108 protein-coding genes, 2 tRNA genes and 1 pseudogene (1 of these 111 cut by a window edge) are annotated in these 104,681 nt (G+C 63.3%); 78 read left to right on the top strand and 33 right to left on the bottom strand.

Going from position 1 to position 104,681, the window contains the following annotated elements:
* The 7 genes from BFN67_RS23255 to coaD form a co-directional block, all read right to left on the bottom strand.
* A protein-coding gene (locus BFN67_RS23255; RefSeq protein WP_080921839.1) for an Lrp/AsnC ligand binding domain-containing protein crosses the window boundary here: on the bottom strand, positions 1–116 show its 5' portion. 121 nt of this gene lie to the left of the window's left edge; the window shows 116 of its 237 coding nt (coding positions 1–116); its start codon is at positions 114–116; its stop codon lies beyond the left edge, outside the window.
* Positions 117–182: 66 nt separating this feature from the next.
* Positions 183–1,313 (bottom strand): tRNA guanosine(34) transglycosylase Tgt, encoded by a 1,131-nt coding sequence (gene tgt / locus BFN67_RS23260; RefSeq protein WP_080921840.1) that lies wholly within the window; start codon positions 1,311–1,313, stop codon positions 183–185.
* Positions 1,310–2,386, bottom strand: coding sequence for a tRNA preQ1(34) S-adenosylmethionine ribosyltransferase-isomerase QueA (gene queA, locus BFN67_RS23265; RefSeq protein ID WP_080921841.1), 1,077 nt, complete (start codon positions 2,384–2,386; stop codon positions 1,310–1,312). The genes tgt and queA overlap by 4 nt, the downstream gene beginning before the upstream one ends.
* The gene (locus BFN67_RS23270) at positions 2,386–2,835 is read right to left on the bottom strand and encodes a DMT family transporter (protein WP_080921935.1); all 450 of its coding nucleotides are present in this window, start codon (positions 2,833–2,835) and stop codon (positions 2,386–2,388) included. Before BFN67_RS23270 ends, queA begins: the two co-directional genes overlap by 1 nt.
* 20 nt (positions 2,836–2,855) lie before the next feature.
* The gene (locus BFN67_RS23275; protein ID WP_080921842.1) at positions 2,856–3,371 is read right to left on the bottom strand and encodes a peptidylprolyl isomerase; all 516 of its coding nucleotides are present in this window, start codon (positions 3,369–3,371) and stop codon (positions 2,856–2,858) included.
* A gap of 21 nt (positions 3,372–3,392) precedes the next feature.
* On the bottom strand, positions 3,393–3,887 hold the full coding sequence (locus tag BFN67_RS23280; RefSeq protein WP_245295393.1) for a peptidylprolyl isomerase: 495 nt from the start codon (positions 3,885–3,887) through the stop codon (positions 3,393–3,395).
* Positions 3,888–3,997: 110 nt separating this feature from the next.
* Entirely contained in the window at positions 3,998–4,498 is a 501-nt protein-coding gene (coaD, locus tag BFN67_RS23285) for a pantetheine-phosphate adenylyltransferase (protein WP_080921844.1), read from the bottom strand.
* 159 nt (positions 4,499–4,657) lie between these two features.
* Here coaD and BFN67_RS24605 point away from each other — a divergent pair, with 159 nt between their 5' ends.
* Positions 4,658–4,807 (top strand): hypothetical protein, encoded by a 150-nt coding sequence (locus BFN67_RS24605; RefSeq protein WP_192856913.1) that lies wholly within the window; start codon positions 4,658–4,660, stop codon positions 4,805–4,807.
* A 59-nt stretch (positions 4,808–4,866) separates the two neighbouring features.
* Here BFN67_RS24605 and gyrA read toward each other — a convergent pair whose 3' ends face one another.
* Complete coding sequence (gene gyrA / locus BFN67_RS23290) at positions 4,867–7,656, bottom strand: DNA gyrase subunit A (RefSeq protein ID WP_080921845.1); 2,790 nt, start codon at positions 7,654–7,656, stop codon at positions 4,867–4,869.
* 309 nt (positions 7,657–7,965) lie between these two features.
* Here gyrA and BFN67_RS23295 point away from each other — a divergent pair.
* Positions 7,966–8,595: pseudogene (locus BFN67_RS23295) on the top strand (MarC family protein).
* Positions 8,596–8,607: 12 nt separating this feature from the next.
* On the opposite strand, the gene BFN67_RS23300 reads toward BFN67_RS23295, so the two are convergent.
* Positions 8,608–9,033, bottom strand: a complete 426-nt coding sequence (locus BFN67_RS23300; protein ID WP_080921936.1) for an OsmC family protein — start codon at positions 9,031–9,033, stop codon at positions 8,608–8,610.
* A gap of 47 nt (positions 9,034–9,080) precedes the next feature.
* On the bottom strand, positions 9,081–9,593 hold the full coding sequence (locus tag BFN67_RS23305; RefSeq protein ID WP_080921846.1) for a single-stranded DNA-binding protein: 513 nt from the start codon (positions 9,591–9,593) through the stop codon (positions 9,081–9,083).
* 203 nt (positions 9,594–9,796) lie between these two features.
* On the opposite strand from BFN67_RS23305, the gene BFN67_RS23310 reads away from it, so the two are divergent.
* The 3 genes from BFN67_RS23310 to BFN67_RS23320 all read left to right on the top strand — a co-directional run bounded on the left by BFN67_RS23310 (position 9,797) and on the right by BFN67_RS23320 (position 14,533).
* Complete coding sequence (locus tag BFN67_RS23310; protein WP_080921847.1) at positions 9,797–10,066, top strand: hypothetical protein; 270 nt, start codon at positions 9,797–9,799, stop codon at positions 10,064–10,066.
* 638 nt (positions 10,067–10,704) lie between these two features.
* Positions 10,705–13,629 (top strand): excinuclease ABC subunit UvrA, encoded by a 2,925-nt coding sequence (uvrA, locus tag BFN67_RS23315; protein WP_080921848.1) that lies wholly within the window; start codon positions 10,705–10,707, stop codon positions 13,627–13,629.
* Positions 13,630–13,726: 97 nt separating this feature from the next.
* Complete coding sequence (locus BFN67_RS23320; protein ID WP_080921849.1) at positions 13,727–14,533, top strand: DUF72 domain-containing protein; 807 nt, start codon at positions 13,727–13,729, stop codon at positions 14,531–14,533.
* Between the two features lie 31 nt (positions 14,534–14,564).
* Here BFN67_RS23320 and BFN67_RS23325 read toward each other — a convergent pair.
* From BFN67_RS23325 to BFN67_RS24610, 4 genes are all read right to left on the bottom strand, one after another.
* Positions 14,565–14,641, bottom strand: a tRNA-Arg gene (locus BFN67_RS23325).
* 26 nt (positions 14,642–14,667) lie between these two features.
* The gene (locus tag BFN67_RS23330; protein WP_080921850.1) at positions 14,668–14,973 is read right to left on the bottom strand and encodes an ETC complex I subunit; all 306 of its coding nucleotides are present in this window, start codon (positions 14,971–14,973) and stop codon (positions 14,668–14,670) included.
* A gap of 247 nt (positions 14,974–15,220) precedes the next feature.
* A complete protein-coding gene (locus BFN67_RS23335) occupies positions 15,221–15,979 on the bottom strand; it encodes a hypothetical protein (protein WP_245295387.1) in 759 nt (252 codons plus the stop codon).
* Positions 15,980–16,132: 153 nt separating this feature from the next.
* Positions 16,133–16,324, bottom strand: coding sequence for a hypothetical protein (locus BFN67_RS24610; RefSeq protein WP_080921851.1), 192 nt, complete (start codon positions 16,322–16,324; stop codon positions 16,133–16,135).
* A 484-nt stretch (positions 16,325–16,808) separates the two neighbouring features.
* On the opposite strand from BFN67_RS24610, the gene cas9 reads away from it, so the two are divergent.
* From cas9 to cas2, 4 genes are read left to right on the top strand one after another with little or no spacing between them, the layout of a single operon-like run.
* Positions 16,809–20,087 (top strand): type II CRISPR RNA-guided endonuclease Cas9, encoded by a 3,279-nt coding sequence (gene cas9, locus BFN67_RS23345; RefSeq protein ID WP_080921852.1) that lies wholly within the window; start codon positions 16,809–16,811, stop codon positions 20,085–20,087.
* Positions 20,088–20,095: 8 nt separating this feature from the next.
* On the top strand, positions 20,096–20,245 hold the full coding sequence (locus BFN67_RS25025) for a hypothetical protein (protein ID WP_245295388.1): 150 nt from the start codon (positions 20,096–20,098) through the stop codon (positions 20,243–20,245).
* Positions 20,246–20,254: 9 nt separating this feature from the next.
* On the top strand, positions 20,255–21,019 hold the full coding sequence (cas1, locus tag BFN67_RS23350; protein ID WP_280951359.1) for a type II CRISPR-associated endonuclease Cas1: 765 nt from the start codon (positions 20,255–20,257) through the stop codon (positions 21,017–21,019).
* A gap of 29 nt (positions 21,020–21,048) precedes the next feature.
* Positions 21,049–21,354, top strand: a complete 306-nt coding sequence (cas2, locus tag BFN67_RS23355; RefSeq protein WP_080921853.1) for a CRISPR-associated endonuclease Cas2 — start codon at positions 21,049–21,051, stop codon at positions 21,352–21,354.
* A gap of 149 nt (positions 21,355–21,503) precedes the next feature.
* On the opposite strand, the gene BFN67_RS24440 is transcribed toward cas2, so the two are convergent.
* A complete protein-coding gene (locus BFN67_RS24440; RefSeq protein WP_158083558.1) occupies positions 21,504–21,671 on the bottom strand; it encodes a hypothetical protein in 168 nt (55 codons plus the stop codon).
* Between BFN67_RS24440 and BFN67_RS23360 the strand changes: the two genes are divergently transcribed.
* A tRNA-Pro gene (locus BFN67_RS23360) sits at positions 21,644–21,720 on the top strand. The two genes, BFN67_RS24440 and BFN67_RS23360, sit on opposite strands and share 28 nt — an antisense overlap.
* Positions 21,721–21,775: 55 nt before the next feature.
* Here the strand turns inward: BFN67_RS23360 and hdaA are convergent.
* Genes hdaA through BFN67_RS23375 form a run of 3 tightly spaced genes read right to left on the bottom strand, consistent with a single transcriptional unit; the run spans position 21,776 to position 24,187 of the window.
* The gene (hdaA, locus tag BFN67_RS23365; RefSeq protein ID WP_080921854.1) at positions 21,776–22,477 is read right to left on the bottom strand and encodes a DnaA regulatory inactivator HdaA; all 702 of its coding nucleotides are present in this window, start codon (positions 22,475–22,477) and stop codon (positions 21,776–21,778) included.
* Positions 22,474–23,658, bottom strand: coding sequence for an AI-2E family transporter (locus tag BFN67_RS23370; protein ID WP_080921855.1), 1,185 nt, complete (start codon positions 23,656–23,658; stop codon positions 22,474–22,476). The genes hdaA and BFN67_RS23370 overlap by 4 nt, the downstream gene beginning before the upstream one ends.
* The gene (locus BFN67_RS23375) at positions 23,630–24,187 is read right to left on the bottom strand and encodes a CDP-alcohol phosphatidyltransferase family protein (protein ID WP_080921937.1); all 558 of its coding nucleotides are present in this window, start codon (positions 24,185–24,187) and stop codon (positions 23,630–23,632) included. The genes BFN67_RS23370 and BFN67_RS23375 overlap by 29 nt, the downstream gene beginning before the upstream one ends.
* A 172-nt stretch (positions 24,188–24,359) precedes the next feature.
* Between BFN67_RS23375 and purM the strand changes: the two genes are divergently transcribed.
* Positions 24,360–25,424, top strand: a complete 1,065-nt coding sequence (gene purM, locus BFN67_RS23380) for a phosphoribosylformylglycinamidine cyclo-ligase (RefSeq protein WP_080921938.1) — start codon at positions 24,360–24,362, stop codon at positions 25,422–25,424.
* Positions 25,421–26,134 (top strand): phosphoribosylglycinamide formyltransferase, encoded by a 714-nt coding sequence (gene purN / locus BFN67_RS23385; protein WP_080921856.1) that lies wholly within the window; start codon positions 25,421–25,423, stop codon positions 26,132–26,134. Before purM ends, purN begins: the two co-directional genes overlap by 4 nt.
* Before the next feature lie 3 nt (positions 26,135–26,137).
* Here purN and BFN67_RS23390 read toward each other — a convergent pair whose 3' ends face one another.
* The 3 genes from BFN67_RS23390 to BFN67_RS23400 form a co-directional block, all read right to left on the bottom strand.
* Positions 26,138–28,261 carry a molybdopterin-containing oxidoreductase family protein gene (locus BFN67_RS23390; protein WP_080921857.1) on the bottom strand — a complete coding sequence of 708 codons (2,124 nt, stop codon included), beginning with the start codon at positions 28,259–28,261 and terminating at the stop codon, positions 26,138–26,140.
* Between the two features lie 402 nt (positions 28,262–28,663).
* On the bottom strand, positions 28,664–30,541 hold the full coding sequence (locus BFN67_RS23395; protein ID WP_080921858.1) for an ABC-F family ATP-binding cassette domain-containing protein: 1,878 nt from the start codon (positions 30,539–30,541) through the stop codon (positions 28,664–28,666).
* A gap of 56 nt (positions 30,542–30,597) precedes the next feature.
* Positions 30,598–31,110 carry a DinB family protein gene (locus BFN67_RS23400; RefSeq protein WP_080921939.1) on the bottom strand — a complete coding sequence of 171 codons (513 nt, stop codon included), beginning with the start codon at positions 31,108–31,110 and terminating at the stop codon, positions 30,598–30,600.
* A 190-nt stretch (positions 31,111–31,300) separates the two neighbouring features.
* On the opposite strand from BFN67_RS23400, the gene ndk reads away from it, so the two are divergent.
* Complete coding sequence (ndk, locus tag BFN67_RS23405) at positions 31,301–31,723, top strand: nucleoside-diphosphate kinase (protein ID WP_080921859.1); 423 nt, start codon at positions 31,301–31,303, stop codon at positions 31,721–31,723.
* A gap of 62 nt (positions 31,724–31,785) precedes the next feature.
* Here ndk and BFN67_RS23410 read toward each other — a convergent pair whose 3' ends face one another.
* From BFN67_RS23410 to uvrC, 4 genes are all read right to left on the bottom strand, one after another.
* Entirely contained in the window at positions 31,786–32,265 is a 480-nt protein-coding gene (locus BFN67_RS23410; protein ID WP_080921860.1) for a molybdenum cofactor biosynthesis protein MoaE, read from the bottom strand.
* 4 nt (positions 32,266–32,269) lie between these two features.
* Positions 32,270–32,521, bottom strand: coding sequence for a molybdopterin converting factor subunit 1 (gene moaD / locus BFN67_RS23415; protein WP_080921861.1), 252 nt, complete (start codon positions 32,519–32,521; stop codon positions 32,270–32,272).
* A 4-nt stretch (positions 32,522–32,525) separates the two neighbouring features.
* Positions 32,526–33,122 (bottom strand): CDP-diacylglycerol--glycerol-3-phosphate 3-phosphatidyltransferase, encoded by a 597-nt coding sequence (gene pgsA, locus BFN67_RS23420; RefSeq protein WP_080921862.1) that lies wholly within the window; start codon positions 33,120–33,122, stop codon positions 32,526–32,528.
* Positions 33,123–33,219: 97 nt separating this feature from the next.
* A complete protein-coding gene (gene uvrC, locus BFN67_RS23425; RefSeq protein WP_080921863.1) occupies positions 33,220–35,310 on the bottom strand; it encodes an excinuclease ABC subunit UvrC in 2,091 nt (696 codons plus the stop codon).
* Positions 35,311–35,751: 441 nt separating this feature from the next.
* On the opposite strand from uvrC, the gene BFN67_RS23430 reads away from it, so the two are divergent.
* Positions 35,752–36,399: an outer membrane protein gene (locus BFN67_RS23430; protein ID WP_080921940.1), complete on the top strand. Its 648-nt coding sequence runs from the start codon at positions 35,752–35,754 to the stop codon at positions 36,397–36,399.
* Positions 36,400–36,464: 65 nt separating this feature from the next.
* Here the strand turns inward: BFN67_RS23430 and BFN67_RS23435 are convergent, their stop codons facing one another.
* The 5 genes from BFN67_RS23435 to BFN67_RS23455 form a co-directional block, all read right to left on the bottom strand.
* Positions 36,465–37,061 carry a glutathione S-transferase family protein gene (locus BFN67_RS23435; RefSeq protein ID WP_080921864.1) on the bottom strand — a complete coding sequence of 199 codons (597 nt, stop codon included), beginning with the start codon at positions 37,059–37,061 and terminating at the stop codon, positions 36,465–36,467.
* Between the two features lie 129 nt (positions 37,062–37,190).
* Positions 37,191–37,637: a hypothetical protein gene (locus BFN67_RS23440; protein ID WP_080921865.1), complete on the bottom strand. Its 447-nt coding sequence runs from the start codon at positions 37,635–37,637 to the stop codon at positions 37,191–37,193.
* Positions 37,638–37,702: 65 nt separating this feature from the next.
* Positions 37,703–38,560, bottom strand: a complete 858-nt coding sequence (locus BFN67_RS23445; RefSeq protein WP_080921866.1) for a 23S rRNA (adenine(2030)-N(6))-methyltransferase RlmJ — start codon at positions 38,558–38,560, stop codon at positions 37,703–37,705.
* A 9-nt stretch (positions 38,561–38,569) separates the two neighbouring features.
* On the bottom strand, positions 38,570–39,019 hold the full coding sequence (locus BFN67_RS23450; RefSeq protein WP_080921867.1) for a DNA polymerase III subunit chi: 450 nt from the start codon (positions 39,017–39,019) through the stop codon (positions 38,570–38,572).
* Positions 39,020–39,033: 14 nt separating this feature from the next.
* Positions 39,034–40,539, bottom strand: coding sequence for a leucyl aminopeptidase (locus BFN67_RS23455; protein ID WP_080921941.1), 1,506 nt, complete (start codon positions 40,537–40,539; stop codon positions 39,034–39,036).
* Between the two features lie 322 nt (positions 40,540–40,861).
* Here BFN67_RS23455 and lptF point away from each other — a divergent pair, with 322 nt between their 5' ends.
* From lptF to BFN67_RS23495, 8 genes are all read left to right on the top strand, one after another.
* A complete protein-coding gene (gene lptF, locus BFN67_RS23460) occupies positions 40,862–42,067 on the top strand; it encodes an LPS export ABC transporter permease LptF (RefSeq protein ID WP_080921868.1) in 1,206 nt (401 codons plus the stop codon).
* Positions 42,064–43,152, top strand: coding sequence for an LPS export ABC transporter permease LptG (gene lptG, locus BFN67_RS23465; protein WP_192856909.1), 1,089 nt, complete (start codon positions 42,064–42,066; stop codon positions 43,150–43,152). The genes lptF and lptG overlap by 4 nt, the downstream gene beginning before the upstream one ends.
* A gap of 158 nt (positions 43,153–43,310) precedes the next feature.
* Positions 43,311–45,575, top strand: a complete 2,265-nt coding sequence (locus BFN67_RS23470) for an LPS-assembly protein LptD (RefSeq protein WP_245295394.1) — start codon at positions 43,311–43,313, stop codon at positions 45,573–45,575.
* Positions 45,576–45,776: 201 nt separating this feature from the next.
* Positions 45,777–46,712 carry a SurA N-terminal domain-containing protein gene (locus BFN67_RS23475; protein WP_139789308.1) on the top strand — a complete coding sequence of 312 codons (936 nt, stop codon included), beginning with the start codon at positions 45,777–45,779 and terminating at the stop codon, positions 46,710–46,712.
* Between the two features lie 7 nt (positions 46,713–46,719).
* Complete coding sequence (pdxA, locus tag BFN67_RS23480) at positions 46,720–47,748, top strand: 4-hydroxythreonine-4-phosphate dehydrogenase PdxA (RefSeq protein WP_080921871.1); 1,029 nt, start codon at positions 46,720–46,722, stop codon at positions 47,746–47,748.
* A 12-nt stretch (positions 47,749–47,760) separates the two neighbouring features.
* Complete coding sequence (gene rsmA / locus BFN67_RS23485; RefSeq protein ID WP_080921872.1) at positions 47,761–48,585, top strand: 16S rRNA (adenine(1518)-N(6)/adenine(1519)-N(6))-dimethyltransferase RsmA; 825 nt, start codon at positions 47,761–47,763, stop codon at positions 48,583–48,585.
* Between the two features lie 92 nt (positions 48,586–48,677).
* Positions 48,678–50,519: a monovalent cation:proton antiporter-2 (CPA2) family protein gene (locus BFN67_RS23490; protein WP_080921943.1), complete on the top strand. Its 1,842-nt coding sequence runs from the start codon at positions 48,678–48,680 to the stop codon at positions 50,517–50,519.
* 25 nt (positions 50,520–50,544) lie between these two features.
* Positions 50,545–51,093 carry a DUF924 family protein gene (locus tag BFN67_RS23495; protein WP_080921873.1) on the top strand — a complete coding sequence of 183 codons (549 nt, stop codon included), beginning with the start codon at positions 50,545–50,547 and terminating at the stop codon, positions 51,091–51,093.
* A 10-nt stretch (positions 51,094–51,103) separates the two neighbouring features.
* Here the strand turns inward: BFN67_RS23495 and folK are convergent, their stop codons facing one another.
* Together folK and folP are read right to left on the bottom strand one after the other, a co-directional pair.
* Positions 51,104–51,634: a 2-amino-4-hydroxy-6-hydroxymethyldihydropteridine diphosphokinase gene (folK, locus tag BFN67_RS23500; protein WP_425349822.1), complete on the bottom strand. Its 531-nt coding sequence runs from the start codon at positions 51,632–51,634 to the stop codon at positions 51,104–51,106.
* Positions 51,631–52,485, bottom strand: a complete 855-nt coding sequence (gene folP / locus BFN67_RS23505; RefSeq protein WP_080921874.1) for a dihydropteroate synthase — start codon at positions 52,483–52,485, stop codon at positions 51,631–51,633. The genes folK and folP overlap by 4 nt, the downstream gene beginning before the upstream one ends.
* An 87-nt stretch (positions 52,486–52,572) precedes the next feature.
* Between folP and BFN67_RS23510 the strand changes: the two genes are divergently transcribed.
* The 50 genes from BFN67_RS23510 to BFN67_RS23750 all read left to right on the top strand — a co-directional run bounded on the left by BFN67_RS23510 (position 52,573) and on the right by BFN67_RS23750 (position 98,116).
* Positions 52,573–53,193, top strand: a complete 621-nt coding sequence (locus BFN67_RS23510) for a DUF922 domain-containing Zn-dependent protease (protein ID WP_080921875.1) — start codon at positions 52,573–52,575, stop codon at positions 53,191–53,193.
* 277 nt (positions 53,194–53,470) lie between these two features.
* Positions 53,471–54,955, top strand: a complete 1,485-nt coding sequence (locus BFN67_RS23515) for an MDR family MFS transporter (protein ID WP_080921876.1) — start codon at positions 53,471–53,473, stop codon at positions 54,953–54,955.
* A gap of 94 nt (positions 54,956–55,049) precedes the next feature.
* On the top strand, positions 55,050–55,877 hold the full coding sequence (gene map, locus BFN67_RS23520) for a type I methionyl aminopeptidase (protein WP_080921877.1): 828 nt from the start codon (positions 55,050–55,052) through the stop codon (positions 55,875–55,877).
* Positions 55,878–55,938: 61 nt separating this feature from the next.
* On the top strand, positions 55,939–56,592 hold the full coding sequence (locus tag BFN67_RS23525) for a JAB domain-containing protein (RefSeq protein WP_080921878.1): 654 nt from the start codon (positions 55,939–55,941) through the stop codon (positions 56,590–56,592).
* A gap of 189 nt (positions 56,593–56,781) precedes the next feature.
* Entirely contained in the window at positions 56,782–58,023 is a 1,242-nt protein-coding gene (locus BFN67_RS23530; protein ID WP_080921879.1) for a tyrosine-type recombinase/integrase, read from the top strand.
* Entirely contained in the window at positions 58,023–59,381 is a 1,359-nt protein-coding gene (locus BFN67_RS23535; protein WP_080921880.1) for a PDDEXK nuclease domain-containing protein, read from the top strand. Before BFN67_RS23530 ends, BFN67_RS23535 begins: the two co-directional genes overlap by 1 nt.
* Positions 59,382–59,645 (top strand): hypothetical protein, encoded by a 264-nt coding sequence (locus tag BFN67_RS23540; protein ID WP_080921881.1) that lies wholly within the window; start codon positions 59,382–59,384, stop codon positions 59,643–59,645.
* A 161-nt stretch (positions 59,646–59,806) separates the two neighbouring features.
* Positions 59,807–60,064 (top strand): hypothetical protein, encoded by a 258-nt coding sequence (locus tag BFN67_RS23545; protein WP_080921882.1) that lies wholly within the window; start codon positions 59,807–59,809, stop codon positions 60,062–60,064.
* Positions 60,065–60,232: 168 nt separating this feature from the next.
* Entirely contained in the window at positions 60,233–61,186 is a 954-nt protein-coding gene (locus BFN67_RS23550) for an ArdC family protein (protein WP_080921883.1), read from the top strand.
* The gene (locus tag BFN67_RS23555) at positions 61,186–62,133 is read left to right on the top strand and encodes a hypothetical protein (RefSeq protein ID WP_080921945.1); all 948 of its coding nucleotides are present in this window, start codon (positions 61,186–61,188) and stop codon (positions 62,131–62,133) included. The genes BFN67_RS23550 and BFN67_RS23555 overlap by 1 nt, the downstream gene beginning before the upstream one ends.
* A gap of 165 nt (positions 62,134–62,298) precedes the next feature.
* A complete protein-coding gene (locus BFN67_RS23560; protein WP_080921884.1) occupies positions 62,299–64,473 on the top strand; it encodes a ParB/RepB/Spo0J family partition protein in 2,175 nt (724 codons plus the stop codon).
* 102 nt (positions 64,474–64,575) lie between these two features.
* The gene (locus tag BFN67_RS23565; protein ID WP_080921885.1) at positions 64,576–64,842 is read left to right on the top strand and encodes a DUF6117 family protein; all 267 of its coding nucleotides are present in this window, start codon (positions 64,576–64,578) and stop codon (positions 64,840–64,842) included.
* Positions 64,839–65,138: a hypothetical protein gene (locus tag BFN67_RS23570; RefSeq protein WP_080921886.1), complete on the top strand. Its 300-nt coding sequence runs from the start codon at positions 64,839–64,841 to the stop codon at positions 65,136–65,138. The genes BFN67_RS23565 and BFN67_RS23570 overlap by 4 nt, the downstream gene beginning before the upstream one ends.
* 91 nt (positions 65,139–65,229) lie before the next feature.
* Entirely contained in the window at positions 65,230–65,652 is a 423-nt protein-coding gene (locus tag BFN67_RS23575; RefSeq protein WP_080921887.1) for an antirestriction protein, read from the top strand.
* Positions 65,653–65,804: 152 nt separating this feature from the next.
* Complete coding sequence (locus BFN67_RS23580) at positions 65,805–66,362, top strand: hypothetical protein (protein ID WP_080921888.1); 558 nt, start codon at positions 65,805–65,807, stop codon at positions 66,360–66,362.
* Positions 66,363–66,430: 68 nt separating this feature from the next.
* Complete coding sequence (locus BFN67_RS23585; RefSeq protein WP_080921889.1) at positions 66,431–66,847, top strand: hypothetical protein; 417 nt, start codon at positions 66,431–66,433, stop codon at positions 66,845–66,847.
* Positions 66,840–67,484, top strand: coding sequence for an antitoxin of toxin-antitoxin stability system (locus BFN67_RS23590; protein WP_080921890.1), 645 nt, complete (start codon positions 66,840–66,842; stop codon positions 67,482–67,484). The genes BFN67_RS23585 and BFN67_RS23590 overlap by 8 nt, the downstream gene beginning before the upstream one ends.
* Positions 67,485–67,642: 158 nt before the next feature.
* Positions 67,643–71,977: a strawberry notch-like NTP hydrolase domain-containing protein gene (locus tag BFN67_RS23595; RefSeq protein ID WP_080921891.1), complete on the top strand. Its 4,335-nt coding sequence runs from the start codon at positions 67,643–67,645 to the stop codon at positions 71,975–71,977.
* The gene (locus tag BFN67_RS23600) at positions 71,978–73,039 is read left to right on the top strand and encodes a DUF7146 domain-containing protein (RefSeq protein ID WP_080921892.1); all 1,062 of its coding nucleotides are present in this window, start codon (positions 71,978–71,980) and stop codon (positions 73,037–73,039) included. It begins immediately after the preceding gene.
* A 365-nt stretch (positions 73,040–73,404) separates the two neighbouring features.
* A complete protein-coding gene (locus BFN67_RS23605; RefSeq protein WP_080921946.1) occupies positions 73,405–74,337 on the top strand; it encodes a DUF2493 domain-containing protein in 933 nt (310 codons plus the stop codon).
* A 164-nt stretch (positions 74,338–74,501) separates the two neighbouring features.
* Positions 74,502–74,918, top strand: coding sequence for a hypothetical protein (locus tag BFN67_RS23610; RefSeq protein WP_080921893.1), 417 nt, complete (start codon positions 74,502–74,504; stop codon positions 74,916–74,918).
* 825 nt (positions 74,919–75,743) lie between these two features.
* Positions 75,744–76,145 (top strand): single-stranded DNA-binding protein, encoded by a 402-nt coding sequence (locus BFN67_RS23615; protein ID WP_080921894.1) that lies wholly within the window; start codon positions 75,744–75,746, stop codon positions 76,143–76,145.
* Positions 76,146–76,596: 451 nt separating this feature from the next.
* Positions 76,597–76,761, top strand: a complete 165-nt coding sequence (locus BFN67_RS24615) for a hypothetical protein (RefSeq protein WP_170138923.1) — start codon at positions 76,597–76,599, stop codon at positions 76,759–76,761.
* 243 nt (positions 76,762–77,004) lie between these two features.
* Positions 77,005–77,271, top strand: coding sequence for a helix-turn-helix domain-containing protein (locus BFN67_RS23620; protein WP_080921895.1), 267 nt, complete (start codon positions 77,005–77,007; stop codon positions 77,269–77,271).
* A gap of 93 nt (positions 77,272–77,364) precedes the next feature.
* Positions 77,365–77,625, top strand: a complete 261-nt coding sequence (locus BFN67_RS23625) for a DNA -binding domain-containing protein (protein ID WP_080921896.1) — start codon at positions 77,365–77,367, stop codon at positions 77,623–77,625.
* Positions 77,626–77,750: 125 nt separating this feature from the next.
* A complete protein-coding gene (locus BFN67_RS25030; protein ID WP_245295391.1) occupies positions 77,751–78,092 on the top strand; it encodes a transcriptional regulator domain-containing protein in 342 nt (113 codons plus the stop codon).
* On the top strand, positions 78,022–78,513 hold the full coding sequence (locus BFN67_RS23635) for a DUF2285 domain-containing protein (protein ID WP_245295392.1): 492 nt from the start codon (positions 78,022–78,024) through the stop codon (positions 78,511–78,513). Before BFN67_RS25030 ends, BFN67_RS23635 begins: the two co-directional genes overlap by 71 nt.
* A 135-nt stretch (positions 78,514–78,648) precedes the next feature.
* Complete coding sequence (locus BFN67_RS23640) at positions 78,649–78,930, top strand: helix-turn-helix transcriptional regulator (RefSeq protein WP_080921898.1); 282 nt, start codon at positions 78,649–78,651, stop codon at positions 78,928–78,930.
* A gap of 18 nt (positions 78,931–78,948) precedes the next feature.
* Positions 78,949–80,124 (top strand): replication initiator protein A, encoded by a 1,176-nt coding sequence (locus BFN67_RS23645; protein ID WP_080921899.1) that lies wholly within the window; start codon positions 78,949–78,951, stop codon positions 80,122–80,124.
* A complete protein-coding gene (gene parA / locus BFN67_RS23650) occupies positions 80,121–80,774 on the top strand; it encodes a ParA family partition ATPase (protein ID WP_080921900.1) in 654 nt (217 codons plus the stop codon). Before BFN67_RS23645 ends, parA begins: the two co-directional genes overlap by 4 nt.
* Entirely contained in the window at positions 80,771–81,472 is a 702-nt protein-coding gene (locus BFN67_RS23655) for a DNA-methyltransferase (protein ID WP_080921901.1), read from the top strand. Before parA ends, BFN67_RS23655 begins: the two co-directional genes overlap by 4 nt.
* On the top strand, positions 81,469–81,720 hold the full coding sequence (locus BFN67_RS23660; protein ID WP_080921902.1) for a ribbon-helix-helix protein: 252 nt from the start codon (positions 81,469–81,471) through the stop codon (positions 81,718–81,720). Before BFN67_RS23655 ends, BFN67_RS23660 begins: the two co-directional genes overlap by 4 nt.
* Complete coding sequence (locus BFN67_RS23665) at positions 81,717–82,238, top strand: DUF2840 domain-containing protein (RefSeq protein ID WP_080921903.1); 522 nt, start codon at positions 81,717–81,719, stop codon at positions 82,236–82,238. Before BFN67_RS23660 ends, BFN67_RS23665 begins: the two co-directional genes overlap by 4 nt.
* Positions 82,235–82,780: a S26 family signal peptidase gene (locus tag BFN67_RS23670; RefSeq protein WP_080921904.1), complete on the top strand. Its 546-nt coding sequence runs from the start codon at positions 82,235–82,237 to the stop codon at positions 82,778–82,780. Before BFN67_RS23665 ends, BFN67_RS23670 begins: the two co-directional genes overlap by 4 nt.
* Before the next feature lie 59 nt (positions 82,781–82,839).
* The gene (locus BFN67_RS23675; protein ID WP_080921905.1) at positions 82,840–83,172 is read left to right on the top strand and encodes a DUF736 domain-containing protein; all 333 of its coding nucleotides are present in this window, start codon (positions 82,840–82,842) and stop codon (positions 83,170–83,172) included.
* Positions 83,173–83,175: 3 nt separating this feature from the next.
* A complete protein-coding gene (locus BFN67_RS23680; protein WP_080921906.1) occupies positions 83,176–83,955 on the top strand; it encodes a lytic transglycosylase domain-containing protein in 780 nt (259 codons plus the stop codon).
* A gap of 243 nt (positions 83,956–84,198) precedes the next feature.
* Positions 84,199–85,938 carry a relaxase/mobilization nuclease domain-containing protein gene (locus BFN67_RS23685; RefSeq protein ID WP_080921907.1) on the top strand — a complete coding sequence of 580 codons (1,740 nt, stop codon included), beginning with the start codon at positions 84,199–84,201 and terminating at the stop codon, positions 85,936–85,938.
* Positions 85,939–85,962: 24 nt separating this feature from the next.
* A complete protein-coding gene (locus BFN67_RS23690; RefSeq protein WP_080921908.1) occupies positions 85,963–87,948 on the top strand; it encodes a conjugal transfer protein TraG in 1,986 nt (661 codons plus the stop codon).
* Between the two features lie 7 nt (positions 87,949–87,955).
* The gene (locus BFN67_RS23695; RefSeq protein WP_080921909.1) at positions 87,956–88,384 is read left to right on the top strand and encodes a CopG family transcriptional regulator; all 429 of its coding nucleotides are present in this window, start codon (positions 87,956–87,958) and stop codon (positions 88,382–88,384) included.
* A 188-nt stretch (positions 88,385–88,572) separates the two neighbouring features.
* Positions 88,573–89,559, top strand: a complete 987-nt coding sequence (gene trbB / locus BFN67_RS23700) for a P-type conjugative transfer ATPase TrbB (protein ID WP_080921910.1) — start codon at positions 88,573–88,575, stop codon at positions 89,557–89,559.
* Complete coding sequence (locus BFN67_RS23705) at positions 89,556–89,888, top strand: TrbC/VirB2 family type IV secretion system protein (protein ID WP_080921911.1); 333 nt, start codon at positions 89,556–89,558, stop codon at positions 89,886–89,888. Before trbB ends, BFN67_RS23705 begins: the two co-directional genes overlap by 4 nt.
* Positions 89,888–90,166, top strand: coding sequence for a VirB3 family type IV secretion system protein (locus BFN67_RS23710; protein ID WP_047143435.1), 279 nt, complete (start codon positions 89,888–89,890; stop codon positions 90,164–90,166). The genes BFN67_RS23705 and BFN67_RS23710 overlap by 1 nt, the downstream gene beginning before the upstream one ends.
* A 15-nt stretch (positions 90,167–90,181) precedes the next feature.
* Positions 90,182–92,626 (top strand): conjugal transfer protein TrbE, encoded by a 2,445-nt coding sequence (gene trbE, locus BFN67_RS23715; protein WP_080921912.1) that lies wholly within the window; start codon positions 90,182–90,184, stop codon positions 92,624–92,626.
* A 2-nt stretch (positions 92,627–92,628) separates the two neighbouring features.
* A complete protein-coding gene (trbJ, locus tag BFN67_RS23720; RefSeq protein ID WP_080921913.1) occupies positions 92,629–93,396 on the top strand; it encodes a P-type conjugative transfer protein TrbJ in 768 nt (255 codons plus the stop codon).
* A gap of 20 nt (positions 93,397–93,416) precedes the next feature.
* Positions 93,417–93,713, top strand: coding sequence for a putative entry exclusion protein TrbK-alt (trbK-alt, locus tag BFN67_RS23725; protein ID WP_080921914.1), 297 nt, complete (start codon positions 93,417–93,419; stop codon positions 93,711–93,713).
* A gap of 3 nt (positions 93,714–93,716) precedes the next feature.
* Complete coding sequence (gene trbL / locus BFN67_RS23730; protein WP_080921915.1) at positions 93,717–95,078, top strand: P-type conjugative transfer protein TrbL; 1,362 nt, start codon at positions 93,717–93,719, stop codon at positions 95,076–95,078.
* The gene (gene trbF, locus BFN67_RS23735) at positions 95,075–95,764 is read left to right on the top strand and encodes a conjugal transfer protein TrbF (protein WP_080921916.1); all 690 of its coding nucleotides are present in this window, start codon (positions 95,075–95,077) and stop codon (positions 95,762–95,764) included. The genes trbL and trbF overlap by 4 nt, the downstream gene beginning before the upstream one ends.
* Positions 95,761–96,720, top strand: coding sequence for a P-type conjugative transfer protein TrbG (gene trbG, locus BFN67_RS23740; protein WP_080921917.1), 960 nt, complete (start codon positions 95,761–95,763; stop codon positions 96,718–96,720). The genes trbF and trbG overlap by 4 nt, the downstream gene beginning before the upstream one ends.
* Positions 96,717–97,859: a TraB/TrbI/VirB10 family type IV secretion system protein gene (locus tag BFN67_RS23745; protein WP_080921918.1), complete on the top strand. Its 1,143-nt coding sequence runs from the start codon at positions 96,717–96,719 to the stop codon at positions 97,857–97,859. The genes trbG and BFN67_RS23745 overlap by 4 nt, the downstream gene beginning before the upstream one ends.
* A 2-nt stretch (positions 97,860–97,861) precedes the next feature.
* Entirely contained in the window at positions 97,862–98,116 is a 255-nt protein-coding gene (locus tag BFN67_RS23750; RefSeq protein ID WP_080921919.1) for a DUF2274 domain-containing protein, read from the top strand.
* Here the strand turns inward: BFN67_RS23750 and BFN67_RS23755 are convergent.
* Positions 98,111–99,028, bottom strand: a complete 918-nt coding sequence (locus tag BFN67_RS23755) for a LysR family transcriptional regulator (RefSeq protein WP_080921920.1) — start codon at positions 99,026–99,028, stop codon at positions 98,111–98,113. The two genes, BFN67_RS23750 and BFN67_RS23755, sit on opposite strands and share 6 nt — an antisense overlap.
* A gap of 565 nt (positions 99,029–99,593) precedes the next feature.
* On the opposite strand from BFN67_RS23755, the gene BFN67_RS23760 reads away from it, so the two are divergent.
* The 6 genes from BFN67_RS23760 to BFN67_RS23785 all read left to right on the top strand — a co-directional run bounded on the left by BFN67_RS23760 (position 99,594) and on the right by BFN67_RS23785 (position 104,413).
* Positions 99,594–100,577, top strand: a complete 984-nt coding sequence (locus BFN67_RS23760) for a cation diffusion facilitator family transporter (RefSeq protein WP_080921921.1) — start codon at positions 99,594–99,596, stop codon at positions 100,575–100,577.
* Positions 100,578–100,623: 46 nt separating this feature from the next.
* Positions 100,624–100,968: an ArsR/SmtB family transcription factor gene (locus BFN67_RS23765; protein ID WP_080921922.1), complete on the top strand. Its 345-nt coding sequence runs from the start codon at positions 100,624–100,626 to the stop codon at positions 100,966–100,968.
* A gap of 89 nt (positions 100,969–101,057) precedes the next feature.
* On the top strand, positions 101,058–101,867 hold the full coding sequence (locus BFN67_RS23770) for an AraC family transcriptional regulator (RefSeq protein ID WP_080921923.1): 810 nt from the start codon (positions 101,058–101,060) through the stop codon (positions 101,865–101,867).
* A gap of 58 nt (positions 101,868–101,925) precedes the next feature.
* The gene (locus BFN67_RS23775; protein ID WP_080921924.1) at positions 101,926–102,207 is read left to right on the top strand and encodes a metal-sensing transcriptional repressor; all 282 of its coding nucleotides are present in this window, start codon (positions 101,926–101,928) and stop codon (positions 102,205–102,207) included.
* 7 nt (positions 102,208–102,214) lie between these two features.
* A complete protein-coding gene (locus BFN67_RS23780; protein ID WP_280951358.1) occupies positions 102,215–103,327 on the top strand; it encodes an MFS transporter in 1,113 nt (370 codons plus the stop codon).
* Positions 103,328–103,369: 42 nt separating this feature from the next.
* A complete protein-coding gene (locus BFN67_RS23785) occupies positions 103,370–104,413 on the top strand; it encodes an IS110 family RNA-guided transposase (protein ID WP_080918558.1) in 1,044 nt (347 codons plus the stop codon).
* Positions 104,414–104,681: the final 268 nt, after the last annotated feature.

The raw sequence follows: 104,681 nt of genomic DNA on the forward strand, positions 1-104,681 counted from the left end.
TCGTATTGCCCGGCAGTGGAATAAATTTCAGAAGCGATCTCTGCATCGGCCAGTTCGCTGGCGACCTCATAGGCCTTGCCGAGATCACACTTGATCTGCACAAAAAATGCCTTCATCGCCGTACTCCGTCTGGATGTTAGGTGTCTTGTCGCAAACTGCGATATTACTTTCAAGCGGTGTGCTTACAGCGCAGCGATGTCCCCGCGTGCCCAGTTTTCGGAGATACCGGCAGCGCGCGTGGTGAATTCGCCCTTCTCGATCGAGTCGCGAATGTCCTGCATCAGACTTTGATAGTAGGCCAGATTATTCCAGGTCAGAAGCATGGCGCCGAGCGCTTCCTGCGAGCGCACGAGATGGTGCAGATAGGCCCTTGAATAATCTCGCGCGGCCGGGCAATCGCTCTGTTCATCAAGCGGGCGCGGATCATCGGCGTGACGGGCGTTGCGCAGATTGACCTTCCCACGCCGCGTATAGGCGAGGCCGTGGCGGCCTGCCCTCGTCGGCATGACACAGTCGAACATGTCGATACCGCGCGCCACCGATTTCAGAATGTCATCCGGCGTGCCGACTCCCATCAGGTAGCGTGGCTTGTTTGCCGGTAATTCCGGACAGGTGATTTCCAGCATTTCGAGCATCACCGCCTGCGGCTCGCCAACGGCCAACCCGCCGACCGCGTAGCCTTTAAGGTCCATCGCGGAAAGCGCCTGCGCGGACTTCACGCGAAGATCAGCCACATCGCCACCCTGCACGATGCCGAATATGGCCTTGCCGGGCTGCACGCCGAAGGCTGCCTTGCAGCGCTCCGCCCAACGCAGCGACAATTCCATTGCCCGCTCGACCTCTTTGTGCGGCGCAGGCAGCGCCGTGCACTCATCGAGCTGCATCTGTATATCGGAATCCAACAAGCCTTGAATTTCGATCGAACGCTCCGGTGTCATCTCATAAGCCGCACCATCGATATGCGAACGAAAAGTGACGCCATGTTCTGTAAGCTTACGCAGCTTCGACAGGGACATCACCTGGAACCCGCCGGAATCGGTCAGGATCGGATAAGGCCAGCGGGCAAACTCATGCAGGCCGCCAAGACGCGCCATTCGCTCCGCACCGGGCCGCAGCATCAGATGGTAGGTGTTACCGAGAATAATGTCGGCTCCGAGCGCCCTGACCTGATCGAGATACATCGCCTTGACAGTACCGCCCGTGCCAACAGGCATGAAGGCAGGCGTCCTGATCGTACCGCGCGGCATGGCAATCTCACCACGGCGGGCAATACCATCGGTGGCAATGAGGTGGAAAGCAAACTCGGAATTCATCGGTCTGCCCTGAACAGCAAGCTGGCATCGCCATAGGAATAAAACCGGTATCCGGTGTCGACGGCATGGGCGTAGGCGGCACGCATCGTGTCCAATCCGGAAAGAGCCGAAACCAGCATGAACAACGTCGAGCGCGGCAGATGAAAATTCGTCATCAGGGCATCCACCAGCCGGAAGCGATAGCCAGGCGTGATGAAAATATCAGTCGAGCCAGACCAGGCTGCTATGGTGCCGTCGGGTTGCACGGCGCTCTCCAGAAGCCGCAACGATGTCGTACCGACGGCAACGATGCGCCCGCCGCGCGCCTTGGCGGCGTTCAGCGCATCGGCGACGCTCTGCGGCACGAAACCCGTCTCGGCATGCATCTTGTGGTTCGCTGTATCGTCAGCCTTGACCGGCAGAAACGTACCGGCGCCGACATGCAACGTCACGAAATGCCGTTCTATGCCCTTCGCGTCGAGCGCGGCAAAAAGCTCCGGCGTAAAATGCAGACCAGCAGTGGGTGCCGCCACCGCTCCCTCCTCACGAGCATAGATGGTCTGGTAGTCAGTTCGATCGCGCTCGTCCTCGTCGCGTTTCGAAGCAATGTAGGGTGGCAAAGGAATATGGCCGACCGCATGCAGCGCCTCATCCAGAAACGGTCCGGAAAGATCAAACTCCAGCAGGACCTCGCCGCCCTCTCCTTTCTCGATCACTTTTGCATCGAGTTGACCCAAAAAGCAGGAATTCCCGTCATGGCCGAAATGGATATGGTCGCCGGCAGCGATACGCTTTCCCGGCCGCATGAACGCGTGCCAACGGTCCGGACCAACACGCATATGCAGTGTCGCCTCGACTTGCGCAGAGGCATCGCCGCGCCGCCTGGTGCCATTTAATTGAGCCGGGATGACCTTCGTGTCGTTGAAAACCAGGACGTCGCCGGCCTCAAGCAGCGAGGGGAGATCCCGGACTATGCGATCCTCACTAGCCTTTTCCGGTCGCACGACAAGAAGCCGCGCGCTGTCGCGCGGTTCCGCCGGACGAAGGGCAATACGGTTTTCAGGTAACTCGAAATCGAATAAATCGACACGCATCAGAGAAAGCGGACCATGACCGCGCCGAGAATGAGAAGACAGGCGCCGACAATCCGCCCTATCGAGATTTCATGTACGGCCACACCGAGGAAGCCGAACCGATCTATCGCGATACCCGCCAAGAGCTGACCGGTGATGAGAAACGCCATCAGCGCGGCAGCGCCCAGGCGCGGGATCAACAGAATCGTGCTCGTCACATAGACCGCCCCCAGACAGCCGCCCACCACGAAAAGCCAGGGCTCGGGACCACGCCAGGAAATCGAGGCGCCTTGCGCGCGGGTGAATAGAACGGTCAGCAGGGCCAGGACAACCGCGCCCGACAGGAAGGAAATTGCCGCCGCGGCGATGGTAGAGCCAAGCCCACGGGCAAGGTCAGCATTGATCGGCGCCTGAAGGGCGACGAACGCACCGGCCAGAACGCCCAGCAACGGCCAAAGCAGCCCAGCCATCGACATCAGACCCTGGCAGCTTATGCGGCGACGTCGGCGGCAACCTTCACAGACACGATCTTGTCGGGATCCTGCACCGGTTCGCCGCGCTTGATCTTGTCAACGTTTTCCATGCCTTCGATGACCTGTCCCCAAACTGTGTACTGGCGGTTCAGGAAAGCCGCATCGTCGAAGCAGATGAAGAACTGGGAATTGGCGGAATTCGGGCTTTGCGCCCGTGCCATTGAGCAGGTGCCGCGCCCATGATTGGCGTTAGAGAATTCGGCCTTCAAATCCGGCTTGTCCGAGCCGCCCATGCCAGCACGCGACGGAGCAAAGCTGGGTTTGCTCGAATTGCCGAACTTCACGTCACCGGTCTGCGCCATAAAGCCATCAATGACGCGATGGAAAACCACTCCGTCATAGGCGCCTTCGCGCGCCAGTTCCTTGATGCGGGCGACATGGCCGGGGGCCAGGTCCGGCAGCATCTCGATGACGACGTTGCCCTGCGTCGTTTCCATAATCAGCGCGTTTTCGCGATCCTTGATCTCAGCCATCTAATCGTTCCTTTCGATAGGTTATTTCTTATCCGCGGCAATGCGGACCTTGATCATGCGATCAGGATCGGTGACAGCGCCGTTCTGGGCCTGGTCGCCCTTCTTGATATTGTCCACCAACTCCATGCCGCCCACCACCTCGCCGATAATCGTATATTGGCCATCAAGGGGAGCGGCCGGTGCGAACATGATGAAGAACTGGGAATTGGCGGAATTCGGATCTTGCGCCCGTGCCATGCCGACAACGCCACGCACGAAGTGCTCGTTGGAAAATTCAGCAGGTAGGTCTGGCAAGTCCGAGCCACCGGTACCAACCCGATCGGCATTATAGTCTTTCTCCATATTACCGAATTTCACATCACCGGTCTGCGCCATAAAACCATCGATAACGCGGTGGAAAGCGACATTGTCGTAGGCGCCATCGCGCACGAGCTTCTTGACCTGCGCGACATTGCGAGGCGCAATATCGGGCCTCAGCGCAATGGTAACGTCACCGTCCTTCAAGGTGATAATCATGGTGTTTTCCGGGTCGGCAGCCAGTGCTGGAGCGGCCGCAAGGAAAAAGCCGGCCAGAATGGCAAAAACGGCAGCGAACGTCTTGAGCTGCATCGCTTAATCTCCAGATCCTATTTGGTGAATTTGGCTTCGAGCGCAGTTGCAACAGCATCTGGCACGAAGGGACGTATATTACCACCCATGGACGCAATCTGCCTGACCAGCGTGGCGGTAATGGTTCGAACGGATGGGCTTGCCGGCAAAAACACGGTCTGAAATTCAGGCGCCATTGTCTCGTTCATGCCGGCCATTTGCATCTCATAGTCGAGATCGGTGCCGTCGCGCAGGCCCCGGATAATGATCGATGCCCCATGATCTTTCGCGGCTCCGATCACGAGACCGTCGAACGCCACGACCTTGATGCGGCTCGATTCCGAGCCAGGCTCCTGTTTGACGGCCGCTTCGATCAGTTCAACCCGCTCTTCAAAGGCGAAAAGCGGCTTCTTGCCGGGATGCACACCAACCGCAACGTAAACCACATCGGCAACGGTCAGTGATGCCTTGAGGACATCGAGATGACCATTGGTCAACGGGTCAAAGGAGCCTGCGTAAAGCGCAACGCGTTCTGTCATGGATGCTGCTTCTATCGATGCCCAGCCTCAAACGCAAATCGGATGAATGCACAATGAACGCCGATCTCAGCGGCGGTTCAAGCGAACTCATCATGATGTGAGGTACGACGTATGAAACCAAATGCCGCCTGATCCGTTGTCACGTCAGGAGATATGCACATGATCTACATACTCGCCATTGCCATGACCGTCGCCATGCTGATCGCCACTCTGTTTGGCCTGCACCAAGAGGCCGAGCGCGTGCGCGCCAGAAACAACAGCAGGCGTTATGATGGATTCGGCATCAACCCCTCTCGCCGCCAATTCTGATTGTCGGACAGCTACGCGAACGATGTCGGCTCCCCAAGCCGGCATTTGCAAAAGCAACCCTATTCGCTTTCATCGCCGGCAGTGTTGCCAACGTCGCTCTCTGATACGTCTGCACTCTCACCGTTTTCCTCATCACCTTGAGGGTCCGAAATTCGTTCGACTGAAACCACCTTTTCACCGGCGGCCGTATTGAAAATGGTGACACCCTTTGTCGCCCTGCTGGCGAAACGGATCCCTTTCACAGGCACGCGGATCACCGTTCCGCCATTCGACACCAGCATGATCTGGTCGTCATTGCCGATCGGGAAAGTGGCCACCAATCGCCCGATCTCGTCAACCTTGGAAACGTCGGTGGCGCGGATGCCCTTGCCGCCGCGCCCGGTCAATCTGAAATCATAGGACGAAGAGCGTTTTCCATAGCCGAATTCAGTGACGGTCAGCACAAATTGTTCATGCGCTTTGAGCAATTCGTAGCGTTCGTCGGAAAGCTCTGCCTCCTCACCGATATCCTCATTGGTCAGCGCGATCTCCTCATCGTCACCGTTGCCCAATAACAAGCGACGCTCAGCGGCCGACCGCTTGAGATAGGAGGCGCGTTCCGCCGGCGACGCATCAACGTGGTGCAGAATGGACATTGAAATGGCACGGTCTCCTTCCCCCATCGAAATGCCGCGCACGCCGACCGAATTACGGCCGGCGAAGACCCGCACATCCGAAACCGGGAAGCGAATGCATTGTCCCGACGCAACGGTAAGAAGCACGTCATCATTTTCCGTGCAGGTTTCAACGCCGAGGATTTCATCGCTCTCCTCCAGCTTCATGGCGATCTTGCCGTTGCGGTTGACTTGCACGAAGTCCGAAAGCTTATTGCGCCGCACGGTACCGCGCGTGGTGGCGAACATCACGTCGAGTTCGCTCCAACTCGTTTCATCCTCCGGCAGAGGCATGATGGTTGTAATCCGCTCTCCCTGTTCCAGAGGCAGCATGTTGATCAGCGCCTTGCCGCGCGATTGCGGCGACCCGACGGGCAGGCGCCACACCTTCTCCTTGTAAACAATGCCTCGCGACGAAAAGAACAGAATCGGCGTGTGCGTGTTGGCCACGAACAAGCGGGTGACAAAATCCTCGTCCTTGGTGGACATGCCGGAACGGCCTTTGCCGCCGCGACGCTGCGCCCTGTAGAGGGAAAGTGGCACACGCTTGATATAACCGGTGTGACTGACCGTAACGACCATATCCTCGCGCTGAATGAGGTCCTCGTCTTCCATATCGGCCGCGCCTTCGGCCAATTCGGTGCGCCGAGGCGTACCGAATTCGTCGCGTACGGCGGACAGTTCATCCTTGACGATCTGTTGAATACGCGCACGAGAGGACAGAATGTCGAGATAGTCCGAAATCTCCGCGCCAATCTTATTGAGTTCGTCGGCGATCTCATCGCGGCCAAGCGCCGTAAGCCGCTGAAGGCGCAATTCAAGGATCGCACGCGCCTGCTCTTCCGAGAGATTATAGGTTCCGTCGTCATTGATCCGGTGGCGCGGATCGTCGATCAGTCGAATCAACGCCTCGACGTCCGAAGCCGGCCAACGTCGCGTCATCAACTGCTCGCGCGCGGTCTGCGGGTCCGGTGCGGTGCGAATCAGCTTGATGACCTCATCGATATTGGCCACGGCAATAGCGAGCCCAACCAGCACATGAGCGCGGTCACGTACCTTGCGCAGCAGATATTTGGTGCGGCGGCTGACGACCTCCTCACGAAAAGACACGAATGCCTTCATCATGTCGGTCAGAGTCAGCAATTCGGGCTTGCCACCGTTCAGTGCCACCATATTGGCGCCGAACGAGGTCTGTAGCGGCGTGAAACGATAAAGCTGATTGAGGATGACTTCGGCGTTGGCGCCCTTCTTCAATTCGACGACGACCCGATAACCCTGCCGATCGCTCTCGTCGCGAATATCAGAAATTCCTTCGATGCGCTTGTCGCGCACCAGTTCGGCCATCTTCTCGATCATCGTGGCCTTGTTCACCTGATAGGGAACTTCGGTGACGACGATGGCCTCGCGGTCGCCGCGCGTCTCCTCCACATGCACCTTGCCGCGCATGATGATGGAGCCGCGCCCCGTCGAATAGGCGTTATGGATGCCGGTGCGGCCAAGCACGATGCCGCCGGTAGGAAAATCCGGCCCCGGCACGATCTCCATCAGGTCGGCAAGGTCGATCGCCGGATTATCGATGACGGCAATAGCGCCATTGCACACTTCGCCAAGATTGTGCGGCGGGATATTTGTGGCCATGCCCACCGCGATGCCGCCCGAACCGTTGACCAGAAGATTCGGAAAGCGGGCCGGCAGCACACGAGGCTCACTATCGGAGCCGTCGTAATTGTCCTGGAAATCGACGGTATCCTTGTCGATATCCTCCAGCAGTTCATGCGCAACCTTGATGAGCCGCGCTTCGGTGTAACGCATCGCAGCAGGCGGGTCACCGTCGATCGACCCGTAATTACCCTGCCCGTCGATGAGCGGCACCCGCATCGACCAGTCCTGTGCCATACGCACCAGGGCATCGTAGATCGATGCATCGCCATGCGGATGGTATTTACCCATCACGTCGGATACCGGCCGCGCCGATTTCACATATTTGCGGTTCCAGTGATAGCCGCTCTCATGCGAAGCATAGAGGATGCGTCGGTGCACCGGCTTCAGTCCGTCGCGTACGTCCGGCAACGCGCGCGAAACGATCACGCTCATGGCGTAATCTAGATAGCTTCGCTGCATTTCCTCGATGATGGAAATCGGCTCGATGCCGGTCGGCCCGCCATCGGCGCCGGGCGGTGTTTTCTGGTCAGTCAAAACGGATCACACAGGGTTGGGAATCACTGTCCTCTTATATAGGAAGCCTAGGCAATTCTCCAATTCCGAGCCCATTTCAATGGCATTTTGCGCTCTTTTTCCAGCACTCGTTTTCGACGCCATTCCAATGAGATAGACGCGCGCATCAAAAGGCGGTGGCGAGATCGCCGCTTCAGGTGCAGTCAGCGAATTGCAACTCACTTCAATTTACGTGCGGGCGCCGCTCCTCACAGCCCAATCCGTCAGACCGTTTCCCTGAAGCGGGGTTTGCTCTATCAATGAGCCCAGCGACAAGACGGAGGGATGAAGATGCCGAATTTCGACAGCATCTTCAATGCATTCGTGACGATCCTCGTCACCATCGATCCACCGGGTCTTGCGGCGATCTTCCTGGCGGTCACGCGTGGCTTGAACCAGCAGCAGCGCCGCTAGGTGTCGGTACGCGCCAGCGTGATCGGGTTTTTCGTTATCGCGCTGTTCGCCGTGGCCGGCGCTTCCATCCTGGCCGTGTTCGGCATCACGCTGGCCGCCTTCCGGGTAGCCGGTGGCTTTCTGTTGTTTTTTATCGCTTTCGAAATGGTTTTCGAGAAGCGGCAGGACAGGAAGGAAAAGATTTCCGATGTCGCCGTAACCCGAGACCACATCCACGATATCGCAGCCTTCCCACTAGCAATTCCGTTGATCGCCGGGCCAGGCGCCATTTCAGCCACGGTGCTGTTGTCGGGTACATTCCAGAACGTAGGCGCGCGTATAACACTCGTCGGTATCATCTTCGCCTGCCTCGTGATTACCTATCTGGTATTCCTCCTATCGGAACATATCGACCGTCTTCTCGGTCAAACCGGCCGCTCGATCCTGACCCGTCTGCTCGGTGTGATCCTCGCCGCACTTGCCGTGCAATTCGTCGCCGACGGGATCAGGGCACTGGTTATCGGCTAAAGCATACGAGACTTACGCCGTCATTGTATCGACGACCTCGAAGTCATGGGTGATGGTTGCCGTCTTGGCCATCATTGCAGAGGCCGAGCAGTATTTATCGATCGAAAGGTCGATGGCCCGCTTCACCTTGTCATGGGAGAGCGCTCTTCCCTTCACAATGAAATGCATGTGAATGCGCGTGAACACCTTCGGTTCGGTCTCCGCGCGGTCTGCATCAAGCTCCACCGCGCAATCCTCGACCGCCTCGCGCCCTTTTTCCAGAATATGAACGACATCGTAGGCCGAGCATCCTCCTGTGCCGATCAGGACCAGTTCCATCGGGCTTGGACCAGGTGTATGGCCTTCCGGGCCGGAAGCCGTACCCAGCACCAACTTATGCCCACTGCCGGACTCGCCGACAAAGGTCCGCTCTTCAACCCATTTGACCCGCGCTTTCACAAAAATCGTCCCCGTACCAATCCAGCCTATCGCCGCCGGTATCAATGTCAGAATGGAATTTCGTCATCGAGATCGCGCGATGAGCCACCGCCACCACCGCGATTGCCACCACCGCGATTGAAACTGTCGTTCGGGCTGGATTGTCCGAAATCGGAGCCGCTGCGACCGCCGCCCGAATACCCCACCTGTCCGCCTTCGCCACTCTGACCGCGTGCATCGAGCATCTGCAATTCGCCACGGAATTTCTGCAACACCACTTCGGTCGTATAGCGATCCTGGCCATTCTGGTCCTGCCATTTCCGGGTCTGCAACTGACCCTCGACATAGACCTTCATGCCCTTCTTCAAATACTGTTCGGCAACCTTGGCCAGATTGTCGTTGAAAATCACGACATTGTGCCATTCGGTCTTTTCCTTGCGTTCGCCGGAATTCTTGTCGCGCCAGCTTTCCGAGGTCGCGATCCGGATGTTGACGACCGGGTCGCCCGAATTCAGCCGCCTGATTTCTGGATCCGCGCCGAGATTGCCAACCAAAATGACCTTGTTGACGCTACCCGCCATGACTTGTCTCCACGCTCGTCCGAAACCGATTTTTCAGCCTTACCTTACAGGCTGTCCCCGGCCTTCGCTGCCCCCGGCATTGTTTTTCCCCATAAGGTTTTTGTTCTCTTTATGTTCTACACGCCATTCATGATCTCGTCAACAGCTCCGTCGATGACCCACGATTGGCTGGACAATTGCCCGCTTGGCGATAGGTTGCTGGCATGATCTGGCTGTGCCGCTTCCCTCTCGCCCTTTGTGGTCCGTTGGCGCTACTGGCGATCGCGCCGGCTTTTGCAGGCGATGCCGCAAACCCCTCTGCCAAAAGCATTCTGCCCGGCGTCGAAGGCGACTATCGTATCGTCAGGCCGGTCGAAGCCGAACAAGCGGACACGAACGCAAGCCACTTCAAGATCGGCAACGTCGATGTCCGTGTATCCGGCAGCATTACCATTGATGTCGGTGTCGGTTCGACCAAGACACCAAAGCACTGAGCGCTTTTTCCATTCTCGCAAACATCTGCAGACAAAAGCCCCGCCGCAGCTTCCGCTCGCGGTCGGGGCTTTGTGGGGTCCAACCCATCATGCCGGGAACAGACTGCCGGCTTTCGTTTCGGATGCAACGCGGCTTTCAACCGACGATCCGACTACAAGTTTCTGATTGTGGGTGAAACGGCAAGCCTCTGAATACGGCTCGCATCAAGCTCTCACCGGATTAGAGCACCTGCCGCGGCTCTACCAAGGGATAGAGCCTGTTGGGACTGTCAGGTGGAGTCATACCTCGCTCCTTCCGTTCATTGCGCTTGGTGTCAGGGGGGCATTTATTCGCCGGTCTGCGGCGCCTCGCAAACCGCCTACTGGCAGCGAAGAGGCCTTGAGGCACTCCGCCCCTGTGACTGCCACAGTCTTGCGCCATCGCATTTGGCCGTCAACACCGAAAAGCCGAATCGGCAAAATGTGATCGATTGTCAGGAGTACGTTCGATCTTTGTTCTTTGCGCTTGCCGATATTCATAAAAGGCGGTTAAACCCGGTGACAGCATCCCTCGACGCGACGACGAGAATGCCTACATAGTGGATGGCCGGGCAAACCCGCCTATCCGAGATATTCCAGACTGAGGCGGCGTACCGGCGATGGCCGACCACAAATATATTTCCGTTCGCGGCGCACGCGAGCACAATCTCAAGAACATCGACATCGACCTGCCGCGAGACAGCCTGATCGTCATGACCGGCCTGTCCGGGTCAGGCAAATCCTCGCTTGCCTTCGACACGATCTATGCCGAAGGGCAGCGGCGCTATGTGGAGAGCCTGTCAGCCTATGCCCGGCAATTCCTGGAGATGATGCAGAAGCCGGATGTCGATCAGATCGACGGCCTGTCGCCGGCCATCTCCATCGAACAGAAGACAACCTCGCGCAATCCGCGTTCGACTGTCGGCACGGTCACCGAAATCTACGATTACATGCGCCTGCTGTTCGCCCGCGTCGGCGTTCCCTACTCGCCGGCGACCGGCCTTCCCATCGAAAGCCAGACCGTCAGCCAGATGGTCGACCGTGTGCTGGCGCTGGAGGAAGGCACGCGTCTTTACATTATGGCGCCGATCGTGCGCGGTCGTAAGGGCGAATACCGCAAGGAACTTCTGGAACTTCAGAAGAAGGGTTTTCAGCGCGTCAAGATCGACGGCAGCTTCTATGAGATCGCAGAAGCACCGACACTCGACAAGAAATACAAGCACGACATCGATGTTGTCGTGGACCGCATCGTGGTCCGCGCCGACCTTGCTACCCGGCTCGCGGATTCCATCGAGACGGCGCTGAAACTGGCTGACGGGCTCTGCGTCGCCGAATTCGCCGACCGGCCGCTGCCACCGGAGGAAACGGCCGAGGGCGGGGCTGCCAACAAATCAGCCAACGATACGCATGAGCGTATTCTGTTCTCTGAAAAATTTGCCTGCCCGGTGTCTGGCTTTACCATTCCTGAAATCGAACCGCGCCTGTTCTCCTTCAACAATCCGTTCGGCGCCTGTCCGACATGCGACGGCCTGGGCAGCCAGCGCGCCATTGATGCGTCTTTGATCGTGCCGGACGACAATCGCACCCTGCGCGACGGCGCCGTCAGCCCATGGGCGAAATCGACTTCGCCTTATTATTCGCAGACGCTGGAGGCACTGGGAAAAGTTTACGGCTTCAGGCTGGGCGATAAATTCAGGGAGCTTTCCGACGAAGCCAAGAACGCCGTTCTCCATGGCACGGGCGAGCGCGAGATTGCGTTCAATTACGACGACGGCCTGCGCTCCTACAAGACGACCAAAACCTTCGAGGGTGTAATCCCGAATCTGGAACGTCGCTGGAAGGAAACGGAATCCGCCTGGATGCGTGAGGAGATCGAGCGATTCATGTCGGCGACCCCTTGCCCGGCGTGCAATGGTTATCGGCTGAAACCGGAAGCGCTGGCGGTGAAGATCGCCGGCAAGCATATCGGCGAGGTAACGGAGCAGTCGATCCGTAAGGCTAACGAATGGTTCGCCGAACTGCCGGCTCAGCTCAACGACAAGCAGAACGAGATCGCCGCACGTATCCTCAAGGAGATCCGCGAGCGGTTGCGCTTCCTGAACGATGTCGGGCTGGAGTATCTGACCTTGGCGCGCAATTCCGGCACGCTGTCGGGCGGCGAAAGCCAGCGTATCCGCCTCGCCTCGCAGATCGGATCCGGCCTCACCGGCGTGCTCTATGTACTGGACGAGCCTTCGATCGGCCTGCACCAGCGTGACAATTCCCGCCTGCTCGATACGCTGAAGCATCTGCGCGACATCGGCAATACCGTGATCGTCGTCGAGCATGACGAGGACGCCATCCTGCACGCCGATCACGTGGTCGATATCGGCCCAGCCGCCGGTATCCATGGCGGAAAAGTGATCGCGCAAGGCACGCCGCGCGAGATCATGGCCAGCTCCGCATCGCTGACCGGTAAATATCTGTCCGGCGAATTAGAAGTGGCGATCCCCGCCGAGCGCCGCACGGGAAAGAAAGGCCGCCGTATCAAGGTCTCCGGTGCGCGCGGCAATAATTTGAAGAACATCACCGCGGAAATTCCGCTCAGCACCTTCACCTGTGTTACCGGCGTATCGGGTGGCGGCAAGTCCACCTTCCTGATCGAAACGCTGTTCAAAGCGGCGTCACGCCGTATCATGGGATCGCGCGAGCATCCCGCCGAGCATGATCGCATCGAAGGGCTGGAATTCCTCGACAAGGTCATCGACATCGACCAGAGCCCGATCGGCCGCACCCCGCGTTCCAATCCGGCCACCTATACCGGCGCGTTCACGCCGATCCGGGACTGGTATGCCGGGCTGCCCGAGGCCAAGGCGCGCGGCTATCAGCCGGGTCGCTTCTCCTTCAACGTCAAGGGCGGGCGGTGCGAAGCGTGTCAGGGCGACGGCGTCATCAAGATCGAGATGCACTTCCTGCCGGACGTTTATGTGACCTGCGACGTCTGTCACGGCAAGCGCTACAATCGCGAAACTCTGGACGTGATGCTCAAAGGCAAGTCCATCGCCGACGTGCTGGATATGACGGTGGAGGAAGGCGTCGAGTTCTTTTCCGCCGTGCCTGCCGTGCGCGACAAGCTGGAAACATTGAAGCGGGTCGGCCTCGGTTACATTCACATCGGCCAGCAGGCGACGACGCTTTCGGGTGGCGAGGCACAACGCATCAAGCTCGCCAAGGAGCTGTCGCGCAAGGCCACCGGCAAGACGCTTTATATTCTCGACGAGCCAACCACTGGTCTGCATTTCCACGACGTCGCCAAACTGCTCGAAGTGCTGCACGAACTGGTCGAGCAGGGCAATACGGTAGTCGTGATCGAGCACAATCTCGAGGTTATCAAAACGGCAGACTGGGTGCTCGACCTCGGCCCTGAAGGTGGGGACGGCGGCGGCGAACTGGTCGCATCCGGAACGCCCGAAGATATCGTGGCCGAACCGCGCAGCTACACCGGCCATTTTCTCAGGGAGTTGCTCGAACGCCGGCCAAAAGGCAAGCGCGAAGCCGCCGAATAAGTTTCACTTGAGCGAAGCTACACTCAGCGTGTGGCCGCACAGAGACGCTTGAAAACTGCGCGACGATCCGTCGTATCTTGGCAATCGGGAGGACAGGATGAGCAAACAGGGAACGATCCGCGCCGGCATGGGCGGCTGGACCTTCGAGCCATGGAATGCCGCATTCTATCCCGAGAAATTGGCCAAGGCCAAGCAACTCCAATATGCCTCACGACAGGTGCCGAGCATCGAGGTCAACGGCACTTATTATTCCAGCTTCAAGGAACCCACTTTCTTCAAATGGGCGAAGGAGACGCCCGACGATTTTGTTTTCTCGCTCAAGGGAAACCGCTTCGTCACCAACCGCCGGGTGCTCGGTGAAGCCGGTGAATCGATGATGCGCTTCCTGGAATCGGGGGTGGCCGCACTCGGCGAGAAGCTCGGACCGATCCTGTGGCAATTTATGCCGACCAAGAAATTCGACCCGGACGATTTTGAAGCCTTCCTCAAGCTTCTGCCGGAAAAGCAGGACGGCGTAAAATTGCGCCATGCGGTCGAGGTACGTCACGAATCCTTTGTGGTCCCGGAATTTGTCGCCTTGGCGCGCAAGCATCAGGTCGCAATCGTCTATGCCGACCATGCCAAATACCCGGCCATCGCCGACATTACCGGCGATTTCATCTATGCACGGCTGCAGACCGGCAAGGATGACAATCCGGACTGTTATACGCCGAAGGCACTGGACGAGTGGGCGGGTCGCGCGCGGGAATGGGCGGCGGGCAAGGCACCAGTTGACCTGCCGCACGCCGATCCTTCAACCGAGGCGCCGGTCAAGCCGCGTGACGTGTTTGTCTATTTCATTACCGAGGGCAAGGTCCGGGCACCCTTCGGCGCCATGGCGCTGATGAAACGGGTGGCCGGCTGATCGAGCCTGGATCGGATGATCCGGATAAAAATGGCGATCCCGGCAGGATTCGAACCTGCGACCATCGGCTTAGAAGGCCGGTGCTCTATCCGGCTGAGCTACGGGACCGCAAACCGGGCGCTGAACTCACAACCTTAATGAGTCCAGGGCGTGCGGCGGTCATAGCGGAAATTGTCCGCATATGAAATCTGCCGGCGCCTGGGTTCCTTCGGCTCATCAAGCCGATAGGCAACTCCGTTCTTTTCCGCGTAGGCTATCGCCTCCTCGCGCGTGTCGAACGTCAGCCTTATCTGGCTTTTCATGTCGCCCGACGACGTATAACCCATCAGCGGATCGATCTTCCGGGGCTGCTCGGGATCGAATTCGAGCACCCAGTAACCGGTTTTGGACCTGCCGGACTGCATGGCGGTTTTCGCGGGGCTGAAAATGCGGGCAGACATGGGAACCTCGTAACAGCTTCGACGGCCAGAGCCGTCCTTGCTGCTTACTGTGCAAACGGGCTCGCGGCAAGAGCAGCGACAGTTCCTTTCGCCGAGCGACACGTTTCCGCCTTCCATGCCCGTTCAACCGACAAGAAGCAGCCATGCGGGCAGCATCGAACACCCGCTCCGGCGGCGTGGCGCCGGCAGGTCTGTCAGAGGCGATGAAATCGCGGTCGAACCCGCGGAAATGTCGGCGGCGCGCGCTTCAGGATGTGTCGGCGGATTCCTCCAGCGTCCAGAAAGCCAGGCCGTGCACATCCTTGAGGATCTCATGGACCTCATGGCCCGAAACCTTGTGGCCATCTCGGCGACTGCCGCCGGGCGGGCGGCCGGGGCGCAGCGGCCAGATGCGCCGCGCAGGGCTGGCCCGATGGCTGATCTGCACCGCGCGTGCGGCATTGCGGGATGCTTGCCAGCGCGCGAAGCGCCTCGCCTGCGCCGGCAGATTGTCCAGCGCGCGGCCGAGCGCGTCAAGACGCAGCGCCAGACGCCTTGCGTCAACCGCATCGTCGGGCGATGAGGGCCGACGGAGTGCAATAGGGAAAGGCCGGCTGAAACCGGGCACCGAGATGCGCGGCACCCCGGCCGGGGCCGGCCGCCTGCGGCTGTTCCACGCCGGCAGCGGATCGAGCAGCGGCAGGCAAAGGCTGCGCGGTTTGGGCGATGGCTCCGTGCCCGCCTGCCCCGCGCCTGCTGCGTGGCCGGCTTTCGGCTGCGGCTTGCGCGGCTTTGCCGGCGTCACCACCAGCCCGCGCGCGGCAATGATGACAAGCCGCCGCGCCGCCGCCTCGGCCGGGCGCAACAGCCGCAGCACGGCGCGGTAGAGATGGCGCGGCAGCAATAAGCGGTAGTCGGCGGTTGGCGATGGGCAATCGGGAACAGCCGGGCCAGTGGCGGCTTGTTCCTGTCCTGCTTCCGCCTGCCGGTGGGCGACTGCCGATTGCCGGCCTTCCAACCCAGCCATGGCGACGAGCCCGGCCAGGACGCGCTTCAGCGCCCCCGGTTGTTCTCGATTGCCGCCTGCCAGTCCATTGCCGCCTGTTTCTCCGTCAGCCCGAAAATAGCGGCGACATTATCGCGCGCAGGCCGGAGGCGTGGATAAGTTTTTATTTTGGCGTCAACCGGCAATGAGCGTGAGCCGTGAGGCTGCGCTGTGTGGTGCGTCCTTCGAGGCTCGCTGCGCTCGCACCTCAGGATGAGGACCGGCGTGCGTTGCGGCAAGTTGCTCGGCGTCGTCCAGGCCGCGCATGAAGAGCAGATAGCTGATCTGCTCGATGACCTCGAGCGATCGGCGATGCCGCCGGCCCATAAGGCGTTCCGGTCCTGATCGATCTTCGAGCGAAGTTCCCCTGTGGTCATCCCCCGCTCTTGGCAAAACAAAAAAGGCGGCGCCGGAGCGCCGCCCTTATCTGGTGCAGACTGGCTGCTTGTTAACCGCCAGACCACGATCTCTGAAGTCGTTACAATAACGGCTGATCGGCCGCCGTCAAGCGGCTGGAGATCTGGTCCAGCGGCAACCATCTAACTTTGGGAGAGTGCAAAGACATTACCCCAAAAGTAAGTTTTTACCGTGAAAGGCGGGAGCGCTCCCACGTGGGCAGGTTTGGACCCTTTCCCCGGTTGAGTTTGGAACCCCAACCCGAATCACGATGATGAAGTCGATATAGGTCTCCAGTTTGACCGTCAAATATTAGATGAGGCATAATATTGGAAGCAGGTTGTTCAACGATGATTCGACTCTTTTGCATCCTGCGGTAAGGTGTCGTGGGGCAGAACAATCGAGGCGGGAAATCATGCGTTGGAGGCTTGGGGCCGATCTCGGCACGAATTCACTTGGCTGGGCAGTCATCGAGCTGGACGATGACGACGTGCCTATTCGCGTTGTCACCGCCGGTTCGCGCATCTTCAGCGACGGCCGAGACCCGAAATCGGGCGCGTCGCTCGCCTTCGACCGGCGGGCAGCGCGCGCCATGCGCCGGCGGCGTGATCGCTTCAAACAGCGCCAGGCGGCGCTTCTCAAGCATCTGGCCGATGCCGGCTTCTTTCCGGCCGGCGAGACGGAGCGCAAGGCGCTGGAGGGGCTCGACCCGTTCGCGCTGCGCGCCAATGCATTGCGGGAAAAGCTGCCGCTGCACCATCTCGGGCGCGCTCTGTTCCATCTCAATCAGCGGCGCGGCTTCAAGAGCAACAGAAAGGCTGATCGCGGCAAGAACGACGACAGCGGCAAGATCAGAGTGGGCGTCGGCCGGTTGCATGAGGCCATGCGAGACGCCGGCGCCGAGACGCTGGGCGACTATCTGCACGGCCGGCGCGCGGCTTCGGCCGATCCCAACACGATTACAAGCGTGCGCACGCGTTTGCGCCCCGAAACCGGTGAAGGCGCGCGCGGCGATGGCTACGATTTCTATCCAGACCGCGCGATGCTTGAGGAGGAATTCAAGCTCATCTGGGAACGGCAAGCGCCGCATCATCCCGAGACGCTGACGCCGGAAAACGAAAAGCGCTTTTTCGAGATCATCTTTCACCAGCGGCCGCTGAAGCAGCCGAAGATCGGCATGTGCACGCTGACCGGCAACGAGCCGCGGCTGCCGAAGGCGCATCCGCTGTTCCAGCGCCGCCGGCTTTTGGAAGAGATCAACGCGCTGAGAATCGTTAGGGCCGGCGCCAACCCCGAGCCACTGACGCTGGAGCAGCGCAATCTGCTTTATGTCAGGCTCAAGGACAAGAAAGTCGTCTCGTTCGATACCCTTCGCAACAAGGTGTTGAAGCTCGATCCCGACGTCCGTTTCAACAAGGAGAGCGAGAACCGCAAGGACATCAAGGGCGACGAGGTCGCCGCCGAACTTGGCGCCAAGGCGCGCTTCGGCACGCTCTGGCAGCATCTTTCCGACGAAGCGCGATGCGAAGTGGTGTCGCGCATCCGCGAACAGGAGAGCGACGAGGACGAGGCGATGCTGCTCGCTTGGCTGCAAGAGACGCACAAGCTCGCGCCCGAACAAGCACGCGCCACCGTTGGTGCGCGGCTGCCCGAGGGTTACGGCCGCTTCGGCGAGACGGCAACAAAGAAGCTGATCGAGGCACTGAAGGCCGAGGTCATCGTCTACAGCGAGGCGGTGGAGAAGGCTGGGCTTGGGCATCATTCGGACAAGCGGACCGGCGAAATCTTTACCGACGCGAAGGGCCGGCCTGCCCTGCCCTATTACGGCGTGCCACTGGAACGGCAGATCATGCCCGGCACCGGTGACCCGGCCGATCCGGAGGAGATGCGCGTCGGCCGGCTGACCAATCCGACCGTGCATATCGGCCTCAACCAGCTTCGGCGCGTCGTCAACGCTCTGATCAGGCGCTACGGGCCGCCGGAGCAGATCGCCATCGAACTCGCACGCGAACTGAAGCTCGACGACAAGCGCAAGCAGGAGATCAATGCGAAAAACCGGCAGAACCGCGATGCGGCGGTCAAGCGGTCGGAAAAGCTTGGCGAAATCGGCATTGCCGACAAAGGCGCCAACCGCGCCCTGCTGAAGCTGTGGGAAGAGCTCAATCCCGCTAACGTGCTGGACCGGCGCTGCGTCTACACCGGCACGCTCATTTCCATCGACATGCTGTTCTCGGGGGCGGTGGAAGTCGATCACATCCTGCCCTTCAGCGCCACACTCGACGATTCCAACGGCAATAGGCTGTTGTGCATGCGTGAGGCGAACCGCGAGAAGCGCAAGCGTTCGCCGTATGATGCTTTCGGGCATCGTACCGACTGGGAAGAAATCGCCGCCCGCGCCGCGCGCCTGCCGCGCGAAAAACGCTGGCGTTTCGAGCCGGACGCCATGTCGCGCTTCGACGTGCAGGGCGGCTTCATCGCGCGCCAACTCGTCGACACGCAATATCTGTCGCGCCTTGCTCGGGAATATCTGAGCTCGCTCCATCCGGACTCCGGCGAGGGCAGCAGCCATGTCTGGGTTTCGCCCGGCCGACTGACGGAAATGCTGCGCCGAAGCTGGGGCCTGAACAGCGCGCTGCCGGATCACAATTTCGGCGGCGGCGCCGATCAGCCCAAGAACCGCAAGGATCATCGTCACCACGCCATCGACGCGATGGTGATCGCCGTCACCGATCGCCGCCGGCTGATGGAGATCGCGCGCGAAGCGGGTCAGCACGGGCACGAATCTGCCAACCGCATGACGTCCGATCTTTCGGAGCCTTGGGAAGGTTTCAGCGACGAGGTGCGCGAGGTTGTGCGCGGTATCGTCGTCAGCCATCGCCCCGATCGCGGCACTGCCTCCAAGGCCGGGCTGCCGAAGGGACATGACGCCACGGCCGGCCGCCTGCACAACGAAACCGCCTATGGGCTGACCGGCGAGAAGGACGAAAAGGGCAACGCTATCGTCGTCCATCGCGTGCCGCTGACGGCGCTGAAGAAGACCGACGACATCGACGCCGTGCGCGACCCCGACCTGCGGACGGCCCTGCACGAGTGGACTTTCGGGCTCGAGGGCAAGGATTTCGAGGCGCGGTTGCGCAAGTTCCCGGAACTCGGTCCCCTGCCCTTCCGCAACATCCGCCGCCTTCGCGTCGTCGAGCCGCTTTCGGTCATTCCCATCCGCGACCGCGACGGCCGCGCCTATAAGGGCTACAAGGGCGATTCCAACTACCGCTATGACGTTTGGGAGATGAAGGACGGCAAATGGCAGGCGGAAGTGGTGTCGATGTTCGATGCGCATCAACCGGGCTGGATGTCGACGGTCAGGCAGCAGAACCCGACCGCGAAGAAGGTGCTTTCGCTGCATCGCGACGACCTAATAGCCGTCGAGCCGCACGGAACGCTGGAGCTGGTTCGGGTCGTGAAGTTCTCGGAGAGGCAACTGGCCCTAGCCCCGCCGAACGAGGCCGGCGCGCTGAAGGCGCGCGCAGCCGACAAGGAGGACCCGTTCAACTATCTCTATCCATCACCAAACACCCTGAAGTCATGGAAGGCGCGGCAGGTGCGGATCGATGAACTGGGCCATGTATCGGACCCGGGTTTTCCTGCCCGCAAGGCAAAGCGGCGCAAACGCGCCAACTTGGTCGCGGCGAAATAGGCCGTGCGATGGAACGGATCGTCGACATCGCCACCGACGGCCGCCACCTCTCCGCCTATCGCGGTTTCCTCGTCGTCAGCGAGGAGCGGGTTGAGGTCGGCCGCGTTCCGCTCGACGACGTTGCCGCGGTCATTGTCCACGCCCATGGCGTAACCTAGACGACCAATCTGGTTGCAGCCCTTGCCGAGCGCGGCGCGCTGCTGGTGCTGTGCGGGTCCAATCACGCACCGGTGGCTGTCTGCCTGCCGCTGGACGGACATCACGGGCAGAATGCGCGCATGCGCGCGCAATGGAACGCCAGCAAGCCGCTCGCCAAGCAACTCTGGCGTGAAATTGTGGTGGCCAAGATCCGCTGGCAGGCCGCTGCGCTGGAAGCAGAAGGCGTCGAGGCCGGCGCCTTTGATATGCTGGCGCGGCGGGTGCGCTCCGGCGATCCAGACAATATCGAAGCGCAGGCGGCACGGCGCTATTGGCCGTTGCTGATGGGACCGGACTTTCGTCGCGACCGCTCGGCGGACGGCATCAACGCCCTGCTCAACTATGGCTACACGGTGCTGCGCTCACTGGTCGCGCGCTCGGTGGTCGCGGCCGGCCTGCATCCGTCGATCGGCATCCATCACGCCAATCGCGGCAACGCGTTCGCCCTGGCCGACGATCTTATCGAGCCGTTCCGGCCACTTGTCGATCTGATGACAATAAAGCTGACCGCGAAGGGATATTCCGAAGTGTCCGCCGACGTGAAACGTGCGTATGCCGGCTTGATCGCACTCGACCTGCCGGGAGAAGACGGGACCACCACCGTCGCGATGGCGGCAACATATCTATGTCAATCGCTGGCGCGCAGTTTCGAAACGGGAAAGGCGTCGAACCTCAACCCACCGCGCCCTCCTTCGGCGATCGAACTCGCCGGATTGGGAGCCACCGTCACGTGAGCCTCACCCAACTCAGCGGGTATCGTCTGATGTGGATTTTTGTCATGTTCGACCTGCCGGTAACGACAAAGGCGCAAAGCAAGGCGGCCACGAAATTCCGCCAGTTCCTGCTTGATCAGGGCTTCGAAAAGAGCCAGTTTTCGGTCTATGCTCGATTTTGCAACGGCAAGGAACAGTTCGAGACGTATATGCGGCGAATCGAGGACAACCTGCCGGACCGAGGAGATGTCCATGTCCTCACTTTTACGGACAGGCAATATGAAAACATCGTCCGATTCTCCGGCCAACGGCGCAGGAGGCGAAGAAAAAACCCCGACCAGCTTGCTCTTTTTTGAAGCCAGCAACGATTTGTGGCTTATTGCCGGGGCGGGTATCTCGTTTCTTCTCAACAAGATACCCGCCCCGGGATTGTAGCCGTTCAGAGATCGTGGTCCAGCGGCAACAAATCTTCGGCCTTGGCCTTCAGGGCATCGATTGTAGCCGTTCAGAGATCGTGGTCCAGCGCCGCCTTACGAATCCCGATTATCTCAACCGCATACGGATAACGCTGATTCCGTTTTGCAAAAGAAAAGTCTTTCAGCCCCTTGCGCTCAAAGCCTTGTTCTTCTAGGGGTTTGCCGGCCTCGGAGTGTAGCGCAGCCTGGTAGCGCATCTGGTTTGGGACCAGAGGGTCGGGAGTTCGAATCTCTCCACTCCGACCATTTTTCGATTTTCTCGTTTGACCGGCATCGAGCCGCAGGCAGCAGGGCTGCGCGCCTACAGGGTGAACTCGCCCTGCCCTTCATCCATTGCATTTATGGTCTCGGCGGCAAGCGCGCGGGTGATCCGGCATTGTTGCTCCAGCGCGATCCGGTCAAGTCGTTCGACCACCCGCATCGCCGTCGCCAGCGAGCGCTCGATGCGCCGGACGAGATACTGCACGACATGCGGCTCCACCGCCACCTGACGATCGGCAAACAGCTTGGTGATGACGCCCGCAAGCAGAAAATCGTCCGGCTCGTGTATCTCGACGGTCGCCGCCGCCTTCAGGCGCGAGGCGAGATCAGGCAGGGTCACACCCCAGGCGGCAGGGAACCTTCGCGCGGTAAGCAGCAATTGGGAGCCCGCAGCCTGCACCGCGTTGATCAGGTGAAACAGCCCCTGCTGATCGATCGGCAGCGCATCGACATCGTCGATCAGGGCCGGCCGGTGGCCAAGACCTTGCAGGGCTTTTTCCATCTCAAGGCCCCCCACCGGGAAGGCGCCGGCCAGTTCACACCAGATCGAAGCCAGATGCGTCTTGCCGCAGCCGGCAGGCCCCGCCATGATGACAACCGCCGAAGGCCAATCCGGCCAGCCGTCGACCAGCGCCGCCGCCTGCTCATTGGAGCGCGAGACAACAAGGTCGTCACGCGAATAGCCGATGCCGCCCGCAAGGTCGAACGGCAATTGGCGCGGCTTTTCGGCATATCCGGTCATCGGTCGCGGCTATCCGGCTGCGGGGTACGCGCCCGGCGGGCGGCTTTCACCGTCGGTCCCGCTTCAGCGTGCCCTCGATAGAGGGGCGACTCCAGATAGCGCGCAATGGCGAAGCGCACCAGCACGGCAATCGCGGCAGCGGCGGGAACGGCGATCAGAAGACCGACAAAGCCAAACAGCGCGCCGAAGGCGAACAGCGCGAACATCAGCCAGACCGGATGCAGCCCGACGCTCTTGCCCACCAGCTTCGGCGACAGGATATTGCCTTCGATGAACTGGCCGATGAAAAACACCGCGGCCACGGCAACGACCATCATCCAGTCGGGCCAGAACTGCACGAAGGCGACGCCAACGGCCAGCACCAGTCCGGTCAAGGAGCCGACATAGGGAATGAAGCTGATAAGACCGGCGAACAGCCCGATCAGAATGCCGAAATTCAGGCCCGTGAGCGTCAGGCCGATGGCATACATGGAGCCGAGGATCAGGCAGAGCGTGCCCTGCCCGCGCACGAACCCGGCCGTCGCCGTGTTGATGTCGGTCGCCAGAGCGCGGACGGTCTCGACATTGTCGCGCGGCACCCAGCTATCGACGGTGGCCACCATGCGGTCCCAGTCGAGCAGCATGTAGAAGGCAACCACCGGCGTCACCACGAACAGGCTGACGACGGAAACCAGCGCCACGCCCGATGTCCAGATCGACGTGAAGACCGTGGTGAGAAAGCTGAAACCCGATGTCAGCAGGGAATTGAGCCCGTCGCGCAGGCTGCTGGCATCGACACCGAACCTGCTTTCCAGCCATTTCGGGTCGAAACTGGTGATCAGGGTTTGCAAGCGTGTCAGATATTCCGGCAGCTTGCCGACGAAATCGGCAAGCTGGGTCGCAAGCACCGGCACGAGGATGACAAAAGCCAGCACCAGAATGACGATGAAGGCGATCAGGATCACCACGGTCGCCATCACCCGCGACAGGCCGAGCCGTTGCAGGCGGTCCGCCACCGGGTCGAGGAAATAGGCCAGCACCATGCCCGCTACGAAGGGCAGCAGGATGTCGCTGAATATGTAAAGGAAGAGCGCAAGGATAAGGGCGCCGGCCAGCCAGAACGCTGCGGGGCGCCACAATACCGTCGCAGCCGCGGCATCGGCGGCGTCATTGTCAGGTGCCGGGGGTGCTGCCTTCGCCATAGCCGTTCATGTGCCTCAGCCAAGCCACGAGATAGGCTGCCGCGGAAGCGACGGTCAAGAGCCCGCAGGTGAATATAAGGATCGGACGCACAGGTCCGAGTTGGATGCCGAAGGCAAGTTCCCCAAGTACGACGGCCGCCAGCACGATCTGGACGGCCGTGTTGGCCTTCGAAACCAGCAGCGGCTTCATCTCGACCGGATGGCTCATGACGCTCGACAGGATGACCGCGCAGATGATGAGCGCATCGCGTGAAACGACGGCGATGACCAGCCACAGCGGCAATTCGGAGATGAGGCCCAGCACCACGAAGACACTGACCAGAAGCAGCTTGTCCGCGATCGGGTCCAGATAGGCGCCAAGACGGGATTGCTGGTTGAACTGGCGGGCGATGAAGCCGTCGACGCCATCGGAAACACCCGCCGCGACAAACCCTGCAAATGCCCATTCCCAGCGCGCTTGCAGCATCGCCAGCACGACGCCCGGCACCAGCAGCAGGCGCAGGATGGTGATCAGGTTAGGGATCGTCACATTTCTTCCCATTGTTTCAATCGCCTGAATGCGTAAGCTCGCAAATTACCACAATAGGAGCGCCGCAATAGCCGTCCACCGCTTTGTGGAGCTTGCAAAGCTCCGCGCCAGCCGGTTCTTGCGGGCAGCCTGTGTTCGTGCGAAGAGCCGGCACAAAAGCAAGGATATGGCGATGAGCAAAGACCGAAACGGGCTCACCTATGCCGAAGCCGGCGTCAGCATCGATGCCGGCAATCAGTTGGTCGAGAAGATCAAGCCTCTGGTGCGCACGACGCGACGGCCGGGAGCGGACGGCGAGATCGGCGGCTTCGGCGGGCTTTTCGACCTCAAGGCGGCCGGCTTTTCCGATCCGGTGCTGGTGGCGGCCAATGACGGCGTCGGCACCAAGCTGCGCATCGCCATCGAGGCCGGCAAGCATGACACGATCGGCATCGACCTCGTTGCCATGTGCGTCAACGACCTTGTCGTGCAAGGCGCGGAGCCTCTGTTCTTCCTCGACTATTTCGCCACCGGCAAGCTCGATCCCGATCAGGGCGCTGCCATCGTCAGCGGCATAGCCGAGGGCTGCAAGCAGGCCGGCTGCGCGCTGATCGGCGGTGAAACAGCCGAAATGCCCGGCATGTATCATGGCGACGACTACGATCTTGCCGGCTTTGCCGTGGGCGCCGCCGAACGCGACCAACTCCTGCCGAGCGACGATATCGTCGAAGGCGACGTGCTTTTGGGCCTCGCATCGTCGGGCGTGCATTCCAACGGCTTCTCGCTGGTTCGCCGCATCGTCGCGACGAGCGGATTGGCGTGGGAGGCCCCTGCACCCTTTGCAAAGGATGTCACCCTTGCCGAGGCGTTGCTGGAGCCGACCCGCATCTATGTGAAACCGGTTTTGAAGGCGGTGCGCGGCACGCATGGCATCAAGGCGCTGGCGCACATTACCGGCGGCGGCTTCCCCGAAAATATTCCGCGCGTGCTGCCGAAGGATTTTTCTGCCGAACTCGATCTCGATTCCATCGATGTGCCGCCGGTATTCGGCTGGCTGGCGAAAACCGGCGGTGTCGCGCCGCAGGAAATGATGCGCACCTTCAATTGCGGCATCGGCATGATCCTCGTCGTATCGTCCGGCCAGGCCGCGCAAGTGGCCGCCGTCTTGCAGGAAGCCGGAGAAACGGCGACGCCGATCGGCCGCATCGTGCCGCGCCGCGATGCCGGCGTTCACTACAGGGGAGCGATTGACCTTTGACCCAATCACGCAAGCGCACCGTCATTCTGATTTCGGGACGCGGCTCGAACATGGCTGCGCTGATCGCGGCAGCCGCGGACCCGACCTATCCGGCGGAAATCGTCGCCGTCATTTCCGACAAGGCGAACGCTCCCGGCCTCGGCATTGCGGCGGCGCGCGGCGTCGCCACGCAGGTGATCGCGCGCGCCGACCATGCGAGCAAGCAGGCGCATGACGACGCGCTCCACGCGGCCCTTTCCGGCCTTAATGCGGAAATCGTCGCGCTGGCCGGCTATATGCGGCTTCTGACGACAGGCTTCGTCAGGAAATGGCAGGGCCGCATGATCAATATCCACCCTGCCCTTTTGCCGGGCTTCAAGGGGCTCGACACGCATCGCCGCGCGCTCGACGCCGGCCTGCGCTTGCATGGCTGCACGGTGCATTTCGTCACGCCGGAAACGGATGACGGGCCGATCATCGCGCAATCGGCCGTGCCGGTGATGCTGGGCGATGACGAACAGTCCCTTGCCGCGCGCGTCCTCGCCGCCGAGCATGGGCTTTATCCGCTGGCGCTGAAGCTGGTGGCCGAGGGCAAGGCGCGGATGGAAAAGGGCCGCACCACCTTTTCCGGCTTTTCGGAAGACCGCAGCGACGCGGATTCGCGCCTCACGGCACCCAGCCCGCTGCATGGCGAGGTCGATCTGGAGCAGTTGGCGCGCATCACGCCATAACGGTCAACCGGCCGCACGCACCCACACCTTGTTGTCGTGCACGGCGGCCCCGCCATAAGGCGCCGGCGCATCCGCGCCCGTCAGCACATTGATGCCTTCACCGCGCTCATGCGCCGAATTCGGCCAGATGCCCTCGGCAATGACCACGCCGCGCCGCAGGCCGTCGAACAACTTTGCGTGCAGCACCACCTCGCCGCGCTGATTGCCGATCTCCACCCTGTCGCCGTCCGCCAGTCCCAACGCCGCTGCGTCGTCCGGATGGATCAGCAATTGCGGCCGCCCTTCCCTGGCCTTTGAAACCGGCGTCTCCGAAAAGGTGGAATTGAGAAAGTTGCGCGCCGGCGATGTCGCCAGCCGGAACGGATGCGCGTCATCAGTCATCTCGATCAGATCGACATGGTCGGGAAATTCCGGCAGCCGCTCATGCGGGCCGAACACGCCCATGGAGCGCGGCGGCCGGTTCGGCGCGCGCTGCCCTGTCCAGTCCGGCTTGAAATGGAACTTGCCGTCGGCATGGCCGAAGCCGGTGAGATAGTGCGCCTCCTCGAAAGGCGGCTGCAGATCGGCCCATTTCTGCTCCCGGAACGTCTCGAACGTGCCCAGTCCCTTTCTGGCCAGCATGAAATCGATATGCTCGCGCTCGCTCATACCGAAGCCCGGCAGATGCGCGACGCCGAGCCGTTTGGCCAGTTCCTCGTTGACGAAATGATTGCTGCGCGGCCCTTCCGGCGGCTCGATCAGTTTCGGGCCGAGCGTGATGTGCTGGTTGCCACCGCCCTTGTAGATGTCGTCATGCTCCAGAAACATGGTCGCCGGCAGCACCACGTCGGCGAGTTTCGCCGTGTCGGTCATGAACTGCTCGTGCACGCAGGTGAACAGATCGTCACGCAGGAAGCCGCGTTTCACCAGTCGCTGGTCGGGCGCGACATTGGCCGGATTGGTGTTCTGGATCAGCAGCGCCGTCACCGGCGGGCCGCCGTAAAGCGCATCCTCATGCCCGCACAGCACCGGGCCGATGCGCGAATGATCGAGATAGCGGATGGACGGATCGCGCAGCCTGGTGCCCTCGACCACGCTGGTATCGAGCTTCAGGACCCCGGAATTGGAATGGAATGCCCCGCCCCCCTCATACAGCCAGGCGCCGGTGACGGCGGCGATGCAGGAGGCAGCGTGCATGTTGACGGAACCGTTGCGCTGGCGCGAAAAGCCGTAACCCAGCCGGAAAAACGTCTTTCTGGTGGAACCGACAAGCCGGGCAAATGCTTCGATCTCGGCCACGGCAAGGCCGGTGATGGCGGACGCCCATTCAGGCGTTTTTGTCCGAAGATGCGCCTCCAGCCCCTTTGGATCGTCGGTGTATTTCTCCAGATAGGCGCGGTCGGCCATGCCTTCCTTGAACAGCACATGCATCACCGCACAGGCCAGCGCGGCATCGGTGCCGGGCTTGACGATCAGGCCCATATCGGCCTGCTTCATCGTCGCGGTCTCGTAGACATCGATGACGACGATCTTCGCGCCGCGTTCCTTGCGCGCCTTGACCGCATGGGTCATCACATTGACCTGCGTGACCACCGCATTGGTGCCCCAGATCACCACGCAATCGGATTTCGCCATTTCGCGCGGATCGGGACCGGCAAGCTTGCCGGTGCCCATCATCCAGCCGGTCCAGGCGAGATTGGTGCAGATCGAGCCAAAGAAGCCGGAATATTTTTTTGCGTGGCGCAACCGCTCGATGCCGTCGCGCTGCACCAGCCCCATGGTGCCGGCATAAAAATAGGGCCACACCGTCTCGGAGCCATGTTTTGCTTCCGCGGCGTCGAATTTCTCGGCGACGAGATCGAGTGCCGCTTCCCAGCTTGCCTCTTTCCAGTTGCCATCGCCCTTGGCGCCCGTCCGCACCAACGGCTTCAGGAGCCGGTCGGGATGGTGGACGCGGTCGGCATAGCGCGCGACCTTGGCGCAGATCACGCCGTCGGTGTAGCTGTTGGACTTGGCGCCGCGGACGCGGCCGATCCGGTCGGGTGCGAGAAGTTCGACCTCAAGCGCGCAGGTCGAGGGGCAATCGTGCGGACAGGCGGAATAGCCGGTTCTTGTTTCGGTTCCGGTGATGCTGGCGTGCTGGTTCATGGGCAACGCTATAAACCTCATCGACCGGCGCGAACAGGGCCAGCGGATCAGGCTTCGGGAACCACACCTCAGGATGAGGGCTGAGGCAGCGCATATTTGCCTTGAGGCGGCATACAAACCTCCCTCATCGTGAGGAGGCAGCGTAAGCTGCCGTCTCGAACGACGCACTACCAAACTGGAGCCGCCCTCGCCCTTCGAGGCTCGCCGCGTTCGCACTTCAGGATGAGGGCTGATGTAGCGCCATTGCCTCTACGTCCAAAGATGCAGCCGCAACCTCCCTCATCGTGAGGAGGCAGCGTAGCTGCCGTCTCGAACGACGCACTGTTTAGCCGCACAAACCTTCCTCATGCTAAGGAGCCGGCGTCTCGAAACACGCAACTAAAGGAGCACGGCGAGTGTCCGCTACTCCGCGATCCCCTGCTCGTATTCCGCGCTCATCTCCAGCCATTTTTCCTCGTTGCGGGAAAGCTGGGCGGAGAGTTCGGAACGCTCCTTGGCGAGACGGGTCGCCTTGATCGGATCTTTCTCGTAAAGCGCCGGATTGGCCAGTTCGTCTTCCACGGTGTCCATGCGCTTGCGCAGCCGGTCCATCAGTCCTTCCGTCGCGCGGATTTCCCTGGCCAGCGGTTCCAGCGCGGCACGGCGCGCGGCAGCTTCCCGCCGACGTTCGGCCTTGGACGCCTTTTCCGCTTCGCGCTTTTCACGGCTGTTTGACGAAACGCCGGTCACCAGCGTCTTGTAGTCGTCAAGGTCGCCGTCATAGGTGTTAACCTGGCCGTCCTTGACCAGCCACAGCCGGTCGACCGTCGCCTCCAGAAGATGGCGGTCGTGCGAAATCACGATCACCGCGCCGGGAAATTCGTTGAGCGCATGAACCAGCGCCTCGCGTGAATCGATGTCGAGATGGTTGGTCGGCTCGTCGAGGATGAACAGGTTCGGCCCGTCGAAGGCAGCCAGCCCCATCAACAGCCGCGCCTTTTCGCCACCGGACAGATCCTTGGCCGGGGTGTTCATCTTCTCGGTCGAGAGACCGAATTGCGCGACCTTGCCGCGCACCTTCGATTCCGGCGCCTCCGGCATCATGCGGCGCACATGCTCGTAGGCGTTTTCCTCCGGTCTCAGATCGTCGAGCTGGTGCTGGGCGAAGATCGCCACCTTGAGGCCGGGCGCGATCGTCATCGTGCCGGTTTCGGCCTTCAGCCGGCCGGCGAGCAGCTTGGCGAAGGTGGACTTGCCGTTGCCGTTTGCGCCGAGCAGCGCGATGCGGTCGTCGGCATCGATGCGCAACGTCATGTTCTTCAGGATCGGCTGGCCGGGCTGGTAGCCGACATTGACCCGATCCAGCGCAATGATCGGCGAAGCCACGGTCTTGACCGGCTCGGGAAAGCTGAACGGCCTGACGGTATCGTCCACCAGCGCCGAGATCGGCTTCATCTTTTCCAGCGCCTTGATGCGCGACTGCGCCTGCCGCGCTTTCGAGGCCTTGGCGCGGAAGCGATCGACGAAGGATTGCAGATGCTTGCGCGCCGCCTCCTGCTTGACGCGGCCCTTTTCCTGCAATTCGCGCTGCTCCGACAATTGGCGCTCGAACTGGTCGTAACCGCCGCGCCAGAAGGTCAGCTTCCTTTGATCGAGATGCACGATGGAATTGACCGCCCGGTTGAGCAGATCGCGGTCGTGGGAAATCAGCAGCACCGTATGCGGATATTTGGCGACATAATTTTCCAGCCACAGCGTGCCTTCCAGATCGAGATAGTTGGTCGGCTCGTCCAGAAGCAGAAGATCGGGTTCCGAAAACAGCACGGCGGCCAATGCCACGCGCATGCGCCAGCCGCCTGAAAAGGACGACGCCGGCCGCTGTTGCGCCGCATCGTCGAAGCCGAGGCCGGCAAGGATGGTGGCGGCGCGCGCCTCGGCCGAATGGGCGTCGATGTCAGCCAGCCTGATGTGGATTTCAGCGATGCGGTGCGGATCGGTCGCAGTCTTTTCTTCCTCCAGAAGCGCCGCGCGCTCCTTGTCGGCCTTGAGCACGATCTCGATCAACGGCTCTTCGGTGCCCGGCGCTTCCTGCGCCACCTGCCCGATGCGCGTGTTTTTCGGGATCGAAACCGAGCCGGTCTCGGAGGCGAGATCGCCGGTAATGGCCTTGAACAGCGTCGTCTTGCCGGTGCCGTTGCGGCCGACAAGCCCGGCCTTGGCTCCGGCTGGCAACGTCAGCGACGCATGGTCGAGAAGCAGGCGCCCGGCAATGCGCAGCGAAAGATCGTTTATGGTCAACATGCCGGGCTTTTGGCCCAGCCGGGTTCCAATGACAAGAGCACACGCGCAACATGCCGTCAGGCGTAGGCGCGACCCTCCTCGGTACGCTGGAAAAACGACAGGTCGAGCGATACGGAGGGGCGGCCCAGCATGGTCAGGATCGTATGTGCCTGGCCGCGATGGTGCGTCTGATGATTGAAAAAGTGCGCCAGCGCCGGCGCCAGCCTTTGCGAAATGGTGCGCATGTCGGTGGCCGTCATATAGGTGAAGCGGCCGCTAAGGGCGTCTTCTTCCAGGCTGCCGATCCAATCGGCGATGCGCTGGTCTTCGGCTTTTCGCGCCACCGTCAGCCCGGCAAAAGCGGGAAACAGGATGGCATCGAGTCGTGCCGGAGCATCGCCCTCCCCGGTAAAACGCTTCATCCAGATGCGGTCCGCGACGAGCACATGGTTCAGCGTTCCCATCATCGAGCCGAAAAATGCGCCGGTGTCCTGCCTGAATTCATCCTCGCTCAAATCCGCGGCGGCATCGTAGACGCGGTTGTTGGCCCACTGGTTATAGGCCGCGAACATCATGAAATGCCGCTTCATCAGCATCGGGACTCTCCGCAATTGAAATCGGCATCGTTGTAGAAGCCGCAAGCCGGAATGGCCATGGCGATTGTGGCCATCGCTCCGGTTGTTGCCCGCAGTGATGGCAGATCGCGCCTCCCCTTGGCAATCCGCCGGCCGGCCTGTATAGAGCGCGCCACAAACCATCCCCTTACCAGAAGGACCTCCCATGGCGCTCGAACGCACCTTTTCGATGATCAAGCCGGACGCGACCCGGCGCAACCTGACCGGCGCCATCACCAAGATGCTGGAAGATGCCGGCCTGCGCGTCGTCGCGTCGCGCCGCGTGTGGATGAGCCTGCGTGACGCGCAGGGTTTCTACGCCGTGCACAAGGATCGCCCCTTCTTCGCCGAACTCACCGAATTCATGTCGTCCGGCCCAACCATCGTGCAGGTGCTCGAAGGCGAGAACGCGATCGCCAAGAACCGCGAAGTGATGGGCGCCACCAACCCGGCCCAGGCTGCCGAGGGCACCATCCGCAAGGTGCATGCGCTGTCAATCGGCGAGAATTCCGTGCACGGTTCGGACGCGCCCGAAACCGCCGCGCAGGAGATCCGCTACTGGTTCTCCGACACCGAGATCGTCGGCTGAGCCGACAAGGCGTTTTCGCAACCGTGACGAAGGCCGAGCGCAAGCCCGGCCTTTTTCCATGGTCAGCCCTGCGCTTCCAGGTTCCAGCGCCGCAACGCCTCCTCGTCCGCTTCCTTGGCATCGATCCAATCGCCGGACGAGCCGTCGGCCTGATGCTCCTTTTTCCAGAAGGGCGCGCGCGATTTCAAAAAATCCATGAGGAAGCTGGCCGCCTCGAAGGCGGCATGGCGGTGCGTCGAAGCAGCGATCACCAGAACGATGTTCTCGCCCGGCTCGATCCTGCCATAGCGGTGAATGGCGGTGAGGCCCTGCAAGGGCCAGCGTTCGGCCGCCTGCCGGGCTACGCGCGAAATTTCGGCTTCCGCCATGCCGGGATAATGTTCGAGTTCCAGCGCTGACAGCCGACCCGCCTCGCCCCGGCACATGCCGGAAAACGTCACCACCGCACCGATGTCGGTGCGGCCTGCCGTCAGTGCCTGAACCTCCGCGGCGAGATCGAAATCCGCTGACTGGATACGAATATCCGGCGTGAACACGGCCAAGAAATCAGCCCCCGGTCATCGGCGGAAACAGCGCGACTTCACGCGCGCCATTCAGCTTCTCGGCGTGATCGACATGCTGCTGATTGATCGCGACGCGAATCACGTCCGGATATTGCAGAGCGTTTTCATATTCTTCGCCGCGCGACTTCAACCAGTGCAGAAGTTCTCCAGCGGTGGTCACGGCGATCGGCAGATCGACCTCCTCCTCCGCCTTGCCGATGCGCTCGCGCACCCATGCGAAATAGACCAGTTTCATCGTTCTACTCGTCGACGATATGCTTGAGGCCGGCACGGAAATAGTCATAGCCGGTATATAGGGTCACGATGGCCGCGATCCAAAGCAGGACGAGCCCGGTCTGGGTCGTGTAGGGGAAGATCTTGTCGCCGGCCGGCCCGACCAGCAGGAAGGCGATGGCGATCATCTGGATCGTGGTCTTCCATTTGGCCAGTTGCGTCACTGGCACGCTGACCTTGAGCGCGGCCAGATATTCGCGCAGGCCCGAAACCAGAATCTCGCGACACAGGATGATGATTGCCGCCCACAGCGACCAGCCGGCAATGCCGGCATGGCGATCGGTGTCGGCAGCCAGCAAAAGAAGGCAGGTCGAAACCAACAGCTTGTCGGCGATCGGGTCGAGCATGCGGCCGATATTCGATGTCTGCTGCCATGCGCGCGCCAGATAGCCGTCGAGATAATCGGTGATCGAGGCCAGCACGAAAATCGCCAGCGCCGACCACCGTGCGAAGTCGCTGGATTTGAGATGTCCTTCGAGAAAGAAGCACAGCACCACCAGCGGCACCGCCAGGATGCGGGCATAGGTCAAGATATTGGGCAGGTTGAACGCGCGCTTGGCCATATTTCGTGGAACCTTATGACTTGATACTCAAACCAGAACGGCATGGCAGGGGTCAACAGACTTGTTCGAATGGCCTGCCGAATGAGCCGATAATTTGTCAGCCTTCATGGAAATGATCGTATACCAGCTTTGCAACCCGCTCCGAAATGCCTTCCACCGCCGTCAGATCGCCGATCGCGGCGCGGCTGACCGCCTTGGCCGTGCCGAAATGCAGCAACAGCGCCCGCTTGCGGCCGGGGCCGATGCCGGCGATTTCGTCCAGCGGGCTCGTTATCATCGCCTTCTTGCGCCGCGCCCGGTGCGTCCCAATGGCGAAACGGTGCGCCTCGTCGCGCAGGCGCTGGATGAAATAGAGCACGGGATCGCGCACCGGCAGCGAGAATGACGGCTTGCCCCTGACGAAGAAGCGTTCGCGGCCGGCCTCACGATCCTGCCCCTTGGCGACGCCGATGGCCACCACCCGGTCCTCGATGCCGAGATCGGACAGGATTTTTCGCACCGCCGTCATCTGGCCCTGCCCGCCGTCGATCAGGATGACGTCCGGCCATGCGGGGAAATTCTCCGGCTCCTCGCCTTCCAGTTCCACACCGCCCGGTTCCGCGTCGTCAGGCGCGTGGCCACCCGCGTCCGGCGCAGCCTCGCCATGTTCCTTGAGGAGCCGGGTAAAGCGGCGCTCCATGACTTCGCGCATCATGCCGAAATCGTCGCCGGGGGTGATTTCGGTCGAGCGGATGTTGAACTTGCGGTACTGGTTCTTCACGAAACCTTCAGGTCCGGCGACGATCATCGCGCCCACCGCATTGGTGCCCATGATGTGCGAATTGTCATAGACCTCGATGCGCCGGGGCGGCTTTTCCAGCCCAAAGGTTTCCGCAAGCCCCGCAAGCAGCCGCGCCTGCGTCGATGTTTCCGCCAAACGCCGGCCCAGCGCCTCGCGGGCATTCTGCAAGGCGTGAGCGGTCAGATCCTTCTTTTCGCCGCGCTGCGGCACCGAGACGGAAACCTTGTGGCCGGCGCGTGTGGAAAGCGCCTCTGCCAACAATTCCTGCTCATCGACGGCATGTAAAAGCAGAACGGCGCGCGGCGTCGGCTTGTCGTCGTAGAACTGCGCAAGGAACGAGCCCAGCACCTCGGCCGCTTCCAACGCCGGATCGGCCTTCGGGAAATAGGCGCGGTTGCCCCAGTTCTGCCCGGTGCGGAAAAAGAACACCTGGATACAGGTCTGCCCGCCCTCCTGATGAATGGCGAAGACGTCCGCTTCCTTAAGCGAATGCGGGTTGATGCCCTGATGGCTCTGCACGTGCGACAAAGCGGCCAGCCGGTCCCGATAGATCGCGGCGCGCTCGAAATCGAGGTCTTTCGAAGCCTGCTGCATGGCCGACGACAGGCCCGTCTGCACCTTCTGGCTGCGCCCGGACAGAAAACCCTTGGCCTCGCTCACCAGATCGGCATAGCCGGCAGGCGAAATCTCGCCGGTGCACGGCGCCGAACAACGCTTGATCTGGTAGAGCAGGCACGGCCTGGTGCGGTTTTCGAAAAAGGAATCCGTGCAACTGCGTAGCAGGAAGGCGCGTTGCAGCGCGTTGATGGTGCGCCCCACCGCCTGCGCCGAGGCGAAAGGGCCGAAATACGAGCCTTTGCGCGAGCGCGCGCCGCGATGCTTGTAGATGCCGGGCGACGGATGGTCTTCTGTCAAAAGGATGTAGGGAAACGATTTGTCGTCTCGCAAAAGAACATTAAATCGAGGCCGCAACCTTTTGATAAGATTGGCCTCAAGAAGAAGTGCCTCGATCTCCGTGCGGGTGACGACGAATTCCATCGTCGTCGTTTCGCGCACCATGCGGCCGATGCGGTTTGTATGGTAGCGGCCCTGCGCATAAGCCGTCACGCGCTTCTTGAGGCTGCGTGCCTTGCCGACATAGAGCACGTCGCCCGCCGCGTTCATCATGCGGTACACGCCTGGACGGTTCGGCAAACGCTTGACCAAGGCCTGGATGAGTTCGGCGCCAACCGCTCCCTCGGTGGGGCTTTCGCGCTGTGTCCAGTCGATGGCTGTGAACGCGACATCAGACCCAGCCAACTCGGACGTTGCCTCAAGACTGCCTTCGGCAGCATCCTCATCGTCGTCGATGTCCGTATCGGGCAGATCCCGTCCGCCGGACAGGCTATGCGAGGTTTTGGTTTTCATTTCATCATGCCTGCCAAGCGCAAGGGTACTCCGGTCGCCGGTCCGCAGTCCCCGCCAATGCAACAGGATTTTTCGGACATTGTGAACGCCAATCCTTAATCGGCGTTCGCGCCTGTGACGACAATGTGACGAAACGGCCCCAGCAGCACCGAAAGGCCCCGTTTAATCGATGCCGTCCGCTTTCCATATAGGCAACACAACTCATTGATTCCAAGTGCCTTCGCGGCGCGTGGCCAAAACATGCTGACAAAATCTGTTGCATGATCGCAACGCCACGGTTCAGCCTCATTTGAGACAGGGAATCACCCACTTTCAGGTGCGCTTCAGCCGCATTTCAACACGACATTCGGGAACCGTTGATCGGCGGTTTCGTTTCTCCTCCCTACGAAGCCGCTCTTCACCAACCAAGCCCTCGTTCCGTGGCTTAAGGAGTAGATGATTATGCAGACCAACCTCAAAATCGCCCGCCCGGTCGTGGCGGCGCTCGGGCTCTTCGCCCTCGGTGCGATTCCCGCCTATGCTGCGGACGTCGTTCAGGAAGTTCCGCCGGCTCCGGCCCCGATCGAAACCCTTCCCGTAGCCTCCTGGGCCGGCCCCTATGCCGGTGTCAATCTCGGCTACGGCTTCAGCGGCAAGACGGAAAACACGTTCACCGACCAGAAGACCGATGGTTTCGTCGGCGGCCTGTTCGGCGGCTACAACTGGCAGTCGGACAATTTCGTTTACGGCGTTGAAGGCGACATCGGCTACAACGGCGTCAAGGGCGAAGACAACGGCGTGGAGTCGAAGGGTGGCGTCGAAGGTTCGTTGCGCGCACGCCTCGGTTATGCCGTGACCCCGGAAATCCTGCTTTACGGCACCGCCGGCGGCGCCGGTCGTGACGTGAAGCTGGAAGATGCAGTTGGCAGCAGCAGCAAGGGCATGTTCGGCTGGACAGCCGGTGTCGGCACCGACATCATGCTGACCGACAACGTCTTCGGCCGCGTCGAATATCGTTACACCGATTTCGGCAGCAAGACGATCGACGGTTTCGGCGAGACCGACGTCAAGGACAACCGCGTCACCTTCGGTATCGGCATGAAGTTCTGATCAAGCCGATCAGGTCGATAGGAAAAAGCCGGGCATCGCGCCCGGCTTTTTTATTCTGAATTTACTCACTTCGGCAGATAGGGATTCAGTTCCGGGAACTTCTCGTCGAAGCGCGCGGCCCAGCGAACCAGCCGGCTGCGCCCCTTCTCCCATTTTCCGGCAAAGCGCAACGCCAGGTAGCCCAGCGTGGCGCGCAGCGCGATCTGTCCGGCGGTGATCTTCTTGGGAAGCTTTGGCGGGTTGGCGTTCAAATGGTCGAGCGCGCGCGTGATCTTGCGCCACTGCTTGTCCAGCCACTGCTGCTCAACCTTCTCCTCCGGCCTGTGGCGGCGCTCATAGACCATCGCCAGCGCGCAATCGCACAGGCCATCGGCAATCGCCTCCAGCACTTCTGCGTCGATCCGCTTGTCCGGATTGCGCGGGAGCAGAGCGTTCTTCGACATACGATTCAGATATTGCGTGATGGCGCGGCTGTCGTAGATGGTGCGACCGTCGTCCAGCAACAGCGTCGGAATCTTGCCGAGCGGATTGGCGCCGAGCAGATCAGCCGGTTCCTCGTCGGTCTTTGTCGGCACGGCTTCGATTGCGATGCCGGCATAGGCCGCCGCCATGCGGACTTTTGCGCTATAGGGCGAGGCGGAAGCATAAAGCAGTTTGGGCATTCAAACGTCCTCTGAAACGGGCTGGAAAAAGAACAGGTCTCATCGCAAGCGGCCTCCCGCCTGTACGCACCAGCATATGCAGGAGCAGGTCAGGCTTCGGCTGTCGCCGGCGAGATGCGATACCGCAAATCAGCGCAGAACGCGGCAGCGTCCGTCGTAGACCATCCAGCGGTCGAAACCGGAAACGCAAAATTCGACATTGTCGCCGATCGAGACGAAGCCCTGCCCTTCTTCGATCAGATATGCGATGTTGCGGTCGTAACCGTTGGAAAGCGTCACGCGCGCGGTGCAATAGGTGCGCCCGATCGGCCATTCCTCATTGGCCGGCAGACTGCGCGTAAGGCGAATGCGCTGAAAATCGGTGATCTCCACATTCGGCAGATGCGGCACATGGCGCACCTGATGGCGGAAACGATGCGTGATCTTGCTCAGCACCCAGGCCTGATTGCACACGCTCTGGTCCTGATATTCGTAATAGCCGCCGGGAAGATCGGCGGCACCGGCTGTCGAAACGGCGGCAAGGGGCGCGCACAGGCTGGCCAGTGCGGCAATGGCGGAAACGGCGAAGCGAGTCATGTCGGCCTCTTGGGATGATTTGCCGCAATGTGCGGATTCAGCGCGTTGCGGTCAAGATAGTACGATCATTGGCTCCGTTCGGCCGCCAATCGCTCGAGAGACCAGCGCGGCACCCCGTCTTCGGCCAGCAATGCCGCCAGGACCGGCAGCATCATGCCGCACTCGCCCTCCAGCGTATAGGGTGGGTTGACGATCACCATGCCGCAGCCATCGAGACGCGGCTCATCCGACGGCGCGCGGATTTCCAGGCAAACATCGATGATGTCCGCAATGCCGGCCCCGGCCAGTTGCCGCCGGAATGCCGCGACCGCCTTGCGATCCTTGAGCGGATACCACAGCGCATAGATGCCGCCCGGCCAGCGGCGATGGGCTTTTTGCAGGCCGGCAACCAGCCGATCGTATTCGCCGCCTTCCTCGAATGGCGGATCGACAAGCACCAGGCCGCGCTTTTCCTTCGGCGGAACATGCGCGCCGAGCACCAGCCAGCCGTCCAACTCCGTGACGCGGCATTGAATATCGCCCGAAAACAAGCCTTTGAGCATCCGTGCATCCTGCGGATGTTTCTCGAACAGCGAAAGGCGATCCTGCTTGCGCAGGAGATGGCGGGCGATCACCGGCGAACCGGGATAGGATTGCAACGCGCCCGCCGGGTTGAGCGCGCGCACCGTATCCAGATAGGGCGACAGCAAGGCCGCAACCGGTTGATCGAACTTCGCATCGATCAGTCGGCCGATGCCGCCCCGCCACTCTCCCGTTTTCTGCGCTTGCGGCGACGCGAGGTCATAGCGGCCAATGCCGGCATGGGTGTCGATGACGCGAAACGCCTTGTCCTTGCGCTTGAGATAATCGAGCAGACGCGCCAGCACCGCATGCTTGACGACGTCGGCGAAATTTCCGGCGTGATAGGCGTGGCGATAATTCATCGAAGCAAATCAGGCCCGGCGTTCCCAACGCCGGTCAGGCGTCTGCTGCCAATAGGTAATGGCATGCCCGGCCTCTTTCGCGGCCGTCCAGTGCCCGCGCGCGGCCTCGACCTGCGGCGTGTCGTGCCCGTCGAACAGAAAGACGGCCCGCTCGTAAACGTTGAGGTCCGGCGGGGCCGCGCCATCGACCAGAAAACGGATCTGCGCGCCATTCCGGTTTTCCAAACCCGTGGTCAGCAGCACCGGCTGATCCTCGCAAAACGGCTCACGGTCGATGCCGTGCGCGAGAAAGGAATCATCGCGGAACGTCCACAGATGCTGGTCGAGCGCGTCCCGCCGCTCATCCGTCCCCGTCTGCACCACGACACGCCAGCCACGACCGATGCTGCGCTCCAGCAGGCCGGGCAGCGCATCCTCGAGCGTCGATTCGCTCAGATGGTAGAAAAGCACCTCGGTCATGGCGTCGGTGTGCCCTACCCCTCGTAATGGTCGCGCACGAGCTGGTCGAGCAGGCGCACCCCGAAGCCGGAGGCCCAAGACTGGTTGATTTCGCTGGCCGGCGCGCCCATCGCCGTGCCGGCAATGTCGAGATGCGCCCAGGGCGTGCCGTCCACGAACCGCTGCAAGAACTGCGCCGCGGTGATGGCGCCGGCATGGCGGCCGCCGACATTCTTCATGTCGGCATTCTTCGAATCCATCATCTTGTCATAGTCCGGCCCGAGCGGCATGCGCCACACCCGCTCGTGCGTCGTGCCGCCGGCCGAAGCCAGCCGCCCGGCCAGTTCGTCATCATTGGAGAAAAGACCGGCGTGCTGCGAGCCGAGCGCCACCATGACAGCCCCCGTCAGCGTCGCCAGGTCGATCATGAATTGCGGCTTGAAACGGTCATTGCAGTACCACAGCGCGTCGGCCAGGACTAGCCGCCCTTCGGCATCGGTGTTCAGCACCTCGATGGTCTGGCCGGACATGGAGGTGACGATGTCGCCCGGCCGCTGCGCATGGCCGTCCACCGAATTTTCGACAAGCCCGACGACCCCCACGACATTAGCCCTGGCCTTGCGCGCGGCGAGCGCGTGCATCAGCCCGGCCACGGCGGCCGCGCCGCCCATATCGCCCTTCATCTCCTCCATGCCGGAAGCCGATTTGATCGAATTGCCGCCGGTGTCGAAGGTCACGCCCTTGCCGACGAAAGCGACCGGCTTTTGCTTCGGCTTGCCGCCCTTCCATTGCATGACGGCGAGACGCGCGCCGCGCGGCGAACCCTGGGCCACGCCGAGCAGCGAGCCCATGCCGAGCTTCTTCATCTCCTTCTCCGCCAGGATCTCGACCTCGACGCCGAGCGCGGTCAGTTTGGAGATGCGTTCCGCAAACTCGACCGGTCCGAGGATATTAGCTGGTTCGTTGACCAGATCGCGTGCCAAAAAGACGCCGTCCACCACGCCCTGCATCCCGGAAAACGCCTTCTTTGCCCCGGCGGGGTCGGCGCAATGAATCGTTATCGCCACGGCCTTTGGCGGCTTTTTCGCCTTGTCGCCATTCTCCGTGCGGTCCTGGCGGGTCTTGTATTTGTCGAAGGCATAGAGGCGCAGCAAAAGGCCCGCCGCAAATTGCGCGGCGGCGGCGCTGCCTGCCGTGGTTTTCGGCACATCGAGGATGACGGCCGCCTCGACCGCGTGGCGCAAGAGGCCGGCAGCCGCGCCGCCGAGTTTCATCCACGCATGATCGTCCATTGCGGCGGCGTCGCCCGCTCCAAGCCCCACCAGCCGGTCAAGTCCGGTTCCTTCCGGCGCCAGCACTTCGACCGATGTTCCGGCCTTGCCGGTGAACCCGCCAGCGGAAAACGCGCGCGTCAGCACCGCCGCTGAAACCGTGCTGCTGGCCGCCTCCGCCAATTCGCCGCCTTCACCGGCCAGAACGAACAGCGTGCCTGTCTTCGGCGAGGCGAATTTGGCGAATTTTATCGAAGGTCTCGGATTCATGACTCTGCTTTCGGCATGCTGCAATCGGACGCGACATTTGGCTCTTTTGCCACTTTTGGCAAGCCGACCGCCACAACTCAATGAAATAACGCGCTCTTCGCCATTGCGGTCGAACATCTCGCGCGGCGCGCGATTATCGGCTACATACCGCCGTTAACCATAGCTGTTCGCGCTTTTTTAGCCATTGGCGCACCACACTGGCGCCTGCCAAGACGACGATCTGGAACCGAAATCGAAAGGCGGGCCGGTTGTGCGGGCATCACCGGGTGAATATGTGTTCAGAGGCGGGATGCCGGTCGAAATCAATCGAGTGCGAGCCTGAATGAAGGTCGTTGAACGCTACATCATGCGGCGCGCGTTCCTGCTGTTTGTGGGCGCTTTGTGCTGGACACTTGCCATCGCGTGGACGACGCAGGTGCTCGCGCGCATAGACCTCGTCACCGACAGCGGCCAGTCGGCGCTGGCCTTTTTCGAGGTGGCCGCCCTCATTATTCCGACGATCATTCCCATCGTCGTGCCGTTCGCCATGGCCGGTTCGGCGGCACAGACGCTGAGCGTGATGAACGGCGATTCGGAACTGGTCGTCATCAGCGCCGCGGGCGCGTCGCGCTCCGTCATCGTCAAGCCGATCCTGATCCTGGCGGTATTGGCGAGCTTGCTGAGTCTGTTCGTGCAGAATGGCGTCGAGCCCTATGCGCGCCAGCGCAATCGCGACCTTATCGCCAATTCGCGCGCCGATTTCCTGTCCCTCGTCCTTCAGGAAGGCACGTTCCGCAAGATCGATGACGGCCTGTTCGTGCAGATCGGCGAACGGTTGCCCGGCGACCGGCTCGCCAGCATCTTCGTCGCCGATTCACGCCAGCAGGGCACCGACCTCATCTATTACGCGAAATCCGGCGCGGTGATCGATCAGGACAAGGAGAAGGTTCTGCTGATGAATGACGGCGTCGTGCAGCGCAAGACGCTGAACGGCGACGTATCGGTCGTGCATTTCACGTCATATGCGTTCGATCTGTCGACCTTCGATGCCGACACGTCAGGCGTCACCCTGCTGCCGAAGGACCGGACGACCAGTTATCTGCTCAATCCGGATCCGAACGACCCCAGATACCAGCGCGAACCCTACGCTTACAGCACCGAACTGCACAAGCGATTCTCGGAATGGATGCTGCCCTTCGCCTTCGCGCTGATCGCGCTGGCGGTCGCGGGCGACGCGCGCTCGCACCGTGAGGCGCGCGTTCACCCGCTGATCACGACGATCTGCATTACGCTCGTCGTGCGCTGGTTCGTCTTTTTCATCGAGGGCCAGGCCAAGACGCATCCATCCTACGCCTATGGCCTCTATGTGGTGCCGATCGCCACCTCGCTGATCGCGCTGTGGTTCATCGGCACCCAGAGGACCATGGAACTGCCGCGTGGATGGGCCGACGCCATTTCCTCCTTCGCGCAGCGCGTCAATGAGCGGTTGACCGCATTGAAGCTGCGCCTCAAGGCGCGCCTTACCGGCGCCGGCAAAGGAGCGGCATGATGGGCTGGACCCTCGGTCGTTATTTCTTTTTGCGCTATGCCGCCATCACGGCCTGGTTCTTCCTCGGCATATTCGCGCTGGTCTTCCTGATCGATTTCACCGAACTGACGAGCCGCATCTCCCGCCTGCCCGGCTTCACCTATCAGACCGGCCTCGCCATATCGGCGTTGCGCGTTCCCATGCTGATCCTCCAGGCCGTTCCCTTCATCGGCCTGTTCTCCGCCATGGCCACGCTGGTTTCGCTCAATCGCAAATATGAGCTGGTGATCGCCCGCTCCGCCGGCATTTCGGCCTGGCAGTTCCTGTTGCCGCCCTGCATCGGCGCGCTGCTGTTCGGCGTTGTCGCGGTGGGCATACTCAACCCGATTGCCGCGCATGGCTTCTCGCGCTCCGAGGAGATCGAAAGCATACTGCGCTCGGGCAAATCGAATACGGTGTCGGCCGACATCGCGCCGTGGCTGCGCCAGAAGACGAAATCGGGCGATACCATCATTGGCGCCCGCGCCATCCTGAACCAGGGCCTGGTGATGGCCGACGCCACCTTCTTCAAGCTTGATTCGGACGGCGACATCGTCGAGCGCCAGGATGCCCGACGCGCAACTCTTCGCGACGGCTACTGGGAATTGCAGGATGTCCGGGTGATGGACAGCGACGGCAACGTGACCCGTGAGGAGACCGCCCGCGTCGCAACCGATCTGAAGCCGGAATTCGTCCAGGAGCGGCTGGCGCGGCCCGAAACGATCCCCTTCTACGATTTGCCGCAGAAGATCGAGGTTGCCCGTTCCTTCGGTCTCAAGGCAAATGCTTTCGCGATGCAATTCGATTCGCTGGTGGCGCTGCCGTTCCTGCTTGTCGCCATGACGCTGATCGCGGCGACCGTCTCGATGCGTTTTGCGCGTATGGGGCAGTCCGCGACGATGATTTTGGGTGGTGTCGTGGCGGGCTTTCTGCTTTATGTCGTGTCGGTTCTCGTCAAGGCATTCGGAATCGCGGGACTAGTGCCAACAATGGTAGCGGCATGGTTTCCGGTTGTCGTGGCGATGTTCTTTGGAGTAACTTTCCTGTTGTACAAGGAAGACGGCTAGTGAGAGGGACGGTTTTTTACAACCGTGGGCCGACCCGGGGGGCGCTCCTGTGTGGAGTGAGCGCCTTGGCATGCCTGCTTGCCTTCGGTCTCTCCGGCCAGACGGCACTCGCGCAGGCGCTGCCGGATGTCAGCGACAGAGTGCCGTCCAATTCCCAGATGCTGCTGGAATCCGACACGCTCGTCTATGACAATGACAACCAGACTGTCACGGCTGTCGGCGGCGTGCAGATCGACTATGGCGGCAACCGGCTGGTCGCGCAGCGCGTCGAATACGATCGCAAGACCAAGCGCCTTGTCGCCAGCGGCGAGGTGCAGATCGTCCAGAGCGACGGCACCAAGATCAATTCCGACCATATCGACATCACCGACGACTTCGCCGACGGCTTCGTCAACGCGCTGCGCGTCGAAACGGTCGACAAGACCTATTTCGCCGCCGAAAGCGCAGAGCGCATGGGCGGCGTGCTGACCACGTTCCACAACGGCGTCTATACCGCCTGCGCGCCCTGCGAGGACAAACCCGACAGTGCGCCCATCTGGCGCATCAAGGCCCGCAAGATCATCTGGAACGGGCAGAAGCACACGGTACGCTTCCAGGATTCGAATTTCGAGTTCTTCGGCTTCCCGATCGCCTATCTGCCGGCCTTCGAGATTGCGGACCCGACGGTGAAGCGCAAGAGCGGCTTCCTGATCCCCAGCGTCACCTTCAACGACGATCTCGGCGTCGGCGTCGGCATTCCCTATTATTTCGCGCTTTCGCCGACCTACGACCTGACCGCCAAGGGAACCTATTATTCCAAGCAGGGCTTTCTCGGCGAGGCCGAGTGGCGCCAGCGTTTCAACAATGGCCAGTACACGCTCAAGATGGCCGGCATCAGCCAGAAGGATCCGGGCGCTCTTAAGGACGGCAACTACAGACCCGGCGGCTATACGGTCAACTCCGGTCCAAATGACGACCCGAACAAATTCCGCGGCATGATGGGCACGAAGGGCCGGTTCGCGATCAACGAGCGCTGGGATTTCGGCTGGGATGTTCTGTTGCAGACCGACAAGAATTTCGCGCGCACCTACAAGATCGACGGCTACAACGATTACGTTTACCGTTCGGAAGTCTACCTGACCGGCCTCAACGACCGGAATTATTTCGACCTGCGCGCCATGCATTTCGATGTGCAGGAAAATTATCTGGACAGCAGCACCGGCGCACGGAGTGACAAGCAACCCTGGGTTCTGCCGTCGCTGGACTATGCCTACATTCCCGACACGCCGCTGGCCGGCGGGCAACTCTCTTTAAACCTGAACGCCCGCCTGTTGCGCCGCGACGATCTGGATAGCGTGCCGCATCGTATCCGTGGTCTTGAAGGCGAATCCGGCCGCATAACCGGCGAAGCCGAGTGGAAGCGCACCTTCATCACCGAAAACGGGTTGGTGATCACGCCGCTGCTCGCTTTCCAGGCCGACGCAGACTACGTCAATGCGTCGTCGGGATCGCTCACGGCGGTCAACAACATGGCGCTCAATTCCGATATTCAGCATGCCTATCCCGGCGTCGGCAATGACATGCGCTCCTCCTTCGCGCGCTATATGGCGACGCTGGGGCTGGAAATGCGCTGGCCGATCCTGTTCTCCGGCGTCCACTCCTCGCATGTCGTTGAGCCGATGGCGCAGCTTTTCGTGCGCCCCGACGAGCAATATGTCGGCGGCCTGGCCGTTCCGAACGAGGACGCGCAGAGCTTCGTCTTCGATGCCTCGACCCTGTTCGAGCGCGACAAGTTTTCCGGCTATGACCGCATCGAAGGCGGCACGCGCGCCAATGTCGGTGTGCGCTACACCGGCAGCTACGAGAATGGCTGGAGCACCCATGCCATATTCGGCCAATCCTACCAGATCGCCGGGCGCAATTCCTTCGCCTCGCCCGATCTCGTCAATGTCGGCATCGAATCCGGCCTTGAGGACGACGCGTCGGACTATGTCGGCCTGATCGGCGCCGCAAGCCCGTCCGGTTGGTCGGGTTCGCTCAGCGGCCGTTTCGGCGAACAGGATTTCGGCGTGCAGCGCATGGAAGCCAAGGTCGGCTATACCGGCAGGCCGGTCACGCTGACCGCCGGTTACGCCTTCATCCGGGCGCAGCCATTATACGGTTTCGCGGAGGACCGGCGCGAAGCCTCGCTGAACGGTTCTCTGCGGATCAACGACAATTGGCGTGTTTTCGGTTCGGGCACCTACGATCTGGAAACAAACGTTCTGGTCAGGGACGGGTTCGGATTCGGCTATGCCGACGAATGCTTCACCTATCTGATGACCTTCTCCGAAACCCGGAATCGCGAAGACAGCAATGACAAGAGCCTGAATGTCGGCTTCAATATTTCCTTCCGGACGCTTGGCGATTTTGGCTCAAGCTCGTCGGCGATTGCACCGCAATAAACCGCGGCGACATGGTTTCGCCGCATAGAATAGGCATGGACATGACAGTTCAGGCTGCATTAGGAGTGCCGTGCGTTCAGCCGAACGCATAATGGACACTATAATGCTTTGACGGAGCATCGGAATAACCCGAAAACCGAACTTCACCTTTCGGCCCGATGCACTAAGCTCGTTTCACGGGAAGAATCGGGAATATCTTCGATGAGGAAATACGCTTTTTGCGCGCGCTTCGCCTTTCTGGTTGCTTTCGCCGCGCTTCCGACCGTGGTGATCGCACCTCCGGTTCAGGCCAGCGAGATCAAGTACATCGTCAACGATATTCCGGTGACGAGCGGCGACATCAAGCACAGGGCCGCGTTCCTGCGCCTTCAGCACCGCAAGGGCGACGCCGCCCAGGAAATGATCGATCAGGCTTTGAAGCTGGCGGAAGCCAAGCGGCTGGGCATTCGCATCAGCGACCAGCAGGTCGATGAGGCCTATGCGCGTTTCGCCGCCAACAACAAGATGCAGTTGAAGCAACTCGACGGCGTGATGGCGCAATCCGGCGTGACCAGGGCACATTTCAAGGATTTCATCCGCGCCCAGATGGCCTGGAATCAGGCGCTCGGCGCGCGAGCCCGCGCCGAACAGGGCGGTGGCAACAATACCGGGCTGATGAACCCCCAGGAAGCCGTGCGGCGCATGCTGCAACAGGGCGGCACCAAACCGTCGGCTACCGAATACATGCTCCAGCAGGTCATCTTTGTCGTACCGGCCTCGGAGCGCAATGCCATCCTCGGCAAACGCAAGCGCGAGGCCGAAGCGATGCGCGCCCGCTTCAATGGCTGCAACACCACGCGCGAGTTCGCAAAGGGCCTGATCGACGTGACCGTGCGCGATCTCGGCCGTGTGCTTGCGCCCAAACTGCCGTCGGACTGGGCCGAACAGGTCAAGAAGACCAAGGCCGGATCCGCCACACCCGTTCGCGTCACCGACCGCGGCGTCGAATTCATCGGCGTATGCAGCGCGCGCGAGGTGTCGGACGACCGGGTTGCCGCTCTGGTTTTCGAGGCCGAAGGCGCCAAGGACGGCAATGACGCATTGGCAAAAAAATATCTGGGCGAGTTGAAGAAAGACGCCCGCATCGTGAAGCGCTGACGGCGCAATGCCGACGCCTGCCCTGCCGCTCGCTGTCAGCATCGGCGATCCTTCCGGCATTGGGCCGGAGATTGCCGTTGCCGCCTGGCAATTGCGCCGCGAAAAGGCTGTTCCCGCCTTCTACCTGCTCACCGATCCGGCCCTGGTTGCGGCGCGCTCCACCAGCATGGGCATGAATGTGCCGCTGGTCGAAACCGAACCGACGGATGCCATGCAGGTTTTTTCCGAGACCCTGCCCATCGTGCCGCTGGCCGCTCGCTTTCGCGACGCGCCGGGCCGGCCCGACCAGGCCAACGCCGCGGGCACCGTTGAAGCCATCGACCGTGCCGTGGCGGATTGCCTGACCGGGCGCGCGGCTGCCATCGTCACCTGCCCGATCGCCAAGAAGCCGCTTTACGATGCCGGCTTCCGCTTTCCCGGCCACACCGAATATCTGGCGCACCTGGCCAAGCTGCATACCGGATCCGACGCCAGACCGGTCATGTTGCTGGCCGGACCGGATCTGCGCACGGTGCCCGTCACCATCCATATTCCGCTGGCAGACGTGCCGCGCGCGCTCAGCACCGACCTCGTTGTCGAGACGGCGCGCATCACCACAGCCGACCTCAAGGCGCGTTTTGGCATCGAAAAGCCCCGGCTGGCGATTTCCGGCCTCAATCCGCATGCCGGCGAAGGCGGCGCCATGGGGCTTGAGGATCGCGAGACCGTCCAGCCGGCCATCGATATCCTGCGGGCTGAGGGTATCGACGCTTTCGGCCCCCTGCCCGCCGACACCATGTTCCACCCGCGCGCCCGCGCCAATTACGATGTCGCGTTGTGCATGTATCACGACCAGGCGCTGATCCCGGCCAAGGCGCTGGCTTTTGATGAGGCCGTCAATGTCACGCTGGGGCTTCCCTTCATCCGCACCTCGCCCGACCATGGCACGGCGTTCGACATTGCCGGCAAGGGCATCGCAAGGCCAGATAGCCTGATCGCCGCGCTCAAGCTGGCGCGCCGGCTGGCCGATGGCGCCCAAAAATCGCTTGCCGCATGAGTTCAATGTCAAATGAGCATTGATGGTTTGCCGCCTCTGCGCGACGTCATCGACAGGCACGGGCTACAGGCGAAAAAGGCGCTCGGCCAGAATTTCCTGCTCGACCTCAATCTCACCGGCAAGGTCGCGCGTGCCGCCGGTGACCTGACACATTCCACGGTGATCGAAATTGGCCCCGGACCCGGCGGCCTGACACGCGCGCTTCTGTTCAACGGTGCGCGGCGTGTCATCGCCATCGAGCGCGACGAACGCTGCCTCGGCGCGTTGACTGAAATCGCCGACCATTATCCCGATCGACTGCAAATCATTGCCGGCGACGCGCTGAAGACCGATTTTGCCGCCCTTGCCGATGGCGAACCGGTCAGGATCGTCGCCAACCTGCCTTACAATATCGGCACGGAATTGCTGGTGCGCTGGCTGACGGTGGCTGAATGGCCGCCCTTCTACGCATCGATGACGCTGATGTTCCAGCGCGAGGTTGCCGAGCGCATCGTGGCGAAGCCCGGCAGTTCGGCCTATGGCCGGCTCGGCGTTCTGGCCGGCTGGCGCTGTGAAGCGCGCATCGCCTTCGACGTGCCGCCGCAGGCCTTCACCCCACCGCCGAAGGTGACGTCCTCAGTCGTCCATCTCGTGCCACGAGCCAACCCGCTTGCGGCCGACGTGAAAACGCTTGGGCGCGTCACCGAAGCCGCCTTCGGCCAGCGCCGCAAGATGCTGCGCCAAAGCCTGAAAAGCATGGGCGGTGAAGCTTTGCTCACCCGCGTCGGCATCGATCCGACGCGCCGTGCCGAAACGCTCGATATCGAGGAGTTCGTGCGTCTGGCCAATGCGGTATAATACAACACGGCACATTGCGTTAGAGCGGCTGCCATCATCGTCTCGCGCCTGCAATGGCGCAAATCGCATTCGCAGGAAGCAGAAAGGCACGCATGGCAGTCGAGGCGGCGGACAGCAATCTGATACAGGTGGTGGCGCTGCTGGCCGCCGGTGTGGTCGCCGTGCCTATCTTCAAGCGCATCGGCCTCGGCTCGATCCTCGGCTATCTCACAGCCGGTCTGGTGATCGGCCCGTTCGGCCTGCGCGTCTTTTCCGAATCGGGCGCGATCCTGCATGTCGCCGAACTCGGCGTCGTCATGTTCCTGTTCATCATCGGGCTGGAGATGCAGCCGTCGCGGCTTTGGGGGTTGCGGCGCGAAATCTTCGGCCTCGGCGCGCTTCAGGTCGGCGTATGCGGGTTGCTTCTGGGCACGCTCGGCTGGCTGGGCGGCTTTACCGTCGCCCAATCCGTCATTTCCGGCGCGGGCTTCGTGCTGACCTCGACGGCGATCGTCATGCAGCTTCTGGAAGAGCGCGGCGACATTGCCACGCCGAAGGGGCAGCGCATCGTTTCGATCCTGCTGCTGGAAGACCTTGCCATCGTGCCGCTGCTGGCACTGGTCGCCTTTCTGGCGCCAGGCGGGGTGGAAACCACCGTTTCAGAGCGCCTTGCCGAGATCGGCATCGGCATCGGCGCCATTGTCGGGCTGGTACTGGCCGGCCGCTACCTTCTCAATCCCTTCTTCCGCATCCTTGCCGACGCGCAGGCGCGCGAGGTGATGACGGCCGCCGCCCTGCTCGTGGTGCTGGGCTCGGCGCTGACCATGCAACTCAGCGGCCTTTCCATGGCCATGGGCGCATTTCTGGCCGGCGTGCTGCTTTCGGAATCGACATTCCGCCATCAGCTCGAAGCCGATATCGAACCATTCCGCGGCATATTGCTCGGCCTGTTTTTTCTGGCGGTCGGCATGACGCTCGACCTTCAGGTCGTCTGGGACAATTGGCAACTCATCGCCATCTATGTCGTGGCCTATATGGTGATAAAGGCATTCGGCATCTATCTGGTCGCGCGCCTGTTGCACACCAGCCATCGCGAAGCGCTCGAACGGGCGGTGATCATGGCGCAGGGCGGCGAATTCGCCTTCGTGCTCTATGCTTCCGCCGCCGCGGTCGGCATCATCGACAGCCGCGGCAACGCGATGCTGACGGCCATCATCATCCTGTCCATGCTGCTGACCCCGCTTGCCATCGCCGTGCTGCGGCGGTTGACGCCGAGCGATGACAGGCAGTCAATGGAAGGCGTCGATGTCGCCGATGGGTTGACCGGCAGCGTGCTGATCATCGGCTTCGGCCGCTTCGGCCAGATCGCCAGCCAACCGCTCCTGTTGCGCGGCGTCGACGTCTCGATCATCGACAACGATGTCGAGATGATCCAGGCCGCCGCCGATTTCGGCTTCAAGGTCTATTACGGCGACGGCACCCGGCTCGATATACTGCATGCCGCCGGCGCCGATCAGGCGCGCGCCGTGCTGATTTGCGTGGACAAGCCGGACGTCGCGGTTCGCATCGCCGAACTGCTCAAGGCCGAATTCCCGTTCCTTACCGTCATGGCGCGCGCCTATGATCGCGGCACGGCGCTGCAATTGATCCATGCCGGCATCGACTACCAGATCCGCGAAACCTTCGAATCCGCGCTTGTTTTCGGCGGCTCGACGCTGGAAGCACTGGGCGTCGATCCGGATACCGTAGCCGACGTCATTGAGGACGTGCGCCGCCGCGACGCCGCACGGCTGGAAATGCAGATTTCCGGCAATATCCATGACGGCCGCAACTTCCTGAAGGGCAATATCGCCACCCCGGTTCCCGCCCCTGTAACGCAGCCGCGCCGCCCCGGACAGGCCCTGAACGAAGAAACCGCCGGCATGCTCGGCAAGCAGGCGCCGGCAACCGATTGAAGCGACAGATTGAAGGAGAACGCCAATGTCAGGATTGAACGAGCAAGCCGGGTCGGTGGTGCGTTTCTGGCGTGAAGCCGGCTCCAGCGCCTGGTTCGAAAAGAACGAATCTTTCGATACCGATTTCCGCAACCGCTTTCTCGACCTGCACTATGCCGCCGCCCGCCGCGAACTGGATGATTGGGCCGCATCTGCTGAAGGCTCGCTGGCGCTGATGATCCTGCTCGACCAGTTTCCACGCAACTGTTTTCGCGGCACCGGCCATATGTTCGCCACCGATCCGCTGGCCCGCCATTTCGCCGCCCACGCGGTCGAGGCCGGACACGACATGGAAGTCGAAGAAGAAATTCGCGTCTTCTTCTACCTGCCCTTCGAACATTCGGAAGCACTCGCCGACCAGCATCGCTCGGTCGACCTGCATAAGGCCAATGCGGTGTCCTATCTGGATTATGCGGTGATGCATCGCGATATCATCGAGCGCTTCGGCCGTTTCCCGCACAGGAACATGGCACTTGGCCGAGGCACAACGCCTGAAGAACGTGCATTCCTGGACGATGGCGGCTTTTCAGGCTGATCGTCTCCCCTCAGGCAGCACGCCACCAATCCTGCCCTGACGGCAATCTTTCGATCCCGCCGGTATCGGCGCGGCGCAACCGCTCGGCAATGCGCTCGCCGGCGACGACAAGATCGGGAGCGATCTCCGCCATCGGCGCCAGCACGAAGGCGCGTTGCAGCATGCGCGGATGCGGCACCTCCAGCCCGTCCTCATGGATGACGCGATCGCCGAATACCAGAATGTCGATATCGATCAGCCGCGGCCCCCAGCGTTCGCCGCGCACCCGTTTCAACCGGCGTTCGATATCGAGGCATAGGTCCAGCAACGCATGCGGCGCCAGCGTCGTGGAAAGCTGCGCGGCAATGTTGAGAAAATCCGGCTGGTCGAGCTTGCCCCAGGGCGGCGTCCTGTAGAGGGAGGAAACACTTGTAATCTGTACGTTCGCTTCACCGTCGAGCATTTGCAGCGCGCTTGCCATGGCGCGCTCCGGCTCCCCGAGATTGCCGCCAAGGCTGAGATAGGCGGTCTCGGCATCGCCGGATGAAATTTGCACGCTCACGCTTCATCCTCCGCGCATTCGTGCGCCTGCACGGCATCGGTCACGGCGAGTTCATCCACATTGATCGCGACGTCGTGGACACGGAAAAGCTGTGCGCCTTTCATTCGCAGGATGACGCTGGTGGCCGCCGTCGCCGCCACTCGGTCGGCCGTTTCCGGGCGTCCGGCCAACGCTCCGACAAAACGCTTGCGCGAGGTTCCGACCAGAAGCGGGAAGCCAAGCGCGTGCAGTTCCTCAAAACGCCGCATCATCGCCAGATCGACTTCCGGCACGCCCTTGGAGAACCCGAATCCCGGATCGAGGACGATTTGCGCATCCGGCACGCCGGCCTGCCGCGCGATCTCGACCGACTTGCCAAGAAACGCCAGTTGATCGGCGATGATGTCGGGCACTTTCTCGCGCCCGCGCCCGGTGTGCATGAGCACCAGCCCGGCACCGGTTTGCATTGCGATGCCGGCGATCTCCGGCTCGCGCTGCAAGCCCCACACATCGTTGATGATATGCGCGCCCGCCTCGACCGCCAGCCGCGCCGTTTCAGCGCGGTAGGTGTCGATGGAAAGCAGCACGTCGCTCTCCTTTGCCAGTGCCTCGATGATCGGCAACACACGAGCCTGCTCCTCGGCCAGGCTGACGGCGGTTGCGCCGGGCCTCGTCGATTCACCACCGATATCGATAATGGCTGCGCCCTCTTCCATCATGCGCCGCGCCTGCGCCAGCGCACGCTCCGGTACATCGAAGCGGCCGCCATCGGAAAAGCTGTCCGGCGTGACGTTGAGGATACCCATGACCATTGCCTTGCGGCCAAGGTCGAGATAACGCCCGTGAGCCAGTTGCCATCGTGTCATCATCATTGCAGGTCAACCAATATGTCAGGGCGTTCAGGGGCGGCAATCGTCGTACCGCAACAGGCCGTAACGCAAGGCGGACGTAGAGGCAATATGAACCGGCGGTTCCTGCTTTCAGCCTTTTTGCTACTTGCGCCGACACCCGCCGCGCATGCGGTTGATCTCGTCAAGACCTACAGCACCTTCACCATAGGCGGCACAACGCTTGAGGAGATACAGGCGGAGCTTGCCGAACGCGGGCCGCATGTCGGCAGTTCGGGCTCCCGCCACCCCGGCGCGACGCGCATGGCCTTCACCACGCATATCGGTTATGCGCGCGGCGCCCGGTCCTGCCGGATCGCCTCGGCCAAGGTGACGCTCAAGGTGCATATCGTGCTGCCGCGCTGGAGCCGGCGCAGCAAATCAGAACCGGATGTGCGGCTGTTCTGGGACACGCTTTCCGCCGATATCAAACGTCACGAAGGCCTGCATGTCGATATCGCCAAGCGCTATGCGCGCAAGCTGGAAGACGCGCTGAAGGCGAGCGGCCGTCAGAAGGATTGCGAAACAGCGGCAGCAAAGGCAAAAGCGATCACGACAAGGATTCTCGACAGGCACGACAAGGCGCAGGCGCGCTTCGACCGCGTCGAGATGGTGAATTTCGAAAGCCGCATCCTGCGATTGCTGGAGTATCGCGCCGAGCGTATCCGGGCCGGGCGCCTGCCATTGCCTTGAGGAGAAAATCGCGGTTTTGCCTGGCTTCCTGGTAACGATCACGGGACAGTCAACACGCGCGCCTCGACACCCGGTTGCTGCTCTGCTATTCCCGCGCCGCTGTTTTAAGGAAGCGCATGCCGGTTGGTAGCCCGGCAATCCGCCACGCGGACTCGAAGCCCCGGTGCACGGGACCCCACAGCATTAATGGTTTCCGGCAGGCATCGCGCCCATTCTTGTGCAAATGGGTGGATATATTTCGACGGGAATCACGAAACAGCAGTGAATTGAATACGTCATGGACAAGCCTATCAGTCAGGACCACACGCAGGACGTTTCGACACCCGCTATCAGCGACCGTGAGACAAACGTCATCATTGGCGGCGTGCTGCTGTCCATGCTGCTGGCGGCGCTTGACCAGACGATCGTCGCGCCAGCCATGCCGACGATTGCCGGCGCGCTCGGCCATGCCGAATATCTGCCGTGGATCGTCACCGGCTATCTTCTGACGGCAACGGCGGTCGCGCCTCTCTATGGCAAGATTTCCGACGTGCTTGGCCGCCGGCCGATCATCTTCGCGGCGATCCTGATTTTTCTTGCCGGTTCGGTGGTCAGTGCCCTCGCCCCCAACATGATGGTGTTGATTGCCGGCCGCGCCATTCAGGGACTTGGCGGCGGTGGGCTGTTCGCGCTCTCGCAAACCGTCATCGGCGATCTGGTCCCACCGCTCGAACGCGCCCGCTATGCGGCATGGATATCCGGCACATGGGCGGTTGCCAGCATTGCCGGCCCCTTGCTGGGTGGCACGTTCGCCGAGCATCTGCACTGGTCGCTGATCTTCTGGATCAACATTCCGCTCGGTCTGCTGGCCATGGCCATCATCAGCAAACCGCTGAAGAAGCTGCCGGTGCTGGGCAAGCATCACAAGATCGACGGCTGGGGTGCGCTGTTTCTGGTCATCGCGACGGCGCTGCTGCTGCTCGCGTTGAACTGGGGCGGCAGCACCTATGCCTGGACTTCGCCGCAAATCCTCGGCCTCATCGGAAGTTCGCTCGTGGTCTCGTTCATCCTGGCACTGCGGCTGATGAAAGCGGCCGAACCGCTTGTTTCGTTTGAAGTTCTCGGCAACCCGATCGTCGCTGCCGGGACGATTGCGGTGTTTCTCGTCCAGGCGGCCAATATCGGGCTTGCCGTCTATCTGCCGGTCTATATGCAGGCCCATCTCGACCTGTCCGTCGCTGAATCCGGTACGGCCATGCTGGGCCTTTTGCTTGGCACCGTTACAGGGGCGATGGTGAGTGGATGGATGGTGCCGCATATCGTCCACTACAGGCGCATCGCGCTTGGCGGCGCGCTGTTCAGCGTGCTGTGCCTTGGCGTGATGGCCTTCATGGCCGAGCATGTTTCATTGACGCTGGTGGAAGTGCTGACCGCCGGCATCGGCATCGGCACCGGCGCGACATTGCCGGTCTGCACTGTCTCGGTTCAAAATGCCGTCGACCGCAAGGATCTCGGCGTGGCGACGGGGGTTCTGACCTTCCTGCGCACAATGGGCGGGGCACTGGGTGTCGCCATCCTCGGCGCCGTCGCGCTCGGCTACGGCATGCCGCTTGCCACCGAAGGTATCCAGACCAGCGCGCAAGCGGTTTCAGGCGAAGCCTTCACCATGATCTTCATCGTCTGCGCCATCATCATGGTGGCTTCCTTCCTGAGCTTCCTGCTCATGCCGGAAAAGCCGCTGCGCGGCTATGCCAAGGATGCCGCCCGGACGATCTCGGAATAAGCCGGCAAGCGACTTCGACGAACGGAAAGGTTGAAGATCGCCGCATTCGGTGTCACATGAAGACGGTCAGATTCAATTCGGTCTTTCGCCAGTCATGATTACCTACCTCGACGCCGCGACCGCCCCGCTCAGGAATACCGGCCAGATTCGCCTCTATGGCGAGGAGGCTTTTGCCAGCATGCGCAAGGCGTGCAATCTGACGGCACGCTGCCTGGACGAACTGGCTGCTATCGTGCAGCCGGGCGTCACCACCAACGCCATCGACCGCTTCGTGCGTGAATTCGGCATGGACCACGATGCGCTGCCGGCGACGCTCAACTATCGCGGCTACACCAAATCGACCTGCACCTCGATCAATCATGTCGTGTGCCACGGCATTCCCGACGACAAGCCGCTGCGCGACGGCGACATCGTCAACATCGACGTCACCTATATCGTTGATGGCTGGCACGGCGATTCCTCGCGCATGTACCCGGTCGGCCAGATCAAGCGCGCGGCCGAGCGCCTCATGGAAGTTACCTATGAGTGCCTTTTGCGCGGCATCGCAGCCGTCAAGCCGGGCGAGCGTACCGGCGCCATCGGCGCCGCCATCCAGACCTATGCCGAGGGCGAACGCTGCTCGGTCGTACGCGATTTCTGCGGCCACGGCGTCGGTCAGCTTTTCCATGATGCGCCGAACATCCTGCATTATGGCAGCCCGAACGAAGGCGTCGAAATGCGCCCCGGCATGATCTTCACCATCGAGCCGATGATCAATCTCGGCCGGCCGCATGTGAAGGTGCTGTCCGACGGCTGGACGGCGGTGACGCGCGACCGCTCCCTGTCAGCGCAATATGAGCACACCGTGGGCGTGACCGAAACCGGCTGCGAGATCTTCACTCTGTCGCCCGCGGGCCTCGACCGTCCTGGCCTTCCCGGCTGAGCCGCAACATCAGTGCCCGTCTACAAAAACACGACAACGGGCTTTTCATTCCCGCCCGAACATGGCCTATCATGGACACGGGTGGGGAGTGAACGACGTGGGAAAAAGCAGACAGGCCTATGGTTATCTCGGTGAGCAGCCGGTCCTGCTACCATTGAGAAACAGCGAGCCGGTGAGGGAAAAGCCGCATTATCTCGGCCATCGCGACCGGCTGCGCGAGCGTTTTGCTGCGGCTGGCCCGGACGCCCTGCCCGACTATGAAATTCTGGAACTGCTGCTTTTTCGCCTGATCCCGCGCGCCGACACCAAGCCCGTCGCCAAGGCTCTGCTGGCCCGCTTTGGAACACTCGGCGAAGTGCTCGGCGCCCCTGTCACGCTGCTTCAAGAAGTCAAAGGCATCGGGCCGGCCATCGCGCTCGACCTCAAGGTGATCGCCGCTGCCGCGTCGCGCATGGCGCGAAGCGAAATCAAGGGCCGCGAAATCCTTTCATCCTGGGAAAAGGTTCTGGACTATTGCCACACAGCGATGGCCTTCGAGGCGCGCGAGCAGTTCCGCATCCTGTTTCTCGACAAGAAGAATGCCCTCATTTCAGATGAAGTCCAGCAGCAGGGCACGGTCGATCACACGCCGGTCTATCCGCGTGAAGTGATAAAACGCGCGCTCGAACTGTCCGCAACGGCAATCGTGCTCGTCCACAATCACCCCACTCACTGATTTTGATCCCGCTCGATCACGCTCAAGCACGTTGAAACACTAGGGAGTTAGTGATTTTTAGCCCTTGCGTAGTGGGGGTGGTTTTGGCAAATTGGGGGCTGTAAGAGGGGTAACAAACGGCCTTCCGCTCCCAGCAAGCGATCCCTGTTTCTCCCCGACCGATCCCAGTCCCGGAAAGGAGGAAACGCCATGGCCGCACTCACCGACACCACGATCCGACATGCGCTCAAGCGCGTCGAGATAAGCCAGAAGCAGGAAAACCTCGCCGATGGCGAAGGACGCGGCACCGGCCGTCTCGTCCTCGTTCTCAAGCCCATGCCGAAGCGCGTCACCGCCGACTGGATGGCGCAACAATGGCGCGACGGTAAGCGCACGAAGAAGAAGCTCGGCGCCTATCCCTCAATGTCGCTCGCCCAGGCCCGCGAAATCTTCAAGCGCGACTTTGCCGACGTCATCCAGAAAGGCCGGAGCATCAAGATCGCCACCGACACGCGCCCCGGCACGGTCGCCGATCTGTTCGAGGGCTATGTCGCCGCGCTCAAGGACGCCGGGAAGCCTTCTTGGAAGGAGACCGAAAAGGGTCTCAACAAGATCGCCGACACGCTTGGGCGCAATCGCCTCGCCCGCGAGATCGAGGCCGAGGAGATCATCGAGCTGATCCGCCCGATCTACGATCGCGGCGCGAAGTCGATGGCCGACCATGTGCGCTCCTATCTCCATGCCGCCTTCGCCTGGGGCATGAAGTCCGACAACGATTATCGGCAGCAGTCCTCCCGCCGCTTCCGCATCCCCTTCAATCCAGCGACAGGCATTCCGACCGAGCCCAAGGTCCAAGGCACGCGCTGGCTCGACGAGGATGAGTTCGTCCAGCTCTATCGTTGGCTCGAATGCCCCGATACGCCGGTCCATCCGTCCTACCCGCGCGCCGTGCAGATCATCATGCTGACCGGCCAGCGCGTCGAGGAGATCGCGCGCCTGCATGTCGATCAATGGGACGCCAAGGAGCGGATCATCGACTGGTCGAAGACCAAGAACGACCAGCCACACGCCGTTCCAGTGCCGTTGCTCGCCGCCGAATTGATCGAGTCGATCACGCCGAACGAATGGGGATGGTATTTCCCGTCGGCCAAAGACCCGTCAAAGCCGGTCAGCCACGGTACGCTCTATAGCTTCGTCTGGCGTCAGCGGGACCGCGGCGTGATCCCCTATGCGACGAACCGCGATCTCCGCCGCACCTTCAAGACGCTCGCCGGCAAGGCGGGCATATCGAAGGAAATCCGCGATCGCCTCCAGAACCACGCGCTGCAGGACGTCAGCTCCAAGCATTACGACCGCTGGCACTATATGGTCGAGAAGCGCGCGGGCATGGCGAAGTGGGACAAGTTCGTCCGCGCCATGCTGGCGAAGAAGCGCCTGAAGGCGGCCGCGTGATGACGCGACCGCCCAAATCCCCCGCCCCGCGTCGCGCCGGGACAGCCGCGCCGGCCGCCGACATCGACCCGCAAAGCTATGCAGCCTTCGTCGGCGACCTGAAGCAAAGGATCATCGAAGCCCGGCATCGCGCCAGCCTGTCGGTCAACCGCGAGATGATCCTGCTCTACTGGACCATCGGGCGGGATATTCTCACCCGGCAGGAGCGCGAGGGTTGGGGCGCCAAGGTCGTCGACCGGCTGGCCGGGGATCTCCGTCAGGCGTTCCCCGAAATGACCGGGCTTTCTTCCCGAAACCTCAAATATATGCGGGCCTTGGCCGATGCCTGGCCCGATCCCGAAATTGTGCAACGGGTCGTTGCACAATTGCCCTGGGGCCATAACGTCAGCCTGCTCGATACCGTGAAGGCGCCCGAAGAACGCGCCTGGTATGCCCGACAGGCCATCGAACATGGCTGGACGCGCCCCGTCCTCGTCCATCAGATCGAGAGCAATCTGTTCGTCCGCCAAGGCAGCGCGCTCACCAATTTCTCACGAACCTTGCCGGCCGCGCAATCCGAGCTTGCCCAACAGATTCTCAAAGACCCATACACCTTCGACTTCCTCTCGCTCGGCCCGGACATGCTGGAACGCGATCTGGAGCGCGGGCTGATCGAACATCTGCGCGCGATGATCCTCGAACTCGGCAAGGGCTTCGCCTTCGTCGGGAGCCAGTATCATCTCGAAGTCGGCGGTCAGGATTATTATCTCGACCTGCTTTTCTATCACCTCCGTCTGCGCTGCTTCGTGGTGATCGAGCTGAAGATCGAGGACTTCAAGCCCGAGTTCGCGGGCAAGATGAACTTCTACCTCTCGGCCGTTGACGACCAGCTCCGTCACCCGGACGACCAGCCGACCATCGGCATCATTCTCTGCAAGGGCCGCAACGAGGTGATCGTCGAATACACCTTGCGCGACACCAGCAAGCCGATGGGCGTCGCGCAATACCGGCTGTCGCCGGGCCTGCCGCCACAGCTTCAACGCGACCTGCCGACCGTCGAGGAGTTGGCGCGCGAATTTCCGCTCATGTCCGTCGTCAAGCTGCGCATCGAGATCGAGCGGACCTTGCGGGATTTCCTGATCGACAATGGCGGCACGCCGGAACGACCGGCCGGTATCGGCGAAATGGTGAGCGCCTTGCAGAAGCGCGAGATCGCACCCGCCAGTACGACACCGTTCCTCGCTTCGCTCCGCGTCATGCTGGAAGCCTCGCATGGTGTCGATGTGGACGGGACAAGCGCACAGCGCGCGATCGATGTCGGCACGACGTTCCTGGCGGAACTGAGGGAGCTGCGGGCGCGTGGCGGAAAGGACGGCTGAATGTTCCGCCGTCTGGCCGCCTGGATCGATAAGCGAAGACAGATTCGCCAACGCTGGCAGCAGGACGCGCGGGCGATGATCGCGACGCACGGCCATCACGCCTATTATGAAGCGCAGCGCCTCGCCGCACGCAGCCGCGCGCAGGGAAACAGGTCCGAGTTCTGGCATTGGGCCAAGGTCGCGTCAGAGGTCGCCCGCCTGTCCCCTGTCGTGGAAATGGACATGAACGTGGTGCAGGCCATCGCCGATGAGGAAATGCGATAGCTCCGGCATCCATGATGGTGGGGGAAAGCCTTCCCCCTGGCCGGCGCCAAGGTCACCGGCACACCCCCTTCTGCGGGGAGACCCCGCAACGCCCCCATGGCAGGCGATCGTCCCGCGCGATCGTCAAAGCATGAGATGCCCGAGAAGAAGAAGGCGACCGAATGCGATTCCTGTTTCCTCATAGTCACGCCTTTCGGAAGGGCCGCGTGACCGTCGACGATGACGGGCAAGCCGCGCCCGACTGCCTGGTCGAGTTCGGCGATGGCGTCACCGTCATCGCGGAGTGGCACGCCGAGGGCGATGCCATCCGTCTCGCCGTTCCCGACTATCGCACCGCGCGCGGGACGCTGGTCACGGCACAGACCTGGCGGCTCGCCAAGGGCAAGGACGGCAACTGGCGCTCGGAGCGCGTGGCCTGATTAGAAAGCCTGTCCCAACCGTATGCGCGACGTGTGGCTCATCAACGCGGACGCGGTGCTCGGGCAAAGCGCGGCGCCTGAAATCCTAGAGTGAGAGTGCGGACGGGTTTGCCGTGACGGGTCGAGGGCTGGGAGAGAGGCTTCCGGCGCCCGTCGCGGAGAACCGCGATGTCCAGACATGACCGCACCCCTCGCACCGGCGCCGACCGGGCGAACCTCTATGACGAAATCACCGGCAAAATCATCGCCGAGCTTGAAGCCGGACGTCTCCCCTGGGTCCAGCCATGGGGCACCGCGGCGGCGAAGGCCCCGCTCGGCCTGCCGAAGAACGCCAGCACCGGCCGTAGCTACAGTGGCATCAACATTCTGATCCTCTGGGGCGCCGTCGTTCAACATGGCTTCTCCGGCCAGGGCTGGCTCACCTTTCGTCAGGCCCTCTCGCTCGGCGGCAATGTCCGCAAGGGCGAGCGCGGCACCACCGTCGTCTATGCCGACCGCTTCACGCCGGAGGACGAGAAGCGCCGCGCCCATGAGGCCGGCGAGGAAGCCCACGCGATCCCGTTCCTGAAACGCTTCTCGGTGTTCAACACGGCGCAATGCGAGGGCCTGCCCGATGACATCGAGGCGGCCGTGCCCCCTCCGCCGCCCGGCCTCATCGAGCCGAAGGTCGAGGCGCTCATCAAAGCGACGGACATCGACTTCCGTATCAGCGGCAACAGGGCGTTCTACGTGCCGTCGCTCGACTATGTGCAAGTGCCTCCGCCGGCCGCCTATTTCGAGCCGATCAACTGGCACCGGACGGCGCTCCATGAACTCGGTCACGCCAGCGGCGCAGCGCACCGGCTGAACCGGAACCTCTCCGGCTCCTTCGGCACGAAGCTCTATTCGGTCGAGGAAATCACGGCCGAACTGATCTCCGCATTCTGCTGCGCCTCGCTCGGCATCGTCCCGACCGTGCGCCATGCGGACTATATCGGCTCCTGGCTGGAGGTGCTGCGCGAGGACAATCGCGCCATCGTCCGCGCCGCCTCGCAGGCCAGCAAGGCGGCGGACTGGCTCCTGTCCTTCCAGCCGGACGCCGAGAACCTGCCCGACGCCGACGACATGCGGAGGGCCGCATGATGCACGCGCTCGCTTTCCCCGGCTTCACGCCCGATCCCGGTCTCGCGGCCGACATCCAGTTGCGCGTCCTCAGTCTCGGCGCGGGCGTCCAGTCCACCACGCTCGCCCTGATGGCCGCGCATGGTGAAATCGGCCCCATGCCGGATTGTGCGATCTTCGCCGACACCGGCTGGGAGCCGAAGGCGGTTTATGAGCATCTGGCCTGGCTCCGATCGCCCAACGTCCTGCCGTTCCCTGTCCATATCGTCTCGGCCGGGGATTTGCGCGCAGACCTCATCTCCGCCTCGCGCGGTGAGCGATGGGCATCGATCCCGGCATTCACCCGCACGGTCACGCCCGCCGGCTCCGAACTGCCCGTCTATGACGAGGACGAGAACGGCGACCTTGTTCCCGTCGGCTCCCGCATTCTCAGGACCGAGCGCATCGGCGTCGGCATGATCCGCCGCCAATGCACCTCTTCCTACAAGATCGTGCCGATCCGCCGGAAGGTGCGCGAGCTACTCGGCATAGCCGGTCGGCGCTCGCCAGGATCGCCAGTCGCCGAGCAGTGGATCGGTATTTCTCTCGACGAGGCGCTTCGCATGAAGCCGTCCTTCGAGGACTGGCAGGTCAACCGCTGGCCGCTGATCGAGCGGGGTATGACCCGCAACGATTGCCTGCGCTGGCTCGCGCGGCACGACTATCCGCTGCCTCCCAAGAGCGCCTGCATCGGCTGCCCGTATCATTCGGATGCAGCGTGGCGCACCCTGCGCGACCAAGATCCCGAGGCGTGGGACGACGCCGTGTCGCTCGACGCCACGATCCGCACCGGCCTGCGCGGCATTCGTGGCGAAGTCTATCTTCACCGCTCCGCCGTGCCGCTGGGGGAAGCGGACCTGACGACGGCGGCCGATCACGGCCAGCTCGATCTCTGGCAGAACGAATGTGAGGGAATGTGCGGAATCTGATCGGCTGAAAGCCGGAAATACGGAAAGCCGGATGTGTGCGTCTGCGCCAATCCGGCGAGCATGGTGCGTGGCGCTGCCCTCCTAGAGTGAGAGGGCGGCGCTTCGCTTCGTGACGGATTGAGATCCGAGAGAGAGCCTCACGGAGTCCGTCATGGAGCAAAGACCATGGCCAAGGCCGCTTCCCGCAAGAAGAACCCCGTCGTCGCGATGATCGAGTTTTCCCGCTCGCGCGACATTCCGTTCAACCGCATCCGGCTGTCGGACAGCAATGTCCGCGAGATCGACGTCGAAAACGGTCTCGACGAGCTGACCCATGACATCGACCGGCGCGAAGACCTCGTGATGGGTCTCAATGTCCGTGCCATCCTCGACGATGCCGGCGTCGAGACCGGCGATTTCGAGACCCCGGCGGGCGGCCGGCGTTACCGCGCCATCGCCCGCCTTGTCGCGGCGGGCCGCTTCCCGGCCGATGGGCTGGTCCCCTGCTTGGTCAAGAAAGCCAACGCCAAGACCTCGGCCGTCGACGATTCCTACGCGGAGAACGTCGTCCGTCTCGCCCTGCATCCGCTCGACCAGTTCAAGGCGTTCAAGCGCATGGTCGACGGCGGCATGTCGAAGGAGGAAGTCGCCGACGCCTATCGCACCACGCCGCGCTACATTGGCCAGCGGCTCCGCCTCGCCCGCGTCGCGCAGTCCCTGCTGGACGCTTATGCGCGCAGCGAGATGACGCTGGCGATGCTGGAGGCGTTCACCGTCAACCCGGATCATGCCCGTCAGGAACAGGTCTGGGAGGCGATCCAGCGTTCGCACAATCGCCAGCCCTGGTACATTCGCGACCTCCTCACCGAAACGACCGTGCCGACTGACGACAAGCGCGCGCAGTTCGTCGGCGTCGAAGCCTATGAGCAGGCCGGCGGCGTGATGCTGCGCGACCTGTTCTCCGACGAGGACGAGGGCTGGCTGGAAAACCCCGCGCTGCTGGACCGGCTGGTCTCGGACAAGCTGAAGGTCATCGCCGATGAAGTCGCGGCGGAGGGCTGGAAGTGGATCGAGATCGATACCGATCTGCCTTACGGCCATGATCGCGGTCTTCGCGTCCTCAACGCCACCTTCCCCGATCTGAGCGAGGAGGATCGCGCCATTCGGGAGGCACTGCGCGAGGAATACGAGCGGCTCGAGGCGGAACACGCCGATTACGACGAGCTGCCCGATGACATCGACGCGCGCCTCGGCGAGATCGAGGCCGCGTTGAGCGTCTTCGAGAAGCGCCCGGCCATCTATGACGCTGCCGAGATCGCCCGCGCGGGCGTCTTCATCAGCATCGATCGCGCCGGCCAGCTTGTCGTCGCTCGCGGCTACGTCCGTCCCGAGGACGAGGCGCCCGTCACTGGCGATGGCGAGGACGCAGCCGGCGATGGCGAGACGGATGCCGAAAGCGGCGCGGTCGCGGCCCAGGCCAGCGTCCAGCGCGCCGTCATCACCATCGGCGGCGAGCCGGTCGATACGGAGGACGACGAGGATGACGCGATCAAGCCGCTCCCCGAACGGCTCGTGATCGAACTCACCGCCCATCGCACGCTCGCGCTCCACGACGCGCTCGCCAATAACCCGCATGTCGCGATGACCGCGCTCCTGCACCGCCTGGTCATGCAGCGTTATCACTACGCAGCGCCGACCGGCTGCATGGAGATCAGCGTGCGACAGCCGCATCTTGGCGTGCAGGGCAGCGATCTCAGCGACACGCCCTCGGCCAAGGCCATCGACGAACGCTTCGACGCCTGGAAGGCCGATGTTCCTTCCGACGAAGGCGCGGCCTGGGACTGGATCGCCGCGCTCGACGAGGCGAGCCGGATGGCGCTGCTGGCCCATTGCGTCAGCTACGGCGTCAACGCCCTCTACGAGCGGCCGAACCCCCACAGCGGTTCCGGCGTTTCGCAGTTCTGCCTTGATCGCCGCCTGTCCGGTGCAGACCGGATCGCCCGCGCCACCGGCTTCGACATGGTAGCGGATGGCGGCTGGAGGCCCACGGTCGACAACTATCTCGGCCGCGTCACCAAGCCCCGCATCCTCGAAGCCGTCCGCGAAGGTGCGGGCGAACGCGCCGCCCAACTCATCGCGCATCTGAAGAAGGGCGACATGGCGAAGGAAGCCGAACGCCTGCTGGCCGAAACCGGCTGGCTGCCCGAGCCGCTGCGCCTGGTCGAACTCGACGGTGACGCCGCGGACGATGGCGATGCCGGCGACGGCGAGGCCCTGCCGGACTTCCTGGCAGGCGATGGCGACGAGGACGAAGCCACCGAGGCCGAAGACGAGCACGTCGCTCTCGTCGCAGCCGAATGACTGAAACGGCGGGGAGCGGCCGAGGTCGCTTCCCGCCGCCTTTGTCGCATCCCCTTCAATCCGCCCGGCCTCGCGCCGGGCTTTTCATTTCAGGAGATCCTCATGGCTATCCCCGAACATGCCCGCACGAACTTCAACACCCTGTTGCGCGCGGCCGGCGACGGCAATCTTGCCCTCATGGAGTGCCTGGACGCCACTTCCGGCGAACTGCGCTACGTCCTCTGTGCGGTCGGCCGCGACGGAGGCGACATCATCATGACGCCGTTCGGGCACCTGGCGGACGGCAACCCCTATGACGCCTATCTGCCGCCCGATCCCGATAATCCGGCCGGCTTCCTCACGGCCGCACAATGCCAGGGCACGGCATGATGACCGTCGATGAGATATTCGCCGAGGACCGCCGCAATCCCCCCGCTGAACGCTCGCTTCCCTGGGAGGAAAACCGCGACGGCCTTGTCGTCGTCGTGGTGCCGAAACCGCATTGGGCTTCCGATATGGTCGCGTTCCGGCTGACCGATCGCGCCTGGTGCTACTATGCCGACTGGTGCGCGAACGGTCCCGGCGCGCGGTTCTTCGGCCATCCCGACACGCGCGGCGACGACGTGATGATGAGATCGCGGGCCATGATCGCCCGCGAACTCGCGGAGGGCCTCTGGGTGCCATGAGAGGCAGAGGGCCTTGGAGCCGGGACAGGTCCGGGCGGTGAAGAGAGAGCCGGTCGGACTTTTCCCGTTTCGCTCTCTGGAGACGCCTCCCATGTCCAATGATACGCTCGTGAAACCCTCCGCCACCCTCGTTCCCGAGGATCGGCGCGAGATGTTCCTGCCGACCCTGTTCGGCCTGCCGCTCCTGATCGTGGCCGAGAATGCGGTCTATTCCCTGATGGACCGCCTCAGCCCGCAGGACTATGGCGGCGGCTTCTGGAACTTCTATGAGATCGACGGGCAGCCGTTGTTCCTCGCACCAACCTCGAAGCCGCGTTTCCGCATCGAAAGCGAAATCACGGAATATCGCGGCGAGGTTTCGGCCGAGGCGGCAGGCATCATCGCCACGCTTTTCGCCTTCTCGCATCTGTCGTTCCGGTTCGAGTCCGACTTTCTCGCGCAAGGCTATGAGCGGCTTTACGGCTATCTCGACGGCCACCCCGAGGCGTCGGCGATATTCCAGGCCATCGATTGACCGGTCCATGCGCCCCATCATCCGGTGGGGCGCATTTTTCGTGCTGGCCACGGCCGTCATCCGAAGAGAGAGAGGCAGAGGCCGGTCGGCCTGTCCGTGACGGGTTACGAGGTGGAGGAGAGGCTTCCGCCGCCCGTCGCGGAGTTGATCCGATGACCATTGCCCGCCAATCCCGCGTCGCCCCGATCGGCGCCATTCTCGCCCGGCATGTCCTGCCGACCCTGCAACGCGCACAGAAACTCCCGTTGCGGATCTCCTGCATCGGCACCGCCTATTATGAGGGGATGGATGACGCCGATGGTTTCGACCAGATCGTCGCCATCGGCGAATGCCCGTCCCCCGAAGACGCCATGTCGCTCGCCAGCCGCCGCGTCGCGGCCGGCGACATCCGCGTCGGCACCGACGAGATGCTGCGCTTGCGCCCGCGCATCATCGTCATTCAGGACAGCGACCAGGGCCTTGTCATTGCAGGAATGATCCGGGCCGGGATCGTCCTCTGGCAGCAGCCCGTCGCATCCGACGCCGAGGCCCGCCGTGTCGTGACCGAGGCCAGCAAGCTGCGCGGCGCGGCCTTCACCGCGTCCGGTCGCGGCGAGCACGCCTCGGCCCGCGAACATCGCTACCGCGCCAGCCAGCTTGAAGCGCGGTTGGTCGATGCGCTCTGGCGCGAGACGGCGGCCGAGCTTCTGCGAATGCCGCTGGCCGCCTGACTTCCAACCACGCTTTTCCATCCATTCGACCCGGCCCTGCGCCGGGTTTTCCATTTCAGGAGCCTGACATGGCCAACTACCTTACGCATTTCTCGTGCCTGCTTAACGTCGGCACACCCGAAAACGCCGCTCGCGCGCTCGAACTCTACAACAAGCTCTCCGAGGAAGGAGCGTCCGAGGAGCCTCCCTCCGAGGGCTTTCTTCTCTCGATCGAACCCCAATATGGGGGGACCGAGCTTTGGATGCGCCATGACGAGACCGGCGATCCCGCGCGCATGATCCAGTTCGTCACGATCTGCGCGACCGAGTTCGGTCTGACAGGTCGTTGGGGCTTCCAATACGCCAACCTCTGCTCGCGGCCCCGCCTCGACGGCTTTGGCGGCGGCGCTCATGTCATCGACCTCGCCACCGGCGAGACGGTCGCCTGGATCTATACCGATGGCTGGCTCGACAAGGTGCTGCGCGGAGGCGATCCCGATGCCTGAGATCATCGAAACCACCGTCTATCAGCTCGGCGAGCTTTCCGACGCCGCCAAGGACATCGCGCGCGCCTGGTATCGTGAAGGCGGCTTCGACTACGAGTGGTATGATTCCGTCTTCGAGGATTTCCAGCGCATCGCGAAAATCCTCGGTATCTGCCTGAAAACCCGGTCCGTCCGCCTCATGGGCGGCGGCACCCGGCAGGAGCCGCAGATCGCGTTCACCGGCTTCTGGTCGCAGGGCAATGGCGCCAGCTATCAGGCGTTTTATGCCTTTCGCAAAAACGCCACCCGCGAAATTCGCGAGTACGCGCCGAAAGACACCCGCCTTCACGCCATCGCCGATGACCTGCTGGCGATCCAGCGCCGCAATTTCTATCAGCTCCGCGCCGATGTCAGTCATCGAGGCCGCTATTCCCATGAATATTGCATGGCGATCTCGGTCGAGCGGGACAGCCCCACGTATCAGGACATGACGGCCGATGCAGAAGACGCCGTGATCGAGGCGCTGCGTGATCTCGCCCGTTGGCTCTACCGGCAGCTCGAACGCGAATACGAATACCTCAGTTCGGACGAGGCCGTGGACGAGACGATCACCGCCAACCAATACACCTTCACCGAAACCGGACGCCGTTTCGGCTGACCTCGACAAGCGCCCCGCCACACGGCCGGGCGCTTGTTTCATGTCGGCTATCGCCACGGCTGTAGAGGCAGAGAGTGGCCGGGACGGGTTTGAGCCCGTCCGGTCCGAGAGAGAGCGCCGGCGGGCTTGCCCGTTTCCGCTCTCCCGAGGACTTCCCAATGAACACTTTGCTTCCCCTCGCCGATACGCTGCCGGCGACGCCGCTCGCTGCGCCCGGCGATTCTGCCGCCGCCGTCCGCGCGGCTGCCCTGCTCATCCTGCCGCATCTCGAACGCGGTGCGCGTGTCGATGCCGTTGCCCTGCGCGGCGCGATGGAGGCGGCCTTCGGCGGTTCCGACGCCACCGGCCTCTGGGACTGGAAAACCGCCTATGAGGCGTGCGAGGTCGCCACCGTCCTGTTCCTGCGCAAATACGGAAAGGCGCTTTTCCGCAAAGCCGGCTCGAAGGTCGCAGCACTCCCGCTGCTCGGCAAGATCGTCGGGCTTCTGCCGACCCATACCCGCCGCTCGCAGGAGAGCCAGGCGCTCCAACAATTCTCGACACCGATCCCGCTTGGCCTGGTCGCCACGACTGCCGCCGCGATCACGACCGCCGACCGCGTGCTGGAGCCATCGGCCGGGACCGGACTTCTGGCGATCCTCGCCGAGATCGCCGGCGGCTCGCTCGTGCTGAACGAACTGGCCGACACGCGCGCCGCGCTCCTTTCCTCTCTCTTTCCGGCCATTGCCGTCACCCGCTTCGACGCGGCCCAGATCGACGATCATCTCGACGCCGCCACCGTTCCGTCTGTCGTGCTCATGAACCCGCCGTTCTCGGCCATGGTCCATGTCGAGGGCCGCGTGGCCGACGCCGCGTTCCGCCATGTCGCCTCCGCGCTCGCGCGCCTGGCGCCCGGCGGCCGCCTCGTTGCGATCACCGGCTCGAACTTCGGCCCGGAGGCTCCGGCCTGGACCGACGCCTTCGCCCGTCTGCAGGAGCGCGGCCGCGTCGTCTTCTCCGCCGGGATCGACGGCAGCGTTTACGCCAAGCATGGCACGACCTTCGCCACGCGGCTCACCGTCATCGACAAGCTGCCCGCCGATGATCCCACGGTCTTCCCGGTCTCGCCGGGCACCGCGCCGGATGCCGCGACCCTTATGGACTGGATCGGCGCACATCTACCGCCGCGCCTGCCGGTCGATCCCTCCGTCATCGTTCCAGCCGCGGCACCCGCCGCCGCGCGCAGCGTGCGCGGCTATCTCAACCGTGCCGCCAGGATCGCGCCCGCCGCTGTCGCGACTGAGCCGGAAGGCGTCGCGCTCGCCTATGAGATCGTCGACACGCTGCCCGAAGCCGGAACCACCGACGATGGCCGTATCTCCGACGCCATCTATGAAGAGTACGGATTGCAGGCGATCCGTATTTCCGGTTCTCAGGCCCATCCGACCAAGCTGGTGCAGTCGGCGGCGATGGCGTCCGTCGCGCCGCCGAAGCCGAGCTATCGCCCGCATCTCCCCGCCAACATCCGCGATCTCCTGTCCGACGCCCAGCTCGAAACGCTGGTCTATGCGGGCGAAGCCCATTCGGACTATCTCGCCGGTTCGTGGACGGTGGACGAGACGTTCGATCTCGTCTCGGCCGCGCGCGACGATGCCGAGAAGGCCGTGCGCTTCCGGCGCGGCTTCTTCATCGGCGACGGCACCGGCGTCGGCAAGGGCCGCCAGTCCGCCGCGATCATCCTCGACAACTGGCTTCAGGGCCGGCGCAAGGCGGTCTGGATCTCCAAATCCGACAAGCTGCTGGAGGACGCCCAACGCGACTGGAGCGCGCTCGGCATGGAGCGCCTGCTTGTCACGCCACTGTCACGCTTCCCGCAAGGGCGGCCGATCACGCTGCCCGAAGGCGTCCTATTTACAACCTACGCCACGCTACGGGGCGACGACCGCGGCGAGCGGGTTTCCAGGGTCAAGCAGATCGTCGAATGGTTGGGCTCCGATTTCGATGGAGCCATCATTTTCGACGAGGCGCACGCGATGCAGAATGCCGCCGGAGGCAAGGGTGAACGCGGCGACGTCGCCGCCTCGCAGCAGGGCCGCGCCGGGCTTCGCCTCCAGCACGCGCTCCCGAACGCCCGCATCACCTATGTCTCGGCGACCGGCGCCACCTCCGTCCACAATCTCGCCTATGCCCAGCGGCTCGGTCTCTGGGGCGGCGAGGATTTCCCGTTCTCGACCAGGGCCGAGTTTGTCGAGGCGATCGAAGCCGGCGGCGTCGCGGCGATGGAGGTTCTGGCTCGCGACCTTCGGGCGCTTGGCCTCTACACCGCCCGCTCGCTTTCCTTCGACGGCGTGGAATATGAGCTGGTCGAGCACGCGCTTAGCCCTGAGCAGACCCGCATCTACGACGCCTATGCCGGGGCCTTCGCCATCATCCATAACAATCTCGACGCGGCGATGGAGGCCGCCAACATCACCGGATCGTCCGGCACGCTGAACAAGCAGGCGAAGTCCGCCGCCCGCTCGGCCTTCGAGTCCGCCAAGCAGCGTTTCTTCGGCCATCTGCTCACCAGCATGAAAACGCCGACCCTGATCCGGTCGATCACCGCCGATCTGGAAGCCGGTCATTCCGCCGTGATCCAGATCGTCTCGACCGGCGAGGCGCTGACGGAGCGGCGTCTGGCCGACATCCCGACAGAAGAATGGAACGATATTCGGGCGGACATCACGCCGCGCGAATATGTCCTGTCCTACCTCGAAACCAGCTTCCCGGTTCAGCTCTACGAGCCGTTCACCGACAGCGACGGCAAGGTCTCGTCGCGTCCGGTCATGCGTGACGGCCAGCCCGTCGAAAGCCGGGAGGCTGTCGCCCGCCGCACCGCGCTGATCGAGAAGCTGGCGAGCCTGCCGGCCGTCCCCGGCGCGCTCGACCAGATCGTTCAGCACTTCGGCACCGACATGGTGGCCGAGGTGACGGGCCGCTCGCGCCGGATCGTCCGCAAGGGCCAGCGGCTCGTGGTGGAGAACCGCGCCGCGTCCGCCAATCTCGCCGAGACGCAGGCGTTCATGGACGACAACAAGCGCGTCCTGATCTTCTCCGACGCCGGCGGCACGGGACGCAGCTACCACGCCGAGCTGTCGGCGCGGAACACGCGCCTGCGCGTCCATTACCTCCTCGAACCCGGCTGGAAGGCCGACGCCGCCATCCAGGGCCTCGGCCGCACGCACCGCACCAATCAGGCGCAGCCGCCGCTCTTCCGCCCGATCGCGACGGACGTGAAGGCCGAGAAGCGCTTCCTGTCGACCATCGCTCGCCGCCTCGACACGCTCGGCGCCATCACGCGGGGCCAGCGCCAGACGGGCGGGCAAGGTCTGTTCCGCCCCGAAGACAATCTGGAAAGCCCCTATGCGCGCGATGCGCTGCGCCAGCTCTACATGCTGCTGGTGCGCGGCAAGGTCGAAGGCTGCTCGCTCGACCGTTTCGAGTCCGCCACCGGCCTGAAGCTTATGGATTCGACCGGCATCAAGGACGAGCTGCCGCCGATCACCACCTTCCTCAATCGGCTACTGGCGCTGACCATCGAGCTTCAGGGCGTCCTCTTCACCGCCTTCGAACAATTGCTGACGGCGCGCATCGAGGGGGCCATCGCCAGCGGCACCTATGACGCCGGGTTGGAGACGCTGACCGCCGAGCGGTTCATCGTCACCGACCGCAAGACCATCTATGTCCATCCCGGCACCGGCGCGGAAACCCGACTGCTGACCATCACGCAGCGCGAGCGCAATCGTCCGCTGACGCTGGACGCAGCACTCGGCCATCTCGATGACCGGCGCGCGAAGCTCCTCGTCAACGAGCGTTCCGGCCGGGCCGCCGTGCAGGTGCCGACCACCAGCATCATGCTCGACGATGGCGAGATCGAGCGCCGCGTTCGCCTGTTGCGCCCGATGGAGGGGCATAACATTCCCCTCAAGACCATGGCCGAAACGCACTGGATCGAGGCCGATCAAGATGCGTTCGCCGCCGCCTGGAACGCCGAGATCGCCGAGGTGCCGGAGTTTGCCGACAGCACGATCCATGTCGTCACCGGCTTGCTGCTCCCCATCTGGAAACGCCTGCCGAATGAATCGACGCGCGTGTATCGCCTCCAGACCGATGACGGTGAACGCATCATCGGCCGCAAGGTCTCTCCGGCCTGGGCCGCCAACGCGACCACGACCGGCACGACCGCGCTCAAGCCCGATGACGCCTTCATGGCGCTGATGGACGGTCGCACGATCCTCGATCTCGCCGAGGGCCTTCAGCTTCGGCGCGCTCGCGTCATGGGCGCGAACCGCATCGAACTCTCCGGCTTCACCGACACCATGCGCGAGCGGCTCACCGCCTATGGCCTGTTCCACGAAATCATCTCGTGGAAGCTGCGCATGTTCGTGCCGGTCGACGCCAATGGGCCGATCGTGCTCGCAAAGCTGCTCGAACGCTGGCCTGTCGAGCGCATCGGTGAGCGGGAGGCGGCGTAAATGGCTCGCCTCGCAGCTTCCGAACTGGCGATCCGTCTCGGCCGACACGCCGAGGCGGTTTGCCGTCATTATCTGTCGTCCGGCCACCGAGCCGGACGATACTGGCAGGTCGGCGACGTCCGCAACACGCCGGGCCGGTCGATGTTCGTCCGGCTGACCGGGCCGGAAACCGGCAAGGGCGCAGCGGGCAAATGGACGGATTCCGCGACTGGCGAGCATGGCGATCTTCTCGACGTCATCCGCGAAAGCTGCGGGCTGATCGACTTCAAGGACGTCGCCGACGAGGCCCGGTCCTTCCTCGCCTTGCCGCATCCTGAACCCGAACCGGGGAAGCGTGACTGGCGACCGGCATCGGCGCCGGCGGGATCGCCCGAAGCCTCGCGGCGGCTCCTTGCCATGGCGAAGCCCATCGGACGGACGCTCGTGGAAACGTATTTGCGCAATCGCGCCATTACGGCTTTGCACGAAACCGGAGCCCTGCGCTTCCACCCCCGCTGCTACTATCGGGCCGACGAGAACGCGCCGACCGAGACCTGGCCGGCGATGATCGCTGCCGTCACCGACCCCGCCGGCACCATTACGGGCGCGCACCGCACCTGGCTCGATCCCGGCGGCTTCACCGAGGCGCGTCTTGGCCGTGCGCCGATCGAGACGCCCCGGCGCGCGATGGGTGATCTCCTAGGAAACGCCGTCCGCTTCGGCATGGGCAGCGAGGTGATGACGGCCGGCGAAGGCATCGAAACGGTACTGTCCGTCCGCACGGTTCTGCCCGCTATGCCGTCTCTGGCGGCGCTCTCGGCGGCCCATCTCAGCGCCATCCTGTTCCCGACGACGCTGCGGCGGCTCTATATCGCCCGCGACAACGATCCGGCCGGCGATGGTGCGATGGCGACCCTGACGGAGCGTGCGAGCGCAGTCGGGATCGAGGCGGTCGTGCTCACGCCACGGCTCGGTGACTTCAACGAAGATCTCAGGCTCCTCGGCCACGACTCATTGGCGGCACGGCTGCGGGACCAGATCGTCTCGCAGGACATAGCACGCTTCATGGTGCTGGCGGCCTGATCGGTCACGGTCAGGTGCAGCGGCAACGCGGTATCGCGGGGCCGGTTCAGCCATGGCGATCTGCCTCCGGCGCGGAGAGGCCACACCCACGGCCTTCTGAGAGGGCGATCGGGGCGTCAGGCGGGCCGGACAGGCAATGCCGGTTGCCAACGATTTTCCGCCGCGCCGCACCCACCCCACGCGACAAGTCGCGCGGGGACCCCGGCTGGGGCGCTTTGCATCGCGAAGCAAAATCGCCGGCCCCCGTCATCCTCCTCTGCGTTCCGGCCTCCCGCTGCGCGTCCGGTGCAGGTCCGTCCCGCCCGCCGCCTTTCGTCGCCACGAAGGCCGCGATGGGCGCGGCCACGAGCCGAAGGCAGACCACCATGACCGAACACCACGACACCGACTACGAGCCGCACCACGAATCTTCCCCGACCGATCACGTCCTTCAGGAACTGGCGCTCTACGGCTACCGTCCCTTCGAGGACGAACCCGACCCGCGACCGCTCCCCGAGGGCAATGTCGTGGCCGGCAGCATCGCCGACATCTTCGACGCCCTCGTGGTGGCGCTCTCGGACACCCGCCTGGAACCCGACCTCGAAGAACTGCTCTGGGGCACGGTCAACCTCTTCCAGCGCGCGGGCGACCGGATCGCGCGCGAGCTGGACGACAACGAAGTCGCGCAGCGCCGCCTTCAACGGGAACAGGACGGCTCCGAGGTGAAGTCCGTCGAACTGGAGCGCCTGACGGCAGAGGGTCAGACCCTTCTCGAACGGCGCGACGCCTTCGAGCTGATGCGCGACCAGGCCGCCGAACACTTCGAGCGCCACACCCACTCCGTCTGGCGGCCGCGCACGGGTTCCATGGTCAACCATCGCAACCTGACCGCCGCGATGATCGACAGCCGCGACTTCCTCGCCGCGAAGAAGCAGGCCGAGAACGAGGTGCTCCTTCCGCCCGGCCCGAAAGTGGCCTTCACCGGCGGGCTCGACTACAACGACCACCGCCTGATCTGGGCCAAGCTCGATCAGGTTCACGCCAAACACCCCGACATGGTGCTGCTGCACGGTGGAAGCCCGAAGGGCGCCGAACTCATCGCCTCGAAATGGGCCAGCAACCGCAAGGTTACGCAAATCCCCTTCAAGCCCGACTGGACGAAGCACGCCAAGGCAGCGCCGTTCAAGCGCAACGATGCGATGCTCGACACCATGCCGATCGGGGTCATTCACTTCCCCGGAACCGGGATTCAGGACAATCTCGCGGACAAGGCCCGCAAGCTCGGCATCCCGGTCATGAAGTTCGACGGCGGCGCGTAAGCGCCGCCGAAAGGCGGCTGCAACAGCCGCCAATACTTGACGACACGGCAATGAGAAGGCTTTTATGATGTTTCCTTGCAGAACCGGCGAAGCAGCATAGTCGCAGGCGGAGCGTATCTCCGGGCAGCCTGTCGTGATCCTCAACCATTCAAGTGGAGGTTTCCATGACGCTGATCCTTCTTGCCATCTCGCTCACCATCACCTTCTGCGTGATCGCCTGGCATCTCGCCATCTACGCGCTGCCTGTGATGACGGGCATCACCGCGTTCCAATATGTCTATGCGACAGGCTCGGGCTTCTGGTTTTCCGCCCTTGCGGCCATCGGTGCGGCCATAGGCTCCGTCGTGCTGGTGATCGCCGTGCTTGGCTTTGCGAAAAACCCCGCCTTGCGTCTGATCGCGCTCGCCATCTTCGCCATTCCGGCCGTGATCGCCGGTTTCGCGCTGGTTCATGGCGTGACCAAGCACATGATCGACTCGGCCATCGCCATCAATATCCTCGGCGGGATCGGCGGTTTGGTCATCGGCATAGCGGCGGTGCTGAACCTCAATGCGGTCGGAACGGCTGCGCTTTCGCGTTGATCGTGCTGTTCCGATGATCCTCGCGGCATGGGCCGGGAAGGATGGGTGTCGCCCTTCGGGCCGCTCATTCGGCTGCGCCGGAACCACGCTTGATGAGCGCGTTTCCGCCATTCGGCTTCAATCGCTGACACGGGGTGGTGGCGATCCATCGCTCCCATGACCATCCCGACAGCGTTCGCGCCAAGCCTCCCGCCATCCGATCAGGGCGGAGTCTCATCGGGTTGCTGAATGCGCCATCGCCGTGTCGGTCGCACCGTCCGGCCCGCTGCGTCGGCATCGGGCGAGATCTGCGAGCGCGCCGGTCGACGCGGTGCTGATCGGTCCGTGGGTTGCGCGACGAGCTGCGCCGCGAACACCTTCATGCCCTTTTCGCAAGGCTCTGAATCGAGCCTCGTGCCGTCAAAACGATGATCCGGCAATTGGTGCGGACAACCCGGCAGGCGTCTCGTTCTCGCGGAAATCCTCGTTTGCCTCCGAAGCCGGGGCGCGGATCGGCAGGCGACAGGGCGTGGCCGGGGCGCCTCCGGGGTGGTGCGTCTGGCCCTGTCTCATCTGCGGCCAGCAAGGATGCTGTTCTGGCCCGGTCTCCATCGGGCTTACGGAAGCACCAATCCCTCCGACTGACTGATCCCCTAAGTCCGTTCTGTTTCCTTCCGGCAACCCCCGCGGTTTCCGGCCGTGTTGCCGCGCAAGCGCGGCTGCCCGCCCCACCCGGACCTTGGGGGTCAAGCCGCCGCTGAAGGCGGCGATGCAGGAGTCTCCAGACGGCCTTGGCCGGGTCTCGTCGGAGGGAATGGTTCCTCCGAGAAGCAACGGAGACCTACAATGCAGAACATCGTCATCCTCGCTGGCAACATCGGCCAGGACCCGGAAACCCGCGCCACCCAGGGCGGCACCCGCATCACCCACTTCACCCTCGCAACCTCGCGCCCTCGCTACTCGGAAGGCAAGGTGGTCCGCGACGACAGGGGCTACCGGGTGCAGGACACCGAATGGCACCGGATCACCGCCTTCAACAGCCTCGGCAAGACGATCGAGGAGCATTGCGAAAAGGGCATGAAGGTTCTGGTTCGCGGACGCATCCACTACACCAAATGGACCGACCAGCAGGGCAACGACCGCTACGGCTGCGAGATCATCGCCGAAACCGTCGATTTCCTGAACCGGGCGAAGCAGACCGAAAACGACGACGGCAAGTTCATCGACGACGATGACATCCCGTTCTGATCGGACGGCCGGAGACCCGGCGGCGAAAGCCGCCGGGATTTCTAATGTTCGCGCCGGATCGACGCCGCCCCAAAGCTGCGGCCCCTTGGATGCTGCGCGCCGCTTCACGCAAAGGGATCAAACAGACCGGCGCACGCAAGGCGCATATTCGGCGGCGGGCATCACGCGGACCATAGACAACTGCGGACGATCGCGACTGTCAGGGAGCGAGCCAGGGCAGCGCCGGCAAGGGCAATGCAGGGCCAACCGGCTCCGGCAAGCGGAAACCACCCCGTTCTTGTGGCTTAACCTTGGTTCCGGTCCCGGCCTTCCAGGGTCAACCCTCATGGGGTCCGCTACGCAAGCGTGCGGTCGCTTCGTCTTCGCCTGCGCGATGACCCCGGCCGAACCCAAAACACTTCGGGCGCCCGTCGAGCGGGGAATGGTCCCCGCCGAAATCGGGAGCCGGACAATGACCCTCGCAACTGCCAACGCCTACGCCGCCAGTCTCGCCTCCACCCTGATGGTCGCCATCGTCATCTTCCGCGCCGGCGACGGCACCATGAGCGTGATGCCCGCCACCGAATATGACGGCGACGATGACACCATCGTCTCCGAGATCGATCCCTTCGCGTAAAAGGGGCGGATCATCCGCCCCTCCATTTCTTGGACGCCGCCCGCCCAACGCGGTCGTCGGCCTGCTGCGGGCCGAGACCGCCTTTCAGGCGCCCCGATCCCGCGCAGCCGCGCGAATCACTGCACCGGAACCACGTCGCCGCAGATTTCATGCAGCGTCTTTAGACTGGCAAAATAGAGCAAGGACGACTAAAATAGCCGTAGTTCTGGAATGCGCGTAGGTCCGAATGGGAGGTGATCATGCATGATCACCGCCCGACAATCACGGGCCGCACGCGCGTTGCTGGGTTGGACACAGGAGACGCTCGCTGACAAGGCCCGCATATCGCTGACCGCGCTTAAACGCCTCGAATCCGAAAGCGGACTCGATGTGTACGAGACAACGCGCGATCAGGTGCGCAGGGCTTTGGAAGCTGCCGGCATCGTCCTCTTGTCCACCGTTCAGGGGCAAGGAGTGTTGCTGGTCGATGATCGCGGAAATAAGCCCAATCCATCCACCGCAGCGCGCTGATCGGCGGGCAAAGCTCGCCCAAGCTTGCCGTCGCTCCATTTTGGACAAAACATGGTTAAGATGCAGCCGCCGCATAGTAATCGAGCCTGCATCATGATCGAGACATTCGCAGATACCGCGCCGGCAGGGCAGGAACTCACCGCCTATGACAAGGCGCACGTCAAACTCTACGCGCGCTTGCTGGACGCGGATGCCGATGGCGCCGATTGGACAGAGGCGGTGCAGATCTTGTTCGGACTCGATCCCGTCAACGAACCCGAACGCTGTCGACGCATCCACGATAGCCATCTCGCTCGCGCCCGTTGGATGACGCACACCGGCTATCGGCACCTTCTGCGACTGTCCCAGGGCTGATCCGCCGCTGGTCGCGTGATGCTCCTTCGGCATCACGCAATGTCCTCTCCCGGCCTTCCGCCACCTATGATGAAACAGGAAAACTCGGCGTTCGACTTGCGCGTAACCTGCGAGGAGTTGACGCTATGAGGCCAGATACAAGAGACTGGCGGAACGACAGCCGTTACGACTATTTCGACAGGCTGCAGGTCGAGGGACTCGCCTGGGAATGTCTTCGCCGATACGTTCCCTATCAGGAACTCTACAGCGGTCTTGTGAACGCTGCCACTGAGGCCGCACCGCTTCCAAAAGACGCAGAACAGCTCTGGGGGCTTCGATTTCGCTGCCAGGCCGGGCCTGTCCGCACTCGCTCAGGAAATACGTTGGTCGCCGTCCAGCGATACCGCTGTTCTCCTCTTGACGCGCCGCCCCGAATTTCTGCCTCCCGCCCCCGCTTCCTCCGCCGATCCGTTCGCCGCAGGGCGTGAAGCCCCCGAAGGCGCCTATGCGTCCTTCTCCGAGCACGACATCCAGGTTCTGTTCCTTTCCGGCACTGTTCACGACAACCAGCTCGCGGCGCTGGTTCCGCTCGATAACGACGTCTTCGACCGCATCGATGCCCTGACGCGAATGGCGCGCGTCTGGCGCGGCCGCCCGCCGCCACGCGATAAGCGCATGACCGCCGAACAACGCCGCCGCCTGCGCCTGAAACTCCGCGCCACCGATGGTCACATGAACGGCGCGAGCTATCGCGAGATCGCCGTCGCGATCTACGGCGAGGCGCGCGTCAACACCGAGCCCTGGAAGACATCGCCGCTGCGCGATGCCGTCATCGCCCTGGTCGAAGGCGGCTTGGCGCTCATCAACGGCGGCTATCTGCAACTGCTTCGCCAGCGCCGGCGCACATAGCCGCGCCGCGACAGGGGGTGGGGATTTTAGCCACCTCAAGTCCCCCATCCATCCCGCCGACGGTTCTTCGCCACCGTGGTCGCTGTCAGCCGCTGATCGCCAGCGGCCCCCAGCAAACCCACGGAGGCCCGCCCCATGCGACCCGAAACCACCGCGCTCCCGCCACGCTATCTGCGGACCAAGGAAGCCGCTGAATTTCTCAGCCTGTCCGCCCGCACCCTCGAAAAGCACCGGACCTATGGCACCGGCCCGGCCTACCGCAAACTCGGCGGGCGCGTCGTCTATGCCGTCGACGACCTCGAAACCTGGGCCGAGCGCGGCGCCGTCACCTCGACCTCCGATCCGCGCGGCTCCGTGCTGCCGGCGAAGCGCCAGCCGCCGACGACCGACCGGGTTGCCGGCCGGTTCGCACGCTGATCGTGGCCGGACCCTTTCATGGTGGTGCGGCGTCGTGACCTCTCGGAGCGTGGGCAGCTCGATCTGTTTCGCGCACTCCCCGGCGACTTCGCGCCACGAGATGCGCAGGATCTCATGGCCTATCCGTTCTTCTCCCTCTCCAAATCCCATCGCGTCGCCCCGATCGACTTCGCAGCCGGCGACATCACGATCCGCGTCGAGGCCGTTCCCGATCATGGCATGGCCACGATCTGGGACGCCGACATCCTGATCTGGGCCGCCAGCCAGATCGTCGAAGCCCGCGACAACGGGCTTCGCACGTCACGGCTGATGGCGACGACGCCCTATGAAATCCTCACCTATGTCGGACGCGGCACGTCGCTGCGCGATTACCAGCGCCTCAAGGCGGCGCTGGACCGGCTGCAATCGACCACGATCTCGACATCGATCCGCCAGCCGGCCGAGGGCCGCCGCCACCGCTTCTCGTGGATCAACGAATGGCAGGAGCGCACCGACCGCCATGGACGACCGGACGGCATCGAGCTGATCGTCCCCGACTGGTTCTACAAGGCCGTCCTCGACGACGCGCTCATCCTCACCATCGACCCGGCCTATTTCGATCTCACCGGCGGCCTCGACCGCTGGCTTTACCGCATCGTGCGCAAGCACGGCGGCCGCCAGCGCGACGGCTGGCGGTTCGACCTGCACCATCTCCATGTCAAATCCGGCAGTCTGTCGCCGTTCAAACGCTTCGCGTTCGAGCTGCGCGACATCGTGCGGCGCCAGCCGCTGCCCGGCTACGTCCTGTCGCTGGAGATGGAGATCGGCGGGCGCACGCTGCTCGCTTTCGAGCCGCTCGCCCCCTGTGGAAAACCTGTGGACGGGCTCGTGCTATCGGGAACCCGGACTATCGTGCCATCGGGAACCCGAGGCTCGTGCTATCAGGAACCGAAACCGGCCTTAACGTCTGGAAATCGCAGACGGATTCGCGCCCTTAACTTAGAGTCTAACCAAGAATCTAACTTTGAAGAGCGCGCGCGCGATGTGGAAAAGCTCATCCGCGGCGCCGCCAGAAGCCTCAGCGTAACCGCGAAAAAGAGCTTTCCGGCCGCACAGTCCGGCCCCCGAAGGGCCTCCGGCGACATCCGCTCGTCCGAGGCCGGCGATCCCGAAGCGCCCCGGCTTCCCCTCGATCCACCGGGGGGAAGCCGATGATCGTCGCGCTCCTCAATCAGAAAGGCGGGGTCGGGAAGACGACGCTCGCGCTCCATCTCGCCGGTGAACTCGCGGGACGCGGCCGGCGTGTCACGCTGATCGATGCGGACCCGCAGGGCTCGGCGCTCGACTGGTCGCAGCAGCGCAGCCGCGAGGGCCTGCCGCGCGCGTTCGGCGTCGTCGGCCTGGCGCGCGATACGCTCCACCGCGAAGCGCCCGAGCTGGCGCGCGACGTCGATCACATCGTCATCGACGGCCCGCCGCGTGTCGCCGGCCTCATGCGCTCGGCCTTGCTCGCCGCCGACCTCGTGCTGATCCCGGTGCAGCCGTCGCCGCTCGATGGCTGGGCCTCGGCCGAGATGCTGTCGCTCCTCACGGAAGCACGCATCTACCGGCCGCAGCTCGTCGCCCGTTTCGTTCTCAATCGCTGCGCCACGCGCACCGTCATCGCCCGCGAGACGGCCGAGACGCTGGCCGATCACGATCCGCCGGTGCTCGCCGCGACCATCGGCCAGCGCATCGTCTTCGCCGACGCCGCGCAGTCCGGGCGGCTCGCCTCGGAGATCGACAGCCGCTCGCCCGCCGCCCGCGAGATCGCCGCGCTCGCGTCCGAGATCGGCCAGCTCGACATCGGGAGGGACGGTTCATGATCGTCCTCACCGGCGACTGCCGCGACCTCATGCCGCCGCGCGGCCCGTTCGATATGATCCTTGCCGATCCGCCCTATGGCGACACCTCGCTCGCCTGGGACCGGCGCGTCGAGCGCTGGCTGGTGCTGGCGCGCGCCGCCCTCAAGCCCACCGGCTCGATCTGGGTGTTCGGCTCGCTGCGCAGCTTCATGGCGACCGCCGACCGCTTCACCGACGCGCGCTTGCGCATCGCGCAGGAGATCGTCTGGGAGAAGCAGAACGGCTCCAGCTTTCATGCCGATCGCTTCAAGCGGGTGCATGAGTTGGCCGTGCAATTTTACCCGGCCGAGACGGCCTGGCGCGACATATACAACGACGTCCAGACCACGCCCGATGCGACGGCGCGCACCGTCCGCCGCAAGCAGCGTCCTCCCCATAACGGCCAGATCGACGCCGGCCACTACGTCAGCCAAGACGGCGGGCCGCGCATCATGCGATCGGTCATCTACCTGCGCAATTGCCACGGCCGCGCGATCCATCCGACCGAAAAACCGTCGGTGCTGCTCGGCGACTGGTTCGCAGGCTCCGGCGCGGCGGGTGAAGCCTGCCGGCTGTCCGGCCGCCGCTATATCGGCTGCGAGATCGATCCCGTCATGGCCGAGCGCGCCCGTTCCCGGCTCGCCGCGCTGCTGCCCTTCGGCAGCGGAGGCGCGTCATGACGGCCCGCACCGAAAAGCGCGGTTTCGCCACGCGCCCGGCCGATCCCGAACAGTGGATCAAGACGGCCGAGAGCCCGCCACGCACCGCCGAGGCGAGTGCCTATACGGCGCGGCTCACCATCGACGTGACGCCGGAGCTGCGCGGCCGGATCAAGATCGCGGCCTTCGGGCGCGGCGTCACCGTCGCCGACATGCTGCGCGAGCTGCTGTCGCGCGAATTTCCCTCGACCCCAGGAGACCCCACATGAACGGCACCGCGGCCCCCCGCGTGCGCGGCGGCCCGATGCCGTCCGCGCTCATCCAGGATCGCATGACCCGCGTCGAACTGACGTGGATCGAGAAGAAGATCGAATACTGGATCAGGTTCGGCCAGGCGGCGAACGAACAGATCGTCGACCGCCGCCAGCGCATTCTCTCTTTCCGGCCCAATACCATCTTCGCCTTCGTCCGTTGGGCTTCCAACGACTTCGGCACGATCATCTCGCGCATCGACATCGTGCGCGCGGTCGAACCGGGCGAGGCCTACCAGACGCTGCCCTTCGTGCGGCCGGGCGGCGAAATCCTGCTCAAGATCGAGGGCTGGCCGAAGGTCGAGGACGTACTGCGCCACGTCGATGCGATCGAGGCGATCGGCATCGAGGCGGACGCCGTTTCGCCGGAACACTGGCGGCACGTCCACAACCGGATGGCCGCCGCTCAGCAGCCGCGCGCCTACACGCTCGAACAGCATCGCGCCTTCCTCCTGCGCAGGAAGGTTCAGCCATGACGCGCGCCGGCCTCATCACCGTCATGGCGCTCGCCACGCTCGGCATCGGCTATCCGGCGCTCACGCCGATGCCAATCAAGCTCATGTGGAACGCCTCGGCCAGCGCGCCCATCGGCCTCTATTCCATCGACTACGACGGGCCGTTCGACGTCACCGATCTTGTCGCGGTCGACGCGCCCGAACCGCTCGCCGCCTTTATGGCCGAGCGCGGCTATCTGCCCAAGGGCGTGCCGCTCATCAAGCGCGTGCTCGGCGTGTCCGGGCAGACCGTTTGCCGAACCGGCCGCGCGATCACCGTGGACGGGATCGCCATGGGCGCGGCGCTGGAGCGCGACCGGATCGGCCGGGAGCTGCCCGTCTGGCAGGGCTGCCGCCGCATCCAGACCGGCGAAGTCTTCCTCATGAACTGGCAGGTCCGCGACAGCCTCGACGGTCGCTACTTCGGCCTGACCCCCACCGACCAGATCATCGGCCACGCGGTCCCGCTGTGGACCGACGAAGACGGCAACGGCCGCTTCGAGTGGCGCGCGCCGACCCGCTGACGGGGCGCTGACGCCGCCTTTCCCCGACCAACCAGCTCACCAACCTGAAGGAGACGACTATGCCCAACCATCCCTTTGAACCTACCGCCAACGGCTATGCCGGCCGCGTCCGGCTATTCGGCATCGACGAGGCGATCGTGCTCGTCGGCATCGATCCGAGCGACGCCGAGAACGCGCCGGCCTATCGCATCCACCTCGACGACGAGGACGGCCCCGAGATCGGCGCTGCGTGGAAACGTGTCGGCGAACGCGCCGGTGACTACATCGCCCTAGAGATCGACAGCCCGCTCTTTCTGACCGTGTTTCGCCCGGCACTGTTCCAGGCCGACGACGACGGCCGCACCTTCCGGCTCGCATGGAAGCGGCCCCGGCAGCGCGAAGACCGGAGCTGACCGATGCCGGCTCCGATCATCTCCATGCTCGCGGCCCGGCGCGTTGGCCGGGCCGGATCGGCATGTCGCCGCGCCGTTCTCGCCACCCTCGGCGTGCTCGCCTTCTGCGCGGGGCCGACCGGGGCAACGGCGCAGACCCCGCCGGTCGCCCGTCCGTCCGCCACCGATCCCTATGCCGCCCACATCGCCGAGGCGGCGCAGCGGTACGGGATTCCCGAACGCTGGATTCGCGCCGTGCTGCGCGCCGAAAGCGCGGGTGATGTGCGCGCGATCTCGTCGGCGGGCGCGCTGGGGCTGATGCAGGTCATGCCGGATACATGGGCCGCCTTGCGCGCCCGCTACCGTCTCGGCCGCGACCCCTATGACCCGCACGACAACATCATGGCGGGCGCGGCCTATCTGCGCGAAATGTGGGACCGCTACGGCGATGTCGCCGCGATGCTCGCGGCCTACAACGCCGGTCCCGGCCGCTATGACGATCATCGCTCGACGGGCCGCGCCTTGCCGGCCGAAACGCGGGCCTATGTCGCCGCGCTCGTGCCGGTGCTCGGCGGCGCGGCCGCACCCGAAACGTCCGTCTGGCGAGCCGATCCGCCACCCGACTGGCGCGAGGCGGCGATCTTCGTCGTGCGTTCAGCCGACGCTCGCCCCGCCGGTTCGCGGTCGGACAATGCGCGTTCGGACGACAGCCGATCCTCCGTCACGGCGCGGCCATCCGATCCCGCCGCGACATCGGATTCGCCCCTTGTCGTCGCACGCTCCAGCCCCGGAGAGCGCCCATGAGCGTGCGGGCCGTCCTTCGCATCCCTTCGTATTCCGGCGTGTCATGGAGGATGGAAGGGGCAGAGGCAGGCAGAACAACCGGACGATGGCGAGATAAAAAGGCGCACGGTGCGCTTCGGTTGGTCGGTTGTTTTTGCATGGTTTTTTGGCGCGTTCCGCACCGTGCCGCGCTTTCGCGCACCGTGCGCTGCACGCCTATCTTTCTGATTTCCCTGTTCCTTTTGCACCGTGCGAGGTTCCGCCATGGCCGATGACAGCGAAATTCGCGTCCGGCCTGGGCGCATCCGCTCGACCCGCGCACAGCAGGCCCGGCCCTTCATTTCGCAGGCGCTCGCCGCCGCGCAGAAGGCCGGTGGCCGCGTCTCCCGTTCCGGCAAGATTACGACGGGCAACCGCTCGCGCTTCGGGCGCGGCCAGCGCGCCAGCATCCAGGCCAACCGGCTGCTCACCGGCCGCTCACGCATCGTCGTCATCAAGACCCGCGTGGTGCGCCATAGCGCACGCGCCGCGCCGCTGGCTGCGCACCTCTCATATCTCCGCCGCGACGGCGTGACCCGAGACGGGGAGAAGGCGCGGCTGTTCGGCCCTGAAGGCGACAATGTGGATGCCCGCGACTTCGCGGCGCGCTGCGAGGATGACCGGCACCATTTCCGCTTCATCGTCTCGCCCGAGGACGCCGTGGATATGGCCGACCTCAAGGACCATGCCCGCGAGCTTATGGGGCAGATGGAAAAAGACCTCGGCACCAAACTCGATTGGGTCGGCGTCGATCACTGGAACACCGACAATCCCCATATCCATATCATCGTCCGCGGCCGCACCGACGACGGCCAGGACCTCGTAATCTCCCGCGACTACATCAAGGAGGGAATGCGCGCCCGTGCACAGGATCTCGTGACGCAGGAGCTGGGCCAGCGCACCGATCTGGAGATCAACCGCAATCTGGAGCGGCAGGTCGAGGCCGAACGCTGGACGCAGCTCGACCGCCAGCTTGTCCGCGACGCCGGCAAGTCCGGCATCATCGACCTCGCGCCGCAGCCCGGCCAGCAGCCGGACGAATTTCACGCGCTGAAGGTCGGCCGGCTGCGCACGCTCGAAATCTGCGGGCTCGCCGGACAGGTCGGGCACCAGCAATGGTTCATCAAGCCCGAGGCCGAAGCGACGCTGCGCGAACTCGGCGAGCGCGGCGACATCATCAAGCGGATGCACCGGGCGCTGACGACAAGCGGCATCGAGCGCGGCTCGGCCAGCTACGTCCTTGCCGGCGAGAGCCTCGACGTTCCCGTCATCGGCCGCCTGGTCGAACGCGGCCTCGACGACGAGCTGAAGGGAACGGCCTACGCCGTGGTCGACGGCGTGGACGGCCGCACCCATCACATCCGCCTGCCGCATCTCGACGCCACCGGCGACAGCCCGCCGGGATCGATCGTCGAGCTGCGCACCTATGAGGACGCGAAAGGCGATCGTCGCGTCGCGCTCGCCGTCCGCTCCGATCTCGATCTCCAGCATCAGGTGAGCGCCACCGGCGCGACCTGGCTCGACCGGCAATCCATCGCCCGCGAACCCGTCGCCATGTCGGACGGTAGTTTCGGCGCCGAGGTGCGGGACGCGATGCGGCAGCGTGCGGAGCGTCTGGTCGGCGAAGGTCTCGCCGAGCAGCAGGGCCGCCGCGTCATCTTCAACCGCAACCTGATCGACACCCTTCGCCGCCGCGAAGTCGAGGCCGTCGCCGGCCGGCTCGCGAAGGAGACCGGCCAGCCCTTCAAGCCGGCCGAGAGCGGCGAATATGTCGCCGGCACCTATCGCCAGCGCCTGACGCTCGCCTCCGGCCGCTTCGCCATGATCGACGACGGCCTCGGCTTTCAGCTCGTGCCCTGGTCGCCATCCCTCGACAAGCAGCTCGGCCGCCACGTCTCCGGCGTCGCCCGCGACGGCGGCGGCGTCGATTGGGACTTCGGGCGCAAGCGCGGGCTCGGCCTCTAGCCTCAACAGAGAAGGAACATCGCAATGTCCGCGACCAAAATCCTATGGGGACAGATTCTGATCGTCTTCCTCATCGTGCTCTCCACCACCTGGGGCGCGACCGAATATGTCGCCTGGAGCCTCGGGTTTCAGGCGCAGCTCGGGCCGCCCTGGTTCGTCCTCTTCGGCTGGCCGTTCTACCACCCGCCGGCCTTCTTCTGGTGGTGGTTCTCATACGATGCCTATGCGCCGGAGATCTTCACCCAGGGCGCGTTCATCGCCGCGTCTGGCGGCTTCATCGCCATCGCCGTCGCGATCGGCATGTCGGTCTGGCGGGCGCGCGAAGCCAAGGACGTCGCCACCTATGGCTCGGCGCGCTGGGCCGAGAAGGAAGAGGTGAAGGCCGCCGGGCTGCTCGATCCCGATGGCGTCGTGCTCGGCCGCTACGACCGCGACTATCTGCGCCATGACGGGCCTGAGCATGTGCTGTGCTTCGCGCCGACGCGATCGGGCAAGGGCGTCGGCCTCGTCGTGCCGTCATTGTTGACCTGGCCGGGCTCGGCAATCGTCCACGACATCAAGGGCGAGAACTGGACGCTGACGGCCGGCTTCCGCGCGCACCACGGTCGCGTGCTCCTCTTCGATCCGACCAATCCGAAATCCTCGGCCTACAATCCCTTGCTCGAGGTGCGCCGCGGCGAGTGGGAAGTTCGCGACGTGCAGAACATCGCCGACATCCTGGTCGATCCCGAAGGGAGCCTGGACAAGCGAAACCACTGGGAGAAAACCAGCCACTCCCTTCTTGTCGGCGCCATCCTGCATGTCCTCTATGCCGGGGACGACAAGACGCTCGCCGGTGTCGCCGCCTTCCTCTCCGATCCGAAACGTCCGATCGAGTCGACGCTTGCCGCGATGATGACGACCAGCCATCTCGGCGAAGCGGGGCCGCACCCGGTCATCGCCAGCGCGGCGCGCGAATTGCTCAACAAATCCGACAATGAACGCTCGGGCGTGCTCTCCACCGCCATGTCGTTTCTCGGATTGTACCGCGATCCGGTCGTCGCCGAGGTGACGCGGCGCTGCGACTGGCGGATCGCCGACATGGTGGGCGGCAAGCTCCCGACCACGCTCTACCTCGTCGTGCCGCCATCCGACATCAATCGCACCAAGCCGCTGATCCGCCTCATCCTCAATCAGATCGGCCGCCGCCTGACCGAAGACCTGCAGGCGAAGGGCGACCGGCACCGCCTGCTGTTGATGCTCGACGAGTTTCCGGCGCTGGGGCGGCTCGACTTCTTCGAGAGCGCGCTGGCCTTCATGGCGGGCTATGGCCTCAAAGCCTTCCTGATCGCGCAGTCGCTCAACCAGATCGAAAAGGCTTACGGCCCGAACAACTCGATCCTCGACAACTGCCATGTGCGCGTTTCCTTTGCCACGAACGACGAGCGCACCGCCAAGCGCGTGTCCGATGCGCTGGGCACCGCGACCGAGATGAAGGCGATGAAGAACTATGCCGGGCACCGGCTGTCGCCCTGGCTAGGCCATCTGATGGTCTCACGCTCGGAGACCGCCCGCCAGTTGCTCACCCCCGGCGAGATCATGCAGCTCCCGCCGAGCGACGAGATCGTCATGGTCGCCGGCACCCCGCCGATCCGGGCGAAGAAGGCGCGCTACTATGAAGATGCCCGTTTCCGCGAGCGCCTTCTTGCCCCGCCCGAACTGAAACGTCCCGACAAGCCTCGCCCCGACGACTGGAGCAGCCTGCCGATCCCGGCGAGGCCGGACGCGCTGGACGCGCAGCCTGCCGAGCTGTCCGACGACGAAGACACCACCGATTCCGAACGCCGGCTGCAACCCGAACTCAGCCGCGCCAAGCCGGTGGAGAAGAAAGAACCCATTGCCAACGAGTTCGAGATCGAGCTTCCCGACGACGCCGAGGAGGACGCCGTGCGCAACCGGCGTATGCTTCGCCAGATGCAGGGCGTGGCGCGTCAAGTCTCGCTCGACCCGAATGACGGCATGGAGCTGTGAGCGCGCCATGACCAGTCATCGGAAAAAGTCGAAGTTCACGGTCTATCTGGACCCCGACGTGACGCAGGCGCTGGCGGATTTTGCCGCGCGCCGGGATCAATCGCAGTCCATGATCGCCGAGGCCGCCATCGCATCGTTCCTGTCGCCGGACGATGCCGAGCGACGAGAGGCGGTCGTCGCCAAGCGCCTCGACCAGATCGACCGCCGCATGACCCGCCTGGAGCGGGATGTCGGCATCGCCGTCGAAACGCTGGCGGTGTTCATCCGCTTCTGGATCACGACCACGCCGGCCTTGCCGGAGCCTGCCGCACAGGCGGCACGCGCCAAATCAGCCGAGCGGTATGAGGCGTTCATCACCGCGCTCGGCCGGCGCCTCGTGAAAGGACCGAAGCTGCGACAGGAGATCCCCGAGGATGTCTCCAACTCGGAGCCGTGACGATCTCGCGCGTCATCTGGTGAAGCCCCCCGATGACAACAAGATCAGGGCTCCGCCGCCGTTCTCCTGTATTTGCACGCCACGCTACTACTACGACCGATACTTGTTGAACCGGCCCGATTTCGGGCTCTTTTAATCATCCCCGATCGGGGAACTCTCTGTTGCGTCCCCTTGGCTTTGGGGGCGGCATGACTTCTTCTTCTCATCAGAAACCGGAGGCGATCCAGCGCGGCGCGCGCATGCTGCGCACCGCGCTCGGTCCCGCCATCGCCCGGTTCCTTGAGGACGACGGCATCGTCGAAGTGATGCTGAACCCCGATGGGCGCATCTGGATCGACCGGCTTTCCCAAGGGCTGTCCGACACCGGCGAAACCCTCTCGCCCGCAGACGGCGAGCGCATCGTCCGCCTGGTCGCCCATCATGTCGGTGCAGAGGTCCATGCCCGGTCCCCGCGCGTCTCGGCCGAACTGCCCGAGACGGGGGAGCGGTTCGAGGGGCTTCTTCCGCCCGTCGTCGCCGCACCGGCCTTCGCGATCCGCAAGCCCGCCGTCGCCGTCTTCACGCTCGACGATTACGTCGCCGCCGGGATCATGACCGCCGACCAGGCCGCGACCTTGCGGGCGGCCGTCGCATCGCGCGCCAACATCCTCGTCGCGGGCGGCACCTCGACCGGCAAGACCACCCTGACCAATGCGCTGCTCGCCGAGGTGGCGAAGACGCAGGATCGCGTCGTCATCATCGAGGACACGCGCGAGCTGCAATGCGCCGCGCCCAACCTCGTTTCCATGCGGACCAAGGAGGGCGTCGTCACGCTCTCCGATCTCGTGCGGTCCTCGCTGCGCCTGCGCCCCGACCGCATCCCGATCGGCGAGGTGCGCGGCTCCGAAGCGCTCGACCTCCTCAAAGCCTGGGGCACCGGCCATCCGGGCGGCGTCGGCACGATCCACGCCGGCACCGGCATCGGCGCGCTACGTCGTCTCGAACAGCTCATCCAGGAAGCCGTCGTCACCGTTCCGCGCGCGCTGATCGCCGAGACGATCGACCTCGTAGCCGTCCTCTCCGGCCGCGGCTCCGCACGCCGGCTCGCCGAACTCGCCCGCGTCGAAGGACTCGGCCCGGACGGGGACTACCGCGTCACCCCCGCAACCCTTGACCTCACAGGAGAACCTTCATGATCCGCATCCCGCTGCGCGTCCATCGCACCGTCGCGACCGTCGCCGCCGTCGCCTATGTCAATCTCGTCCTCGTCCCGGCCGCGCACGCTTCCGGCTCTTCCATGCCGTGGGAAGCGCCGCTCCAGAAAATCCTCGAATCGATCGAGGGGCCGGTCGCCAAGATCGTCGCGGTCATAATCATCATCGCCACGGGCCTCGCGCTCGCCTTCGGAGACACGTCGGGCGGCTTCCGCAAACTCATTCAGATCGTGTTCGGCCTGTCGATCGCGTTTGCGGCCAGCTCGTTTTTCCTGAGCTTCTTCAGCTTCGGCGGCGGGGCGCTCGTCTGATGGCCGTCGCCTTCGAGCAACTGGATGTACCGGGGTTCACCGTCCCGGTTCACCGCGCACTGACCGAGCACATCCTGCTCGGCGGTGCGCCGCGCTCCATCGCGATCCTCAACGGGACGCTGGCCGGGGCCGTAGGCCTCGGCCTGCGCCTCTGGCTGGTCGGTATCGCGATCTGGGCCATCGGCCATGTCGCGGCCGTGTGGGCAGCCAAGCGCGATCCCCAATTCGTCGAAGTCGGCCGGCGCCATCTGCGCCTCCCGGCTTTTCTCGCGGTCTGAAGGGAGGTGACGCCCATGATGAACCTCGCCGAATATCGCCGTACCGCCTCCCGCCTTGCCGATTTCCTGCCCTGGGCCGCTCTGGTCGGCCCCGGCGTCGTCGTGAACAAGGACGGCTCTTTCCAGCGCACGGCGCGCTTCCGTGGCCCCGATCTCGATAGCGCCGTCGCCGCCGAGCTGGTTGCCGTTGCGGGCCGCATCAACAACGCTTTCCGCCGTCTCGGCTCCGGCTGGAGCATCTTCGTCGAGGCGCAACGCAGCGAAGCCGCGACCTATCCCGACAGCACATTCCCCGATCCAGCATCCGGCCTGGTGGACGAGGAACGCAAGGCCGACTTCGAGGAGGCCGGCATCCACTTCGTGTCGGACTACCTCCTGACCATCCTCTATCTGCCGCCGGCCGAGGACGCCGCGCGGGCCGAGACCTGGCTCTACGAGGGCCGCGAGCAATCCGGCGTCGATCCCCAGGAAGTGATGCGGGGTTTCATCGACCGCACCGATCGCGTGCTCGCGCTCCTCGACGGCTTCATGCCCGAATGCGGCTGGCTCGATGACGCGGAGACGCTGACCTATCTGCATTCGACCGTCTCGACCAAGCGCCACCGCGTCCGCGTGCCGGAAACCCCGGTCTATCTCGATGCGCTGCTCGCCGATCAGCCGCTGACCGGCGGCCTGGAGCCGCGTCTTGGCGATCAGCATCTGCGCGTTCTCACGGTCATCGGCTTTCCGACCGCGACGACGCCCGGCCTGCTCGACGATCTCAACCGGCTCGCTTTTCCATATCGGTGGTCGACCCGCGCGATCCTGCTCGACAAGACCGACGCGACCAAGCTGCTGACCAAAATCCGCCGCCAATGGTTTGCGAAACGCAAATCGATCGCCGCGATCCTCAAGGAAGTTCTGACCAACGAGGCGTCGGCGCTGGTCGATACCGATGCGTCGAACAAGGCGGCCGACGCCGATCTGGCCTTGCAGGAGCTGGGCGCCGATGTCGCCGGCATGGCCTATGTCACCGCGACGATCGTGGTGTGGGACGCCGATCCGCGTCTTGCCGACGAGAAGCTGCGCCTTGTCGAGAAAGTCATCCAGGGCCGCGACTTCACGGCCATGGTCGAAGGCGTCAACGCGGTCGATGCCTGGCTCGGTTCGCTCCCCGGTCATGCTTACGCCAACGTCCGCCAGCCTCCCATCAGCACTTTGAATCTCGCCCACATGATCCCGCTGTCGGCGGTGTGGGCGGGGCCGGAGCTGGACGAGCATTTCGGTGCGCCCCCCTTGCTTTACGGCAAGACCGAAGGCTCGACCCCGTTCCGGTTATCCCTTCACGTCGGGGACGTCGGCCACACGCTCGTCGTCGGCCCTACCGGCGCCGGCAAGTCCGTGCTGCTCGCGCTCATGGCCTTGCAGTTCCGACGCTACGAGCGCAGCCAAGTCTTCGCGTTCGATTTTGGCGGCAGCATCCGCGCCGCCGCCATCGCGATGGGCGGCGACTGGCACGACCTGGGCGGCGGGCTAACCGAAGGGGACGAGTTCTCCGTTTCGCTCCAGCCGCTCTCCCGCATCCACGACACCTATGAGCGTGCCTGGGCGGCCGACTGGATCGTCGCAATCCTGATGCGTGAAGCGATCCAGATCACCCCGGACGTGAAGGAGCATATCTGGACGGCGCTGACCTCGCTGGCGTCGGCGCCGGTCGAGGAACGCACGATCACCGGCCTGTCGGTGCTGCTCCAGTCCAACGACATCAAACAGGCGCTCCGGCCTTATTGCGTCGGCGGCGCCTATGGCCGGCTGCTCGATGCCGAGGCCGAGCATCTCGGCTCGGCCGCCGTGCAGGCGTTCGAGATCGAGGGCCTGGTCGGGACCGGCGCCGCGCCTGCGGTGCTTTCCTATCTCTTCCACCGCATCGGCGACCGGCTCGACGGGCGGCCGACGCTGCTCATCATCGACGAGGGCTGGCTGGCGCTCGACGACGAGGGTTTCGCCGGCCAGCTCAGGGAGTGGCTGAAGACGCTCCGCAAGAAGAACGCATCGGTCATCTTCGCCACGCAGTCGCTCAGCGACATCGACAATTCGAGCATCGCGCCGGCCATCATCGAAAGCTGCCCGACGCGGCTGTTGCTCCCGAACGAACGCGCGATCGAGCCGCAGATCACGGCCATCTATCGCCGCTTCGGCCTCAACGACCGGCAGATCGAGATCCTCGCACGCGCGACGCCCAAGCGCGACTATTACTGCCAGTCGCGGCGCGGCAACCGCCTGTTCGAGCTGGGCCTGTCCGAAGTCGGCCTCGCGCTCTGCGCCGCATCCTCGAAATCCGACCAGACCCTGATCGCCAACCTCGTCGCCGAACACGGCCGCGACGGCTTTCTCGCCGCGTGGCTGCGCGCCCGCGACGTCGGATGGGCGGCTGATCTCATTCCAACTTTCTCGTTCCGCCAAGCAGCAAAGGAGTCCTGACTATGCTTACCCTTCGTATCCGCTCGCGCGCCATGGCGCTCGCCGCGACCATGCTGGCGGCAGCCCCGCTCGCGCTCTCGCCGATGATGGCGACACCCGCGCACGCGATCATCGTCTTCGATCCCAGCAACTATGCGCAAAACGTCCTCACGGCGGCGCGCACGCTGGAGCAGATCACCAACCAGATCACCTCGCTCCAGAACGAAGCGCAGATGCTCATCAACCAGGCGAAGAACCTGGCGAGCCTGCCTTACTCGGCGCTCCAGACCTTGCAGCAGAACGTGCAGCGCACCCAGCAGCTTCTCCAGCAGGCTCAGGGCATCGCGTTCAACGTCCAGCAGATCGACCAGATGTTCACCCAGAAATACGGCAACGTCTCGATGTCGACGACCGACAAGCAGATGGTCGCCGACGCCCGCTCGCGCTGGCAGAACACCGTCGGCGGGCTTCAGGACGCGATGCGCGTGCAGGCCGGCGTCGTCTCCAACATCGACACCAACCGCACGCAGATGTCGGCGCTGGTCAGCCAGAGCCAGGGCGCGACCGGCGCGCTTCAGGCGACACAGGCCGGCAATCAGATCCTCGCCCTGCAATCGCAGCAGCTTTCGGATCTCGTGGCGCTGCTCGCCTCTAACGGCCGCGCCAGCGCGCTCACCGAGGCGGAACGCACCGCCGCCGCCGAACAGGGCCGCGAACAGCGTCGCCGCTTCCTGACGCCGGGCTCGGGCTACCAGCCCGGCAACGCCCAGATGTTCAACAGCGGCAAATAAGGCCGGAAAGGAGGAAGCTCATGGACGGCAAGATGCTGGCCCGGCTGGGCGCTATCGTATTCGTCGCGGTCGCCGTCACGGCGACGGCGATCGAAATGACCCGCAAGCAGGACGCGCCAGCATCGCCGTCGGCGCGTCAGCTTCAGCCCGAAGGCGATCCGCTGCGCGAGAGCCAGCGCCGGTGCCAGCAACTTGGTCAACAGGCCGCGAGCGATACGGAGTGCCTGCGCGTCTGGGCCGAAACCCGCGACCGCTTTCTCGGCCACGCGCCGACGCCGGTCGCACCGGCAACGCCCGCCACCCCGGAAGGGCGGTGAGCCATGGGCGGCGCAGGCGTCATCGACAATTTCCTCGGCGTATTCACCAAATACATCGACTCTGGCTTTGGCCTTCTCTCCGGTGAAGTAGCGTTCATCGCGACCACGTTGATCGTGATCGACGTGACGCTGGCGGCCCTGTTCTGGAGCTGGGCCGGCGATGACGACATCATCGCGCGCCTCGTCAAGAAGACGCTGTTCGTCGGCGTCTTCGCCTATCTCATCGGCAACTGGAACAATCTCGCCAAGATCGTCTTCGACAGCTTCGCCGGGCTCGGCCTAAAGGCAAGCGGGACCGGGTTTTCCGCGGCCGACCTGATGCGCCCCGGCAAGGTCGCGCAAACCGGCCTCGATGCCGCCCGGCCGCTGTTGGAGGCGATCTCGCCACTGATGGGCTGGATCTCCGTGTTCGAGAACCTGATCCAGATCGTCTGCCTGCTTTTCGCCTGGGCGCTGGTGATCCTCGCTTTCTTTATTTTGGCGATCCAGCTTTTCGTGACGCTGATCGAGTTCAAGCTGTCGACGCTCGCCGGTTTCGTCCTCATTCCCTTCGGTCTCTTCGGCAAGACCGCCTTCATGGCCGAGCGCGTGCTTGGCAACGTCATTTCCAGCGGCATCAAGGTTCTGGTCCTGGCCGTCATCATCGGGATCGGCTCGACCCTCTTCGGCGAGTTCACCAAGGGCTTCGGCGGCACGACCCCGACCGTCGACGACGCCATGGCGATCGTGCTCGCCGCCCTCTCCTTGCTCGGCCTCGGCATCTTCGGCCCCGGCATCGCCAACGGCCTCGTCTCTGGTGGTCCGCAGCTCGGCGCGGGTGCGGCGGTGGGCACCGGCCTTGCCGTGGGAGGTGCTGCCCTTGCCGCAGGCGGTGCGGCGGGTCTCGCCCTCAAAGGTGGATCGGCGGCGCTCTCCGGTGGCGCTGCCGCTGCACGCGGCGGCGCGACAGCGGCAGGCGCAGCATCGACCGCCTATTCGCTTGGTTCCATGGGGCAGTCCGGTGCGGCGGGCGTCGCCTCCGGCGTGGGCGGCGTCGCCCGCGCCGCAGGCTCCACAGCCGTCTCGCCGCTGAAGCGCGCCGTAGCGCGTGCTTCCGAAAGCATGAAATCCAGCTTCTCCGATGGCGCCAAGGCCGGATTTGGCGCGACCGGCGGCTCCTCGACCATGGGAACCGTCGGCGGTGAAGCCGCCGAGGCCGCATCCACGCCGACAGCAGCGGCAGGCGACGCCCCGGAATGGGCCAAGCGCATGAAGCGCAGCCAGCACCTTTCTCACGGCGTCAGCGCCGCCGCCCATGCCGTCAAGTCCGGCGACAGCCACGGCTCCGGCTCTTCCATCAACCTTTCCGAAAGCGACCGCTCATGAACATCTTCAAGCGACCCGCCGTGCATTACGGCAAGACGCCCGAACCCGAGACGCCTTACCAGCAAGCCGCGCAGGTCTGGGATAACCGCATCGGCTCGGCCCGCGTGCAGGCCAAGAACTGGCGCTACATGGCCTTCGGCTCGCTCATTCTCTCGGCGGGCTTCGCCGGGGCGCTCGTCATCCAGTCCGCACGCGGGACCGTCGTACCGTGGGTTGTCCAGGTCGATAAACTCGGCCAGGCGCAGAGCATTGCGCCGGCCACCGCCGACTATCGCCCGACCGATCCGCAGATCGCGTGGCATCTCGCCCGCTTCATCGAGCAGGTCCGCTCGATCCCCGCCGATCCGATCATCGTCCGCCAGAACTGGCTTCGCGCCTATGAGTGGACGACCGATCGCGGCGCCGCCGCGCTCAACGACTATGCCCGCACCAACGATCCCTTCACCAAGGTCGGCAAGCAGCAGATCGCTGTCGACGTCTCCAGCGTCATCCGCGCGTCACCGGATTCGTTCCGCGTCGCCTGGACGGAACGACGCTACGAGAACGGGCAGCTTTCAGCGACCGAGCGTTGGACCGCGATCCTCACCATCGCCGTTCAGCCGCCGCGCGATGCCGAACGGCTCAAGGCCAATCCCCTAGGAATCTATGTCAATGCGATTTCGTGGTCGCGGGAGATCGGCCAATGAAATCGGCTTTCCGTAAATCCGTAGTCCCGGCTGTACTGCTGGCCGCGACCGCATTGGCAGGCTGCGCCACCAACAAGCCGCCGTCGATCAGCTATGACGCCAGTGTGCCGCCGTTACCGGCCATTCCCGCTGCTGTCATCGATGACCGGCCGAAGCCGGTGCTGATCCCGCCGGCCTGGACGGTCGCACGCGGTGGCGAGACCGCCGGCACCCCGACCGGTCGCGTCGAGAACGCCAATGCCGCTGCCCGCGTGCAGCCGCGCCGCGAGGGCTATTTCAACGCCATTCAGGTCTATCCATGGTCGGAAGGCGCGCTCTATCAGGTCTATGCCGCACCCGGCCAGATCACCAATATCGCGCTCGAACCCGGCGAAAGCCTGACCGGCGCAGGTCCGATCGCTGCCGGCGATACCGCCCGTTGGATCATTGGCGACACCGAATCCGGTTCCGGCGTGGCCCGTCGTGTGCATGTGCTGGTGAAGCCAACGCGCGCCGACATCACCACCAATCTCGTCATCACCACCGACCGGCGCACCTACATGGTCGAGTTGCGATCCGGCGAGAAGCCCTATATGCCGGCCGTGTCTTGGTCCTATCCGCAGTCGGCAGGCGGCGGGCGTCAGGCCGTTCCCGCAACGCCGGTCATCCCCGCCGTCGCCGCCCGCAACTATCGCTATGGCCTGACCGGCAGCGACAATCCGCCATGGAAGCCCGTCGTCGTCTATGACGACGGCCGCCGTGTCTATGTCGAATTCCCGCGCGGCATCGTGCAGGGCGAGATGCCGCCGATCTTCGTCATCGGCCCGGAAGGTGAAGCGCAGATCGCCAACACCCGCATCTATCAACACATCCTGATCGTCGATCGCCTGTTCGGGGCGGCCGAACTGCGCCTTGGCGGCGGAGAGCGTCAGCAGGTCGTCAGGATCGTTCGCACCGACGGGAGGCCGCAGTCATGAGCGATACAGAAACCAACGCAGCCCCTATGCGCCTGCGCGCAGAAGCTCCGCGCGTCACGCGGCTGTCGCGCAAGATGCTCGCCAGCGTCGCGGCCGTGGCCCTGGTCGGGATCGGCGGGGCGCTGATCTACGCGCTCCAGACACCCACTGGCGGCGATGGCGGGGAAGAACTCTACTCCACCGCCAACCGGCAGACCGCCGATGGTCTTGCGAGCCTGCCACGCGACTACACCGGCCCCGTCCTCGGGCCGGCGCTGCCCGGCGATCTCGGCGGCCCAATCCTGTCCGCGCAGAATGCCGGCCAGCCGGTCGTGTCGCCCGTGGTGCCGTCACCCGGAGTCGACGAGGCCGAGCAGCGCCGCCGCGCCGAGGAAGAAGCCGCACGCCTCAGCACGGTCTTCTTCCAGTCGAGGCAAGGATCGACCGCGGCTACACCGGGCGCTATGCCCGGCCTTACAGGCTTCGATCCCGCCAGCGCCGCCACAGGCCAACCGACCGCGCAGGACCGGCAGCTTGCCTTCCTCAACGCCGCGGCCGACCGGCGCACGGTCACGCCGGATCGCGTGACGCCGCCGGCGTCGCCCTTCGTGCTTCAGGCGGGCGCGGTGATTTCCGCTGCGCTCATCACCGGCATTCGTTCCGATCTTCCCGGCCAGATCACCGCGCAGGTCACGGAGAACATCTATGACAGCCCGACCGGCAGCATCCTCCTCGTGCCGCAGGGGACGCGGCTCATCGGCGAGTACGACAACAGCGTCCAGTTCGGACAGCGCCGTGTGCTGCTCGTCTGGAACCGACTCATCATGCCGAACGGCCGCTCGATCGTTCTCGAGCGTCAGCCGGGCGCTGACACACAGGGCTATGCCGGCCTTGAAGATGGTGTCGATTACCACTGGTGGGATCTCGCCAAGGCCGCCGCACTCTCGACGCTCCTCGGCGTCGGCGCGGAACTCGCCACCGACGACAACGACCGGCTGCTCCGCGCCGTGCGCGACGGCGCGCAGGACACCGTGAATCAAGCCGGTCAGCATATCGTCCAGCGCCAGTTGCAGGTCGCGCCCACGCTGACCATCCGGCCCGGCTTCCCGGTCAGGGTCATCGTCACGCGCGATTTGGTGCTCGAACCTTACAGGAGCTGACCATGACTAAGCTGAAACTCGGCCTCATCGCTGACGACAAACCCGTCAAGATCACCGTGGAACTGCCGGGGCCGCTTCACCGCGATCTGGCTGCCTATGCTGAAATTCTGGAGCGTGAGTCGGGACACACCTTAAGCGATCCGACAAAGCTGATCGTGCCGATGCTCGAACGGTTCATTTCAACCGACCGGGGATTCGCGAAGGCGAAAAAGATGACCAAAGCAACACCTTCTTCGTCAGGGAGCGGCCACCTATAGGCCCAGTCCATTCCTCTTTGATATCGACTTTGCCAAACTCAAAAGTCTGCGAAGTGCTGGGTTGTCATTCTTTGCAGACCATACAGCACTGAATGGCAATACCTCACCTGCGATCGGCCGATAGGTGATACCCGGAAACGTTGCGGCCGTCGTCGATTCGCTGGTTAGCGTCATCCCTTTTCCGAGCCCGACCAAGGGAAAGAGGTTGTCTCGGCCTACACCCTGCCGTCGGATATCAGGGTGACGGCCGAGATCTGCGAGTCGGTGGACAAGATAGTCATGTACCTCCTGCCCAGGGGCCGTCTCACTGACGATGAACGGCTCCTGAACCAAATCGCGCCAGGTCAGCTCTTCGCTCGCAGCAAGCGGATGGTCTTCCTGCAATACCGCAAAGACCTTCTCCGTCCAAAGATGTATCCGGTCACAGTCGGACCATTCGCGCACACCCGTCAAAAAGGCCACGTCGAGACTGAGCTGTCGGATTGCGGCTACGTGTTCCTCGGGATTGCCGTCGATCAGTTCGACCCGGACACTCGCGTGGTGTTGGCCGTAGTCTCGCAGCAGCTCAGTCAAAAAGCCGGAAGCGATGGAGGAAAAGATGCCGATCTTGACGCTTCCGCACTCGGAGCGACCCAAAGCAGCGACGTCCTGTGCGCCTTCTCCAAGATTTCGGATAATCTGGCGCGCTAGCCGGAGAAACCGCTTTCCGGCAAACGTGAGACCTACGCCGCCGCTATGTCGATGAAACAGTGCCGCTCCCAGATGATCTTCGAGATCTCGAATTCTGCGGCTGATAGCTGGTTCCCCAACCCCGATGGCAACGCCCGCCTTTCGGAAGCTGCCATGCTCAGCCGCGGCGACAAAATAGCGGAGATGGCGGAGTTCAATGCCCGACAAAAAAGACTTCGCCATCGGCACTTACCTTCGGCCGACAAAGGGGCAAACCGAAGAATGGGGTCGAAGCGTCGAAGCTCGAGGGCAGACTATGTGACGCTCGCAACTTCTCAGCATTGCGTCATCAACACGGTTGAGCGAACGTCGCAGACGTTGCCGATTCGATTGTTTTCAATCGAGTTCCGAACGTAGAGATAGCTCACATCTTCAGTCATCTGAGCCGCTCACTCCCTTAGCGGCCGATGGCCGTTCAACTCAAGGACGATTGAACAATACAACAATTGAACATATATTCAATATTAAAAATTATATCTATCAGTGCCCCCGATCGCGTGAGCGTCGGTCGCGAATAGGACGCACAGTCATCCTGTTTCGATCAGGCATACCTCCGCATGCGTCACCCATTCGAGTTGGCATCGTGCAGATTCCAACGGTGACAAGGTCAAGCCCATTTGTCGGGGAATGTACGTGATCTTGTGGTGTCTGCGCACAGCTTTCAAATTTTTTACGCGGGCCGGTTGACAATAAAACATTTGAACATGTATTCAATTGTTGAACCTAAACGCAATCACTGGACCGACCTATGGCAGACCACTCTCACAGCGACCACCACGGCCATGATCACGATCATGATCATGATCATTCGCACGTTCCGACCGTGACGAAGGAAAACGAGCGGAAGATCCTCATTTCCTTCTTCATCATCTTCACCTTCATGGTCGTCGAAGCCGTCGGCGGCGTGATTTCCGGCTCGCTCGCGCTGCTCGCCGATGCCGGGCATATGCTTACCGACGCAATCGCGCTCGGTCTCGCTTACGTCGCCTTCCGCCTCGGACGCCGCGCCGCCGACGGCCAGCGTACCTTCGGCTACGCCCGCTTCGAGGTAATCGCGGGCCTCGTGAATGCCCTTACCCTGTTCGGTATCGTCGGCTGGATCGTCTATGAGGCCATTGAGCGTTTCCAGGAACCGCAGCCGGTCATGGCTGGTTCGATGTTCGTCGTCGCCCTAATCGGCATGCTCGTGAACCTCTTCGTGCTCTGGTATCTGACGCGCGGCGATTCCGATCACGTCAACGTCAAGGGCGCCGTGCTGCACGTCATGGGTGACCTGCTCGGCTCCGTCGGCGCGATCGTTGCGGCCGTCGTAATTTGGTACACGGGCTGGACCCCGATTGACCCCATCCTGTCGGTGTTCGTCTCTCTGCTGATCCTGCGTAGCGCCTGGAGCTTGCTGAAGAATACGCTGCATATCCTGCTCGAAGGTGCGCCGGACAACGCCAGTGCCGAAAAGATTTCCGAGCATCTGCGCAAGTCTGTTCCGGGCATCCAGAGCGTCAACCACATCCACGTCTGGTCGCTGACCTCGGGGCGCGTGCTTGCAACGCTTCAGGTGCAGCCGGCGGAGGGCGTCGATGTTCGCAGCGTGATGCAAAAGGTGGAGCATGAACTGAAGACGGAGTTCAAGATCGAACACCCGACGATCGGGATCGACTGGGACGGCGTAGCCAGTTGCACACTGGAGGAGCCGAGCAAGGCAGCGGTTTCCCACGCAGGCCATTCGCATTAGCCGCCCCGTTTCCAAGGGTCCGCTCGGAAACTGGAAAGGAACGACATTGAACAAGGCAGGTTCCCCTTCGACCCAGGAGTTGAACTTCCTATCCGAAACCTTTCGCCTGCTGGGTGACCCCAGCAGGCTTAGGATTCTCCTTCATTGTGAGAACGGTCCGAAGTCGGTGACGGATATCTCCGAAACGCTTGACCTGTCGCAGTCGCTCGTCAGCCACCACCTCCGACTACTTCGCGGCGCGCGGCTGGTGACGCGGGTCCGACACTCAAAGCAGATGTTCTATGAAATCTCCGATCAGCATGTCGGGGACGTCCTGCTCGATATGCTCTCGCATGTACGTGAGGACAGAGAGAGCGTTGCCGAACAGCATGTCGTCGACGCGCAATCCTGAACATCTCGCGCGATAGGGCTGAACAGATCATCGCGAGGTGAGAGACAAAGGCCCGGAGACCACCACTCTTCAGATGAAAGACTTTGACGATGAACGATGCCGAAATTTGCATCGATATGGCTGACCGCCCGGCATGTCCGATTGATGAGGAAAGCTCTGTGCTATCCGCGCTGGCGGTTGAGAGAGCCGAATATCCCGACAACTATACCACGACGCGGCATCGCCATCATTGCGCGCGCCTTCTGCACGCCGTATCAGGCGCCGTTGCCGTCTCGACCCCGCAGGGCGTCTGGATCGCTCCGCCTGGTCACGGCCTCCTGATACCTCCCGGTGCGGATCACGACGCCCACATGTTTGGCAATGTGATCGTCCAAATTCTCGACATCAAGCGTGCGTCCGCGGTCGATCTCGGCGAGAATTGCTTCGTAGTCGATCTGTCCCCGTTGCTACGCCACCTTATCGAGACGGTGGCTACGCCTCGCACGAATTCTCCGTCAAGTGGACGAGAGACAGCAATCGCCGGCCTTCTTTTGTATGACCTTCAACATAGCCCTCGTCGGCCCCTTTTCCTCCCGCTCCCGTCCGACACGGTCCTTGCACAACGCTGCACCAACTTTCTGAAAGAGCCGAGAGCAGCCGACTCGATTGAACAGTGGAGTGTCAGCATGGGCATAAGCCGCCGAACATTCACGCGAAGGTTCAGGAGCGAGACCGGCCTGAGCTTCGTGGCATGGCGGCAGCGAGCATGTCTGATCGCGGCAATTGCTCGTATGGCTCAGGGCGACCCCATTAGAAAGGTTGCATTCTGGCTGGGATATGCGAGCCCGGTGGCTCTCGCCGCCATGTTCAAACGCTGGCTCGGAATCACGCCAACGGCTTACTTGCAGACTTGGCGCTGACGCCACTCTGTCGATAGGCTGGTTGCATTATCCCCTCCAGGGGGATAGGATAATTGTTATGGACGAACAAGCCAATGCTCATCGAACTCACACAGCGATCGTGAAGCGCCTCAAGCGCGCGGACGGCCATTTGCGCGGGATCGTCGAGATGATCGAGGCCGGCCGGCCGTGCCTCGACATCGCCCAGCAGCTTTACGCGGTCGAGAAGGCAATCGCGCAGGCCAAGCGGACGCTGATTCAGGACCACCTAGACCATTGCCTCGAAGACGTGGTCGGGACGCTTTCGAAGAACGATCGCCGTTCGATCGATGAATTCAAGGACATAACCAAGTATCTGTGAGGTCCCCATGTTGCAGGTTCTTGGAAACCGCACCTATCGCCACCTCTTCCTGGCGCAGGTTATCGAGCTTGTCGGAACAGGGCTTGCAACGGTCGCGCTCGGGCTATTGGCCTATGATCTCGCCGGCCCCGATGCGGGTGCGGTGCTGGGAACGGCGCTCGCCATCAAGATGATCGCCTATGTGGGGGTGGCACCTGTCGCAGCGGCCTTTGCGGGGCGCCTGCCGCGTCGCACGATGCTGGTCTGCCTCGACCTCGTGCGCGCCGCCGTGGCATTGTTTCTACCGTTCGTGACCGAGATTTGGCAGGTCTATGCCCTTATCTTCGTCCTTCAATCGGCCTCCGCCGGCTTCACGCCGACCTTCCAGGCGACAATTCCGGACGTTCTGCCCGATGAGAAGGACTACACGAGGGCGCTATCGCTCTCGCGCCTTGCCTACGACCTTGAAAGCGTTGTCAGCCCAATGCTTGCTGCAGCCCTGCTGACGGTCATCAGCTTCCATAACCTTTTTGCTGGTACTGTCGTCGGCTTTGTCTGCTCGGCGATCCTCGTCGTTTTGGTTACCTTGCCGAGTCCCAAGGCGAGCGAGCAGCGCAGCATCTACGATCGAACGACGCGCGGCCTGCGAATCTATCTCGCCACGCCGCGCCTGCGGGGCTTGTTGGCGCTGAACCTCGCGGTGGCGGCAGCAAGCGCGATGGTGATCGTCAATACCGTTGTTCTCGTGCAAGCGGACTTCCGCCTCAGCCAGCACGCCACGGCGCTTGCACTTGCGGCCTTCGGTGCAGGCTCGATGGTCGCAGCGCTTTTCCTGCCGCGCCTTCTGGATAAAATTCCCGATCGAAGGGCGATGCTGACAGGCTCGGCCATTCTGGTCTTCGGACTCTTCGCAGGTTCCGCCGTTTCCAATTTCGGATTTGCGTTGTCGCTTTGGTTCGTTCTGGGGTTTGGCTATTCAATGACGCAGACGCCGTCCGGCCGACTGCTCCGCCGCTCGGCGCATCCAGAAGACAGGCCGGCGCTCTTTGCGGCTCAGTTCGCGCTTTCCCATGCCTGCTGGCTGATCACCTACCCCCTTGATGAGGTGGAACGGCCCGCTCCGACAGCATCGAAGTGCTAAAAGGTGGTCGTTGTCGCAAACGCCACAAGGAGGGACCGTTCCGTGAAAGATGTTACCACTATTGGACTGGACTTGGCGAAGCACGTTTTCCAGGCTTTTGGCGCGGATGCCGAGGGCACTCCGCTATTCAACCGGAAGCTTCGTCGCGCCGAGGTGCTGCGTTTCTTCGAGAGATTGCCACGGTGCCTGGTCGGGATGGAAGCCTGCGCCAGTGCGCACTACTGGGCGCGTGAGATCTCGGCCTTCGGCCACGATGTCAGGCTGCTACCGCCTCAATACGTCAAGCCGTTCGTCAAGCGCGGCAAGACCGACGCCGCCGACGCAGAAGCCATCGCTGAGGCGGTGACGCGAAAGACGATGCGGTTCGTCCCGGTTAAGACGGCTGAGCAGCAGGCTGCGGTGATGGTGCTCAAAACGCGGGCCCTACTGGTGCGTCAGAGGACACAAGCGATCAATGCATTGCGCGCCCATTTGGGAGAGCTGGGTATCATCGCTCCGACCGGCATCGCCAACGTCAAAGCATTGGCGCCAATCATCCGGGATGAGGAAGACACCCGACTTCCTCCGGCTGCGCGCTTTGCCCTGACCGAAATCATCAATCAGATCGAGATGCTCGCCACACAGATCGACAAACTCGAACGTGAGATCGTCATCCAGGCCAAGCAGGATGATGAGATGCGGCGCCTCGCGACCATCCCTGGCGTTGGCGCCATTATCGCCATGGCCGTAAAGGCATTCGTTCCCGATCCCGCCGGCTTCAAATCCGCTCGCCACTTTGCAGCCTGGATCGGGCTCACCCCGAAAGCGCATTCCAGCGGCGGCAAAGAACGGTTAGGGCGAATATCGAAGATGGGCAATCCGGTGCTGCGATCATTGCTGACGACGGGGGCGGCATCGGTGCTACGTCATGTGCAGTATCGCGACCGAGTTTGGCCGTGGCTGAAGAACATGCTCACGCGGCGACCCTTCAAGGTCGTGGCGGTGGCGCTCGCCAATAAGATCGCCCGGATGATCTGGGTATTGCTGACCAGAGGTGGAATCTACCGAGATCCAACAGGAATCGAGGCAGGACCTGTCGCCGCATAAGCGCAGGACCGCCGAGACGAGCTGCCCGGCGACCCCCGGCAGGTGAGGTGCACAACAGACGATGAACCACGGGACGAAATCCCGAAACAGGACAGGCCGAAACCCGTGACGCGCACAAAGCGCGCCCCCTTGATCCAGCCACCTGCTTCGCGGACTTCATCGAGGCCAGCGGTCATGACCGCACCAGTAGGCCGGACATATGACCGCACCGTCCTCATGTGGTGAAATCGACTGAAAAGCATCCTTGCACCGCGGGCCGTTCCACATA

Source organism: Manganibacter manganicus, from assembly GCF_002075885.1.
GTDB classification, from domain to species: Bacteria; Pseudomonadota; Alphaproteobacteria; order Rhizobiales; family Rhizobiaceae; genus Mesorhizobium; species Mesorhizobium manganicum.

Coding starts and splice junctions, on each gene's coding strand:
- tgt (WP_080921840.1), bottom strand. CDS start 1,313: ATGAATTCCGAGTTTGCTTTCCACCTCATTGCCACCGATGGTATTGCC.
- queA (WP_080921841.1), bottom strand. CDS start 2,386: ATGCGTGTCGATTTATTCGATTTCGAGTTACCTGAAAACCGTATTGCC.
- BFN67_RS23270 (WP_080921935.1), bottom strand. CDS start 2,835: ATGGCTGGGCTGCTTTGGCCGTTGCTGGGCGTTCTGGCCGGTGCGTTC.
- BFN67_RS23275 (WP_080921842.1), bottom strand. CDS start 3,371: ATGGCTGAGATCAAGGATCGCGAAAACGCGCTGATTATGGAAACGACG.
- BFN67_RS23280 (WP_245295393.1), bottom strand. CDS start 3,887: ATGATTATCACCTTGAAGGACGGTGACGTTACCATTGCGCTGAGGCCC.
- coaD (WP_080921844.1), bottom strand. CDS start 4,498: ATGACAGAACGCGTTGCGCTTTACGCAGGCTCCTTTGACCCGTTGACC.
- BFN67_RS24605 (WP_192856913.1), top strand. CDS start 4,658: ATGATCTACATACTCGCCATTGCCATGACCGTCGCCATGCTGATCGCC.
- BFN67_RS23305 (WP_080921846.1), bottom strand. CDS start 9,593: ATGGCGGGTAGCGTCAACAAGGTCATTTTGGTTGGCAATCTCGGCGCG.
- BFN67_RS23310 (WP_080921847.1), top strand. CDS start 9,797: ATGATCTGGCTGTGCCGCTTCCCTCTCGCCCTTTGTGGTCCGTTGGCG.
- uvrA (WP_080921848.1), top strand. CDS start 10,705: ATGGCCGACCACAAATATATTTCCGTTCGCGGCGCACGCGAGCACAAT.
- BFN67_RS23320 (WP_080921849.1), top strand. CDS start 13,727: ATGAGCAAACAGGGAACGATCCGCGCCGGCATGGGCGGCTGGACCTTC.
- BFN67_RS23330 (WP_080921850.1), bottom strand. CDS start 14,973: ATGTCTGCCCGCATTTTCAGCCCCGCGAAAACCGCCATGCAGTCCGGC.
- BFN67_RS23335 (WP_245295387.1), bottom strand. CDS start 15,979: ATGGCTGGGTTGGAAGGCCGGCAATCGGCAGTCGCCCACCGGCAGGCG.
- BFN67_RS24610 (WP_080921851.1), bottom strand. CDS start 16,324: ATGGGCCGGCGGCATCGCCGATCGCTCGAGGTCATCGAGCAGATCAGC.
- cas9 (WP_080921852.1), top strand. CDS start 16,809: ATGCGTTGGAGGCTTGGGGCCGATCTCGGCACGAATTCACTTGGCTGG.
- BFN67_RS25025 (WP_245295388.1), top strand. CDS start 20,096: ATGGAACGGATCGTCGACATCGCCACCGACGGCCGCCACCTCTCCGCC.
- cas2 (WP_080921853.1), top strand. CDS start 21,049: ATGTGGATTTTTGTCATGTTCGACCTGCCGGTAACGACAAAGGCGCAA.
- BFN67_RS24440 (WP_158083558.1), bottom strand. CDS start 21,671: ATGCGCTACCAGGCTGCGCTACACTCCGAGGCCGGCAAACCCCTAGAA.
- hdaA (WP_080921854.1), bottom strand. CDS start 22,477: ATGACCGGATATGCCGAAAAGCCGCGCCAATTGCCGTTCGACCTTGCG.
- BFN67_RS23370 (WP_080921855.1), bottom strand. CDS start 23,658: ATGGCGAAGGCAGCACCCCCGGCACCTGACAATGACGCCGCCGATGCC.
- purM (WP_080921938.1), top strand. CDS start 24,360: ATGAGCAAAGACCGAAACGGGCTCACCTATGCCGAAGCCGGCGTCAGC.
- BFN67_RS23390 (WP_080921857.1), bottom strand. CDS start 28,261: ATGAACCAGCACGCCAGCATCACCGGAACCGAAACAAGAACCGGCTAT.
- BFN67_RS23395 (WP_080921858.1), bottom strand. CDS start 30,541: ATGTTGACCATAAACGATCTTTCGCTGCGCATTGCCGGGCGCCTGCTT.
- BFN67_RS23400 (WP_080921939.1), bottom strand. CDS start 31,110: ATGAAGCGGCATTTCATGATGTTCGCGGCCTATAACCAGTGGGCCAAC.
- ndk (WP_080921859.1), top strand. CDS start 31,301: ATGGCGCTCGAACGCACCTTTTCGATGATCAAGCCGGACGCGACCCGG.
- moaD (WP_080921861.1), bottom strand. CDS start 32,521: ATGAAACTGGTCTATTTCGCATGGGTGCGCGAGCGCATCGGCAAGGCG.
- pgsA (WP_080921862.1), bottom strand. CDS start 33,122: ATGGCCAAGCGCGCGTTCAACCTGCCCAATATCTTGACCTATGCCCGC.
- uvrC (WP_080921863.1), bottom strand. CDS start 35,310: ATGAAAACCAAAACCTCGCATAGCCTGTCCGGCGGACGGGATCTGCCC.
- BFN67_RS23430 (WP_080921940.1), top strand. CDS start 35,752: ATGCAGACCAACCTCAAAATCGCCCGCCCGGTCGTGGCGGCGCTCGGG.
- BFN67_RS23435 (WP_080921864.1), bottom strand. CDS start 37,061: ATGCCCAAACTGCTTTATGCTTCCGCCTCGCCCTATAGCGCAAAAGTC.
- BFN67_RS23440 (WP_080921865.1), bottom strand. CDS start 37,637: ATGACTCGCTTCGCCGTTTCCGCCATTGCCGCACTGGCCAGCCTGTGC.
- BFN67_RS23445 (WP_080921866.1), bottom strand. CDS start 38,560: ATGAATTATCGCCACGCCTATCACGCCGGAAATTTCGCCGACGTCGTC.
- BFN67_RS23450 (WP_080921867.1), bottom strand. CDS start 39,019: ATGACCGAGGTGCTTTTCTACCATCTGAGCGAATCGACGCTCGAGGAT.
- BFN67_RS23455 (WP_080921941.1), bottom strand. CDS start 40,539: ATGAATCCGAGACCTTCGATAAAATTCGCCAAATTCGCCTCGCCGAAG.
- lptF (WP_080921868.1), top strand. CDS start 40,862: ATGAAGGTCGTTGAACGCTACATCATGCGGCGCGCGTTCCTGCTGTTT.
- lptG (WP_192856909.1), top strand. CDS start 42,064: ATGATGGGCTGGACCCTCGGTCGTTATTTCTTTTTGCGCTATGCCGCC.
- BFN67_RS23470 (WP_245295394.1), top strand. CDS start 43,311: ATGCTGCTGGAATCCGACACGCTCGTCTATGACAATGACAACCAGACT.
- BFN67_RS23475 (WP_139789308.1), top strand. CDS start 45,777: ATGAGGAAATACGCTTTTTGCGCGCGCTTCGCCTTTCTGGTTGCTTTC.
- pdxA (WP_080921871.1), top strand. CDS start 46,720: ATGCCGACGCCTGCCCTGCCGCTCGCTGTCAGCATCGGCGATCCTTCC.
- rsmA (WP_080921872.1), top strand. CDS start 47,761: ATGAGCATTGATGGTTTGCCGCCTCTGCGCGACGTCATCGACAGGCAC.
- BFN67_RS23490 (WP_080921943.1), top strand. CDS start 48,678: ATGGCAGTCGAGGCGGCGGACAGCAATCTGATACAGGTGGTGGCGCTG.
- BFN67_RS23495 (WP_080921873.1), top strand. CDS start 50,545: ATGTCAGGATTGAACGAGCAAGCCGGGTCGGTGGTGCGTTTCTGGCGT.
- folP (WP_080921874.1), bottom strand. CDS start 52,485: ATGATGATGACACGATGGCAACTGGCTCACGGGCGTTATCTCGACCTT.
- BFN67_RS23510 (WP_080921875.1), top strand. CDS start 52,573: ATGAACCGGCGGTTCCTGCTTTCAGCCTTTTTGCTACTTGCGCCGACA.
- BFN67_RS23515 (WP_080921876.1), top strand. CDS start 53,471: ATGGACAAGCCTATCAGTCAGGACCACACGCAGGACGTTTCGACACCC.
- map (WP_080921877.1), top strand. CDS start 55,050: ATGATTACCTACCTCGACGCCGCGACCGCCCCGCTCAGGAATACCGGC.
- BFN67_RS23525 (WP_080921878.1), top strand. CDS start 55,939: ATGGCCTATCATGGACACGGGTGGGGAGTGAACGACGTGGGAAAAAGC.
- BFN67_RS23530 (WP_080921879.1), top strand. CDS start 56,782: ATGGCCGCACTCACCGACACCACGATCCGACATGCGCTCAAGCGCGTC.
- BFN67_RS23535 (WP_080921880.1), top strand. CDS start 58,023: ATGACGCGACCGCCCAAATCCCCCGCCCCGCGTCGCGCCGGGACAGCC.
- BFN67_RS23540 (WP_080921881.1), top strand. CDS start 59,382: ATGTTCCGCCGTCTGGCCGCCTGGATCGATAAGCGAAGACAGATTCGC.
- BFN67_RS23545 (WP_080921882.1), top strand. CDS start 59,807: ATGCGATTCCTGTTTCCTCATAGTCACGCCTTTCGGAAGGGCCGCGTG.
- BFN67_RS23550 (WP_080921883.1), top strand. CDS start 60,233: ATGTCCAGACATGACCGCACCCCTCGCACCGGCGCCGACCGGGCGAAC.
- BFN67_RS23555 (WP_080921945.1), top strand. CDS start 61,186: ATGCACGCGCTCGCTTTCCCCGGCTTCACGCCCGATCCCGGTCTCGCG.
- BFN67_RS23560 (WP_080921884.1), top strand. CDS start 62,299: ATGGCCAAGGCCGCTTCCCGCAAGAAGAACCCCGTCGTCGCGATGATC.
- BFN67_RS23565 (WP_080921885.1), top strand. CDS start 64,576: ATGGCTATCCCCGAACATGCCCGCACGAACTTCAACACCCTGTTGCGC.
- BFN67_RS23570 (WP_080921886.1), top strand. CDS start 64,839: ATGATGACCGTCGATGAGATATTCGCCGAGGACCGCCGCAATCCCCCC.
- BFN67_RS23575 (WP_080921887.1), top strand. CDS start 65,230: ATGTCCAATGATACGCTCGTGAAACCCTCCGCCACCCTCGTTCCCGAG.
- BFN67_RS23580 (WP_080921888.1), top strand. CDS start 65,805: ATGACCATTGCCCGCCAATCCCGCGTCGCCCCGATCGGCGCCATTCTC.
- BFN67_RS23585 (WP_080921889.1), top strand. CDS start 66,431: ATGGCCAACTACCTTACGCATTTCTCGTGCCTGCTTAACGTCGGCACA.
- BFN67_RS23590 (WP_080921890.1), top strand. CDS start 66,840: ATGCCTGAGATCATCGAAACCACCGTCTATCAGCTCGGCGAGCTTTCC.
- BFN67_RS23595 (WP_080921891.1), top strand. CDS start 67,643: ATGAACACTTTGCTTCCCCTCGCCGATACGCTGCCGGCGACGCCGCTC.
- BFN67_RS23600 (WP_080921892.1), top strand. CDS start 71,978: ATGGCTCGCCTCGCAGCTTCCGAACTGGCGATCCGTCTCGGCCGACAC.
- BFN67_RS23605 (WP_080921946.1), top strand. CDS start 73,405: ATGACCGAACACCACGACACCGACTACGAGCCGCACCACGAATCTTCC.
- BFN67_RS23610 (WP_080921893.1), top strand. CDS start 74,502: ATGACGCTGATCCTTCTTGCCATCTCGCTCACCATCACCTTCTGCGTG.
- BFN67_RS23615 (WP_080921894.1), top strand. CDS start 75,744: ATGCAGAACATCGTCATCCTCGCTGGCAACATCGGCCAGGACCCGGAA.
- BFN67_RS24615 (WP_170138923.1), top strand. CDS start 76,597: ATGACCCTCGCAACTGCCAACGCCTACGCCGCCAGTCTCGCCTCCACC.
- BFN67_RS23620 (WP_080921895.1), top strand. CDS start 77,005: ATGATCACCGCCCGACAATCACGGGCCGCACGCGCGTTGCTGGGTTGG.
- BFN67_RS23625 (WP_080921896.1), top strand. CDS start 77,365: ATGATCGAGACATTCGCAGATACCGCGCCGGCAGGGCAGGAACTCACC.
- BFN67_RS25030 (WP_245295391.1), top strand. CDS start 77,751: ATGAGGCCAGATACAAGAGACTGGCGGAACGACAGCCGTTACGACTAT.
- BFN67_RS23640 (WP_080921898.1), top strand. CDS start 78,649: ATGCGACCCGAAACCACCGCGCTCCCGCCACGCTATCTGCGGACCAAG.
- BFN67_RS23645 (WP_080921899.1), top strand. CDS start 78,949: ATGGTGGTGCGGCGTCGTGACCTCTCGGAGCGTGGGCAGCTCGATCTG.
- parA (WP_080921900.1), top strand. CDS start 80,121: ATGATCGTCGCGCTCCTCAATCAGAAAGGCGGGGTCGGGAAGACGACG.
- BFN67_RS23655 (WP_080921901.1), top strand. CDS start 80,771: ATGATCGTCCTCACCGGCGACTGCCGCGACCTCATGCCGCCGCGCGGC.
- BFN67_RS23660 (WP_080921902.1), top strand. CDS start 81,469: ATGACGGCCCGCACCGAAAAGCGCGGTTTCGCCACGCGCCCGGCCGAT.
- BFN67_RS23665 (WP_080921903.1), top strand. CDS start 81,717: ATGAACGGCACCGCGGCCCCCCGCGTGCGCGGCGGCCCGATGCCGTCC.
- BFN67_RS23670 (WP_080921904.1), top strand. CDS start 82,235: ATGACGCGCGCCGGCCTCATCACCGTCATGGCGCTCGCCACGCTCGGC.
- BFN67_RS23675 (WP_080921905.1), top strand. CDS start 82,840: ATGCCCAACCATCCCTTTGAACCTACCGCCAACGGCTATGCCGGCCGC.
- BFN67_RS23680 (WP_080921906.1), top strand. CDS start 83,176: ATGCCGGCTCCGATCATCTCCATGCTCGCGGCCCGGCGCGTTGGCCGG.
- BFN67_RS23685 (WP_080921907.1), top strand. CDS start 84,199: ATGGCCGATGACAGCGAAATTCGCGTCCGGCCTGGGCGCATCCGCTCG.
- BFN67_RS23690 (WP_080921908.1), top strand. CDS start 85,963: ATGTCCGCGACCAAAATCCTATGGGGACAGATTCTGATCGTCTTCCTC.
- BFN67_RS23695 (WP_080921909.1), top strand. CDS start 87,956: ATGACCAGTCATCGGAAAAAGTCGAAGTTCACGGTCTATCTGGACCCC.
- trbB (WP_080921910.1), top strand. CDS start 88,573: ATGACTTCTTCTTCTCATCAGAAACCGGAGGCGATCCAGCGCGGCGCG.
- BFN67_RS23705 (WP_080921911.1), top strand. CDS start 89,556: ATGATCCGCATCCCGCTGCGCGTCCATCGCACCGTCGCGACCGTCGCC.
- BFN67_RS23710 (WP_047143435.1), top strand. CDS start 89,888: ATGGCCGTCGCCTTCGAGCAACTGGATGTACCGGGGTTCACCGTCCCG.
- trbE (WP_080921912.1), top strand. CDS start 90,182: ATGATGAACCTCGCCGAATATCGCCGTACCGCCTCCCGCCTTGCCGAT.
- trbJ (WP_080921913.1), top strand. CDS start 92,629: ATGCTTACCCTTCGTATCCGCTCGCGCGCCATGGCGCTCGCCGCGACC.
- trbK-alt (WP_080921914.1), top strand. CDS start 93,417: ATGGACGGCAAGATGCTGGCCCGGCTGGGCGCTATCGTATTCGTCGCG.
- trbL (WP_080921915.1), top strand. CDS start 93,717: ATGGGCGGCGCAGGCGTCATCGACAATTTCCTCGGCGTATTCACCAAA.
- trbF (WP_080921916.1), top strand. CDS start 95,075: ATGAACATCTTCAAGCGACCCGCCGTGCATTACGGCAAGACGCCCGAA.
- trbG (WP_080921917.1), top strand. CDS start 95,761: ATGAAATCGGCTTTCCGTAAATCCGTAGTCCCGGCTGTACTGCTGGCC.
- BFN67_RS23745 (WP_080921918.1), top strand. CDS start 96,717: ATGAGCGATACAGAAACCAACGCAGCCCCTATGCGCCTGCGCGCAGAA.
- BFN67_RS23750 (WP_080921919.1), top strand. CDS start 97,862: ATGACTAAGCTGAAACTCGGCCTCATCGCTGACGACAAACCCGTCAAG.
- BFN67_RS23755 (WP_080921920.1), bottom strand. CDS start 99,028: ATGGCGAAGTCTTTTTTGTCGGGCATTGAACTCCGCCATCTCCGCTAT.
- BFN67_RS23760 (WP_080921921.1), top strand. CDS start 99,594: ATGGCAGACCACTCTCACAGCGACCACCACGGCCATGATCACGATCAT.
- BFN67_RS23770 (WP_080921923.1), top strand. CDS start 101,058: ATGAACGATGCCGAAATTTGCATCGATATGGCTGACCGCCCGGCATGT.
- BFN67_RS23775 (WP_080921924.1), top strand. CDS start 101,926: ATGGACGAACAAGCCAATGCTCATCGAACTCACACAGCGATCGTGAAG.
- BFN67_RS23780 (WP_280951358.1), top strand. CDS start 102,215: ATGTTGCAGGTTCTTGGAAACCGCACCTATCGCCACCTCTTCCTGGCG.